This is a genomic window from Desulfosporosinus nitroreducens (assembly GCF_023897015.1).
Classification (GTDB): domain Bacteria; phylum Bacillota; class Desulfitobacteriia; order Desulfitobacteriales; family Desulfitobacteriaceae; genus Desulfosporosinus; species Desulfosporosinus nitroreducens.
On the sequence record NZ_JAMHFY010000004.1, the window covers coordinates 173,014 to 288,356 of the forward strand.

Annotated in this window: 106 protein-coding genes, 4 tRNA genes, 2 pseudogenes and 1 other annotated feature (2 of these 113 only partly in view); of the genes and pseudogenes, 21 read left to right on the forward strand and 91 right to left on the reverse strand. The window is 43.4% G+C overall.

Features of this window, described 5'->3' with window-relative positions:
* The 16 genes from M8E35_RS06400 to M8E35_RS06475 form a co-directional block, all read right to left on the reverse strand.
* Positions 1-1,117, reverse strand: the 5' portion of a protein-coding gene (locus M8E35_RS06400; protein ID WP_252468000.1) for an Rne/Rng family ribonuclease. The gene continues 161 nt to the left of window position 1, outside the view; only the first 1,117 of its 1,278 coding nucleotides appear in the window; the start codon lies at positions 1,115-1,117; its stop codon lies beyond the left edge, outside the window.
* Between the two features lie 547 nt (positions 1,118-1,664).
* On the reverse strand, positions 1,665-2,369 hold the full coding sequence (locus tag M8E35_RS06405) for a TIGR03936 family radical SAM-associated protein (RefSeq protein WP_252468001.1): 705 nt from the start codon (positions 2,367-2,369) through the stop codon (positions 1,665-1,667).
* Entirely contained in the window at positions 2,366-4,222 is a 1,857-nt protein-coding gene (locus M8E35_RS06410) for a TIGR03960 family B12-binding radical SAM protein (protein WP_252468002.1), read from the reverse strand. Before M8E35_RS06410 ends, M8E35_RS06405 begins: the two co-directional genes overlap by 4 nt.
* 101 nt (positions 4,223-4,323) lie before the next feature.
* The gene (locus M8E35_RS06415; protein ID WP_252468003.1) at positions 4,324-5,199 is read right to left on the reverse strand and encodes a M50 family metallopeptidase; all 876 of its coding nucleotides are present in this window, start codon (positions 5,197-5,199) and stop codon (positions 4,324-4,326) included.
* A 142-nt stretch (positions 5,200-5,341) separates the two neighbouring features.
* Entirely contained in the window at positions 5,342-6,109 is a 768-nt protein-coding gene (locus M8E35_RS06420) for a murein hydrolase activator EnvC family protein (RefSeq protein ID WP_252468004.1), read from the reverse strand.
* A gap of 406 nt (positions 6,110-6,515) precedes the next feature.
* Entirely contained in the window at positions 6,516-7,676 is a 1,161-nt protein-coding gene (rodA, locus tag M8E35_RS06425; RefSeq protein ID WP_252468005.1) for a rod shape-determining protein RodA, read from the reverse strand.
* Between the two features lie 174 nt (positions 7,677-7,850).
* Positions 7,851-8,138, reverse strand: coding sequence for a cell division topological specificity factor MinE (minE, locus tag M8E35_RS06430; protein ID WP_073028071.1), 288 nt, complete (start codon positions 8,136-8,138; stop codon positions 7,851-7,853).
* Between the two features lie 29 nt (positions 8,139-8,167).
* Positions 8,168-8,962, reverse strand: a complete 795-nt coding sequence (gene minD, locus M8E35_RS06435; protein WP_252468006.1) for a septum site-determining protein MinD — start codon at positions 8,960-8,962, stop codon at positions 8,168-8,170.
* Positions 8,963-8,999: 37 nt separating this feature from the next.
* Positions 9,000-9,677: a septum site-determining protein MinC gene (minC, locus tag M8E35_RS06440; RefSeq protein ID WP_252468007.1), complete on the reverse strand. Its 678-nt coding sequence runs from the start codon at positions 9,675-9,677 to the stop codon at positions 9,000-9,002.
* 202 nt (positions 9,678-9,879) lie between these two features.
* On the reverse strand, positions 9,880-12,000 hold the full coding sequence (gene mrdA, locus M8E35_RS06445) for a penicillin-binding protein 2 (protein WP_252468008.1): 2,121 nt from the start codon (positions 11,998-12,000) through the stop codon (positions 9,880-9,882).
* A gap of 318 nt (positions 12,001-12,318) precedes the next feature.
* Entirely contained in the window at positions 12,319-12,825 is a 507-nt protein-coding gene (gene mreD / locus M8E35_RS06450) for a rod shape-determining protein MreD (RefSeq protein WP_252468009.1), read from the reverse strand.
* Between the two features lie 2 nt (positions 12,826-12,827).
* Positions 12,828-13,694: a rod shape-determining protein MreC gene (mreC, locus tag M8E35_RS06455; RefSeq protein WP_252468011.1), complete on the reverse strand. Its 867-nt coding sequence runs from the start codon at positions 13,692-13,694 to the stop codon at positions 12,828-12,830.
* A gap of 21 nt (positions 13,695-13,715) precedes the next feature.
* Positions 13,716-14,741, reverse strand: a complete 1,026-nt coding sequence (locus M8E35_RS06460; RefSeq protein ID WP_252468013.1) for a rod shape-determining protein — start codon at positions 14,739-14,741, stop codon at positions 13,716-13,718.
* A gap of 176 nt (positions 14,742-14,917) precedes the next feature.
* Complete coding sequence (gene radC / locus M8E35_RS06465; RefSeq protein WP_252468014.1) at positions 14,918-15,601, reverse strand: RadC family protein; 684 nt, start codon at positions 15,599-15,601, stop codon at positions 14,918-14,920.
* Positions 15,552-16,208 (reverse strand): Maf family protein, encoded by a 657-nt coding sequence (locus M8E35_RS06470; protein ID WP_252468015.1) that lies wholly within the window; start codon positions 16,206-16,208, stop codon positions 15,552-15,554. The genes radC and M8E35_RS06470 overlap by 50 nt, the downstream gene beginning before the upstream one ends.
* 1 nt (position 16,209) lies before the next feature.
* Entirely contained in the window at positions 16,210-16,473 is a 264-nt protein-coding gene (locus M8E35_RS06475) for a DUF4321 domain-containing protein (RefSeq protein ID WP_252468016.1), read from the reverse strand.
* 470 nt (positions 16,474-16,943) lie between these two features.
* On the opposite strand from M8E35_RS06475, the gene M8E35_RS06480 reads away from it, so the two are divergent.
* The gene (locus tag M8E35_RS06480; protein WP_252468017.1) at positions 16,944-17,483 is read left to right on the forward strand and encodes a nitroreductase family protein; all 540 of its coding nucleotides are present in this window, start codon (positions 16,944-16,946) and stop codon (positions 17,481-17,483) included.
* Between the two features lie 298 nt (positions 17,484-17,781).
* Here the strand turns inward: M8E35_RS06480 and M8E35_RS06485 are convergent, their stop codons facing one another.
* The 14 genes from M8E35_RS06485 to M8E35_RS06550 form a co-directional block, all read right to left on the reverse strand.
* Positions 17,782-18,588, reverse strand: coding sequence for an alpha/beta fold hydrolase (locus tag M8E35_RS06485; protein WP_252468018.1), 807 nt, complete (start codon positions 18,586-18,588; stop codon positions 17,782-17,784).
* Between the two features lie 16 nt (positions 18,589-18,604).
* A complete protein-coding gene (locus M8E35_RS06490; protein ID WP_252468019.1) occupies positions 18,605-19,165 on the reverse strand; it encodes a PadR family transcriptional regulator in 561 nt (186 codons plus the stop codon).
* 311 nt (positions 19,166-19,476) lie between these two features.
* Positions 19,477-19,653 (reverse strand): hypothetical protein, encoded by a 177-nt coding sequence (locus tag M8E35_RS06495; protein ID WP_252468020.1) that lies wholly within the window; start codon positions 19,651-19,653, stop codon positions 19,477-19,479.
* Between the two features lie 98 nt (positions 19,654-19,751).
* Positions 19,752-19,937 (reverse strand): hypothetical protein, encoded by a 186-nt coding sequence (locus M8E35_RS06500; protein WP_252468021.1) that lies wholly within the window; start codon positions 19,935-19,937, stop codon positions 19,752-19,754.
* A gap of 1,053 nt (positions 19,938-20,990) precedes the next feature.
* Entirely contained in the window at positions 20,991-22,394 is a 1,404-nt protein-coding gene (aspA, locus tag M8E35_RS06505; protein WP_252468022.1) for an aspartate ammonia-lyase, read from the reverse strand.
* 590 nt (positions 22,395-22,984) lie between these two features.
* Positions 22,985-23,131 (reverse strand): hypothetical protein, encoded by a 147-nt coding sequence (locus tag M8E35_RS06510; RefSeq protein ID WP_252468024.1) that lies wholly within the window; start codon positions 23,129-23,131, stop codon positions 22,985-22,987.
* Between the two features lie 289 nt (positions 23,132-23,420).
* Positions 23,421-25,004 carry a citramalate synthase gene (gene cimA, locus M8E35_RS06515; RefSeq protein ID WP_252468026.1) on the reverse strand — a complete coding sequence of 528 codons (1,584 nt, stop codon included), beginning with the start codon at positions 25,002-25,004 and terminating at the stop codon, positions 23,421-23,423.
* 229 nt (positions 25,005-25,233) lie between these two features.
* Positions 25,234-25,869 carry a redox-sensing transcriptional repressor Rex gene (locus M8E35_RS06520; protein ID WP_252468028.1) on the reverse strand — a complete coding sequence of 212 codons (636 nt, stop codon included), beginning with the start codon at positions 25,867-25,869 and terminating at the stop codon, positions 25,234-25,236.
* Between the two features lie 132 nt (positions 25,870-26,001).
* Positions 26,002-26,700: an SPOR domain-containing protein gene (locus M8E35_RS06525; RefSeq protein WP_252468029.1), complete on the reverse strand. Its 699-nt coding sequence runs from the start codon at positions 26,698-26,700 to the stop codon at positions 26,002-26,004.
* Between the two features lie 260 nt (positions 26,701-26,960).
* Positions 26,961-27,968 (reverse strand): inorganic phosphate transporter, encoded by a 1,008-nt coding sequence (locus tag M8E35_RS06530; protein WP_252468030.1) that lies wholly within the window; start codon positions 27,966-27,968, stop codon positions 26,961-26,963.
* On the reverse strand, positions 27,961-28,587 hold the full coding sequence (locus tag M8E35_RS06535) for a DUF47 domain-containing protein (protein WP_252468031.1): 627 nt from the start codon (positions 28,585-28,587) through the stop codon (positions 27,961-27,963). The genes M8E35_RS06530 and M8E35_RS06535 overlap by 8 nt, the downstream gene beginning before the upstream one ends.
* A 307-nt stretch (positions 28,588-28,894) precedes the next feature.
* A complete protein-coding gene (locus M8E35_RS06540) occupies positions 28,895-30,220 on the reverse strand; it encodes a bifunctional folylpolyglutamate synthase/dihydrofolate synthase (RefSeq protein WP_252468032.1) in 1,326 nt (441 codons plus the stop codon).
* A 140-nt stretch (positions 30,221-30,360) separates the two neighbouring features.
* Complete coding sequence (locus M8E35_RS06545) at positions 30,361-33,024, reverse strand: valine--tRNA ligase (protein WP_252468033.1); 2,664 nt, start codon at positions 33,022-33,024, stop codon at positions 30,361-30,363.
* A 417-nt stretch (positions 33,025-33,441) separates the two neighbouring features.
* Positions 33,442-33,656: a binding site (T-box leader), on the reverse strand.
* Positions 33,657-33,744: 88 nt separating this feature from the next.
* Positions 33,745-35,121, reverse strand: a complete 1,377-nt coding sequence (locus M8E35_RS06550; protein WP_373887425.1) for an FMN-binding glutamate synthase family protein — start codon at positions 35,119-35,121, stop codon at positions 33,745-33,747.
* A 146-nt stretch (positions 35,122-35,267) separates the two neighbouring features.
* Between M8E35_RS06550 and M8E35_RS06555 the strand changes: the two genes are divergently transcribed.
* From M8E35_RS06555 to M8E35_RS06565, 3 genes are all read left to right on the forward strand, one after another.
* Entirely contained in the window at positions 35,268-35,462 is a 195-nt protein-coding gene (locus tag M8E35_RS06555; RefSeq protein WP_252468034.1) for a hypothetical protein, read from the forward strand.
* A 101-nt stretch (positions 35,463-35,563) separates the two neighbouring features.
* Positions 35,564-37,171 carry a DcuS/MalK family sensor histidine kinase gene (gene dcuS, locus M8E35_RS06560; protein WP_252468035.1) on the forward strand — a complete coding sequence of 536 codons (1,608 nt, stop codon included), beginning with the start codon at positions 35,564-35,566 and terminating at the stop codon, positions 37,169-37,171.
* Positions 37,168-37,875: a response regulator gene (locus tag M8E35_RS06565; RefSeq protein ID WP_252468036.1), complete on the forward strand. Its 708-nt coding sequence runs from the start codon at positions 37,168-37,170 to the stop codon at positions 37,873-37,875. The genes dcuS and M8E35_RS06565 overlap by 4 nt, the downstream gene beginning before the upstream one ends.
* A gap of 54 nt (positions 37,876-37,929) precedes the next feature.
* On the opposite strand, the gene M8E35_RS06570 is transcribed toward M8E35_RS06565, so the two are convergent.
* From M8E35_RS06570 to M8E35_RS06595, 6 genes are read right to left on the reverse strand one after another with little or no spacing between them, the layout of a single operon-like run.
* Positions 37,930-38,796: a CoB--CoM heterodisulfide reductase iron-sulfur subunit B family protein gene (locus M8E35_RS06570; protein WP_252468037.1), complete on the reverse strand. Its 867-nt coding sequence runs from the start codon at positions 38,794-38,796 to the stop codon at positions 37,930-37,932.
* A complete protein-coding gene (locus M8E35_RS06575) occupies positions 38,793-39,824 on the reverse strand; it encodes a succinate dehydrogenase/fumarate reductase iron-sulfur subunit (RefSeq protein WP_252468039.1) in 1,032 nt (343 codons plus the stop codon). The genes M8E35_RS06570 and M8E35_RS06575 overlap by 4 nt, the downstream gene beginning before the upstream one ends.
* The gene (locus M8E35_RS06580; RefSeq protein ID WP_252468041.1) at positions 39,824-41,533 is read right to left on the reverse strand and encodes an FAD-binding protein; all 1,710 of its coding nucleotides are present in this window, start codon (positions 41,531-41,533) and stop codon (positions 39,824-39,826) included. Before M8E35_RS06580 ends, M8E35_RS06575 begins: the two co-directional genes overlap by 1 nt.
* A 4-nt stretch (positions 41,534-41,537) precedes the next feature.
* On the reverse strand, positions 41,538-42,092 hold the full coding sequence (locus M8E35_RS06585) for a Fe-S-containing hydro-lyase (RefSeq protein WP_252468042.1): 555 nt from the start codon (positions 42,090-42,092) through the stop codon (positions 41,538-41,540).
* Between the two features lie 14 nt (positions 42,093-42,106).
* Positions 42,107-42,952: a fumarate hydratase gene (locus M8E35_RS06590; RefSeq protein ID WP_252468135.1), complete on the reverse strand. Its 846-nt coding sequence runs from the start codon at positions 42,950-42,952 to the stop codon at positions 42,107-42,109.
* A gap of 23 nt (positions 42,953-42,975) precedes the next feature.
* Positions 42,976-44,379, reverse strand: a complete 1,404-nt coding sequence (locus tag M8E35_RS06595; RefSeq protein WP_252468043.1) for an anion permease — start codon at positions 44,377-44,379, stop codon at positions 42,976-42,978.
* Between the two features lie 573 nt (positions 44,380-44,952).
* Here M8E35_RS06595 and M8E35_RS06600 point away from each other — a divergent pair.
* The 3 genes from M8E35_RS06600 (at position 44,953) to M8E35_RS06610 (ending at position 50,193) form a co-directional block, all read left to right on the forward strand.
* The gene (locus M8E35_RS06600; protein WP_289710703.1) at positions 44,953-46,308 is read left to right on the forward strand and encodes a 2-hydroxycarboxylate transporter family protein; all 1,356 of its coding nucleotides are present in this window, start codon (positions 44,953-44,955) and stop codon (positions 46,306-46,308) included.
* Between the two features lie 420 nt (positions 46,309-46,728).
* Entirely contained in the window at positions 46,729-47,916 is a 1,188-nt protein-coding gene (locus M8E35_RS06605; protein WP_252468044.1) for an NAD(P)-dependent malic enzyme, read from the forward strand.
* Between the two features lie 330 nt (positions 47,917-48,246).
* Positions 48,247-50,193 carry a cell wall-binding repeat-containing protein gene (locus tag M8E35_RS06610; RefSeq protein ID WP_252468045.1) on the forward strand — a complete coding sequence of 649 codons (1,947 nt, stop codon included), beginning with the start codon at positions 48,247-48,249 and terminating at the stop codon, positions 50,191-50,193.
* A 282-nt stretch (positions 50,194-50,475) separates the two neighbouring features.
* Here M8E35_RS06610 and M8E35_RS06615 read toward each other — a convergent pair whose 3' ends face one another.
* Together M8E35_RS06615 and M8E35_RS06620 are read right to left on the reverse strand one after the other, a co-directional pair.
* Positions 50,476-51,009 (reverse strand): nitroreductase family protein, encoded by a 534-nt coding sequence (locus tag M8E35_RS06615; protein WP_252468046.1) that lies wholly within the window; start codon positions 51,007-51,009, stop codon positions 50,476-50,478.
* A gap of 465 nt (positions 51,010-51,474) precedes the next feature.
* Entirely contained in the window at positions 51,475-52,155 is a 681-nt protein-coding gene (locus tag M8E35_RS06620; protein ID WP_252468047.1) for a hypothetical protein, read from the reverse strand.
* A gap of 150 nt (positions 52,156-52,305) precedes the next feature.
* Here M8E35_RS06620 and M8E35_RS06625 point away from each other — a divergent pair, with 150 nt between their 5' ends.
* On the forward strand, positions 52,306-53,070 hold the full coding sequence (locus tag M8E35_RS06625; protein WP_252468048.1) for a LysM peptidoglycan-binding domain-containing protein: 765 nt from the start codon (positions 52,306-52,308) through the stop codon (positions 53,068-53,070).
* Between the two features lie 144 nt (positions 53,071-53,214).
* Positions 53,215-54,090, forward strand: a complete 876-nt coding sequence (locus M8E35_RS06630; protein WP_252468049.1) for a DMT family transporter — start codon at positions 53,215-53,217, stop codon at positions 54,088-54,090.
* On the opposite strand, the gene M8E35_RS06635 is transcribed toward M8E35_RS06630, so the two are convergent.
* On the reverse strand, positions 54,059-55,057 hold the full coding sequence (locus M8E35_RS06635; protein WP_252468050.1) for a sodium:calcium antiporter: 999 nt from the start codon (positions 55,055-55,057) through the stop codon (positions 54,059-54,061). The genes M8E35_RS06630 and M8E35_RS06635 overlap by 32 nt on opposite strands.
* A gap of 501 nt (positions 55,058-55,558) precedes the next feature.
* Between M8E35_RS06635 and lepB the strand changes: the two genes are divergently transcribed.
* Positions 55,559-56,083 carry a signal peptidase I gene (gene lepB, locus M8E35_RS06640; protein WP_252468051.1) on the forward strand — a complete coding sequence of 175 codons (525 nt, stop codon included), beginning with the start codon at positions 55,559-55,561 and terminating at the stop codon, positions 56,081-56,083.
* 460 nt (positions 56,084-56,543) lie between these two features.
* On the opposite strand, the gene mazF is transcribed toward lepB, so the two are convergent.
* The 6 genes from mazF to M8E35_RS06670 all read right to left on the reverse strand — a co-directional run bounded on the left by mazF (position 56,544) and on the right by M8E35_RS06670 (position 59,976).
* On the reverse strand, positions 56,544-56,882 hold the full coding sequence (gene mazF, locus M8E35_RS06645; protein ID WP_252468052.1) for an endoribonuclease MazF: 339 nt from the start codon (positions 56,880-56,882) through the stop codon (positions 56,544-56,546).
* Complete coding sequence (locus M8E35_RS06650) at positions 56,876-57,109, reverse strand: AbrB/MazE/SpoVT family DNA-binding domain-containing protein (RefSeq protein ID WP_229247300.1); 234 nt, start codon at positions 57,107-57,109, stop codon at positions 56,876-56,878. Before M8E35_RS06650 ends, mazF begins: the two co-directional genes overlap by 7 nt.
* A 361-nt stretch (positions 57,110-57,470) precedes the next feature.
* Positions 57,471-58,292 carry an extracellular solute-binding protein gene (locus tag M8E35_RS06655; RefSeq protein WP_252468054.1) on the reverse strand — a complete coding sequence of 274 codons (822 nt, stop codon included), beginning with the start codon at positions 58,290-58,292 and terminating at the stop codon, positions 57,471-57,473.
* A complete protein-coding gene (locus M8E35_RS06660) occupies positions 58,285-58,665 on the reverse strand; it encodes a PadR family transcriptional regulator (RefSeq protein WP_252468055.1) in 381 nt (126 codons plus the stop codon). Before M8E35_RS06660 ends, M8E35_RS06655 begins: the two co-directional genes overlap by 8 nt.
* A 28-nt stretch (positions 58,666-58,693) precedes the next feature.
* A complete protein-coding gene (locus tag M8E35_RS06665) occupies positions 58,694-58,915 on the reverse strand; it encodes a hypothetical protein (RefSeq protein WP_252468056.1) in 222 nt (73 codons plus the stop codon).
* 92 nt (positions 58,916-59,007) lie between these two features.
* Positions 59,008-59,976, reverse strand: coding sequence for a sulfite exporter TauE/SafE family protein (locus M8E35_RS06670; protein WP_252468057.1), 969 nt, complete (start codon positions 59,974-59,976; stop codon positions 59,008-59,010).
* 491 nt (positions 59,977-60,467) lie between these two features.
* On the opposite strand from M8E35_RS06670, the gene M8E35_RS06675 reads away from it, so the two are divergent.
* The 3 genes from M8E35_RS06675 to M8E35_RS06685 all read left to right on the forward strand — a co-directional run bounded on the left by M8E35_RS06675 (position 60,468) and on the right by M8E35_RS06685 (position 62,718).
* The gene (locus tag M8E35_RS06675; RefSeq protein WP_252468058.1) at positions 60,468-61,352 is read left to right on the forward strand and encodes a phosphatidylserine decarboxylase; all 885 of its coding nucleotides are present in this window, start codon (positions 60,468-60,470) and stop codon (positions 61,350-61,352) included.
* Positions 61,353-61,982: 630 nt separating this feature from the next.
* Positions 61,983-62,390 (forward strand): C-GCAxxG-C-C family protein, encoded by a 408-nt coding sequence (locus tag M8E35_RS06680; RefSeq protein ID WP_252468059.1) that lies wholly within the window; start codon positions 61,983-61,985, stop codon positions 62,388-62,390.
* Positions 62,391-62,547: 157 nt separating this feature from the next.
* Complete coding sequence (locus tag M8E35_RS06685; protein WP_252468060.1) at positions 62,548-62,718, forward strand: hypothetical protein; 171 nt, start codon at positions 62,548-62,550, stop codon at positions 62,716-62,718.
* Between the two features lie 315 nt (positions 62,719-63,033).
* On the opposite strand, the gene yihA is transcribed toward M8E35_RS06685, so the two are convergent.
* The 5 genes from yihA to tig all read right to left on the reverse strand — a co-directional run bounded on the left by yihA (position 63,034) and on the right by tig (position 71,248).
* Complete coding sequence (yihA, locus tag M8E35_RS06690; protein ID WP_289710704.1) at positions 63,034-63,663, reverse strand: ribosome biogenesis GTP-binding protein YihA/YsxC; 630 nt, start codon at positions 63,661-63,663, stop codon at positions 63,034-63,036.
* A gap of 475 nt (positions 63,664-64,138) precedes the next feature.
* Positions 64,139-66,559: an endopeptidase La gene (lon, locus tag M8E35_RS06695; RefSeq protein WP_252468061.1), complete on the reverse strand. Its 2,421-nt coding sequence runs from the start codon at positions 66,557-66,559 to the stop codon at positions 64,139-64,141.
* Positions 66,560-66,640: 81 nt separating this feature from the next.
* Entirely contained in the window at positions 66,641-68,389 is a 1,749-nt protein-coding gene (gene lonB / locus M8E35_RS06700) for an ATP-dependent protease LonB (RefSeq protein ID WP_252468062.1), read from the reverse strand.
* A gap of 266 nt (positions 68,390-68,655) precedes the next feature.
* Positions 68,656-69,921: an ATP-dependent Clp protease ATP-binding subunit ClpX gene (clpX, locus tag M8E35_RS06705; protein ID WP_252468063.1), complete on the reverse strand. Its 1,266-nt coding sequence runs from the start codon at positions 69,919-69,921 to the stop codon at positions 68,656-68,658.
* A 43-nt stretch (positions 69,922-69,964) separates the two neighbouring features.
* Positions 69,965-71,248 carry a trigger factor gene (gene tig, locus M8E35_RS06710; protein WP_252468064.1) on the reverse strand — a complete coding sequence of 428 codons (1,284 nt, stop codon included), beginning with the start codon at positions 71,246-71,248 and terminating at the stop codon, positions 69,965-69,967.
* Between the two features lie 258 nt (positions 71,249-71,506).
* On the opposite strand from tig, the gene M8E35_RS06715 reads away from it, so the two are divergent.
* The 3 genes from M8E35_RS06715 (at position 71,507) to M8E35_RS06725 (ending at position 72,779) form a co-directional block, all read left to right on the forward strand.
* Complete coding sequence (locus tag M8E35_RS06715) at positions 71,507-72,214, forward strand: DUF421 domain-containing protein (RefSeq protein ID WP_252468065.1); 708 nt, start codon at positions 71,507-71,509, stop codon at positions 72,212-72,214.
* A gap of 6 nt (positions 72,215-72,220) precedes the next feature.
* Positions 72,221-72,601: a DUF4363 family protein gene (locus M8E35_RS06720; protein ID WP_252468066.1), complete on the forward strand. Its 381-nt coding sequence runs from the start codon at positions 72,221-72,223 to the stop codon at positions 72,599-72,601.
* A 94-nt stretch (positions 72,602-72,695) separates the two neighbouring features.
* Positions 72,696-72,779: transfer RNA gene (locus M8E35_RS06725), tRNA-Leu, on the forward strand.
* A 162-nt stretch (positions 72,780-72,941) separates the two neighbouring features.
* Here the strand turns inward: M8E35_RS06725 and M8E35_RS06730 are convergent.
* The 10 genes and pseudogenes from M8E35_RS06730 to M8E35_RS06775 form a co-directional block, all read right to left on the reverse strand.
* A complete protein-coding gene (locus tag M8E35_RS06730; RefSeq protein ID WP_252468067.1) occupies positions 72,942-73,184 on the reverse strand; it encodes a hypothetical protein in 243 nt (80 codons plus the stop codon).
* 171 nt (positions 73,185-73,355) lie between these two features.
* Entirely contained in the window at positions 73,356-74,660 is a 1,305-nt protein-coding gene (locus tag M8E35_RS06735) for a (Fe-S)-binding protein (protein ID WP_252468069.1), read from the reverse strand.
* Between the two features lie 2 nt (positions 74,661-74,662).
* Entirely contained in the window at positions 74,663-76,051 is a 1,389-nt protein-coding gene (locus tag M8E35_RS06740; RefSeq protein ID WP_252468071.1) for an FAD-binding oxidoreductase, read from the reverse strand.
* A gap of 210 nt (positions 76,052-76,261) precedes the next feature.
* Positions 76,262-77,380 carry a 2-hydroxyacyl-CoA dehydratase subunit D gene (locus M8E35_RS06745; RefSeq protein WP_252468073.1) on the reverse strand — a complete coding sequence of 373 codons (1,119 nt, stop codon included), beginning with the start codon at positions 77,378-77,380 and terminating at the stop codon, positions 76,262-76,264.
* Complete coding sequence (locus tag M8E35_RS06750) at positions 77,373-78,638, reverse strand: 2-hydroxyacyl-CoA dehydratase subunit D (RefSeq protein WP_252468075.1); 1,266 nt, start codon at positions 78,636-78,638, stop codon at positions 77,373-77,375. Before M8E35_RS06750 ends, M8E35_RS06745 begins: the two co-directional genes overlap by 8 nt.
* 18 nt (positions 78,639-78,656) lie before the next feature.
* Entirely contained in the window at positions 78,657-79,442 is a 786-nt protein-coding gene (locus tag M8E35_RS06755; protein WP_252468077.1) for an acyl-CoA dehydratase activase, read from the reverse strand.
* Between the two features lie 16 nt (positions 79,443-79,458).
* Positions 79,459-81,015, reverse strand: a complete 1,557-nt coding sequence (locus M8E35_RS06760) for an acyl CoA:acetate/3-ketoacid CoA transferase (protein ID WP_252468079.1) — start codon at positions 81,013-81,015, stop codon at positions 79,459-79,461.
* Between the two features lie 284 nt (positions 81,016-81,299).
* Positions 81,300-81,482 carry a hypothetical protein gene (locus M8E35_RS06765; RefSeq protein WP_252468081.1) on the reverse strand — a complete coding sequence of 61 codons (183 nt, stop codon included), beginning with the start codon at positions 81,480-81,482 and terminating at the stop codon, positions 81,300-81,302.
* Between the two features lie 103 nt (positions 81,483-81,585).
* Positions 81,586-81,762: pseudogene (locus M8E35_RS06770) on the reverse strand (GntP family permease); the annotation flags it as partial.
* A 12-nt stretch (positions 81,763-81,774) separates the two neighbouring features.
* The gene (locus tag M8E35_RS06775) at positions 81,775-82,917 is read right to left on the reverse strand and encodes an acyl-CoA dehydrogenase family protein (RefSeq protein WP_252468083.1); all 1,143 of its coding nucleotides are present in this window, start codon (positions 82,915-82,917) and stop codon (positions 81,775-81,777) included.
* An 847-nt stretch (positions 82,918-83,764) separates the two neighbouring features.
* On the opposite strand from M8E35_RS06775, the gene M8E35_RS06780 reads away from it, so the two are divergent.
* Positions 83,765-84,169: a MarR family winged helix-turn-helix transcriptional regulator gene (locus tag M8E35_RS06780; RefSeq protein ID WP_252468085.1), complete on the forward strand. Its 405-nt coding sequence runs from the start codon at positions 83,765-83,767 to the stop codon at positions 84,167-84,169.
* A 341-nt stretch (positions 84,170-84,510) separates the two neighbouring features.
* Here the strand turns inward: M8E35_RS06780 and M8E35_RS06785 are convergent, their stop codons facing one another.
* A complete protein-coding gene (locus M8E35_RS06785; RefSeq protein WP_252468087.1) occupies positions 84,511-85,158 on the reverse strand; it encodes a flavodoxin family protein in 648 nt (215 codons plus the stop codon).
* A gap of 259 nt (positions 85,159-85,417) precedes the next feature.
* Here M8E35_RS06785 and M8E35_RS06790 point away from each other — a divergent pair.
* A pseudogene (locus M8E35_RS06790) lies at positions 85,418-85,636 on the forward strand (DUF6125 family protein); the annotation flags it as partial.
* A 57-nt stretch (positions 85,637-85,693) separates the two neighbouring features.
* Positions 85,694-86,128 (forward strand): thioesterase family protein, encoded by a 435-nt coding sequence (locus tag M8E35_RS06795; protein WP_252468089.1) that lies wholly within the window; start codon positions 85,694-85,696, stop codon positions 86,126-86,128.
* A gap of 174 nt (positions 86,129-86,302) precedes the next feature.
* Here M8E35_RS06795 and M8E35_RS06800 read toward each other — a convergent pair whose 3' ends face one another.
* From M8E35_RS06800 to M8E35_RS06845, 10 genes are all read right to left on the reverse strand, one after another.
* Entirely contained in the window at positions 86,303-86,599 is a 297-nt protein-coding gene (locus M8E35_RS06800; protein ID WP_252468090.1) for a hypothetical protein, read from the reverse strand.
* Positions 86,600-86,769: 170 nt separating this feature from the next.
* On the reverse strand, positions 86,770-87,861 hold the full coding sequence (locus M8E35_RS06805; protein ID WP_252468091.1) for a DUF5667 domain-containing protein: 1,092 nt from the start codon (positions 87,859-87,861) through the stop codon (positions 86,770-86,772).
* Positions 87,862-88,330: 469 nt separating this feature from the next.
* A tRNA-His gene (locus M8E35_RS06810) sits at positions 88,331-88,406 on the reverse strand.
* A gap of 19 nt (positions 88,407-88,425) precedes the next feature.
* Positions 88,426-88,502, reverse strand: a tRNA-Arg gene (locus tag M8E35_RS06815).
* A gap of 65 nt (positions 88,503-88,567) precedes the next feature.
* A tRNA-Pro gene (locus tag M8E35_RS06820) sits at positions 88,568-88,644 on the reverse strand.
* A 208-nt stretch (positions 88,645-88,852) separates the two neighbouring features.
* Complete coding sequence (locus tag M8E35_RS06825; RefSeq protein ID WP_252468092.1) at positions 88,853-89,452, reverse strand: XTP/dITP diphosphatase; 600 nt, start codon at positions 89,450-89,452, stop codon at positions 88,853-88,855.
* Positions 89,449-90,174 (reverse strand): ribonuclease PH, encoded by a 726-nt coding sequence (gene rph / locus M8E35_RS06830; RefSeq protein ID WP_229247311.1) that lies wholly within the window; start codon positions 90,172-90,174, stop codon positions 89,449-89,451. Before rph ends, M8E35_RS06825 begins: the two co-directional genes overlap by 4 nt.
* A gap of 95 nt (positions 90,175-90,269) precedes the next feature.
* Positions 90,270-91,196, reverse strand: coding sequence for an alanine-tRNA synthetase second additional domain-containing protein (locus M8E35_RS06835; protein ID WP_252468139.1), 927 nt, complete (start codon positions 91,194-91,196; stop codon positions 90,270-90,272).
* 89 nt (positions 91,197-91,285) lie between these two features.
* Positions 91,286-91,972: a heparan-alpha-glucosaminide N-acetyltransferase gene (locus M8E35_RS06840; protein WP_252468093.1), complete on the reverse strand. Its 687-nt coding sequence runs from the start codon at positions 91,970-91,972 to the stop codon at positions 91,286-91,288.
* Positions 91,969-92,616 carry an O-methyltransferase gene (locus M8E35_RS06845; protein WP_252468094.1) on the reverse strand — a complete coding sequence of 216 codons (648 nt, stop codon included), beginning with the start codon at positions 92,614-92,616 and terminating at the stop codon, positions 91,969-91,971. Before M8E35_RS06845 ends, M8E35_RS06840 begins: the two co-directional genes overlap by 4 nt.
* Positions 92,617-92,767: 151 nt before the next feature.
* On the opposite strand from M8E35_RS06845, the gene M8E35_RS27165 reads away from it, so the two are divergent.
* Positions 92,768-92,974, forward strand: a complete 207-nt coding sequence (locus M8E35_RS27165; RefSeq protein ID WP_445012472.1) for a type II toxin-antitoxin system HicB family antitoxin — start codon at positions 92,768-92,770, stop codon at positions 92,972-92,974.
* Positions 92,975-93,008: 34 nt separating this feature from the next.
* A complete protein-coding gene (locus M8E35_RS27170) occupies positions 93,009-93,125 on the forward strand; it encodes a toxin-antitoxin system HicB family antitoxin (RefSeq protein ID WP_445012473.1) in 117 nt (38 codons plus the stop codon).
* Between the two features lie 45 nt (positions 93,126-93,170).
* On the opposite strand, the gene M8E35_RS06855 is transcribed toward M8E35_RS27170, so the two are convergent.
* The 20 genes from M8E35_RS06855 to M8E35_RS06950 all read right to left on the reverse strand — a co-directional run.
* The gene (locus M8E35_RS06855) at positions 93,171-94,394 is read right to left on the reverse strand and encodes an HD domain-containing phosphohydrolase (protein ID WP_252468095.1); all 1,224 of its coding nucleotides are present in this window, start codon (positions 94,392-94,394) and stop codon (positions 93,171-93,173) included.
* Positions 94,395-94,833: 439 nt separating this feature from the next.
* Positions 94,834-95,097 carry a hypothetical protein gene (locus tag M8E35_RS06860; RefSeq protein ID WP_252468096.1) on the reverse strand — a complete coding sequence of 88 codons (264 nt, stop codon included), beginning with the start codon at positions 95,095-95,097 and terminating at the stop codon, positions 94,834-94,836.
* A 398-nt stretch (positions 95,098-95,495) separates the two neighbouring features.
* Entirely contained in the window at positions 95,496-96,743 is a 1,248-nt protein-coding gene (locus tag M8E35_RS06865) for a globin-coupled sensor protein (protein WP_252468097.1), read from the reverse strand.
* A gap of 94 nt (positions 96,744-96,837) precedes the next feature.
* Complete coding sequence (locus tag M8E35_RS06870; protein WP_252468098.1) at positions 96,838-97,227, reverse strand: nitrite reductase; 390 nt, start codon at positions 97,225-97,227, stop codon at positions 96,838-96,840.
* Between the two features lie 42 nt (positions 97,228-97,269).
* Complete coding sequence (locus M8E35_RS06875; RefSeq protein ID WP_252468099.1) at positions 97,270-98,031, reverse strand: ferredoxin-like domain-containing protein; 762 nt, start codon at positions 98,029-98,031, stop codon at positions 97,270-97,272.
* Between the two features lie 216 nt (positions 98,032-98,247).
* Positions 98,248-98,463 carry a YrzR-like zinc ribbon domain gene (locus tag M8E35_RS06880; RefSeq protein WP_252468101.1) on the reverse strand — a complete coding sequence of 72 codons (216 nt, stop codon included), beginning with the start codon at positions 98,461-98,463 and terminating at the stop codon, positions 98,248-98,250.
* Positions 98,464-99,034: 571 nt separating this feature from the next.
* Positions 99,035-99,592 carry a Fe-S-containing hydro-lyase gene (locus tag M8E35_RS06885; protein ID WP_252468103.1) on the reverse strand — a complete coding sequence of 186 codons (558 nt, stop codon included), beginning with the start codon at positions 99,590-99,592 and terminating at the stop codon, positions 99,035-99,037.
* Positions 99,589-100,449, reverse strand: a complete 861-nt coding sequence (locus M8E35_RS06890; RefSeq protein WP_252468105.1) for a fumarate hydratase — start codon at positions 100,447-100,449, stop codon at positions 99,589-99,591. Before M8E35_RS06890 ends, M8E35_RS06885 begins: the two co-directional genes overlap by 4 nt.
* Positions 100,450-100,638: 189 nt before the next feature.
* On the reverse strand, positions 100,639-103,374 hold the full coding sequence (locus M8E35_RS06895; RefSeq protein WP_252468106.1) for a cell wall-binding repeat-containing protein: 2,736 nt from the start codon (positions 103,372-103,374) through the stop codon (positions 100,639-100,641).
* A gap of 705 nt (positions 103,375-104,079) precedes the next feature.
* On the reverse strand, positions 104,080-104,982 hold the full coding sequence (citG, locus tag M8E35_RS06900) for a triphosphoribosyl-dephospho-CoA synthase CitG (protein ID WP_252468107.1): 903 nt from the start codon (positions 104,980-104,982) through the stop codon (positions 104,080-104,082).
* Positions 104,983-105,017: 35 nt separating this feature from the next.
* A complete protein-coding gene (gene citX / locus M8E35_RS06905; protein ID WP_252468108.1) occupies positions 105,018-105,530 on the reverse strand; it encodes a citrate lyase holo-[acyl-carrier protein] synthase in 513 nt (170 codons plus the stop codon).
* 3 nt (positions 105,531-105,533) lie between these two features.
* Positions 105,534-106,598, reverse strand: a complete 1,065-nt coding sequence (gene citC, locus M8E35_RS06910) for a [citrate (pro-3S)-lyase] ligase (protein WP_252468109.1) — start codon at positions 106,596-106,598, stop codon at positions 105,534-105,536.
* Between the two features lie 243 nt (positions 106,599-106,841).
* Entirely contained in the window at positions 106,842-108,389 is a 1,548-nt protein-coding gene (gene citF / locus M8E35_RS06915; RefSeq protein ID WP_252468110.1) for a citrate lyase subunit alpha, read from the reverse strand.
* Positions 108,386-109,279 carry an HpcH/HpaI aldolase/citrate lyase family protein gene (locus M8E35_RS06920; RefSeq protein WP_252468111.1) on the reverse strand — a complete coding sequence of 298 codons (894 nt, stop codon included), beginning with the start codon at positions 109,277-109,279 and terminating at the stop codon, positions 108,386-108,388. The genes citF and M8E35_RS06920 overlap by 4 nt, the downstream gene beginning before the upstream one ends.
* Before the next feature lie 17 nt (positions 109,280-109,296).
* Positions 109,297-109,560 (reverse strand): citrate lyase acyl carrier protein, encoded by a 264-nt coding sequence (gene citD / locus M8E35_RS06925; RefSeq protein ID WP_073027956.1) that lies wholly within the window; start codon positions 109,558-109,560, stop codon positions 109,297-109,299.
* Between the two features lie 141 nt (positions 109,561-109,701).
* On the reverse strand, positions 109,702-110,331 hold the full coding sequence (locus M8E35_RS06930) for a carbonic anhydrase (protein WP_252468112.1): 630 nt from the start codon (positions 110,329-110,331) through the stop codon (positions 109,702-109,704).
* 308 nt (positions 110,332-110,639) lie between these two features.
* On the reverse strand, positions 110,640-111,431 hold the full coding sequence (locus tag M8E35_RS06935; RefSeq protein ID WP_252468113.1) for an acyl-CoA dehydratase activase: 792 nt from the start codon (positions 111,429-111,431) through the stop codon (positions 110,640-110,642).
* A 691-nt stretch (positions 111,432-112,122) separates the two neighbouring features.
* The gene (locus M8E35_RS06940; RefSeq protein ID WP_252468114.1) at positions 112,123-113,136 is read right to left on the reverse strand and encodes a 2-hydroxyacyl-CoA dehydratase family protein; all 1,014 of its coding nucleotides are present in this window, start codon (positions 113,134-113,136) and stop codon (positions 112,123-112,125) included.
* 236 nt (positions 113,137-113,372) lie between these two features.
* On the reverse strand, positions 113,373-114,638 hold the full coding sequence (locus tag M8E35_RS06945; protein ID WP_252468115.1) for a methylaspartate ammonia-lyase: 1,266 nt from the start codon (positions 114,636-114,638) through the stop codon (positions 113,373-113,375).
* A 534-nt stretch (positions 114,639-115,172) separates the two neighbouring features.
* On the reverse strand, positions 115,173-115,343 hold the final stretch of the coding sequence (locus tag M8E35_RS06950) for a methylaspartate mutase subunit E (protein WP_252468116.1). The gene runs 1,284 nt beyond the window's last position; the window shows 171 of its 1,455 coding nt (coding positions 1,285-1,455); its start codon lies beyond the right edge, outside the window; it ends in the stop codon at positions 115,173-115,175.

The window sequence follows — 115,343 nt, forward strand, 5'->3', positions numbered from 1 at the left end:
TAATGACTTGTTTCTGTGCCTCTTCGGTTATCATATCGATAAAATCAATAATGATAATTCCACCCAGGTTTCTGAGCCTCAACTGTCGGGCTATCTCTCGGGCAGCCTCCAGGTTCGTATGGACTACCGTTTCCTCCAAGGAGCGTGTCCCTACATATTTTCCGGTATTCACATCAATTACGATCAAGGCCTCAGTTTGTTGGATGACTAAATAGCCTCCGCTTTTTAGCCACACTTTAGAGCGCAAGGTTTTCCGAATTTCATCATCCACCCCGTACTTTTCAAACAGGTCTTGTCCTGTGACGACATAAATCTGCTTAGCGGCTGGGTGTTCAATCTCCCGTAAAGCTTTACGCAGTATTTGACCGACCTCATCATGATCAACCGTGATTCTCTCTACATCATGATCAATCCAGTCCCGGATTAAGCGGGAAATAAGATCAACATCTTTATGTACCAGACCGGGCACGGAAACGTGTGGGATTTTCGGCACTAAGGCTTGCCAAAAAGCAACGAGTTGCCTGATATCTTCCGCTATCTCGTCCCCATCTATCCCTTCAGCAAGAGTACGAACTATGACTCCCATACCTTCCGGTTTGGATGCAGCCGCCAAATCCCGCAACCTTGCCCGTTCATTGTTATCTAAAATCTTCCGAGACACCCCAATATAGCTAACCTGGGGCATTAGTACGACATACCTCCCCGGCATGGTTATGTTAACACTGATCCGAGCGCCCTTTGTACTCACTGGTTCTTTAGTAACCTGTACTAAAAGCTCTTGGCGAGGTTTAAGAACATTTTCGATCCGATCCTGAACAACCGTCGAAGCCTTTTCATCCTCATCAAAGCGGGATGGAACAGCATCTCCTACATACAAAAACGCGTTCTTGTCCAAACCAATATCAACAAAAGCAGCCTGCATACCAGGAAGGATATTCTCAACCCGCCCCCGATAAATATTCCCCACCAAATGGGACGAACCGCCTTCATCCTCGAAAACTTCCATCAGTTCACCCTGCTCAAAGACGGCTGCCCGTATCTTTTGAGATTGGTTTTGGCCGTTACCTATAGTTTGGCTTTGTAGAACGATTTCTTTACGCTCACGCTCACTTTTCATCGAATACACCTCCCAGCTCAGCTTCGAAGCCAATGCAATCCAAGAACAACCCTATACCTAATGCAGAATAAATCCCCCGCACCGATTCAGAGGTGCCCATGCCTAAAGCATGTCCCAACATTCAGCTTGCAACAACATCCTAAGCACCTGCCAACGCCCCACCTATCACCCAGATCCGTTCCCAGCCCTACGGCACCGCTCAGCTTGGAAGCCATACGCTCCCCCAACACTTACCCCAGCAGACCCCAGAGCGAGGGTCACGATCACACGGCGAGAAACCTTTGCGAGAGTCGTAGCCAAACTCGGCTTTAAATCCCTTTCATAAGCGGGGCGGGAAACAGGGACGTTTCCCGCCGGCCATGCGGCACGGTCCCTTCTCGCCGTCCATGGCTACAGGGACACTTGGCCATCCTTGGCCTGCGGACGCCGCTTTGGCCGGGAACCCCGCCCGCTTGCATCAGGATTTAAAGCCCTAGTTTGACACGACGAACGCATGGTTGAACAAGTGTGCTCGTGACCCTCTCTCCCACCAATGCTTCAAATCTCATCAAGCCAACTCGATCGGCGAGCTCTTCCCGCCCTCATAGCTTACATGAACCCCCGTCCGAATAACCTGGATCCCATCCAACTCAATCGGCAAATTCTCAAGTTCCCTCAGACTGGCCAGTACTTCCTCCGGACGTACACTTCCTGAGTTCCCCATCTCAACTTCCAGGTCAAAGATGACTTCATCCCCTTGGATTTTAGCCTCCAACAGCTTAATCCAAGGTCGAATGTCCTTATCCGTCGGTCCCTTTTTAGAATAACGCGAATAAGTCACGTGTTCTCTTCCCAGCCAGCCGCTTACTGCTTCCTGCAAACGTTCCGCTTGAATCGGCAGAGCCATGGGCACACGTATCCGATAACTGGCGGCATTGAGCACTGCCATCAAGGATTTAGCTCCCTGATCCAAGGCACGCCCTTGCAGCAGGCGAATTCCAGGAGGTAGTTGTTCCTGAACTCGTGCTAAAACTTCTCCTAAATCTATCTCCTCTTGAAGCTCAACATCCACGTATTCCCGCTCGCCCTCTGTTCCAACCGCTAAGGCAAAACCAAAGGAAATCTTGGGACGGGGGTTAAAACCTTCTGAATAAGACATATGGATTCCAGCTCGTCGGATCGCACGTTCAAATACCCTCGTCAGGTCAAGGTGTGCGATATACCTTGCATCTTCAATTTTAGTATAGGCGATTCTTAGCCGCATGGCACTCACCCTTTCAACTCAATCTGAACCCCTCTGCTCGGGCAAACTCCGCACCCGGTACAATCCTCATATCGACAGTCGATCGTCTTTGCTTCCTGTAGCGCCCGATGGTGTTCTTCAGCCAAAAACTGTTTCGATACGCCACTCCCTATATGCTCCCAAGGCAAGATGTCATCATAATCCATTGCTCGATTAGCGTAAAAACGAGGGTCGATTCCTAACTCTTTCAATCCCTCCATCCACACATCATATCGGAATTGATCAGACCAACCATCAAAACGACATCCGTGTTTAACTGCCCATTCCAGAAGTGGGGCCAATTTCCGGTCCCCTTTGGCAAAGACGGCTTCTAAATAACTTGTTGTCACATCATGATAGCTATATTTAAAGCGGCGATCTCTTAATTTCTCTCTCAGATATCTCTGCTTAAGTTCCACTGAAGAGCCTGCTTCCTGCGGCTCCCATTGAAATGGAGTGTGACTTTTAGGAACAAAGACACTCGTCGAGACCGTCACTGTGATATTTCGGCGTCCCAGCTTGGTCCCCAGATTAGCAACTTTTTTTGCCAGATCAATGATTCCATCAATGTCTTCCTGAGTCTCCGTAGGTAAACCGACCATAAAGTAGAGCTTAATGGTGGACCATCCCTTTTTAAAGGCTGCCTCTGCAGCTTCTAAAAGGTTTTGCTCCTCGACTCCCTTGTTAATCACGTTACGCAAGCGTTGTGAACCAGCTTCCGGGGCAAAGGTCAAGCCGGATTTACGAGCCTTCTGTACGGTTTCTGCTAAATCAACATCAAAAGAGTCTACTCTCAGTGACGGGAGGGATACTCCTACCCCTTCTGCTCCATGCTTCTCCATGATGTTATGAATCACAGGCTGTATACAGGTGTAATCCCCGGTGGAAAGTGAGGTGAGAGCGATCTGATCATATCCTGTAGCGCGCACCAGCTCCTCTGTTTGTTTGAGCAGAGTTTCCGGAGAACGTTCCCGGACAGGTCGGTAAATCATACCCGCTTGGCAAAAACGGCATCCTCGTGAGCAGCCGCGCATCACCTCTAGCATCATGCGATCATGCACAATTTCCAAGTACGGGACGACCGGATTAGTAGGGAAAAACGCTTGATCTAAATCGGCGACGATGGCCTTTTCCACTAAAGCCGGAACACCCTCATCAGCCACAATCTTCTCAATTCGACCGTCGTCTTTATAAGTTACATGGTAGAACTCCGGAACGTATACCCCTTGGACTTGGGCGACTTTCCGTAAAAAGTCTTGCCTAGAAACGGGGTTTTTCTTCTGTTCAGCCACTAGACGAAGCACTTCAGGCAATTGTTCTTCACTCTCTCCGATAAGGAAAAAGTCAATAAATCCAACCAGAGGTTCGGGGTTATAGGCGCAGGGTCCTCCGGCAATAATCCACGGATCTTCAGGTCCCCGGTCCTCCACTCGCATCGGAATTCCTGCCATATCCAGCATGTTAAGGATATTCGTATAACTCATTTCATACTGTAGGGTGAATCCAACCACATCAAATTCCTTAAGCGGCTGAAAGGATTCGAGAGCATAGAGGGGAATTTCCTTTTCTCGCAACTCTTTTTCCATATCGATCCAAGGGGCAAAAACCCTTTCACAGAGAAATTCAGGATATGAATTAACCAGGTGGTAGAGGATTCTAGTTCCTAAATGGGACATTCCTACTTCATAGACGTCCGGGAAAGCAAAGACCATCTGGACATCGGTTTTATCCCAATCTTTCTTAATCACATTCCATTCAGATCCGATATATCGGCTAGGTTTTAAGACTTTAGGTAAAAAGCGTTCGACCTGCCGGCGTATCTCAGCCGCAGTATTATTACTCATGGGTCAACGAGGCCTCCTTGTATCTATATTGTGAACTTAAATTATATCATATATAAGTTAAATTCCCTATAATTTCAAGGATTATCCCCGAAAATCGTTGGCTAGAGCTTTCCGACGGGAAAACGGATCCCCTCCCGCAGCATTCCTTCAACGATATCTGTCTCGGTAAGGATTTTCTCCATTCCCGCTTTTTCGTTGGTAAGGGTTACCATGGTATAACGATCCGGGGTGAATTCTTCTACAATCCGCACCAAAGGAGTTTCTCCCTGAACTGTTAGCCATAGACTGCGCATCAACCCTCTTTTCATTAATTCCTCTTTTTTGCGAGTTAATTGCCTAAGAAAGGTAATATGAGCGGAAGAAATTTCTTTGCTCCCTGCAAACCAAAAGAAGCCTCCCAATATGAGATAGAAAAGCGTGCCTTCAGAAAACTTCCCGCTAACTCCTATAATTATTCCATAAAGGGCAAAGAGAACACCAAGCCATCTTCCTGCCTCAGCTAAAAACTTTGTGGTCCGGACGAATCCGAAGCCTTCGACTAAGAGTGCTCGCACTACCCGCCCACCATCCAAGGGCAAAACCGGGATTAAGTTAAAAGCGGCCAACCAAAGGTTATACCGGACAAAGTCTTCCGCCAGTTCCCCCGTCCACACTCCGTTCCAGCGTAAAGCCTGAGCGCCAAAGAGGAGGACAACGTTAAACGCCGGACCGGCTAAAGCCATAACGCTCTCTTCGAGTTTCCGTCCTTCGAAGAGGCCGTCACAGTAAGCTGCTCCTCCGAAGGGAAACAGTTCAAGCCCTTCGACTTTAAAACCGTAGGCTTTAGCCACCAAAAGATGGGCTAATTCATGCCCTATTACTAAGGCAAAGATGAGAAGAGCCTGGGCCGCTAAACCCAGGACTCCATAGAGTAACAATACAACTAGAAATGAGGGATGGATTCGGATGCTCACCCCAGATATTTTGAAAAGCTCCATTTTCTCGCACTCCCCCCTAGAACTGTGTCAATAAGCTAAGATCATTCATAAAGCTAACCATAACTATACTTCGCCTTAAAGCAAAAAGTGAACTCGTTCAACCAAAGTTGGGAGTCTCATGATTGGATAAATGATGCTCCCTCTAATTCTTCGATTCAGGAGGTACGAGATAGGGGATTGGATTAACTGGTTGATTATTTTTTCTCAATTCAAAATGAAGCCACGGTTTTTTGAGAGGGGCGGAAAGACCAACAGTTCCTACGAGCTGTCCCTTCTCAATTCGTTGACCTTTCTCAACCTTTATTTCGCCGAGATTCCCAAGCACCGTGGTCCACCCATCTCCAAAATCAATTTTAACCATCTTACCCAACTGAGGATCTTCCCCGACTATAGTTACAACCCCACTGGCAGGCGTAACCACAGGAATTCCCAAGGCACTTCCCACGTCAAGACCTTGATGGACTGAGTCATCACTTCCCACGTCTCCAAAGCCGGCCATGACCGGTCCGGAAATGGGAGGTAAGAATTTCCCTTTCATCTTGAGATCGACTGGGACACTTTCACTGGGCATCCCCCCCAAGGATAATGCTTCTTTCGCCATATTATTGAGAGCTGTGTAATAATTCCCTGAACCCATAGCACCCCGATAGATAGAATGGACGGCTGAGGAAACTTGATCCGAACTGTTGGCACTAAAAAATACCATTAGGAACATCATGGCAGCTAAGAGGGTTCGCTTCTGTGTACCATTCCAATGGTTCAGGAAGTTTCCCCACCCTTTCTTGACAGGATTTCGATGACGATTGTATTGGTTATAGCGCGGCGTCGATTTACCCCGCCCCTGTTCTTTGCCAACTTCCTGGATCGCCCGTTCCCATTCCCAATCATCCCAACGTTCAAAAGGATTCATCCGCTTAACCCCCTTCTCGAGGTTCGAAGTTCGAGGCTCGATGTTCGAATTGTGATTTCGATTCTCAATTCTCGTGCCTCGTGCCTCAAATATGGCTCGTACACTCATTAATAGTCTATGAAATAGGCAAAAAAAATAGAACTGCGATGCAGTCCTATTTCGAGGCTCGATGTTCGAGGTTCGAGGCTCGAGGCTCGATGTTCGAATTGTGATTTCGATTCTGCGAATCGAAGAACGGAATTGACTTTAGCTTGAACTTAAGCTTAAACTAAGACCTTAAACTAGGCTAAGGCTTTAAATACTTTGCGAACTTTGTTCGCTTCCAGTTCGAACCTCGTACCTCGCACCTCGTACCTCGCACCTCGCACCTCGCACCTCGTACCTCGCACCTCGCACACTACCTCGATTAAAACATCAACCTTCGGTGTCTTAAGTTTACACTTAGTAATAACCCGATTGCGGCCATATTTGACCACATGGCACTGCCTCCGGCACTGATGAGAGGGAGGGGAATTCCTGTGACCGGCATGATTCCTGAGGTCATACCGACATTGACTAGAATATGAAACGTAAACATCGAAATAACACCCGTACCAATCAACATTCCGTACATATCACGAGCTCTCAAGGTAATATAGATGCTGCGCAAAAGAAAAATCAGAAAGAGGAACAGTAAGGTGATGGTTCCGATAAAGCCGAACTCTTCTCCTACCACAGAAAAAACGAAGTCTGTGTGGTGCTCCGGCAGAAAGTTCAACTGGCCCTGGGTTCCCATGCGATATCCTTTTCCCCATAATCCGCCCGACCCTATAGCCCAGAGAGATTGTAGAATGTGCCATCCGTCTCCCGACTGATCTGATGCCGGATCCATGAAGATAACCAGACGATTCAACTGATATTCCTGCAGAGGAAGGGGGAGCCCTTGAGCCCATTGTAACCACCCCGGCAGGTTCGTGGAGAAGTGGAGCCAAAGTGCTATCCCTACTACGACGGCCCCCCCCAATAACAAGCCTCCAAATTTCTTCGGGTTAGCTCCGGCAACGAACATCATACCAATAAATATGGCCACGAAAACTAAGGTCGTTCCTAAATCCGGTTGTTTAAAGATGAGGAGCATTGGGAATACCATAAACAAAAACGGCGCAATAAAATCCTTAATATTATTAAGTTTTCCTTTGCGTTCGGCTAAAAAATCTGCGAAGGTAATGATGATAAAAATCTTGGCAAACTCTGAGGGTTGTATTCCAATGGTTGGAGTAAAATAAATCCAGCGGGTGGCACCTTTAGCTGTGTCTCCAAAAAAAATGACAATTAGGAGCAACACCAAATTAAAGCCATAAATCCACCATCGAAAATGTTGCCATTTCTGATAATCGATGACGGCAATAACCAATGCAATCACGGTCCCTGTCAGAATCCAGACGGTTTGGGTCTCAACATAGTGAAAGGGATCTGATTTAATGACGTTAATTGAAGCAGTACTCAAGATCACGAGACTGGCTGCTAATAATAACAAAGTAAATAGAATGAATAACAAGTCTAGGTTTCTTAATGCTCGTTTATCCACGTGATAAATTCCCCTTAGATTATTTGCTGAATACTTGTTTGATCATTATACCATAACTAACGCGATGTTCGAAGTTCGAGATTCCTTTAACCAACAGCAACCCACACCAAGCAAAATGGCATGACAACAAGTGTCATGCCATTTTCTAACAGAATCCAACTCAGATCCATAATTCTATTCAGCTAATCCCTTGGTTGCATAATCCCGCTTCATTTTCACGACTGGAATGTTGGCAACTAACGCCACTTCCCGATCATCTTGACAGAGATTAAACTCGAGTGCAGCTTCGTCAATTTCCATGTAGTTTGAGATAACTTTAACTAAATCTTCCCTTAATTTGTTGAGCATGGCAGGCGAGATGCTGGCACGGTCATGCACTAAGACGAGCCGCAGACGTTCTTTTGCCACCGTCTTGCTCGAGGCGCTTTCCCTGCCTAGCATTCGGCTGATAAATTCTAACAAGGACAATTCCTCCTCTCAGTACCGAACGGTCAACGTAATCCGATGAGTCTCTTGAGTCTATCCATAATTCCTTTGGGTACCTCAAGGTTCATCAGTGGGATATCTTCCCCTTCAATTCTCTTTGTAATCCGCCGGTATGCTTCTCCAGCTTTTGATCCCATATCCATTACTGCCGGCTCACCACGGTTCGTAGAAACCACGATGCTCTCGTCTTCTGGAACCACACCAATGAGCTCGATAGCTAAAATATCTAAAATATCGGAGATATCCATCATATCTCCACGTTTCACCATATCAGGGCGCAGACGGTTAATGATCAATTTTGGATTTCTCAGCTCCGCAGCTTCCAATAGGCCAATAATTCGGTCTGCGTCGCGGACTGCACTGACTTCAGGAGTGCAAACGACAACCGCTCGATCTGCACCGGCAATCGCATTGCGGAATCCTTGCTCAATTCCTGCCGGACAGTCAATAATTGCATAATCAAATTCTGCCTTAAGCTCCTCAGCTAACGTTTTCATCTGTTCAGGGTTAACGGCTGTTTTATCCTTTGTTTGTGCAGCTGGAAGCAAAAAGAGATTTGGAAAACGTTTATCTTTGATAAGCGCTTGTTTCAAGCGGCAATTTCCACTCGTTACATCCACTAGATCGTAAACAATACGATTTTCTAAACCCAAAACGACATCAAGGTTACGCAAACCGATATCTGTATCGACAAGAACGACTTTATGACCATTACTGGCTAATCCTGTGCCAATATTTGCAGATGTCGTCGTCTTGCCTACGCCCCCTTTTCCAGAAGTTACTACGATTACCTCACCCATAGTTAGACCTGCCTTTCCCTATAGACTTATTCTCTCATTAACGGGCCTTGCTGCGCCAGCCACTCATTCCGGCCGCTTCAACCATCAATTGATCATCTTTGATCCTAGCTATCTCCGGACCTCGTCCATCCGTTCCATCATCCGGTGCCCTAGTCACCAAATCTGCAATTCGTAATTGAGTAGGTGCCAAATGATAGGCGCTTACTGAGGCCTTCCGATCACCCGTCGCTCCAGCATGGGCAACTCCTCTAAGGGAACCTAGAACGACAATGTTACCGGTCGCTATAATTTCCGCACCCGGGTTAACATCACCCAGCACAACAACATGCCCCTCATACTGCACACTATTTCCAGAACGAAGTGTGCGTTCCATAAAGAGACAGTGTCCTTCCAACATTCCTTCCTCCCCGCGTGCATCTTTTCCCTCCGGTACATAGGACCTAGCTTTAGGAAGGTAGACTTCGTCCGGGGTCATCCATCCAGCAAGTTCCAATCCGTTCTGTTTCAAAACGGTTGTCAAACTAGCGTGTTCATCCTCGGAAAACTCTCTTTTCCCAGCATAGCACCGGACGGTTGCGCCCTGGAGGAATTGGTCAGAGTTCTTCATAAGGTTATCGAGTTCATTCATTAGCAATTCAAAGTCCGCAGCCGGATCCAAGTATAACACCAATCCGTCGCGGGTGCCCTTTAGTGCCACATGTTCTGTCCGTGTCAACCTGCACAATCCCCCATTGCTTGTCATAGATTCTACCAGTGATAAAGTATATTATTTCGGGTGGCATAAGTGCAACTAGCAGACGCCTTCGCAAAACTCGACGCCAGCTAAGTGTTCTATAAATGCACTCCTATAAATTCTACAAGCCTGTCCAAATTCCCTTTATCCAAATAAAAAAAACGAGGATAAATTTCCTCGTTTTTCAGCCTCCATTCGTGTTCTTCCAACCAAAATATTCCATAAAAGCCGCCTTGGCGACGTAACCTGCTGTTTCTCCGCCGTGTCCTCCAAATTCAACGACCCCTGCGAAGGCAATCTGTGGATTATCATAAGGAGCAAAGGCGACAAAGACCCCGTTGTATATTTCTCCGGAGATCGTATCTTTAGATCCGATCTGGGCTGTTCCTGTTTTACCTCCGCCTGTGAATTCCGGTACATCTGCGAAGAGCCAGTTGGCAGTTCCCTCTCCAGTCGTTACAGCACGCATCGCCTGTTTGACCTGATCTAAGACTTCAGGAGAAACCGAGACGGTATTGAGAACCTTAGGTTCATATTGTTGAACTGTCTCCCCTGTAATCGGATCCAAGAGTTTCTCCACTACAAAGGGGCGATAATGCTTGCCTCCATTTACTATCGTTGCCACATAGTTCGCTAATTGCAAGGGAGTGTAGGCGTTATACCCTTGACCGATAGAATTGTTGTAACTGTCATAGCCTTGCCATTCAAGAGGTTCCAAAGTTCGCAGTTTATACAAATCATTAATCTTTTTAATTTCGGTATCTTTCTCTTTTTGCACTAGCTGTCTGTTTGTCTCGTCCGTAGCCCGCTCCAGTTTGGGAGCGTAATCACTCTCAATCTTCGCAAGTGCTTCATCACGCGACTTAAGCGCATTTTCGTTGATATTTGTAAAATAGGTTTTCTTCCATTCGGCTGAAGGTGAAATTCCTTTAGCTTCGCCGGGCAAATCAATTCCGCTTTCAATACCCAGACCAAATTCGCGGGCGATCTGTCCGATCATTTCTGGATTAGAATCAAAAACTCGACGACCCATGATTTCAAAGTAAATATTTGAGGATTTAGCCATCGCTCGATAAAGGTTGACAAGTCCGAAGTAATTGCCGCCCCATTCCTCAATCCCTTGTTGCTGAGCACCACGCCCCCCTAATGAGGTAAGTCTGTCATCAATCTGCTCATACGGCGTAGTTAGTTTCAGTTGCAAAGCCGACATAGCTGTCACCATCTTAAAGGTGGATCCTGGTGGATATAAACCGGTCAACGCCCGATTTAGGGAAGCTGCTTCGGAGGCGCGTTTTGGATCTTGGGGCCAATACTTATCGGCCATTTGTTCGGATATGATGCCGATCAAGTCATTCGGATCCATTGCCGGACGAGAAGTCATGGCTAGGATCTTACCGGTATTAACATCCATTACGACAGCTGCTCCGGCATGGGCAGCTGGGTTTTTCTTTTGAATATCCAGTATAACTTGATCAAGGGTATCATCCACGGTCTTTTGCAGGTCTGCATCAAGGGTCAGTTGAACTGTCTTTCCCGCTTTCGCATCTTGGATGATCTGTTTAGAAACGGGACGGGCGTTATTATCAACTTCAACTTGTTGAACCCCTTCCTTCCCTCGCAGCCAAAAGTCATAGGATTTTTCAACCCCCATTTTGCCGACCAGGTCCCCCTGTGCGTACTCAAAACCGGCCTCTTGAGCATCTGTGTTTTTATTAAACTGAGTAATTTCCGGATCCGAAATTTCTCGAACATACCCTAAGAGTTGACCAAGTAAGTTTGTTTCGGGGTACGAACGAACGGGAATTGCATCCACACTTACGCCGGGGAGCTCTTCCTGGTGTTCGGCAATAACAGCCTGGAGCTCGGGAGAAATCTCATCGAGAATAATGACCGGGCGATAGCGTTCCCATTGGTGATTCTGAATATTGGCGAAAATATCTTCAGCAATTGACTCGACCGTTTGGTTGGCATTCGGCCATTCCGGCTGGACGTAAACTGCTAATCGTTGGACAACATCTTTCCACGCATTGCCTTTTGCCTGTTGCAAATCCATCCAATTTAAGTGGACAACGAACTCAGGAACACTCGTTACCAAAAGCTTACCATTTCTGTCCACAATATCTCCCCTTGTAGGAGGCACCTTGACCAACTTCATGACGTTTCCTTTGGCCATGGCAGAATAATATGAACCTTGGGCAATCTGTAAGCGCCATAAGTTAAAGCTTAGAATTAAAAAAATAAGAACAACTACGGCGCTCAAGCCCCAGATTCGATAGGTATAGGGTTTTCGTTCTCTATCATCCATTCAAAAAAACTCCTCCCTTTATCGATATTCGTGGTTCGAGTTGTGAATTCGATTCTACGAATCGAAGAATCGGAATAGACCTTCGAGCTCAATCGTAGTGTTAACAGCTTCGTGCTTTATGATAAATCCGAAGCGAAGTTCTCGGAAGCAAGGGGACGATTCTCTTGCTTCCCCTTTGAACGCCACTTTGCGTAAGGTCGGGGATGTTTTCGACTTACACTTGAACTACCTAACTTGCGGCTATACTTACCTGATGAATTAAATCGTTCTGCGAACTTGTTCGCTTCAATTTCGAACCTCGAACCTCGAACCTCGAGTTTAGCGTTCATATCTCGGTCGATAACGCAGCCAGCCGCGAACGAAGGACTGATGAATCAAAGGATAGGTTAGGGGAACCAGGATCGCGTTATACAAGGAAACCCCGATTACCAATCGGCCGATATCCCCCAGCGTCCAATGAAGTCCAGCGCCTAAACTTAAAAAGGCAACTAACAATTGTCCCACTGAGGTGACAATGAATACCAAAAAGGTCGTTAAAAGAAAATTTTCTCGATACCAGCGTTCTGCTAACCAATAGCTTAAAAAAGCGACCACGACGAGGGTGAGAGTATACATTCCAATGTAACGCCCCAAATATAGATCTTCTAAGAAACCCGCAACCAGACCCCAAATTAAACCTGAACGAAGTCTGTGATGCATGGCTATATACATGGTTAAAAGCATGAGCAAATCTGGTTTAATCCCTGACCAAGACCAAAAGTGAAAAAGTGTGCCCGGTAAAATCAGGCTTAAGAAAAACATAACCGCAATCAAAACATAACGCACTATTATCCACCAACCATTTTAACGATATATACCTCTTCTAAGGAGTCAAAGTCGACGAGTGGTTGAATATAAGCAGTCTTAAGCAAACCGGAAGGGTCCAATTGAATTTCCTTAACTTGCCCGATGGGAACATCTTTGGGGTAAACTCCGCCCAGGCCGGACGTAAATACTAAGTCTCCTACGTTAATACTGTCCTCTCTGCGAAAAAGCATTTGTAAATTCCCTTCCGCTGTCAGACGGGAGCCGCGTTGATAGTTCCCTTGCACAATGCCAAAGGTACTGTTAGCAGTGCTCCCACGCACCGACGCACTGACCTGCCCTTCCCCATCGAGGATTAACAGGACTTCAGACGTGGTTGGCGTAACGGATACAATTTTCCCTATAAGCCCCAAGTCTCCGATAACTGGGGCATTCGCCACAATCCCGTCCTGGCTTCCACGATTTAACGTTAACGTTCGGTACCAAGTGGTCGGGTTGCGATTAACTACTGTAGCCCCAACTTTTTCAAACTTTTCGAGGGTTGGACTGCGAAACTGACCCTGATCAAGCTCATTATATCGCATCCCAGCCAAGATTTCTGTTTTCAGCTTAATATTGTCTCCTGTAAGCTGGTCAACTTTCTTGAGCAGTTCTTCGTTTTGACGTGATACCTCAGTGAAGCTCCACAATGCCCGCGTATTATTCTTTATCCCATTCCCAATCTGAAGAATTGGTTGTTCTAAAGGGCTTAAAACACGTTGCATGACTCCACCAACAGGGTTAGAGAAATTACTTTCCAGTCCCGTAAACCGAATCGCTATCAATACACCCAATAAGAGAAAGAAAACGAGAACCGCAATTCCCGTTACATTGACTCGCTTTTTCCTCACCACAATTCCTCCCCGCTCTTTTTAGCTCTTTTGCGAGGCGGCAATTCTACGAAGGATTTCTGCATGTTCCAATACATTTCCTGTCCCTATAGCGACACAGGACAATGGGTCCTCCGCTATGTGCACCGCAATACCCGTTTCCTCTGAAATCAGTCGATCCAGGTTGCGCAGTAACGAGCCGCCACCTGCCATCATAATGCCGCGATCCATAATGTCGGATGATAATTCCGGCGGAGTCTTTTCTAAACAAGATTTAACCGCATCCACAATTGCCATTACCGGTTCTTGTAAGGCTTCTTGAATTTCTTCCGAGGTTACTTCAATCGTCTTAGGAAGCCCCGTCAATAGGTCCCGTCCGCGTACAGTGTACATTCCTTTTTCGGCTTTGTAGGCATATCCAATTTCAAATTTGAGGGTCTCAGCCGTGCGATAACCAATCATTAAATTATAGCGTCGTTTAATATGAGCGATGATGGCATCGTCCATTTCATCTCCCGCTACACGAATTGACCGGCTTGTCACGATTCCGCCTAAGGAAATCACAGCAACTTCTGTTGTCCCTCCGCCAATATCGACGATCATGTTTCCTGTCGGCTCACTGACTGGGAGTCCTGCCCCAATCGCAGCCGCCATGGGCTCTTCTAAAATTATCGGATCTTTTGCACCAGCCGCCATAGCTGCCTCTTTCACTGCCCGTTCTTCAACGGGGGTAACTCCGGAAGGTACACAGATAACAACGCGCGGACGAATATATGGGTGCTCTGTCCCTAACGCTCGGCTGATAAAATATTTGAGCATTTTCTGTGTGACGTTGAAATCAGAGATGACTCCATCTTTCAAGGGACGAATTGCTACAATATTACTTGGAGTCCGACCGATCATTTCCTTAGCTTTATCACCCACAGCCATAGGAGTTTTTGTAGTGATATCCATAGCCACTACAGAGGGTTCCCGTACAACGATCCCTTTACCCTTCACATGAACCACAGTATTTGCGGTTCCCAAATCTATTCCTAAATCCCTGCTAAAAAAGTTAAAAAACGCCATGGTTTTGTTAAGCTCCTTCCGTTATTCGAGGTTCGAGGCGACGCGAGGCGCGAGGTCCGAATCGAAGCGAACAGAGTTCGCAACTAATGATTAAAGCCAGAAAGTCTAGTTAGTTCTTCGATTCGTAGAATCGAATTCAAAGTTCGTGCCTCGCGCATCGAACTTCGAGCCTCGCGTCATATGATTCCGCGTTCCTTCAAGCTGATAAAACGATTATCCCCGATAATCACGTGATCTAAAACTTCAATCCCGAGAATCTTCCCTCCATCTGACAGGCGACGGGTTACTTCAATGTCTTCCTGACTAGGAGTTGGATCCCCACTGGGATGGTTGTGCAATAAAATAATGGCGTTAGAATTTCGCCGTATTGCTTCTTTAAAACATTCCCGCGGGTGTACCAAAGATGAATTGAGCGAGCCTACTGAGACTGGGCTGATCCCTAAAACATGATTCTTTGTCGATAGTGAGACAACTCGGAAATGCTCTCGATCAAGGAACCGCATTTCTTCCATAACGATATGGGCCACATCCTGAGGAGAGTTGACTACCGGTCTAGACATGGGATCCACGGAAACTGAACGACGCCCTAATTCCAAGGCAGCCTTCACTTCTGCGGATTTGGCCTTGCCTAAGCCATGTATTTGGGCTAACTCATGAACAGTCAGCTTTCCTAAACCCGAAAGTCCACCCACACATACCAAGATGCGTTCCGCAAAGGTCAAGACATTTTCGCCCTTGATACCAGTCCTTAAAAGAATAGCCAGAACTTCGTGATTCGATAATGCTTCAGGACCTAATTGATAAAGTCGCTCACGGGGCAGAAGTTCCTCCGGTAAATCCTTCAAACGCCGATAATCCATTATCCACCTCACGTGAAGTGATGTTTGTCTGCTCAATCCCCCACGCCCTAAGCTGTTCTGAGAGATATTCCATGGGTAAGCCAATGACGTTTGTCAAGGACCCTTGAATGGCCGTGACAAATTTTTTAGCTTCCCCCTGAATCCCATAAGCTCCTGCTTTATCCATCGGTTCTCCAGTAGCAACATATTCCTTTATTTCATCCGCTCCAAGTCGGCGAAAGTTTACAATGGTTTCCACCACATCTGCAACAATTTTACCCGATCCGGAGATTAATGCTACGCCAGTTAGAACAGCGTGAGTACGGCCGCTTAGCCTTTGAAGAATTTCCTCTGCTTCCAAGGGTGAAGCTGGTTTCCCTAAAATGATGGAGTCAAGGACTACCATCGTATCCGCTCCCAAAATAACGTCCAGTTTGTCTCCGCCAAGCTCCAACCATTGCATTAAACCCGCTTCGGCCTTGCGTACTGCTAACTGTCTGACCCCGATCTTGGGAGGAATCCCTTCCTCCAATTCTTCTGAAACAGAAGCCTTAACCGTTTCAAAAACGTACCCTCTCTCACGAAGCAATAACGCCCTGCGTGGAGATGAAGAAGCAAGTACGAGCATGTTACACCTTCCTTGACAGTAAATAACCACCCATAGCTCCCAAAAGCGTTGCAATTGTAATACTTATACGACAACCAAAAGAGAGTGAGAGAAAAAAGAAATCCACGTATGTATGAGAGGGTATATCTATGACAGCCGGCCGTAAAAACGGAGCAAAAATACCGTATTTTTCTAAGCCAAAACCAACTAAAGTCCCCAGGGCCGCTCCAATCATAATAAGCAAGACGGCTCTTCCTGCCCCTGAGGAATTTCGTCCAACCGCCATAATTCTTTCCCCTTCCGTACACAGCAAGTCTGTAAAAACCAAGATTGACTCCTAAAAGCCTTCATATAAGTGTAGCATCTTCACCATGACTAAGCAAGTTCGACACGGTTCTTCTTCACTATATAAAACATGAAAGAAACAGCCCTAATTCAATAAATAACGGGTTTAATTTTGAAATGCAAATCCGACATTGTCAGTGAAATCGCTGTATATTTACTTAGTTAATCCATCTGAAAATTTAGGATGTTTTTCGCATCTAGAAACTCAATTCAATAACGAATATTTGGAAGTAAAATTCCAATACCACTATGTAATTTTATTTAAACGGTTAGGATGAATAAATAGGTTGCAATTGAAACTCATGTTATAATTACGGTATGAGTTAATTTATGATTAAATTATGATTTAATCATATTTATTGGATATCGAGTAATTTATTTAAGCAATTCTCAACGAAAGGAATTAATAATATGATTAAAGAAATTAAAATGCGCAGAAGTATAAGGAAATATACTGATGAACCGGTTGAAGATGAAAAAATAATTGAGTTACTGGAGAGTGCAAGGCTGGCTCCTTCCGGTGACAATACACAACCTTGGCATTTTATTGTTGTTAAATCAGAATTGATTAGACATCAGTTAGCTCAAGTATCTAATAACCAAAAATGGATGCTCACAGCACCGGTTTTTATCGTGTGTGTTGCAGATATTCGTTCTAGAATAGCAGACGATGTGGATCTATCGTTAAATGAAAATAGTCCCCTGGCAGAACTTAAGCAGATAATCAGGGATACATCAATTTCCATAGAACATATACTGCTTGAAGCCGAAAATATAGGACTAGGTACTTGTTGGGTTGCATGGTTCATCCAAGAAGAAATCAGACCTGTTCTAAATATACCCGTTGATAAATATGTAGTTGGCATTATCACTCTTGGCCATGCCGATGAAACACCGAAAGCACGTCCCCGAAAAAAACTCGAAGACCTGATACATTATGAAAAATGGTAAGAGGTTGGAGCGAGGTGCATAATACGTCTGTTGTGAAGCTTATCTAACCACCCAAATATTGTTTCCCATAAAAATAACCGCCACGTTGACGGTTTATACATTGATTGATTAAGACTAGACGTTCAACTAGTTGCTCAATTTGCTTTCCTTTAGAAGTTTCGAGCAAGGAATTTAGATTCGAATTTAGTTGTTGTATTAGTTTAATGTAAGCACCATCATTCTCTTAATAAGGACGCTGGTGCTAGGTTACGGCAAACCCTAAAACAGAAACCGACCAATTTCTATATTATTAATCAAATTAATCCTTTAAAAAATCAAGTACAATCTGATTGAATTCTTTCGGCTTTTCCACAAAAGGAAAATGACCACAATCTTTCATCATCATTTCCTTGGAGTGCTTGGTCTTCTCGTGAATATACTCTCCTATCTTGAGGATAATTTTGCTATCCTTATCAGCAGAAATGATTAAAACAGGGAGCTGAATCTCTCCCAAGCGTTCGTAAGAAGAAGGCTTCAACTCGATCTCCCACATAGGATTCCAGCGAATAAAATTGGTCGACTCTTTGACTATTTCAATCACCTTAGCTCTGGCGTCTGCCCTGTTAGGAGATGGAAAACAGTATTCATAAAAAGGATTGGAAATGTAATTTTGTATCGCAGCTTCAGGCCCTTCGGATTGCCCCGTAATATATATATTAACCATTTCAGAAATAAAATTGGGCGGATAGGGATACCCATTCAAGGCAGGACAAACCAAGACTAAGTCTTTTACCATTTCCGGATATTGTAGAGCAAAATCTATCGCAAGAGCTCCTCCAGCAGATGAGCCTATTATAGTAATTTTTCTTAGTTCTAAAGCATTCATCAATGATTTAAAATCTTCCAGATGTGAAAAAGCATCTATGGGGATATCCGATTTTCCATGCCCTCTTTTATCAAAACAGATCACTTTATACTTGCTCGATAAGGAATCAATTTGGTAGTCCCAAATACGATGATCACACAAGGGGCCCCCGTGAATAAGAACTAATGGATCGCCTTCTCCTTTTATAGAATAAAACAAACGGGTGTTATTAATTTTCAGATAACCCTTAACATCTGACATAATAATTACCTCCTTGTTATTTACTCTCTTCCTGAAGATTTTTATGAATGTTCAAGGCCTCATCACACCACTCGACAGTCATTTTTGCCATGCGTATTGCAAAGTCTGCAGTTAATTTCCAGTATTCAGACTCACGAAAGGAACGGCTGTCCTCACTTGCCTTTCTAATGATTTCGGCTTGGTCTGTTTCGTAAAAATTCAGCAGGTTTTCGTAATGACTACGGAATTCCTCCAGGTGAGCGGTAAACTTTTCTGGGTCTGCCTTATTGGCAAAAAAGACTTTGACTAATGCGGAGTATTTTTGTTCAATTGTTTCCAGAGGCTCATTTAACCATCGTTGAAGTTCTTCTAGCCCCTCTTCGGTTAAACTATAAACTTTACGGTTTGGTTTTCCTATTTGAATTTCGATTTCTGCCTTCAGCCAGCATTGGGATTCCATTTGATTTAAAGTACGATAGATTTGAGGCAAAGTGGCATCCCAGAATATATTAATAGAATGTTCAAAGTCATCTTTAAGTTGATAGCCAGTTGTTGGATGGTAACGTATTAAACCTAGCAATGCATGGGCTAAAGACAATTCTAATCCCCCTCCGATCATATAGTATCATGTATATGTATACCTGTAATTATATAATACTACGCACATATGATTAAGTAAATATTATTAATTACAATTTCAAATACAAGTTAATCTCTTGGGTTCGAAAATGGTCAGTATGACAAGTTGACTAAAGTTCGTTTCCTCAAATTCGGTCAAATTTAGAGCTTAAGCGTCGATTTATCTGTTTCAGTTCACTACTTTATGGGTTGATTCTAATTAAAGAACTCTTATTTTCTTCTACTTGCTCCGTTTTACTAAGTATTCATTTTAGAATTTATCTCTAAATCTTACGGCAGTCGAACTTTCTTTATTTCACCCTGCCGTAGTTGGTTCGCTAAACTCCCATTTATGTTGACATCGACCGCACCGTTAGCTCCTTTTATGGGTTCATAACCTGATCCATCTCTTAATGTAACGTGGAATCTTATTCCTAATTTTATCGGCAAAAGTTTTAGTACTCGCAAAGCACACACCTCCTATATAAATAGCAAGCGCTTTGTTGCTTTTTTCGTCTTTAGCGAAGTTTAGATGCAAAATATTTGTTAATTTGTTCATGAAGGCATCACTTAAAACCAAAGCCCATTAGCCATTTTGTTAATTTCGCAATTACTACTCTCTGATCACTTGGTAAATCTTCATATTTTGCTCCTATATTTTTTAAGAGTATTATTGCTGCTCCAGCAGATATATCACCCTTCGTGATAACCTCATCTTTCAATTTTTCAATATCCTTATCTAGTAGAGACATTAGATATACCCCCTCTTCTAATCATCACATATGCGTTCACTGCAAAATAAGGGGGAAACTGTATTACAACTTAAAATACCTTACTCATAGGAGGGCAAAGAAAAAAGACTATATCTAGTCCCTGCTTTGCCCCTTTATGTTGTTTAGTATAGGTGTACTATGCAATAAAAGACCTGCTTGATTTTTATATCAAGAACAGGTCTTTTACTGAATATAATAAGAATGATGTGAATCACTTTTATGGCAAAAGGTAGCTAAACTTAAAATATTGAGTGAAAATATATAAGCTTACAAAGCCAACCAAAATAATAGCAAGTACAATGCCTATGATTATATTCCACCCTAAATCCTCATTAGCAGTCTTAGACTTCTTCATTGTTAAAATGGAAATATAATTTGTTAGCAAAATTACGACCATAATTATAATCACAAATGAAAAATATTCCCTAAAATTAAATAAAGGTCTTGCATCTATCTTAGTCATTAACCTTATTTGTGTAAATGCATTAAATCCTGTGATGGCCGAAAAGAGGTAATAACTTATTATATTCATCCTTCTCTTTTTCCTAATGAAGTCACTTACCCTTTTCACTGTATGCACTGTATAATCCTGGATTCGTAAAACTTAGAAATTTATCGTAGTATTCTGTTTTAACGCTAAATAAGATAGCCTGTACCAAAAAAATAATTGCAAATATAAGTAGAGTTATACCAGTTCCTAAAGTGTTAGACATTGAAAAAACTATTAATAGTAGTAATGCCAACATACCAACTGATTTTAGATTCATTTAAAATCCCTCTCCAAATGCTTTTGAATTTTGTTTTTATACCTTACTACTGATACGCAATATCCTACAAGTGTGCATCAACATAAAGATTAAGCATATTCCATATTATAGCATCTGCTTAAAGGAAATGTCTTTAGAATTTAATCCTTATATAAAACAATAGAGGTTACTGCGTTAAAATCCGCAATAACCTCTATTGTTTTATATAGCTATGATACTAGCTCTATCGGAAATATATGATATCCCTATAGGTACGCCACTCTACCTATCTTAGCAGCTCTACCCCCGCTATTCCTGGTCTAGTCATCTCATATGGGTTTAAAATCAAATCAAGTTCCTCTTTCGATAGAATCCCTTTTTCTAAGACGATTTCCGAGACTGGCCGCCCATAAAGAATGGCCTCTTTGGCTATGATTGAAGCCACTTCATATCCCACATGGGGATTAATTGCAGTAACTAGTCCGACACTGTTTTCCACCATTGCCTTGCAACGTTCAACATTTGCGGTAATACCTGCGACACAGCGGTCTCGGAAGACACGGGTCACATTGCGCAAAATGTCCAGGGATTGGAGTAAATTAAAAACGACGACGGGTTCCATAACATTGAGCTCAAGTTGGCCGGCTCCACAGGCTAAGCCGATGGTAAAGTCATTCCCTTGAACCTGAAAAGCTACCTGATTGACCACTTCAGCGATTACTGGATTAACCTTTCCTGGCATGATGGAAGAGCCCGGTTGCATCGGTGGCAAATTTAATTCATTTAACCCGGTTCGTGGACCAGAGGCCATCAAGCGCAGGTCATTGGCTATTTTTGAAAGGTTGACCGCCAAGGTCCTTAAAGATCCGGAAACTTCCATGAATGCATCTGTGTTCTGAGTAGCATCCACCAGATCCTCGGCAAGACGCAAAGGCAAACTCGTCCATTCTTGCATCAGCTCTGTCACTTTTTCAATATAGCGAGGATCAGCATTTAACCCAGTGCCAACTGCCGTTGCTCCCATATTTATAACTTCAAGAGATCGAATGGCTTCTTTAATTCTCTTAATATCCCGCCCTAACATGTGCGCATAGGCTGCAAATTCCTGTCCTAAGCGAATGGGAACAGCGTCTTGAAGATGAGTTCTCCCCATTTTAATGACGCCATCAAACTCTTGGGCTTTATCTTCAAAGGATTGGCGCAAGATATCTAAGACTTGGAGCAAATCATGGGCCACATTTAAACAAGCAATACGAATTGCCGTGGGAAAAACATCATTGGTGCTTTGAGCCATATTTACATGAGTGTTGGGGTGAACTTTGGAATACTCACCCTTTTCCCCGCCTAGAATCTCAATCGCCCGATTAGCAATGACTTCATTAGCGTTCATATTCATAGACGTCCCAGCCCCGCCCTGAATCACATCCACCACAAATTGCTCGTGAAACTTTCCTTCGATCAATTCCTTAGAAGCTTCAACAATAGCCTTACCAATCCCAGGACTCAAAGCCCCAATATGCATATTCGCTTCAGCCGCAGCACCTTTAACCATACCAATAGCACGGATCAATTCTCGATGAGGAGGATATCCGGTAATAGGGAAATTCTCCGTCGCACGGAGTGTTTGAATACCATAATACACGTCATCCGGGACTTCATGAACTCCAATCAAATCCTTTTCTTGCCGCATATCTCATATCTCCCCTACATTTTTTGTCTTTAAAAACCAAGAGGGTCGCACTCACACGTAGCGACTCCTCTGCGTGAGTCGTATCCAAACTCGGCTTTAATCCGCTTTCATCCAGCAGGGCGGAAAACAGGGACGTTTCCCGCCGGCCATGCGACACGGTCCCTTCTCGCCATCCTTGGCTACAGGGACACTTGGCCATCCATGGCCTGCGGACGTCGCACTGGCCGAAACACGTGTGTTTCGCCCTGCCCGCTTGCATCCGGATTAAAGCCCTAGTTTGACACGACGACCGCACGGCCAAGCAAGTGTTGACGCGACCCTCCCACGACAAACGAGGAACGCAACAACCGTGCTCCCACGTTCCTATTGACCCAAGAAGATCGCGTCCACACGATCCCAACAACCGTCCACCCCGCATTCCCCTGACCCAAGAGGGTCGCGTTCACACGCAGCGACGCCTCTGCGTGAGTCGTAGCCAAACTCGGCTTTAATCCGCTTTCATCCAGCAGGGCGGAAAACAGGGACGTTTTCCGCCGGCCATGCGACACGGACGTCGCACTGGCCGGGAACCCTGCTCTCATGCATCCGGATTAAAGCCCTAGTTTGGCACGACGACCGCACGGCCAAGCAAGTGTTGACGCGACCCTCCCACGACAAACGAGGAACGCAACAACCGTGCTCCCACGTTCCTCTTGACCCAAGAAGATCGCGTCCACACAATCCCAACAACCGTCCACCCCACATTCCCCCTGACCCAAGAGGGTCGCGTTCACACGCAGCGACGCCTTTGCGTGAGTCGTAGCCAAACTCGGCTTTAATCCGCTTTCATCCAGCAGGGCGGGAAACAAGGACGTTTCCCGCCGGCCATGCGACACGGACGTCGCACTGGCCGGGAACCCTGCTCTCTTGCATCCGGATTAAAGCCCTAGTTTGGCACGACGAGCGCACGGCCGAGTAAGTGTTGACGCGACCCTCCCCCGACAAGAAAGAAGATCGCAAGGTCCGTACCCCGTCCCCCGTCGCAACCTACCTCCCACTCCATATCGTCCAATTAATCGCATCCAGCAACGCCTGAGCACTCGCCCTCAAAATATTCTTAGAAACCCCGATGGTCCCCCACACTTCATTCTCCAGGCGAGTATCTATTATTACACGCACGATAGCTTCTGTTCCGTGCGAGCCGTCCAGTACTCTTACCTTATAGTTCACTAACTCGCTTTTGCCTAAGATTGGGAAGAACTTGGCCAAGGCCTGTCGCAAAGCTGTGTCTAAGGCATTGACCGGGCCGTTTCCTTCTGAGGCAATTTGTACGGTTTCCTCACCCACTTTAACCTTGACTACGGCGACGGAATCAAGTTCTCCTCGCAGAGGATCACTCCAAACATGATAATCTAAGACTTCAAACATGGGAGTACTTAACTTCCCAAGTGTACGTAAAAGTAATAGATCCAGACTCCCTTCCGCAGCTTCAAATTGGTATCCATTATGCTCTAACTCCTTGATCTCATTCATGGCAATCTCAACTCGCGGATCGTCCTTGCGCATTTCAGGCTCGAAGCGACGCAGGCGTTCCAGGATATTAGCTTTCCCAGCTTGGTCAGAAATTAAAATACGTCGTTCGTTTCCGACTTCAGCTGGATTCATGTGTTCAAAGGTTCGTTGGTTTTTCAGTATCGCATCCACGTGCATTCCCGCCTTATGAGCAAAGGCACTTCGCCCCACAAAGGGCTGTTTCTCATCAAAAGGTGCATTCGTAAGCTCCGCAACATAACGTGAGAAGGCAGTGATCTTTAATAAAGCAGCATCTGAAACGACATCATAGTCTCCTTTGAGCTGTAATAAGGGAATAAGGGTGCTTAAATTAGCATTGCCACACCGTTCTCCAAATCCATTCCAAGTTCCTTGAATTTGAGTTACCCCAGCTTCCACTGCAATCAGTGAATTGGCAACAGCAAGGCCTCGATCATTGTGGACATGAATGCCCAGCTCTTGGGGCGAAAAATCCTTCTTGACTGCTCGAACCCCAAGACTAATTTCCCCCGGCAGGCTTCCTCCGTTTGTATCACATAAAACAATGGTCTTCGCCCCACCGTCAAGTGCGGCAGAAATACACTTTAATGCATAATCAGGGTTTTCCTTAAAACCGTCAAAGAAGTGCTCTGCGTCAAAAAAGACGTCTCGTCCTTGCTGAAGCAAAAAGGAAACCGACTCTCGAATGATGCGGAGGTTTTCCTCTAGTGTTGTCCGTAAAACGTCCCGAACATGTAAATCCCAGGTTTTCCCGAAGATCGCGATGGTCTTTGCCCCTGAAGCCAGAAGTTTAAGCAGGATTTCACTCTTTTCCGGAGACTCCATAACCTTGCATGTACTGCCAAAGGCCACAATACTTGTCAGAGGGGATTGCAAGTTCCGGCATTGCTGGAAAAACTCATCATCCCGCGGGTTAGCACCAGGCCATCCTGCTTCGACATAAAGATTTCCCATATCCTCGATTCGTTTTATATAACTAAGTTTATCTTGGGTGGAAAAATGAATTCCCTCCCCCTGAGCACCATCTCTCAATGTTGTATCATAAATTGTAATTTTTCTCTTCTTCTGATTTTGATTCATAGTTCTCCCCCTCTATTTCTCCGGCACAACCGCGGCTATAAAGAATAATACTCAAAAGCCCCATAACGAGTTCCTAAGAACTTGCCACGGGGCTTTTTTCCCACACGGTGTAGCTGGTATCTTTCCAACCTGTATCGCTCGGTCCAGACCCTTTCAGCGGAACCCTAGATACACTTCTTATTGTGCTATTATACGACAGGTGCACGTTGATATACAACAGTACAATGAATTAATAACACCTTTGTCCGCAAACATTAAACGTCAATACTTCTAGGTTTACCGCTAGGTCAACATTACGCAGTTCAATCTCCGGAGGAACATTTAATACCACAGGGGCAAAATTAAGAATGGCAGACACTCCGGAGCAAATTAATTGGTCAACGATTTCTTGCGCAAAATCTGAAGGTACAGCTACAATTCCGATTTGGGTACGATTTTGCCTTACAACGGTTTCTAACTGGTCGATAGGCAGAACTTTCACGCCTTCAACAACGGTTCCGACCTTTTTGGGATCTGCGTCAAAAATACTTGTGATGATAAAGCCACGGTCTCTGAACCCTTTATATGTACTCAACGCCAAGCCTAAGTTTCCGACCCCAACCAAGGTTACACTCCAATCAGCACTTAACCCGAGAATCCTCATAATATGTTGGCGGAGATCTTTAACATTATAACCGACGCCTCTTGTTCCAAACTCCCCAAAGTAGGCCAAGTCTTTCCGCACTTGTGCAGGACTAACGCCGACTCCATCAGCAATTTCCCCCGAGGATGTGGTTATAATTCCTTTGCGATCGACGTCAGTCAAATGACGTGAGTAAACTGAAAGCCGAATAATCGTTGCCTCTGGAATTTTTAGCGTTTTCAATAAGTTCCCCCATTTCTCACTGGAATTTTGCCTTAATTGCGTATGTTAATTATAGCACTATCAAGGAAAAACGCAATTTGAATCTTTGATCTTTTTACCAATAAGTTAAATTTATGGATGCCCCTTTACCTATTATTTACCAGAAAACTTATTAATAACCCTCTGAGACTCAAAAAAAAGTGATAAACCGATGGCTTTTTGCTCTTCCTTTGTGGTTTTTGTCCGTATTTGGTTATAAAATTGATGAAGGCCTTCTAAGTCTTTGGGCGGATGTTCACCGGCTTGAGTCGTCCATAGTTGCTCTTCCTTAGACAGCAGTTGCTCATTAAACCCTTTTTCAAGGATTGAATTAACATTTTTTAATAGTTCTGCAGTCAATTGAGCACCATTTCCAGCGACACGAAACGACCGCTCAGGCAACTGAATTTGTTTGGGAATCGTCGAAAAACCCTTTTCCTCTAAGAGTTGCCGTAATTCCTTAAGCTCATTTGCAGAATGGCTTAAACCAATTCCTACCATCCAAGGATTGGCGCTTATTATCTCAGCCTTAAATCCCATCACCGTTAGTTGGTCTTTGAGCAACTGAGCATTATGTTCTTGTTGAAAAAGCCCCGCTTGACAGGTCCAAAACGTTACTGTTGGTAAGACTAATATTGTTTCTTGGCTGGTTTTGTCAAGAGTTTGGTTATGCTTTACGCTTACGGTATGTTCACGACTTGATTGGCCTATGAGCTCCAAATAAATTTTGCCGATTCCCCAAGTCAATAAAGCCAAGGCCATAATTCCTAAAATCAAAACTAGGACAACTCGCAACTGATTCACAATCTTCATTTCTATTCTCCTTCCATTGCTGCATAAAGGACAACTTCTCTACGGGAGGATATGTAGCAGATGGCGGAAATAGACCGTCTATACAAAACTTGCCTGGCGCTAAGCGACAGCCATAATGAACAAATTCGATAGAAATATACTAAAGATAAAACAAAGGCCTTGGTACAACACCAAAACCTTTGCGTTAATCTCACGTTTTTAATTATTAGAAAGGCATATAGTTAGTAATCTATAAATAATATCTTATAAAGCTTAATCTTTTAAAGGACCTTGGAAAGTATATAGTAACAAAGAGCTGCAAGGAGTGAGGTTGTCGGAATTGTCACAACCCAAGCTACAAGCATTTGTTGAGCCACGCCCCAGCGGACTGCAGAAACTCGTTTGGCACTTCCAACCCCCATGATAGAACCTGAAACAACGTGAGTGGTAGAAACCGGGAGGTGAAGACCCGGGAGTACAGTTGCTGTCCAAATAACGATTGAGGAAGTTAAATCTGCAGCAAATCCATTGATGGGCTCCAGCTTAAAGATCTTTCCGCCCATGGTACGGATAATTTTCCATCCACCGGCAGCAGTTCCGGCGGCCATTGCTAAAGCACAAGCAAATTTTACCCAAAGTGGGGGGGCAAGAACTGATTGTGACTGCAACCCTGCCGCGATAAGAGCCATGGTGATAATCCCCATGGATTTCTGAGCGTCATTAGACCCGTGGTTAAAAGCTAGCAAGCCTGCAGAGACAATCTGCATCTTTTTAAAGCCGTGATTTAGTTTGGACGGTGAAAAATTGCCAAAAAAATAAGCCAGTAACTTCATTATAATGAAACCCAAACCCATCCCAATCAATGGAGAAATAATTAGAGCCGCTAAAATCTTGCCTAAGCCTTGCCACTGCAAAACGCTAAATCCTACCTTGGCAACAGCTGCTCCGGCCATTCCACCAATCAGAGCATGTGACGAGCTGCTTGGAATCCCAAAATACCAGGTAAGCAGATTCCAAGCAATTGCACTTAACAAAGCTGCAATAACTACTTCTTGTGTCACATACTTCGGAGACACAATATCTTTGGCGATGGTTTGGGCGACTCCAGTGCTATAGAGAGCTCCGACAAGATTTAAGGTGGCTGCGAGCATTACCGCTCGCTTTGGAGAAAGGGCCCTTGTCGAAACACTCGTAGCAATAGCATTGGCTGTATCGTGAAATCCATTAATATAGTCAAAAGCCAAGGCTAAAAATACTACGATGACTAACATCACACCAAGACTAGTCATATTTCAAGACCACACTTTTGAGAAGATCTGCGATGGACTCACAGTGATCCAAGGTTGATTCAATGTGTTCCAGGATTTCCTTCCATTTAATGATCTCGATAGGGTCTTTTTCATATTCGAATAAACGGGCTACTTCTTCGCGATAGAGTTTATCCCCCGCACTTTCTAAGTGATAAATCTCTTCGGCCGCAGCTAAAATATTGGATTTCTTAGAATGCAGGTTCCCTAAGAAAGAGAAGGCTGACTGAATTTGCTCTGCTGCCAATTCTACTAAGTGAACAAGTTCCAGGGCACCCAATGAAGGTTTGCCTGTACGATAGAGAAGCATTCTTTCCACTGTACCTTCAGCATAGTCGACAATATCATCAAGAACTTGAGCCAGCTTATAGATATCTTCGCGATCCAACGGGGTAATAAAGGTACAATTCAGACGTTCTAAGATTTGAGTAGTGACGTTGTCGGCTTCGTTTTCGAACCGATGCATTTGAGCAGCATCTTCGGTAGAGACGCAATCTTGTTGCATAATACCATAAAGTCTTTTAAGTGATTTAGTGATAATTTCAGTACTTTCAGAAAAAAGCGCAAAAAATTTATCCTCTTTAGGAGACAATTTAAACATAAAATACCCCCAGCCTAAAATTCTCAAATTCACCGGAAACCCAAGCTATTTCAGAAGTCGGGATTTCCATTGTTTTTCAACAAACACTGTGAATATCTTTCGACAGTATGGTTTATCCCACGGAGTATTATATCAAATACTAAAAGTTTTGTGTTAAGTTTATGTTAAGTTTTTAACAAAGTATTAACCTAGAGTATATTTCCCATGACGAGGCCGCTCATCCTCTAATAACCAAGCATAAGCGGCTCTAAGACTCCTGCCTGAATTTAGCCCTTCAGGTGGAGTTGAAACTCCACCTGAAGTAAGTTTACCCTAATTTAACTTTGTCGATTAAAGCTTGACGAGCGTCTGCCAACATGTAGATTGAGCCCGTTACGCAAAGCATGTCGTTTTCGCCCAGACATGTGAGTGCAAAAATAACCGCTTCCTTAGGGTCTTCGATGCAGGTTACCGGTCGACCAAATTGTTCTGCTAAACTCCCCAAGGCTTTCCAGTCCCCTGCGCGAGGAGAATTTGGCCGGGTGACGATGATTTCATCCGCCAAAGGCACGAGCATTTTGACGACCTTTTCTCGTTCCTTGTCCGCTAACATCCCCAAGCAAAGGACAAGTCGATCCCGTGTATAAAGCGGTATTGCTTGCGCTAAAGCTTGTGCTCCATCAAGATTATGCGCCCCATCGAGGAGGATCTTTGGCTTTAAGGAAAGCAACTCTAAGCGGCCGATCCATTCAACTTCACGTAACCCGGCATAGATAGCCTCTCTAGGAATATTTACTCCGTAGTCGCTTTGCAATACTTCGCAGACTGTTACCGCTGTTGCAGCATTGCTAAGTTGATGTAAACCCATGAGCCGCAGACGCAACTTAGAGTAATTGGCGTGCAATCCCACGAGGTCGAATTCCTGTTCTACCTCTCCGCTCCACTTACTTTCCCAACGAACATCTTCCCCGACCAACCAAAGAGGTACCTCCATAGCCTTGGCCTGGTCCCGCAAAACTTTAATCACCTCTGGATCTTGGGAAGCTGTAACGACAATGGAGTTGGGTTTAATAATGCCTGCTTTTACTTTAGCAATTGAAACAACATCTGAGCCTAAATAATCCATGTGATCCATACTTACGTTCGTAATGACGGAAATAAGAGGGTTAACCACATTTGTTGAATCGATCGCTCCGCCTAAGCCCACCTCTATCAAGGCATAGTCGACGTTTTTCTCAGCGAAATAGAGCAACGCCAAGGCGGTACTCACTTCAAACTCGGTGGGATGCTCGAACCCTTCAGAAACCATGTCTTCCAGATGGGGACGCACACGGCTGATCATTTGAATAACATCTTCCTTGGAAATCATATGGCCATTGATTACCATACGCTCTCGGTAATCATGCATATGGGGGGAGGTAAAGACTCCCACCTGATACCCTGCTTCCCGCAAGATTCTGGCGATCATTACTGTCGTCGAACCTTTGCCGTTTGTACCGCCTATATGCACTACTCGCAGGGCCTTTTCCGGATTTCCCATTCGCTTAAGCAGTTCTTTAATCCGCCCCAGTCCAAAATTAATACCGAAAGTTGTCAGTGTTGTGAGGTATTGTAAGCTCCCTTGATATTCCTGATCAAGATTTTTATCAGACATAGCATTAACCCTCCTGCGCATCGATAAATAAACAACTCACAGTTACGCTATTCCCAATTCAAATTCAATTTCAATTTTAATTTCAACTGAGTTGCCATTACGTCGTAGCTTCCTTCGATTTCTTCGGACATTAAATCACTCTAGCCTTGCTTCAACTCGTTTAAGCGTTCTTCTAAAGCGACTCGGCGAGCTGAGAGTCCTTCCAGTCTTTCTCGTTCTTTAGCTACGACTGCCGCCGGTGCTTTGCTAGTAAAGCCCGGATTATTTAGCTTAGTCTCCAATACTTGTTGGTCCTGTAAGGCTAAAGAAATCTCCTTTTCGATACGGGCAACTTCCTTATCCAGATCCATCAGTCCCTTTAAGGGGAGATATATTTCTACCCCTCCCAGAACGGCACTTGCAGATTGAGAGGGTTTCTCTGGCAGAGTCTCAAACAATTCTACACTGGCCCCTCCAGCTAGTTTCAAGATATCTGCCTTCCCGTTTTCCAGCACGGCGCGTTGGTTCTGATCCGGGGCAAGGATTATGATCTCCACTTTCTGCCCAGGTGATACCTTCATTTCCGCCCGAATATTACGGATCGCTTTGATAGCTTCCATAAGCAGTGTCATATTTCCTTCGGCCACTGCATCTCTGTAGGCAGGTACTTCAGGCCAAGGCTGCATCATGATGCTTTTTCCTTGGACGGGGAAGTTCTGCCAAATCTCTTCCGTCAAAAACGGCATAAACGGATGCAATAGTCGCAGAGTTCCTTCGAGGACTTCAAGCAACACGGATTGGGCAGTGTGCCGGGCCAACACATCTTCTTTATTATAGAGACGCGGCTTTGTGAGCTCAATATACCAATCACAGAACTCATTCCAAATAAACTCGTATAACAAGCGTCCAGCTTCTCCAAGATCAAACTTTTCCAGAGCCCCGGTAACATTCTCAACAGTGGATGCATAACGGGTTAAAATCCAGCGATCTGCCAGGGCGAGTTCTCCGCGAGGTCCCTCTTCATAGTCTTCTAAATTTAAGAGTACATAACGTGAAGCATTCCAAATCTTGTTGGAGAAATTTCTGGTCGCTTCAAGCCGTTCAGGGTGAAAACGCAGGTCGTTACCCGGTGTATTGCCTGTAATTAGCATGAAGCGCAGGGTATCTGCTCCGTACTGATCAATCACTTCAATAGGGTCTACACCATTGCCTAAGGATTTACTCATTTTACGACCTTGAGCATCCAGCACCAGTCCATGAATCATGACTTTTGGGAAGGGAACTTCTTTCTTGAATTCCATAGCCATAAAAATCATACGGGCAACCCAGAAGAAAATGATATCCCTTCCCGTTACTAACACAGAGGTGGGATAAAACTGTTCCAGTTCCGGCGTTTTCTCCGGCCAGCCCAAGGTGGAAAAAGGCCACAGTCCGGAGGAGAACCACGTATCTAAGACGTCAGGATCTTGCTTTAAGTGATCTGCTCCACAGGTGGGACAGCTAGATGGATCTTCCTTTGAACAGATTTCAGCACCGCACTTGTCGCAATACCAAACAGGAATGCGATGTCCCCACCATAACTGTCGGGAAATACACCAATCCCTGATGTTTTCCATCCAACCCAGGTAAATTTTATCAAAGCGGTCCGGAACAAATTCCAATCGCCCATCACGCACCACATCAATGGCAGGCTCAGCCAGGGGCCCCATTTTGACAAACCATTGTTTACTTACTAAAGGTTCGATGATGGTAGAACAACGATAGCATTCCCCTACTGCATGGGCATGGGCATCAATCTTAACCAATACTCCGGCGGTTTTTAGATCTTCAACAACCGCTTTACGTGCCTCAAAACGGTCCATTCCTTGGTACTGTCCCGCATTTTCATTCATCTTCGCTTCTTTATCCAAAACGATTATCTGAGGCAACTTATGACGGAGTCCGATTTCAAAGTCATTAGGGTCATGGGCAGGAGTGATCTTCACTGCACCTGTCCCAAATTCACGATCAACGTACTCATCTGCGATAATTGGAATTTCCCGATTCATAAGGGGCAGAATCAAGGTTTTGCCGATTAAATGTTGATACCGCTCATCCTGTGGATGAACAGCCACCGCTGTGTCCCCCAGCATGGTTTCTGGTCGGGTAGTAGCTACCACCAGGGACTCCTGGCTGCCTTTTACCGGGTAACGCAGATGATACAGGTTGCCATCCCGATCAGTATGTTCCACTTCAATATCTGAAATTGTAGTATGACATTTGGGACACCAATTGACTATGTAATTCCCACGATAAATTAGCCCTTTACTATAGAGATCAACAAAAGCCTCGCGAACTGATCGTGAACATCCTTCATCCATGGTAAACCGTTCACGTTCCCAATCACAAGAAGCACCTAATCGGCGCAACTGTTGCGTAATTCGTCCACCATACTGCTTTTTCCAATCCCAGACCCGTTCTAAGAATTTCTCTCTTCCCAGTTCATTACGACTTGTACCTTCCTTCGCCAACTGCTCCTCTACCTTGGCTTGAGTTGCAATTCCAGCGTGATCCGTCCCCGGAACCCAGAGAGTATTAAACCCTTGCATCCGCTTAAAGCGCGTCAAAATATCCTGAATCGTACTGTCCATGGCATGACCCAGGTGCAGAGCACCCGTAACATTCGGCGGAGGCATAACAATACTAAACGCAGGCTTATCCTTATTCACCTCTTCATGGAAGAAGCCACTATCCTCCCAATACTGATACCATTTTCCTTCAACTAAGCTGGAATCATATGTTTTTGCCATTTCCACCGTGTCTGTTTTTGCTATATTCTCTTCCATTATTAACGAACTCCTTTCATCTATTTAATCTGCCGTTTTTAGCTCTGTGGCAGGATCTGTCTACTTTTAGTGTACCCTGTGGTTTTACTGCTAGGGGCGGTTCCCGTGCTTCCAAAGATTCTTCTGTCGCATGCTCTCATGCCAACGCTTTTGCAAGACGCAAACAGCCTCCAGCCACTCTCCGTCGTTCCAAACCCCCGTCGACCCCCAAGCCAGAGGAAGTTTCTTAGCAAAGTGAGACGATTAGTGGAATTGCGTCAATGAGCGCAGTCGATCAGGCGTGAAGAACCGCAACTGTTCACATGCAGAAAGCCCAGAAGTTTTGCGGTTTAGCCTGAGCGACAAGCGAATAGCAAATGGAACGTTGTCGAATGTGCTAAGAAACTTCCTCCCCACATAAAAAAGCCTCTCCTCCTAGCAAAGGACGAAAAGCTTCCGTGGTACCACCTTTATTCTGAGAAACAAACGTTTCCTCAGCTCTTGGCATTACTAACGGGTTTTTCCGTCAGAGAGTACTTCATTCCCCTCCGCCCCTCCTGTGCGACCTTAGTGTTTTCCCGAAAAGACCTTCCAGCTATGGCCCTTCTCTCTGAACGGTAATTGTCACTATTCCTCACATTCTCTGGGTTTATCTCGATTAACTTACAGTTGAATACATTATACTCGGCACAATAAATCTTGTCAAAATGTCTGAGCTGATTGATCACCCTATCAATCCTTTTAATCTTGCCAAGTATAAGCACGTTTTACTCCCGTTACTTTGGACGTCCATTCATCCAGCGCCACGAGATCATTGGGACCAAGCTCTGACAAACTTGTCTTTCCGAGAGCCCTAACCCCCTCTTCCATTTCCAGAGCCATCGATTTGAGGATATTGGCCACACTTTTACTCGCCAAAGGGATATCCAAACGTTGCTTATAGGGAGAATTGTACCAAATTAACTGAGTTAACGGTTCCCAGGGGAGAATTTTCTTAATTTGGTTGTGAACTAATCCAAATAGAGGAACGGTTCCCAAATAGATTGCATCCGCCCCCAGTGCAATCGCTTTTAGGCATTCCCCAGGTGTTGCATATCCTCCTGAAACCACCAGGCTAACTTCTCTTCGAGCACCCTGCTCCCGCAAAAAGCGTTCCGCCCGAACTAAGGCCAATAAACTTGGAATTCCCATATCATCACAAATCAACGGGGATGCTCCAGACGCTGCACCTTGGGCTCCATCGATCACAATTACGTCAAAATCTGCTTCTAAACAGACTGCCAAGTCTCTTTCTAACCCCCCCGTCGCCATAATCTTAATGGCAATCGGTTTCCCCGCCGCTTCTGCACGCAAATCCGAAACATACTTCGGCCAGTCCCAAGGGGTGTTAATTCCCGGGGTTACCGCTGAAGTAACAACAGATTCCACCGGAGATATGCCCATTAGTTTTTGTGCTTTTCCCTTTACTACACTTGGTTCTTTACTGAAATACCCCATCCTGGCCCCCTGACCCATCTGTACTTCTATCATATCTGCAGAGGCTATACCTTGTGAACTGTGACCCCATGAACTCCGGCTGATTTGCCAAATAAACTTTCCGGCTTCGTCTCGTTCCTCTTGTAAAAAAGGTCCTTCTCCGGAATTTGTAGCAGTCCCCATTTGTTTCGCTGCTCTTGCTAACGCTCGTTTAGCTTCTTCGCTGAGGCCTAACCCAAAACTCATGCCAGAGATCATTAGCGGGATATCGATCTGAAGGGGTTTTTCGGCTTTGGCTCCTAAAGTTACCTTCATATCTACAGGAATCGTTCCTTCTTTAGGCAAGCGTGCCATTTGGGCCGCAACAAACATAAGGGTATCGTAATGGGGCAGTGTTTTTGGGGATCCTAATGGCCGCTGAATGAGTTTTCCATCTTCCGCTCGCAAACTGATTTCCAGGATGTTTTGTACGGAGGTACGACGTACTGCACTCCAAAGTTCCATCAAATTTTCCGAGTACTTATCTCTCAACAACCTTTCTAAAACCAACCCAAAAAACCGTTGGGCGATGGTTCGAAAAGAACGTTTACCAACGAAATAAAAAAGAATAAGAAGAATTCCTATAGCAATTAGTGTTCCCACGACTGAAAGTGCAACAATGAGCAGGGCCGTCTGTAACAACAAAGGTCAATCCTCCACCTTCAAATTCCGGCAATTTCTAACCTACAATCCTAATAGGCGTAGTCTATGCAACTTGGCCAATAATATACAAAGGAAACTCGGCACAAGTGGGGAAGAACTTTAGAAAACTTGGCTGGCGCCAAGCCAAAGGCGATGGCCATGGATGGCCGAGTGTCCCTGTAGCCATGGACGGCGAGAAGGGACCGCAGGCGGCCGCCATAGTTGCACTTATGCGCTGGCCATGGATGGCCGAGTGCCCCTGTAGCCATGGATGGCGAGAAGGGGCCTTGGAAAGTATATAACGAAAAGTTTATACTTTCTGACTGTAGTACAAACTTGACAATAGGTTACACTTTACTTATTCTTGGCATGTACTTCAAATGATCATATTGGAGGGAGAACCATGCGGATGGGTAAACCTTTTTTCAGTTTGCAGACCATCATGACTTTGCTTGTTTGCGGTGTTGTAGCTCTATCTTTAGCCGTAACCGACATCCTAATTAGTCAGGAAGTTGCCGATAATACGCAAAAGAATCTAGCTAATAAAGCGAAGAACATTGCCCGAATTGTTGCCCACTCGCCTCTTGTGATTGAAGCTCTCAATGGGCAAAGAGCCGATACGGAAATACAACCCTTTGCGAATGAAATACGACAGATCACCTCCGTCGAGTTTGTTGTTGTCATGGATATGAAAGGGACAAGAAAGTCTCATCCGGATATTAACAAAGTTGGACAACCCTTTGTGGGAGGAGACGAAGGGGAGGCCCTAAAGGGTCAGGAATACTTTTCCTATGCAAAAGGAACTCTAGGCATGTCCTTACGTGCGTTTACCCCCATCGTCACTTCCACTGGTAAACAGGTTGGGGCTGTTGCCGTAGGGATCTTGCTTAACGATGTGAACCAGGCTGTCGCTCAGAGTCGGCAAATTATTTATATTAGTATTGGCTTCGGATTATTGGTTGGAGTTATTGGTGCCTTATTCTTAGCCCGAAAAATTAAAAAAGTAATGTTTGGTTTAGAACCGAGGGAAATTGCCAAAATGCTCGAAGAACGCAGCGCCATGTTAGAATCCGTAAGGGAGGGTATTTTGGCTATCGACAATGATTCCCGTATTACACTCTCGAATGCTGCCGCCTTGCGGCTATTTAATCGAGCAGGGATTTTAGGTGACCTGGTTGGGAAAAAAATAACGGACTGTGTACCCAACACACGTATGCTCCATGTGCTGGAAACAGGAAATGCGGAATTAGATCAGGAACTCGATCTGTTTGGAATAACGCTCGTAACAAACGTTATTCCACTCTGTGTAAACGGCAAAAGTGTCGGGGCAATTGCTACTTTCCGAGATAAAACTGAAATAAAACAAATGGCTGAAGAATTAACAAGTGTGCTCCTCTACGCTGAGGCCTTGCGCTCACAGGCCCATGAATTTATGAATAAATTGCATGTTATTCTAGGCATGGTCCATATGAAGTACTATGACCAGCTTTCCACGTACATCAGTCGGATCGCTCACCAACATCAAAGTGAAATAGGTTTTATTACAAGACATATTAAAGATCCGGTATTGGCAGGCTTTATTTTGGGGAAAATGAGTTATGCCCGAGAGGTTGGGGCAGAGTTAGTACTGTTCGAAGAATGCTTTTTACCTGAACCGGCAGACCCAGAAGTGATTCACGAAATCGTTACCGTGTTTGGGAATTTAGTCGATAATGCTCTGGAAGCCGTGGTTGATTGCCCATTTAAACGGATTGAGGTAAACTTTTCCTATGATGAAGGTGTTTTAAGCATAGAAGTGAGGGACACTGGGCCAGGTATTAACGATGAGCTAAAAAGCCAAATCTTTACTAAAGGCTATTCTACAAAGGGACCTAACAGGGGCTTGGGACTGTACTTAGTGAAGCATAGTCTAGAAAAACTTAATGGAAAAATCGAGATACTTTCAGAGGAAGGTCAAGGAACTCAATTCAAAGTATCTTTACCTTATAAAAGCAAGGATGAAATGGAATGATTAAGGTCCTAATCGTAGAAGATGACCCTATGGTCTCTGAATTTAATAGACGTTACCTTGAGCAAGTCGGTGGCTTTGAGTTAATAGCAATCGCTCCTTCAGTTGCTGACGCCTTGCACATTTTGGATCATCAAGAAATCGACTTGATCTTACTTGATATCTTCATGCCAGGAATGAACGGATTTGATTTATTGGCACAGATTCGAAAGCTGGGTCAAGGGGTCGATGTTATTGTCGTATCCGCTGCTTGTGATAGTCAAAGCATCAAGAAGGCTTTGCGGTATGGAGCGGTTGATTATTTAATTAAACCTTTTGAATTTGAACGTTTCAAAACGGCTTTATCCGCTTACCGGGAATGGGTAAGTATGACGAAGGATCAAGAGAAACTAAGCCAAGCAGAATTGGATATTCGGATGCTTCACCCAAACCCGCTAACCGTACCCAGTGAATTGCCCAAAGGGCTTACCCGTAACACCTTAAAGACCGTATGGGAAAACATACAAGAAACGAAGACAAGCTCATTTTCGACAGAAGAAATGGCTAAACGTGTTGGGATTTCACGGGTTTCGATGCGCAAATATCTAAGCTTTCTCACGGATATTGGAGTAATCGAGATGGAGGTTATCTATGGTTCAATCGGCCGACCGATCTATCAACATCGATGCCTAAAGCCTGAAAGTGATTTAATAAAAAGGTATTTCTAATCCTGGTGAACTATAAAAAGGTTGGGCGATATGCCCAACCTTTTTGTAGTTCACCTATCTGCCTGCAAGCAAGATCCCGGTGTTAACAATATGACGTTTCATCCCCAGTTCCTCGGCTGTATAGCCGAGCGCTAATCCTATCAACTGAGTCAGGTGAAGGGCCGGGATATCATCATTTGCATTTACGGCCCGCTTGCCTTCAGGTTGATACATATCCAGTTGCATTTGACAGAGCGGGCATGGGGTTACCGTACAGTCGGCACCACCCTCAAGTGCACTCAAGTTAATAGTTCCCGTTGCTTTCATTGTATCTTCTTTGCTAGTAAAGACAGAATGGAAACCACAGCATTTCAAACGAGCATCAAACAGTACTGGCTCAGCACCTAAAGCCCGGATCAAATCTTCAAGAGAGTGCGGATTGGCATGGTCCTCAAAGCCCATAATGTGGGGCGGACGGAGAATGTGACAACCATAGTACCCTGCCACTTTCATTCCCTTGAGTGGCCTTTTGACCTTTTTCTTCAGTTTATCCAGCCCGTAGTCTTTAATCAACATCCACAGAAAGTGGGTTACTGGGCTTGTCCCTGTATACTCGAGACCGGCTTGTTGCAAGGCCGGATTGACAAGCTCTTTTGCTCCATTATCCAATTCATGTTTAGCTTCCCGAAGCATCAAGGTGCACGTATTACATACGGTAAGAACGGGCAACCCCATTTTTTCTGCTAAAGCGATGTTTCTAGCATTAACTGCAAGAGCTGCAGTTTTATCATAATCCTGAAGGTGGGATCCTCCGCAACAGGTCCAGCCTGGGATCTCGACAAGCTCGATTCCTAAGGCCTGGGCTACTTTCGTTGTCGCGGTATAAGCTTCCTGGCTGGCGCCTTCTAAGACGCAGCCCGGGAAAAATGCATATTTCATCATTTCGCTGCCTCCTTAGGTCTTTGGATGTCTGGATTAGTATGAGCCTCAGAACGTTTCGCGTTAGCTATATTTCTTGCCTTTTCAGACTCCTTAACGGCCAGAATAATGGCACGCACTTCAGCCACTTCCTTAATCGGTTTCGGGAACATATGCGCTGGATTCAATTTCCCTTTGCTCATGAGGCGAAGCGCAAACGGTATATTGCCAATCGATTTGACGAGTCCGTCCGTCTTGACTGCCATCATGCCTTCATTTAAGCGACCTGTCTTCTGGATGTCATCTAGGAAGGCTTTTGCGTGGCGAACCCCTGAATGCTCCACAAGTCCTTTAGCAATCGCCTCTTGCCGAAGGTTAGAGATATCCTCAGCCGGAGATAGGCCTTTTGGACATTTAGTAACGCATTCTTGACAATGCTGGCATTTCCAAGCCCCATGGTTAATGGCTGCACTTAGCCGTTCAACCGGGTTCTTGTCTCGCGAATCAGCCACAAATCGTTGGGCCTTGGTGAAAACAAAGGGCTCCAAGAAATCGCTGTTATTCCCACTCAGTTTATTACACTCTGAAGCACAGCAACCACAGAGAATACAATCCGAGTTCTTGTTAATTTTCTTAAAGTCCTCAGGACTTTGACGGCAGCCTGATTCTTTGTTAAATTCATCCTTTGGCATGAGCCAAGGTTTCAGTTCAGCCAGTCGCTCTGCCTTCGGTTCCCAGTCCACGACCAAGTCACGAATCAGTTTAAAGTTTTGGAGAGGTTCAAGAATTAAGGTGTCGCTCTCCCAACGTTTAAGCATTTTATCCAACGGTGTCTCACAGGCGAGCGTGGCCTGGCCGTTCACCCGTACTGCGCAGGCACCACAAATGGCATGACGGCAAGAGGCCGTGAAATTTAAACTGGGGTCAAGAGTCTCTTTAATCTGGATGAGGGCCCAAAGAATCGTTTTTCCGGGTTGATGGTCGAGTGTATATTCCTGGATCCAGCTTTCTTGACCATCAAAACGTTGGATTTTAAACGTTATCTTGCGCATTAGTACTTCCTTTCTACCGGTTGGTACTTTGTAACAACCACCGGTCGATATGAGAGTTTATACTGCGATCCTTGTTTCGAAATGATCGTGTGTTTTAAGAAGTTCTCGTCATCCCGATTCATATAGTCTTCCCGCTTATGAGAACCTCGGCTTTCTTTACGGTTCAAAGCTCCCATCACGACGGCTTTTGCTACTAAGAGCAAGTTCCCCAGTTCGGTGTATTGGACAAATGCGGTGTTATAAATCTTAGAAGGATCTCCGACCACACATTTCTTATACTCGGCAATGAGTTCGTCAATGATTTGAGTCGCTTTTTTCATCTCACTTTCTTTGCGGAAAACCCCGACATTGTACCACATAGTTTCCGAGAGACGATCCCGGATCGAAGCAACAGATGGTCCATCTGTACGGGCTACTGTACTACTAAAGCTGTTCTCCCACTGACGGACAAGTTCATTTACTTTTTGTTCACTGCCAAAGTCCAATGTTTTGGCCGCTTCAGCCGCCGCTTTTCCAGCGACCTTACCGAACAGAACCACATCAGCCGTTGAGTTTCCACCGAGACGGTTGGCCCCATGGATCGATAGGCACGCACATTCACCCGTTGCATATAACCCTTTAAGATCGGTTCCACAGGTTCTGTAATCCGTGACATCGATACCGCCCATGGAGTAGTGGCAACTTGGGCGGATTGGAATCGGTTGGTCAATCGGGTCAATCCCTTCAAAGGTGATAGCGAGGTCTCTGATTTGCGGTAGACGTTCTAAGATCTTTTCCCGTCCTAAGTGCCTCAAGTCGAGCTGCACATAGGCCTGCATTCCTTCCCCAAAACCGCGACCCTCTTTAATTTCTATTTCAATGGCTTGTGAAACGAGGTCGCGGGTTGCAAGTTCCAACTTCTCCGGGGCATACCGTTTCATGAAACGTTCCCCTTGATTGTTGAGGAGATAGCCTCCTTCTCCGCGGCACGCTTCCGACATCAAAATTCCTGTGCCCGCCAGACCCGTCGGGTGAAACTGAACAAACTCGGGGTCTTTCAAGGCCACTCCAGCTCTTAACGCTGCAGCCATTCCGTCACCGGTCGAGGCGAAGGGGTTGGTGGTCCGCAGCCAGTACATCCGCCCAGCTCCACCGGTTGCTAGTACTACGGTTTTAGCCATGATCGGCTGAATTTCTCCTGTTTTCATATCCATTGCAACCACACCCGTCACCCGATCGTTTTCAACCACAAGATCTAACAGGAGCCATTCGACCAGGACATTGACACCGTTTTTGAGACATTGCTCGTATAGGGTATGGAGAATGACCGACCCGACCTTGTCCGAAGAGTAACATGTCCGAGGAGCAGATTGTCCTCCGAAGGGACGTTGGGCAATGGTACCACTTTCAAGTCGTGAGAAGGGAACGCCGTAATAGTCTAATTCACGAATCGTTTCAGGCATATGCTCACAAAAAAACTCAATGGCATCCTGGTCTCCGAGGAAATCGCTTCCTTTGACCGTATCAAACGTGTGTTTTTCAATGGTGTCGGTTGGGTCTGCGTTTTTCAAAACAGCATTGGTTCCACCCTGTGCACAACAGGTTGCAGAACGTGTTGGGAAAACCTTAGACATCAGAGCAACGTTAAGGCCCTGCTGCGAGGAGGCGACCAGAGCCGCCTGCATACCAGACCCACCGCTTCCGATGACGAGAATATCGAACTTAAGCATGATGTCACCTCTTATATTGTTGTTGTCCGACTTCGTAGAAATTTCGTCCTTCGCTGTCTATAGCGACGATTGCCGGGAAATCTTCGACAATAAGCCTTGCATGAGCTTCCGAGCCCAGATCTTCATAAGCCAGGACTTCGTAACTCTTAATGCTCTTGGCAATGAGAGCTGCAGCACCACCGATCGCTACAAAGTAAACCGCGCCATGCTTTTTCATCGCTTCAACGACCTCTGCGGAACGATACCCTTTGCCGATCATGCCACGAAGTCCTTGTTCAATTATTTTAGGGGCATAAGCATCCATACGACCACTGGTTGTGGGGCCGGCAGAGCCGATAGGCTGTCCTGGTTTTGCCGGTGCGGGCCCAACGTAGTAGATAATTTGATCCGTGAGATCCGTAGGCAGTGTTTCCCCGCGGTCAAGCCCTTCAACCATGCGTTTATGGGCCGCATCACGGCCGGTATAAATCACTCCGGAGATTAAAACACTGTCACCTGCTTGGAGACTACGAGCCTTTTCCTCAGTTAAAGGAAGTGTTATGCGAATTGGTTCTGACATTTTATAGCTACCCCCTACAGTTCAATTTCTGCATGCCGTGTGGCATGACAGTTGATGTTAATCGCAACGGGCATACAGGCAATATGGGTGGGATAATACTCGATATTCACAGCTAGAGCCGTAACCCGTCCACCCAAACCTTGAGGACCGATGCCACTGTTATTGACAAGTACCAGAAGCTCTTGTTCCAAGGCGGCATAGTCTGGATGAGAGTTGCGCACCGTAAGTGGACGGGCGAGCGCTTTCTTGGAAAGGAATGCAGCTTTTTCCATGGTGCCGCCTACGCCAATGCCGATGACGATCGGAGGGCAAGGATTAGAACCAGCAGCGGTAATGGTATCAAGCACGAACTTTTTCACAGCTTCAACACCGTCTGAGGGCTTGAACATTTTCAAGGTGCTCATGTTTTCACTGCCGCCGCCTTTCGGAGCGAAAACTATTTTAATCTTGTCTCCCGGAACAATAGAAACGTGCAGCATTGCCGGGGTATTATTTTTGGTGTTCACACGATCAAACATTGGCTCTCCAACGATCGATTTACGCAAGTACCCTTCCGTATATCCTTTCGCAACCCCAGCATTAACGGCATCCTCCAAATTACCGCCGATGATGTGGACATCCTGCCCAATTTCCATAAAGATGACGGACATTCCAGTATCTTGGCAGATCGGACGCTCCTCGTCTCTCGCAATGCAAGCATTTTTAATAATTTGGCCTAAGATGTCTTTACCAAGCGGCGATTCTTCTTTTTCCTGACCTGAGACCAAGGCATCAAACACATCGCTCGTTAGATAGTAGTTAGCATCAACCGCAAGTTTGGCGATAGCCTCTGTAATTTGTACGGCTTCAATTGTACGCATCGTTTTATCCCCTTTCAATTTTCCTACCAAAGCCCGAGAACTTTCCACCACATGGAACCTAGACCGACCCAAATGATCAGGTTAACTATCGATGATATAAATCCGAGTTTCCACCATGTTCCTTGATCCACATAACCCGCACCAAAGTAAATAGGAGAAGGACCCGCAGCATAGTGTGTCAAGGACATACAGAGATTTGACATAAAAGCGAAGGAAAGTGCCACCAGATAAGCAGGCGCGCCAGCGGTTACTGCCACCGAAGCGAAAGCAGCATACATTGCTGTAATGTGGGCAGTTAAACTTGCAAATCCATAGTGTGCATACATATAAACGACGATGAGGATTAAGAATGCCCAAATCCAAGGAATTCCGGCAATGCTTGCACCGACGGTCTTGGCAAACCAAGGAATAAAACCAAGTTTGGAGAGATTATCCGCCAGTGCGACCAGTGCACCCATCCACACTAGAGTGTCCCATGTGCCTTTTTCAGCAAGGATTTCTTTCCACTCAATAGCCTTAAACATCAGCATTACGGCAACGCCGAGCATCGCTACGATTGTGGCATCAATCTTCGTGAACTGTGATGTTCCCCAGAGAATCAGTGCACTGATAAAGACAAAGGCCACAACTTTTTCTCCGTAACTCATCGAGCCCATCTTAGCCAGTTCTCTAACAGCCAATTCTTTAGCTTCGGGTGTTTTCTTAATTTCAGGCGGATAAATTTTGTAAAGAAGATATGGGATAACGATTAAGGAAATAAGACCAGGGACAATTGCAGCAAGGGCCCAGAGACCCCAAGTTAGATTAACGTTAAGTGTTTTCGCAGCAAGTAAAGCAACCAACGCATTACCTGCCATAGACGTCAGGAACATCGCAGAAGTAATAGTGTTCCCTTGATAAGCTGTTTGCATGAGGTAAGCCCCAATTTTACGCGAAGAGGTTTCAGGTTCTGAACCGAACGCAGTAGCCAAACTTCTGACAATCGGGAAGATAACTCCACCAGCACGAGCAGTATTAGAAGGGGTTGCAGGGCTAAGAATCAAATCACTAAGCACAATGGTATATCCGAGTTTTAACGTGCTGTCACCGAACGCACGAATGAGGGTGTACGCAATACGGAGACCCAATCCTGTTTTTACAAAACCAATCGCAAATATGAACGCAGAAACGATGAGCCAAATTATGCTATTCGAGAAACCAGCTAAAGCATCTGCCGGTTTAAGCACACCGACAAGAGCGGTAAAGGTCACACTGATAAACGCAAGAGCACCGATCGGTAGGGGTTGGAGTATAAAGCCCAGAATTGTAGCAACAAAGATTGCAAAGAGATGCCAAGCTGGCGCTTTTAATCCCATCGGAACAGGCATAAACCAAATCAACATACCGACTAAAATTGGAATCAAACCACGAACCAGCTTATTATTCAATTTATTTCTCCCCTTTAATTTTGTCTGTTCAAATGCTCATATCCGGTACCTGAATGTGAACATTTGCACTATCTTTGCATGGCTTTATATTAACATTTCGAAAGTGTACATTCTATCTTTCTTTAATTACAAAATGATTAATAAAGTTAAACAACAATAACACTAGTCTTGTTCATATCTTTTATCATGAATTAGGCAATACTATAGGTTAATCTTACCATCTTACGGAGTTATTCAAGAATATATTTTAAATATTGCACTATTCAATAATATTTACTAACTAGACACACTCTTCATTCCCTAATAGTACAATTATTTTCCAATCTCCTTCAATAGTTTAAAATTAGCTTCAATATCTTATAATTGTGCCTTGCTTTTACATTAAGCATGAAGGAATAGAATAAAGTCGTAGTTTCAACCGGCTGCCTGGTCGGTTGAAACTACGACTTTACTCTTACTTTAGTTATATTTTGCTTTCTTTAGTTATAAAACAGTTAACATAATTAATTAAACTGTTTAAATTGTTTGAAAAAACTTAATATGTGGAAGAAAAGAAATTCAGGAGGTGCTTCTATGAGTTTGGCTATGAAAAAGGAAGTCCCAAATTCCAATTTATCTGGGAACAAGGAAATCTCATCTTCCAGTATTTTCTCCAAATTGTCAAGCGTAAAAGTCGGTGTTCTTCCCTTACCTCTCTATCTGATCTTGGCAGGGATCATTTTTGCTGCGTCTATGTACGGTCAACTTCCTGCAGATATGATCGGCGGCTTTGCGGTCATCATGGTTATGGGTATCCTTCTCGGAGATATTGGGCTTAGAGTCCCCATTTTAAAAGAAATTGGCGGCCCTGCCATTTTGGCTATTCTTGTTCCATCTACTATGGTCTTTTACAATTTAATTAATCCTTCAGCCTTAAAAGCTATTACAGCTATCATGAAAACATCCAATTTCCTCTATTTTTATATTTCGGTTTTAGTCGTCGGCAGTATCCTTGGTATGAATCGGAAAGTTCTTGTTCAAGGGTTTGCGCGCATGTTTGTTCCTCTCATTGTTGGAACAGCTGCCGCTATTTCAGCCGGGTTACTCGTCGGTACTCTGTTTGGTTACTCCATTCACCGCACATTCTTTTATATTATTATCCCTATTGTCGGGGGAGGTATTGGGGAAGGTATACTTCCACTTTCTCTGGGTTATTCGGCTATTTTAAATATACCCCAAGAAGCTCTTATCGGCCAACTTATTCCGGCGGCCGTTATTGGTAATATCGTCGCAATTGTATGCGCCGGATTATTAAAACGTTTAGGGGAAAAGAAACCTGAGCTTACCGGGAACGGTGTATTGGTAAAAACCGGTGATGACTCAGAAATCTTAAACGCCAAGGGCATGGCGGATAAACCGATCGACTTTCCGCTTATGGGAGCAGGTATTCTCATGGCTTGTGCCTTTTTCATCTTCGGTAAAGTAGCGAGCCCGTTTATCGGAATTCCAGGCGCAATTATTATGATTTTCGCCGCAGCCATCGTGAAGTATTTAAATATAATGCCCGCTAAAATGGAGCAAGGTTCGTTTCATCTGTACAAATTTGTATCTTCAAGTCTCACCTGGCCTTTGATGGTCGGTTTGGGTGTACTGTACACCCCATTGAAAGATGTCATCGCTACCGTAACTATTGGATACCTTGTGGTCTGTGCTTCTGTAGTTATAGCCATGATCTCTTCCGGATATTTCATTGGTCGCTTTATGAACATGTATCCCATTGAGTCCGCTATTGTCACTGGGTGCCATAGTGGTCTGGGGGGAACAGGAGACGTCGCTATTCTTTCTGCTTCCAATCGGATGGAATTAATGCCTTTTGCCCAGATCTCCACCCGAATTGGCGGCGCCTCGATGATTGTTCTTGCGACTATATTAATAAAGCTCTGGCATTAAGGGACTTGTGTGACACAGCGCTCGGTCTTACGACGCAGAGCAAACTAACCGTTCAAGCTCCCTGCTTTGGGGAGCGGGGTTCCCGCCAGATGAGCCATCCTTGGCTCACTGGCGGCAGTGTACATCCTTGTACACTGCCCCGTATCTGGGGTCGGTCGCTTTAACGGAAGTTTGCTATTCTGCTTACGTAAAGACGTCGCGCTCGTGTCACACTGCGTCCCGGGCTTGGGTCGGGGAACGGAAAGTTGGGGTGACGGCACATTCTATGTGCACCGTCTGGTACTGGTACTGGTAGGGGTGCACGCCACTATGGATGGCAAAGCCGCGATGCATTCTAAAATAAGAACTTCTAAAATGCGGATCAGTTGCTTACCAATGTAATTTAAGGCATACCAAATGAGAAATCAGGAGGGTCTAACAATGGGCAGTATTCAGGAACGAGCCTTAAAACTCCATAAAGAACTGGTAGGGAAACTCGAAGTCATTAGTAAAGCAGAACTAGATTCTGCTGACGATTTAAGCCTGCTTTATACTCCAGGGGTGGCAGAGCCTTGTAAAGTAATCGCTGAAAATCCGGACGCAGCCTTTGACTATACTGGTCGGGGTAATATGGTTGCTGTAGTATCTGATGGTACAGCAGTGTTAGGTTTGGGTGATATCGGCCCCCTAGCAGCATTGCCTGTAATGGAAGGAAAATGTGTCTTATTTAAGAAGTTTGGGGGAGTCAATGCGTTTCCCATCTGTTTAAATACGAAGGACGTAGATGAAATAGTTCGGGTCGTTAAGGCCTTGGAACCTAGTTTTGGCGGGATAAATCTGGAGGACATTTCTGCACCTCGCTGTTTTGAGATTGAAGCAAGACTGAAAAAGGAAACCAACATCCCCATCTTCCATGACGACCAGCATGGTACAGCCATTGTCGTATTAGCGGCACTCATCAACGCATTAAAGGTTGTTAATAAAAAAATCGATGAGATTAAATTGGTGCTTAACGGAGCAGGCTCCGCAGGAATAGCTATTACTAAATTATTGTTGCAAGCGGGTTTGAAAAATTCAATTATGGTCGATCGTGCAGGCATGCTTTGCACGGGTGAACCTTGGATGAATCCGGCTCAGAAAGAGATGGCAGAACTAACAAACCATGCAAAACTAAAAGGCTCCTTAGCTGATGCTCTGGTGGGGGCTGATGTCTTTATTGGGGTTTCGGCTCCAGGTGTACTGAATGGCAAAATGGTAGCCACTATGAATTCCGGCTCAATCATTTTTGCTATGGCAAATCCTACCCCGGAAATATTCCCAGAAGAAGCCTTAGGTGCTGGAGCGGCGGTTGTTGGTACAGGCCGTTCTGACTATCCTAATCAGGTAAACAATGTCTTGGTTTTTCCAGGTATCTTTAGAGGCGCGTTAGATGTCCGAGCTAAAGATATTACGGAAGAAATGAAGCTCGTCGCCGCCCATGCGATCGCAGGAATCATATCTGCTGAAGAGTTAAATGCTGAATATATCATTCCAAAGGTTCTTGATCCCCGAGTAGCAGCTATAGTTGCTGCCGCAGTTGCTGAAGCCGCTATTAAGTCAGGAAATTCGCGTCTATATAGAGATCTTTGATAAGCCAAGTATGTTAGCTAGCCGTTAATTACAAGTTTAATTATCCTTATAACAACAAAAAGAGCATTATAGCCCAATAGGTTATAATGCTCTTTTATTGAGTTCCTTATGCTTGACCCCATTTTCCTTTGCAAGCAACCCTTGACCTTCCATTTATGGGAAAAGAATACCATTTGTAAGAAAAAGGATTTTTTGTTTTTTAGCGAAGTATTATCAGGTAATCATACTTCCTTTTAAATTTTCTCGTCGTCGACAAATTCGAGGAGAAATTTCAAATCGCTTTGTTTCAAAGAAAAAATATTTTCAAAAAACGAGGAGGAACAAAACTTAATGAATAAGACTAAAAAAACCTTAGCTACCTTAGCCATCGCAGGTATGACCCTCAGCATGCTTCCTTTCAATGTATTTGCAGCAGGAACAGTCCCGCAACGCTTATCAGGAATAACTGCGGCAGAAACTGCTGTAGCAATTGCTGAACAAACTGGTTGGACAGGCTCTGCTATTTTGGCCTCATCTACTTCTTATGGCATGGTTGATGCACTGACTGCAGGACCGCTTGCCTCCTTCCTTGAAGCTCCTATCCTTCTGCAAGAGGCTGGTTCAGTTCTGAATGAAGCCACTAAAGCAGAACTTATTAAACTCGAAGTTAAAAAGGTTTATGTTACCAGTGGTACTGCGGTAATTAGTCAAGCAGTTTTAAACGAGCTTGCTGAAATGGATATTACGGTTGTTTCCCTTGGCGGAAAAGATCGATTCGAAACCTCTGTCAATATCGCTAATAAAATGGTGGAACTCGGTGCTTCAATAAGCAAAGTCGCAGTTGCTTACGGTTGGTTAAATCAAGATGCACTATCTATCGCCTCGATAGCTTCCGCTCAAACTCAACCAATTCTCTTAACAGAGGCTAATTCTCTTCCTGAAAGTGTTGAAGAGTTTCTGGCTGAAAATGAAAGTGTTATTGCAACGGATGTTATTGGTGGAACAGCTGTAATCAGTGAAACTGTCAAAGCTGAACTTCCTGGCTCTAACCGCTACTTCGGCAACACAGCCTATGATACGAACGTAGCAGTGCTTAAAGCCTTTGACGATGTTTTAGAGTATGATAATGTTTTCTTAGCAAATGGCGAAACTGCCATCGATGCTTTAGCTGGAGCTCCTCTGGCTGCTCAATTCAATGCTGGTATTGTTCTCACTAAAGGCAATGCTAATGAAGGCACGGAATATGTGGGCAGTAAACTGTCTGCTACCAGTGTCATAACTGCTTTAGGCGGTACAGCCGTCATTCCTGACAGCGTACTTGCAGATCTGGTTGCAGCTCAAGCTGCAGCGGTTGCAAAAGCGGCAGCGATTGAGAAAACTGAGGGTATTGTTCAAGGTGAAGATGCTTCAGCCGTAACTGCTCAGGATCTCATTGATGCTGGTGTCACTGCAACTGATATTATCGCAGCCAACCTGGAAGCTTATCAAGATGCTATTTCCGCTGCAGATGAGTCAGCCCTTGACAGTACAGAAAAAATTCAACAACTGGTTACCGATGTCAACGCTGCTATAGAGGCTGCTGAGGCTAAAGCGGCTGCACTTGTAAAAATTGACGGTATTGTTCAAGATGAAGATGCTTCAACCATAACAGCTCAGGATCTCATTGATGCTGGCGTCACTGCAACCGATGTTATCGCAGCCAACTTGGAAGCTTATCAAGATGCTATCTCCGCTGCAGACGACTCGGCTCTTGACTCCACCGAGAAGATTCAAGCAATGGTTACAGCTGTTAATGCAACTCAAGCGGCTGTGGCTAAAGCCGCTGCCATCGAGAAGATTGACGGTATTGTTCAGGACGAAGATGCTTCAGACGTAACTGCCCAAGATCTTATTGATGCCGGCGTCACTGCAACCGATGTTATCGCAGCCAACTTGGAAGCTTATCAAGATGCTATCTCCGCTGCAGACGACTCGGCTCTTGACTCCACCGAGAAGATTCAAGCAATGGTTACAACTGTTAACGAAACTGTAGCCGCTGAAGAGGCGGCGGTCATCAAAGCAGCTGCGATCCTAAAAATTGATGGGATTGTTCTAGATGCAGATGCTTCAAGCGTGACTGCTCAGGATCTCATTGACGCGGGTGTAGTTGCAGACGATGTTATCCCAGCGAACTTAGAGGCTTATCAAGATGCTGTTTCCGCAGCAGCAGACTCAACCCTTGACTCCACTGAGAAGATTCAGGATATGGTTACAGCTGTAAACGCAGCAGTAACCGCTGAAGCTGAGGTCCAAGAGTAAAATAAGAATCTAGCAATTAAATATGCAAAAGGAAAACTCGGCTGGCGCCCGAAGACACTGTCTTCGCACGAGTTAACCTTCTTGCAGCCGCAGGCGATGGCCATGGATGGCTGAGTGTCCCTGTAGCCACGGATGGCGGGAAGGGACCGAAGGCGACCGCCTTAGTTGCCCTTATGCTTCAGAAAGTATTAACGAAAAGTTATACTTTCTGGTTAGTACAATTTAAGGCGGTTCTTGATTTGAAATCAAGAACCGCCTTTTTTCTATCCGAAAACAGTGAACTTATTTAACTGCTCCCCATTTTCCTTGGAAAACCATTTCAGACATAGTCCTTCGAGGGCGCGGACGTCGTTCCTCCGCTGCATACCCCAAAGGAGTCATAGCCACAACTCGAACATCCTCCGGAACATTTAAGGCAGCACGTACTTTTTCTTCACTAAACAGGCCCTGCCAGCACGTCCCCAACCCTTGTTCCGTTGCCGCTAGAATTAAATGCTCCATCGCAAGCCCGGCATCAAGCATCATATTGTCTTTGCCTTCCCACACTTCCGATTCCTTGATCACTGCGCAGAGCACAATGACGATGGGAGCTAACATCAGAGCTTTACGCCCGGGATTATTTTCCTCCATGCTTTCAGCAATAGATTGCCGCCCTGCTACGTCATCAATCACAATAAAGCGCCAGCACTGCATATTCTTCCAAGACGGCGCTAACCGCGCGCATTCCAAAGCATACTCCAGTTTCTCCTTCTCAACCGGCTTGTCCAAATAAGTACGTAAACTTCGACGGGTCTGAGCCAATTCTAAAAAATTCAATTTTAATCCTCCCAATATTTACAATTCCCCCGAAAAACTCATTCAGCTAAGCAGAACATCGAAGGGATTCAGCTACAAAGCCTCCAGAGATCAGTGAACTCGTTCAGCTAAATCTTAACATCGAGACTTCGGTGACGCAAGTCTCCAGTACGATAGTCTCCGGTACGATAGTCTCCGGTACGATAGTCTCCGGTGGAGACTATCGCCGAAAGCGCACGTCCCGTAACAAATACTATTGCGCTGAGGATAGACTTATCGCCGAAAGCGCACACAAATACTATTGCGCTGAGGAACACACTTACAAGAGGAGGGAGTCTCTTTGAAGTGATAATAGACTCTCAGCAGATCCGTAGATCTTTTCAATCTGGTTTTACTTATTTTATTCTAAACAATCACATCAAATCTTATTCTAAACAATTACATCAAATTCCTGCGTGAATTATTGTGATTTTCCAATTTCTTTTGTTATTGCTCCCACCAAGGCTTTGCTTTTTCCCCAACTCTATCCCACACTGCCAAATCATTTCGCACTTGATTAGACCCTCTTGTCGCAATCTCATTCTTAGTAACATTTTCAGTCTCATTCTTAGTCTCAGGTTCCCTGTCCCAAGGCCATTCTACAACAGGTTCACACCTTGTTTCTGAAATCTCCGCGAACTCCTCCTCATAGCTGTCAATCCACTTTAGCTTAGAAGGGTTTGCCCTTGGTGTAATGTCTTCCTCAGTATCCCATTCAAAATTGTTGCTGCCACGATCTTCCCTGCCAAATCCCGCATAGGACGGGGTAAAATGAGTTGAAACCGTTGCCTTTTTTCCTGCTCCAAAAGCTCCTGCCACTAGGCCGATGAGCGCCCCTTCTGCAAGGATTTGGATAAAACCTAATCCACGGATTGGTAAAAACAGTGCCAACAATAGCGTTCCCACTGTGACATACCCAGCCCCAGCAACTCCGCCCATAAACCACAGTTTACTTTCTTTGGCCGTGCGGTACCCACCTACCAGACAACTTGCTAAAAGCCCGATATCTAACAATTTAGAAATACTTAACCCTCCAAGGCCCATGGAACTCCATACAATACCGGCGAAAAGAGTAAGTACCGTGACAAGTAAGGCCGTGGTGATTCCTCGTAAGACGTATGAACCCACTCCCGCACTCCTCCTTTTTCAAGATAGTTATATACATAACTACGTCGAACTCGTCCAATTCATTCCACTTCTGATCCATTATTATCCATTATCATGTCTCTTTCTTCTCGAATATAGTGTGCTATGACATACAAAAGGGAGGATTTCCTAATGGATTACGCACGCTATATCGTTAATGCCGGGGATACCATCTATAAAATAGCTAATGCCTACAACATTGAAATGGCTGAAATCATCCATCTTAATAATTTGAAACATCCTGACCGAATTTATGCTGGTCAAGTCTTGCTTCTTCCATTCCAAGGAACCTGTGAACCGCCGTCGGGGCCTGCACCTATACAAATTCCCGAACCTACCTATACATATGCCATGTGGCTGTATGAGGCCTATGCAGGGAAAGATTCGGAATTAACGGCGATAACAACTTACCTTTATCAGGCAGTGCTTTTAGACCGTCCGGAATTCGATGCCTTGTTAAGGCCTATTGCCTATGATGAAATGCAACACCTCGAAAAATTGGCCCTCGCCTTGCGTCATCTGGGTGTCGACCCCAAATACGGCTCATTAAGCAGTGGTCATTGGGTCGATTGGCGATCTCGTTTTGTTAATTATACGACCGACCTATGTATGCTCCTAGACTCTAACATTGAGGATGAGGCCAGAGACCATCGCGAGTATCTTGAGCTCGCAGAAAAAATACCTATTCCAGAAATTCAATGCATCCTAACTGAAATGGCAGCTGATGAAGAACGTCACTACCATTTATTCTGTCAAGCGAAGCAACAATACTGCAGTGAATTTTCTCCGCCTCCGCCACCGCCATGTTCTCCCCCCCCAATCTATACCCCGATTGATGAGCCTGAGCCTGTACCAATCATTGATTTACCGGGACCTCATGACGGAGGAAGAGGTTAATTACCTCTTTTCAGCGGGCATTAGATCCGTTATACTAGGAATATCGTAATCCAGTGCCACAACCATAATTTCTGTCCTTGATCAGAAAAGGTCGTTGCGTATCTTACGCAACGACCTTTTTATATTAGAAAGGAAGTAATCGGATTGAAGCTAAGCAAAACCCACGGGGCTGATCTTTCTTTGCTTTTAGTTACCTTTGTTTGGGGGTCAACCTTCGTCATTGTCAAATGGGCCATCGAGGATCTCCCACCATTCCCCTTTCTAGCGGTTCGCTTTGCCCTTGCATTTGTGAGTTTATTACCATTTCTCTGGTTCCAAAGAAATCATATTAATAAAGCCTCCTTACTCTGTGGTGCAACTGCGGGAGTCTTCCTTTTCTCCGGCTATGCTTGGCAAACAGTCGGTTTGCAATATACGACCTCCTCAAATGCAGGTTTTATTACCGGACTCTCTGTCGTCTTTGTTCCGGCCTTAGTCACTTTTACGACCCGGAAGCTTCCTAGCCGAAACCTAATCCTCGGAATCCTATGTGCTTTGACAGGTCTTGCTTTCCTTTCCTTAGGCAACAGTTTTCAACTTAATCGGGGCGACCTGATGATTCTTGTTTGTGCCTTAAGCTTTGCCTTACATATTTTCTTTGTTGGACGTTATGCGCCTCAAACAAATGCTACAGTTTTAGCCAGTTTTCAAATTCTTACTGTGAGCATTCTAAGTGGTCTTGCTACCCTTCTTTTCCCACAGCCCTCAATTCACTTTAGCTCAACGGCTTGGTTTGCCTTGCTGGTTACCGCAATTCCTGCAACTTCACTGGCTTTCTTTGTTCAAAGCAAAATGCAGCAATTCACCACTTCCACCCATACCGCGCTCATTTTTTCTATGGAACCTGTTTTTGCCGCCGTCTCTGCCTATTTTCTGGCTGGCGAGCTTCTAACCCCTAAGGGATTTTTCGGTGCGGGATTAGTCTTAACGGGTATGCTGATCGCAGAGTTTAGTGGATCGCAAAGCGAATCACCGTCATAATAAACAGCAGGTAAAAAGCTCCTCCAATCAGGAGGGTGGTCGGATAAATTGCCCCTTTTCGACTCAGGGAAATGTACGGAATAATCGCAGCTCCTAATGCAAGCAGTGCACTCCACAATGCCAAGGCATCCAGTTTCCATGGCGTAAGGGCAATTCCGATGGCAGGGATTACGGAGCTTTGGAACACCATTGCTCCGGTTAGGTTTCCCATGGCTAGCGTGTCTTTGCCCTTCCGAATCCAAAGAACACTATTAAACTTTTCCGGTAACTCTGTCGCAATCGGCGTAATAATTAATGCAAGCACAAATACCGGAATTCCAACGGCTACAGCAATGGGTTGCACTGCGTTGACAAAGCGATCTGCCCCAAAGACAATTGCGATCAAAGCCAAGGTGATTTGTAAGAGTATCATGGTCATGCTCGGGTTTCCGGAGCTCCTATCCATATAAAGCGGTGCTAATTCTTCATGTTTGCAATCATCCTTACAATCACGTATTGTCTGGTATACATAGAGCACATAGGCTGTAACCAAAGTCATCGCTGCTCCATTTTTAAGCGTTTGAGTGGGTAAAAAGGATGCCAATATAGCCATAGAATAAACAATGAGGAAAAACTTCAGATCGTGTTTCACGACTTTAGCATCCAGCCGTAAAGGAACATTCCGTCGACGAAAAAACAATGCTGCAACTCCCGTAATAAAAAAAGCTACAGTCGCTAACATAAATGGGGCACCTAAAATAGCTCCTATACCTATCTCCGCGCCTTCCGGTCCTACGCCTCCGCCTAAAATGGCCATAATAGGAACCATGGTCTCGGGTAAGGCTGTGCCAACGGCCGCGAAAATACTCCCAACGGCACCCGCTCCAAGTTTGAGTCGTCTTCCCAGCCACTCAATCCCATTGGTAAACGCTTCCGCTCCGATCAAAATGATTCCTAAACTTATAATGAGCAGCCCTATATCTCTCAAATGTTCCCCTCCCTTCTTTATGCTTATCTCCCGAGGGTCTCCCACCATACAGGCTAATTGCTGATAGTTCTCACTCTATAACTATACTAGAGTGAGATTTTTTTTATGATAAAACAACCCTCTTCAAAAGCAGAAAAGCCAAGATCCTCCTTTTGGACATGAAAATACTCCCCTTTGAAAGCGAGCAGTTTACCATCTCCTAACAAACTTTCGTACTATAATAGACCCAAAGGAGATGAGATGATGAAAATGCCACATTAACTGCAATAGTAATAAAAAAGGAGCTATCTTAACGATAACTCTCTAACCGTTCATGGTGTCCGTACCTTTGAAACAAGCATATCTAAGAGGAACATATCAGAATTCCTGGCTTTTCTCGTTCTTATATGCTTAAATGAGTATAAAGTTGGTCTCATTAATGGAATGCTAAATTAAGATTTCGGTCAAGCGCTTCCGTTGACCTGAGAACTCCAACTCCAGACTTGAAAGGGGGACTATGGTTTGAATGCTCGGTGGAAAAATCTATTCGAATTGGTTCAGATATTAGCCGTTGCTCTTATTCTGTCATTCATTGTTAGAACTTTCCTTTTAGATAATAGGATTGTGCCTTCAAGCTCCATGTTACCCACAATCCAACTGCAAGATAGATTGATCGTAGATAAACTGCTGTTTAAGTTTAGGGAAATAGAGCGTGGGGACATAGTCGTATTCCATCCTACTGCAAAATCCGGCGAAAAAGACGATCTCGTAAAGAGAGTCATCGGACTGCCCGGAGAGGAAATTCAGGTTAAGGATGGAAATGTTCTGGTTAATGGAACAGCGCTTGAGGAGAGTTATATTCTTGAAAAGCCAGATTACCAATACGATCCTATTACAATTCCGGCGGATTCATACTTTGTCTTGGGAGATAATCGCCGAGGCAGTAATGACAGCCACATGTGGGGTTTTTTGCCCAAGCAAAACATAACAGGGAAAGTTTGGATTCGTTATTGGCCTTTTAATACATTCGGAAAGTTAGACAGCTAAAGCACTACCAATCCTATATCCACGAAAATCTAGTAAATGCAAGGTATATTGCAATAAATGCATAGAATATTTCAGTAGTAACTCGTTTCAAAATCTACTCTAGCTGTAAAGGAAATAGGTTATTGTCATTTTGATACGGATGATTATTTTTGGACCTCCACTGATGTACCATTACGCAAAAGAGAAAAATAGAAGAGCGTCAAGAACTTGTGAAAAGAGATTTGAAAAGTACATCTAAATGGATTTTGTCAGGTTCGCTATGTGGTTGGGGGATATTTTCATAAAGCCACCAACAGCGAAAGACACACTACGTAAACCACCGCGCCAGCGGTTTAGTGCTTTCTTAAAACCCTACAGTATAAAACGCCTCGCTTTAGAGTTGACGGTATTTGTAGGAAACTATGTGATGGACTAAAATAAGGCTCTGCCACATCAAACCAACTCCTAGCCTAGTCACAACTTACTTTATGATCGCTTCTAATCTAAGAATAACCTCTTCAATCGTTTCTTCCGGCACTTTGCATATAAAACTCGTGTTTCTAACTCTCCAGTCTAGAGATTTAATTTGATCTGCTAACACAACGCCTCTGATTTCTAATTCCTCTGGAAGTTTAACTTCGAATGGAAATCCTTTTACCCGGCTGGTAATCGGGCAAAAAATACCCATCCCGGTCTTGCTATTATATTCCTTTGCGGATATAACCAAAGCAGGTCTGGTCCCTTGCTGTTCATGCCCGGCCTGTGGATTCAACTGAATCCATACTATATCACCACGTTCTGGCGCATACTTATTCACCATTTTTCCCCTCCAACCGGCTCTCCCCAATCTATTTCTTCCGGTTCATATTTATCAGGGATTTGGGCAAGTAATTCTTTTAAATCGTATTTTTTTCGAGTGACGATGATCTTATCTCCATCAAGTTCGATATCAATTGGGGTCCCGTCATTAATTTTTATTGAATTAGCCATTGAAGCCGGTATTCTTATACCAATGCTATTTCCCCATTTCCGGGCCATTGCCTCCATAGTGTGTCACCTCATTCTTTTTATTTAGTTTATACAAAGTATATACATTGTAATGAAATTTATCCACTTGAAAAAACCTACAAATTTCAACTAACAATTACAATCTACCGCAGGGTAGAGGAATGGACTCTAGTTCGAATAACAAAACCTTTCAATATGAACGCTTCAGCCGGGAAACTAAGATTTCACCTGGCTGAAGCGTTTTGTAAAAAGACAACAACCATTTGGCCTCTTACTGTCAGAGACCAATGGTTGTTGTCTTCTACGCACAGAGAAATCTGGTGGGTCCGCGCCGGACCGGAGTGATGGTCTCCACGTAGAAACGATCCCTGAAAAGAGCCCGGTTGCCCGGGCCAAAGATTTAGTATGGGATCAGTCCACAGTCCTCTAGGATTTGCTGACCTTTTTTGCTTAACATCAAATCCAGGAAATCCTTTGCCAATGCCGGATTTTCGGCATTTTTTGGAATAGCAATGGCAAACTCAATGGGTGCTCCAGGAATGGTAATCATCTCTCCGGAATTTCTGCCCTGCAGACTCACCGTGGACTGCTTGTAATAATCCGCATGGGCGGGGTTGGAGAGGTTTATCTTTTCCGGCAGCATCAAGTTTCTTAGGCCAAACTGATTGGCCACACAGAGATATTCAAAAGCGTAGTCTAATTTACCTACAAGCACATCAGAGGCCAAATCATACGATTTAGGATAAATCAAATCACCCCTGCACCTCTGATCTAGCTGTCCAAACAAACCAGGTCGTCCGTAATACTGCTCCGCCAACTGCCAAACCATCAGAGTACGATAGCCGCAGGGGTCTAAATGTTGGTTAGACCGTCCAAAGGTCACTTCTTCACGAAGCAATATATCAAACCAATTCTTAGCGTCGATCTCCCCACTGCCCCTAGAAAATTCGTTATAGGCCAGTACAATTTGGTCATTGGCAAAAATGTAGTATTTGTCAACATACTCAGGACCAAGCAGCTCATCAAAGAGCATGGGGTCTGCCAGAGCCAAGATATCCACCACCTTGCCCTCACGCACCTGTCTTGCACAGGCCCGTGAACCACAGGAGTCTAGTTGAATGTCTAGTCCTGGACGAGCCTCATCTAGTAACTTGGCACATTCCACCACCGGTTTGCGCAATGCCCCTGCATGTAATATTTTTAAGGTTTGCTGATTACTCAATCTTTTTTACCTCCCGTTGGTACTGCTCTAAAAACGCTTGCATTCTGATTACCTTGTCGTTAATTAACTGCACACAGTAGTCTAACGCTTGGTGACCTTCGCGGCTTAACTGGTAGGCTCGTCGCGCGGGACCGTTGTTCTCAGTTTCCCATTGAGAAATAACTAACCCGTCTTCTTCCATGCGACGCAAGTTGCGGTAAATGGTGGCAGGGTCCGCCTCGATTTCCGAGAAGCCCGATTCGTTAACCATTTGAATTAACCCGTACCCATGAGCGGGCTCATTAGCCAGAATGTAAAGCAGAGTGGGTACCAGCATTTTATCAATTCGACCAGCAATATAAGCAAAGGCAGGGTTTTGCACTTCTTCTTTCACAGTTTACACCTCGAATTTCCTTCTACATCTAACATTTTTCCTCAGTCACATAAAACATGCTGATATGGTAACTGGCCTGCAGGACCGTTTCTAAAATCTGATCATAGGATATCGTTTGGGAATCATACAGAATAGTGGCTTCCCTGTGCCGTAGCTGGCATTGTAATATCCCCGCTAACTGTCTTAGGATTTGTTGCAGAACTTTTTTATCTTCTTCAACAATAACCAAAGTTATTTCACCGGTAACCATTCTATCACACCCTGTTTATTTAGTAATACCCTAAAGTCAAGGAAATCCCACCCGCCAGGTTACCCAAGCGAGTGGAATAAGCAAACACTTTATTAAAAGAAATATTGTCCAATGTAGCTAATGGACAGGAAAAGGATTAGGGACGTAAGGATCACTTTAATCAGTTTATCCGGCATGAATTTTTGGAGGCGAGCACCTACATAGGTACCCAATAGGCCACCTACGCCAAAGAGAATACCTAACATCCAATCCGGAGAAACGTTGACACCAGTAGCAATACTAGAGGTAGCAAGGATGTGATAGTAAGTAACTCCGGCAATAGAGGTAATAAAAGTGCCTGCCATAGCTGCACCAGCTACGGTATAAATGGGTAATCCCAGTACAGCCACACAAAACGGTGCAATAATGGCACCTCCACCGATACCGTAAATACCCCCAATTAAACCTACCACCAGAGAAAGTAATAGAATTGGCAAGGTGCCGAAAGAATAGGTTTCACCCCAAAAGTCATATTCAACCTTATTCCAAGAAATCGATTTGGTCTTTACGACGGCCTCAGCGGGCAGGCCTGCAGCGATCCGGCCCGAGTTTACTTCTTTTAACTTTGCCACCTGACCGGCAAACTTATCCTGCATGTTTTTGTTTCGTGCTTTAACTTTTTTGTTCCAGCCCATCACTTCCGAAAGCAGTCGGTAGCCTAAATAGAGAAGTACAAAACCCACAAAGAGTTTGAATGTCTTGGGATTCGGAAGGTACAGGATACGTACCCAGGCTCCGAAAAATACCCCTGGCAGGGTGCCAATAATTATTGCCCAAGTTAGGGGCCAGGCCATGCGCCCTTCTTTGATATAGCGATACAGAGCACCGGGAATGGCAACGATGTTGAAAATCATATTGGTTGGACTTACGGCGGGACTAGTGAAATTCAATACACTCATTTGGAAGGGCATAAGTAAGAATGCCCCAGAAACCCCCGCTGAAGACGTCAATGAGGATACTAGAAAGGCCACAAGTGGAGGTATAAACGGCAGAACATCGACACCGGAAACGGGAAAGTGCATAATGATTCCTCCTCACAATAATTCCTCAAATAAATTACCGCCTAATTACCTAGCCTAATGTCTTAACTTACTATCTCTTCGTCCATAGGTTCATACTTCAAGTACTCTCACTGTGCATATAGATTTAATACATATGTATTCTACAGGTTTTAAATTTATCCTTCTTAATTTTTGATTTCCCCTAAAAAAACTTCTTACTTACAGTGTCAGAAATTGTTCATAATGCAAAAATCCCCCACTAATTGTAAATGAGTATCCCCCCCATCGAACTGGCGTATTTATGCTATAATTATTATAGAATAATTCCGAAGAGGTACTAAATCGAACGAAAACGATGCATTATTTCTAAGCAGCTTTTATCCTAAAGAAGTTAAAATTAATCAAGTTATAGAAAACAACAGTGGTATTACTATTTTAGAACAATTAGCTTTAAATGCTGAAATCAAAGGTATATAAATTATTGTTATTATTTACACAAAAGGGGTTAAGTGATGATTATTGTTTATAATAGAGAAACTAAGACATATGAGACTGAGCAAGTAGTAGGAAATACGTATCTAAAGTGGACTTATTCTTCACCTGTTGGAATGAAGCTATTAGAATTAATTGTAAAGAAAAAACTTTTTTCTAAGCTATATGGCTTCTTTTGTGATAGAAAAATAAGCAAAAAAAAGATTCCGTCTTTTATTAGTGAATTTGGTATTGATATGTCTCTCTGTGAAAAAAAACTAGAACAATTTGAATCATTTAATGATTTTTTTGCTAGAAAGCTTACTAGACCCATAGATAGCGCATTAGGTTCAATAATATCGCCTGGTGATGGCAAACTTGTAGCCTATGACAATATTGACTTGAATAAATTAGTTCAAATTAAAGGTTATACGTATAGCTTTAGTAAGCTTATCGATGATCCCAGTATAGCGTCAAAGTTTTCAGAAGGTACCTGCCTAATTCTTCGACTTAGTCCAACAGATTATCATAGGTTTAACTTTATAGATAACGGTATCTGCGAAGAAACAAAAAAAATAAAAGGTGATTATTACTCTGTAAATCCAATTGCACTAAAGGCGGTAACTGAGCTTTTCTGTAAGAATAAAAGAGAATGGAGTATTTTTCATTCAGATAACTTTGGTGATGTATTATGTGTAGAAGTAGGTGCAACCTTTGTTGGTTCAATAATACAAACCTATTTTCCAAGAAAAAGAGTAAAAAAAGGGGATGAAAAAGGGTACTTTAAATTTGGCGGCTCTACTACCCTATTATTTTTTGAAAAAGGTAAAGTAAGAATTGATGAAGATATAATTGCTCAGACAAATAAAGGATATGAAATAAGTGTAGTTATGGGTGAAAAAATAGGAGAAAAAGCTATTAGATAATTAAGAAGCCGTCCTTTTCGGACGGCTTTGATACTTAACAATCTTCCTCGCATTCCCTTGTTTTACTTATCCAAATTGCAGCTCCTGTAGCTAGGGCAAGGATGAATAACGAGGGAGGACTAAATAAACTATTTGTCTTTCTAGTTCTCATTTTTATACCAAGCATTCCCAAGACCTCCTTGCAATATTATATTGACGATTTAGGTTTTGCATTTACGTCCACGTTATACCAGTTAAAAAATATATCTAACATGAGGTATTGAGTAATTAAAGGCTTGAACGGCAGAAAATCGGCAGAAAATCCATAGCATTAAATAGTTAGTAAAGTCTTTACTATTACCGTAGTTAGAGGCTTTTTATAATTATGAAACAGATTCCCCTTATTTTGCATAAAAATTAATGAGATAATAAGTCGTCTTAAGCTGATAGTGATGTTTCTTAGCAGAGTCAGAAGGAAAGCAATTTATAATGGGTTGTGTTCAAATGTGAATAAAAATATAGTTTTTATTGTCCTTGTAATCCTCTTCCTTACAGGTGGACTCGTGGGTTACAAGGTAGGAGAAGTAGCATGCCAGGAAATAATTAATGCACAAGACGTCGTTCATAAATTTAAAATTGGAGGAATAAAAAATGCAATATCAAAAGTTAATAGAGGAAAAAGTACACAAGTATTATTGGGATGATGATTTGAATTGTACAACTGCCTCTTTACTCACTCTTTCTGAAGTATTTCGGACAAAATTAAGTTCCCAAATTCTTGACGCTGTAACAGGAATACCAGGTGCAGGTAGGTATGGTGCACAATGTGGATTGGTAGCAAGTGCTTTGATGTTTATCGGAATTAAAGGGAAAGAAAAAGGATTGCAACAAGAGGAAATAGTAACTATATGTAATAATTTTGCCAGAGAATTTGAGAAAGAGTTCGGGAGTTTAAACTGTAGAGACCTTCGCCCGCAAGGATTTAAACCTGAAAACCCACCACACTTATGTGAAGAGATAACGCAAAAGGCAGTTAAATTTACTCTTAATTTTTTATAATCGCGTAAAGTATAGAATTATTTATTACGCATTTTTCTAATGTTGTGACACATTCGTCGGATTATGGCAATAACCTTTTGCTAATTTCCGAGAGATAAGACATTACCCACCAGTAAGTCAGTTTATTGAAAGTATGCTCAAAGAGGAGGAATACCCGATGGCTTTTTTAGTGTATCTACTACCAGTTTCTTGTTTCTTTTTTGTAAATAATCTAGTTTCTATTATTGAGAAGGTGCATAAGGACGACAAAAATACTGGTTTCAACACAATCGGTGCAACACTGGGACTTCTTTTGATTACAGGAGCTATAATTGCCACTCAATCTTGAATTGTTGTGTAACCATTCTTGTACTGCGTAATAGGATTTCATATTTCTCAAACATTCAAACATTCGCGAACTAAAAAGACACGCTTAGCGATATCTAAGCGTGTCTTCTTTATAACATTTTTTAGTACATATACTAAAACTCAAACGTTGTCTACCATACATTATCTTGGTTTTAGTACACTACTAACTATAGATAGGCATAGCTAAAACCGTCTATAGTTAATTTCACTATAAATTTAATCAAGGAACCGACGATTCCCAATGATATTTTAGTTTTCCCTCTAACTCTTTAATTGGTATGGATAAGTAGGGTTCCTAAGAATCGCCCCTCGCGGCTTCCTCAACGCTTTCCAAGTTTAAGCCCAAAATCTCTTCAATTGCCTCATTCAGCTCAGTTTTACCAACCCCTGACTGTGCCGAAAAGGGAAGAATCAGCGACACATCTTGGATATCTAACGCTTTGGCGATAACCTTCAAGTGCTTAGCCCACTGACCACGTGCAATTTTATCGACTTTGGTTGCCACGATCATGGTTGGAACCTGCATAGTTCGTAACCATTGCTGCATTTCGATATCTTCAACGCTTGGTGCATGGCGAATATCGACAATTTGAATAACCGCACGCAAAGGCTCACGCTTTTTGAGATAATGCTCCATCATAGGACCCCATTGCGCATTTACCGTCTTGGCGACCTTGGCATAGCCATAGCCGGGCAAGTCAACTAAAAACCAAGCATCATTGACTCTATAGAAATTCAAGGTTTGAGTTTTCCCCGGTGTATTCCCCGTTCGCGCAAGGTTACGCCGTCCCAAAAAACTGTTAATCAGAGATGACTTACCAACATTTGACCGCCCAGCCATCGCTATCTCCGGCAATCCATCAACTGGATATTGCTCATATTTTACAGCAGATGCTACATACTCTGCCTTCTTAATGACTATCAAGATACCTCTTCCTTTCGTGCAAGTTTTCTTACTTGCACTCTAACTTACATTCGTTTTCTCCAGGCTTCATTTTATGGCACGACGAGCGCACGGCTGAACAAGTGTGACGCGAACCTCTCCCCAGAAAGGACCCTAAACCGTCCCCGGTACCTTAAAAGCCCAAGAGGGTCGTGATCACACGGCGTGAATGCCTTTTGCGTGAGTCGTAGCCAAACTCGGCTTTAATCCGCTTTCATCCAGCAGGGCGGAAAACAGGGACGTTTTCCGCCGGCCTTGCGACAGGGACGTCGCATTGGCCGGGAACCCTGCCCTCTTTCATTCGGATTAAAGCCCTAGTTTGGCACGACGACCGCACGGCTGAACAAGTGTGACGCGACCCTCTCCCCAGAACCGTCTCCCGTGCCTTCGTCCTCAACCCAAGAGGGTCGCGATCACACGACGAGCGCATGGCCGAGGACGTGTCTCGCGACCCTCCCTAGCAGGTCGTCGGCCTCTCCTCTGATCTCGGCACCGTATCCGGTATCCCGCCCTGTCCATACACAGAATGAACCGGCATATCCTTCTGAAGTTTATCCGAATGAGCCAGCGGCAAAAGCGCAAGCTTCAACACTTCTTCAATTCGGCTGACAAAGTGAAATTCCATGACTTTGCGAACATTCTCCGGAACATCTTCCAGGTCCTTGCGATTTTCCTCAGGAAGAAGTACCACTTTAATACCTGCCCTGTGGGCTGCCAAAACCTTTTCTTTTACGCCACCAATAGGCAACACGTTGCCACGCAAGGTTATTTCACCAGTCATAGCGAGATCCGATCGAACTGATCGCTTTGCTATGGCAGATGCCATTGCAGTGGCCATGGTAATTCCCGCAGAAGGACCGTCCTTAGGTGTTGCACCTTCCGGAACGTGGATATGTAGATCGGTTCGGTCATAAAAGTCTTCTTCAATATCCAGTTGAAGGGCATATGCCCGAATAAAGGTCCAGGCTGCCTGAGCCGATTCCTTCATAACATCCCCTAGTTGGCCGGTTAAGGTTAACCTTCCTTTGCCCGGCAGAGGGGTTACTTCTACCGTGAGAACGACCCCGCCTACTTCCGTATAGGCAAGTCCCGTTACTGCCCCGATTTCAGGAGCCTTAGCCGCTACTTGGAAATGATAACGCGGAACTCCCAGCGTGGATTGTAAATCTTCAACCGTTAAAGTATGAGGTTCCCATTCCTTCTTCACCCAGCGGACAGCTATTTTCCGACAAAGGTTGGCGACTTGTCGCTCAAGACCCCGTACTCCTGATTCTCTGGTATACCCTTGAACTAGTTTGAGCAGGACATCCTCCTCCAAAGTAAAGACTTCTTTGGTAAGTCCATGGGCTTCTAATTGTTTAGGAACGAGATAACGGCTAGCGATATTGACCTTCTCATCTTCTGTATACCCACTTAGGGTAATTACCTCCATCCGATCAAGGAGCGGGCGAGGAATCGTGTGTAAAGTATTAGCCGTCAACACAAACAGAGTTTGGGAGAGGTCAAAGGGCACTTCTAAATAGTGATCTGTGAAAGTACTGTTTTGTTCTGGATCTAACACTTCTAACAGAGCAGAAGCAGGGTCACCACGGAAGTCCGATGACATTTTGTCGATTTCATCTAGAAGAAAGACAGAATTACGAGTTCCGGCGGTACGCAACCCTTGAATGATTCGTCCTGGCAACGCCCCAATATAAGTGCGTCGATGCCCCCTAATCTCAGCCTCATCACGCAATCCGCCCAATGACATGCGCACAAACTTTCGATTTAGGGATCTGGAAATCGATTTGGCCAAGGAGGTCTTCCCAACTCCAGGAGGTCCGACTAGGCATAGAATTGGACTTTTCATTTTCGGTGTTAGTTTACGGATTGCCAAGAACTCTAAAATTCGCTCTTTGATTTTCTCTAAACCATAATGATCTTCGTTCAGAATTTCCTCTGCCCGACTCAAATCAATTTTGTCTCTGGAAGACTTGTTCCAGGGCAGGACTAAAAGCCAATCTAAATAAGTACGAACCACCGTACCCTCTGCAGAAGAAGGAGGCATTTTCTCTAAACGGTCAATTTCCTTAAGTGCTTTTTCCTCAACTTCTTTGGGGCATTTGGCCTTGGCTACTTTCTCTCGGTATTCTTCCGCCTCAGCTTGACGCTCATCTTTATCTCCAAGCTCTTTCTGGATCGCTTTCATTTGTTCCCGCAAATAGTATTCTTTTTGCGCTTTATCCATTTGCTTACGAACTCTTTGCCCGATGCGCCGTTCCAATTCCAAAAGTTCAATCTCGCGCATTATAAGTTCCGTTAAACGTTCCACGCGCAGCTCGACTGACATAGCCTCTAAAATTGTTTGTTTATCCGGTACCTTCAGGTTAAGATGGGATGCCACAATATCTGCTAATCGTCCGGGTTCCTCAACGGCTAACACTGTTCCAATGGTTTCTAGGGGAACCCTTTTGCCCAGTTTGGCATATTCTTCAAACTGATGGGTCATTCCTCGCACCAGTGTCTCTAACTCCGGCGTCAGAGATTTCGTTTCCTCTTCTAATTCCTCAACGCGCACTCTAAAATACTCGTCTTCCTCAAGGAATTCAAGAATTCGGCCTCGCGAAATCCCTTCGACTAAGACCCGCATAGTGCCTCCAGGAAGTTTTAGGAGTTGCTTTATTTCAGCAATTGTGCCCATCTCATACAAATCATCCGGATTTGGAGAATCAATCTCTGTCTCTTTTTGTGACGTTAAAAGTATAATTCGATCATCGAGCATGGCTTTTTCAATCGCGGCCATAGACCGTTCTCTGCCTACGTCCAAATGAATGACCATATAAGGGAAAACAAGAATCCCACGTAACGGGAGTAATGGTAATTCACGTTCTTTTATCAACGAATATCCCCCCATTTTGAAAAAATCTTGTGAAAAAAAGACACACTACAGCTTAGTGTGCCAAACTTATCTTGAACTATTCTAACATGTTTTGCCTTGATCAGGCAAATTGGCGACTATGTTTGTAACCGCCTTATTAACCACTCCAAAATCCAATCTGCTTAAAACCTCTTCAATCGGAGGCCGTGTCTCGACTTTCTCCAGCTTAATTTTTGGGGTCAGCGCAAGATCCAGAACTTCTGAGAGTTCTTCCACTGAAATAATTTCTATCTCGTTCTTAAACTCTGAAAAACGTTCTTGATAATTCTCTTTAGGAATCAAAACTCGTTTGCACCCGGCCTGTTTGGCAGCCTCAATCTTAGCCGCAACGCCCCCTATAGGGTTAACTCGCCCACGAATGGAGAGTTCCCCAGTCATAGCCAAATAATTGTCAACTTTTTGTTGGCGTATAGCTGACACTGTAGCGGTTGCAATCGCAATTCCCGCAGAGGGACCGTCTACAGGACCTCCGCCCGGAAAGTTGACGTGGATATCAAAATTTTTAGGTTCCACTCCCATTTGCCGTCTCAAAACAGTCAAGACATTTTCCACTGAACTTCGAGCCATACTTTTACGTCGAAACTTCTTCCCTGAATCCCCTTGTTCTTCTTCCTCCACAATCCCCGTCACCAAGAGTTCGCCGGTGCCCGGAGTTACAGGAAGAGCCGTGACTTCTAACTCTAGAAGTCTTCCCATATTTGGACCATAGACGGCAAGACCGTTCACAACCCCAACACATGGCTCTGTTGGCACTTTTTTATCCGGCCGGGGAGCGTATTGGCCAGTTGCTACAACCCATTCTACAATTTCCACATTAATCTCCGGCAATTGATCGGTGAGGGCCACTCCTGCGGCAAGTTGAACCATATTTACGGTTTCCCGGCCATTACTCGCAAACTGTTTGATTACTTCAACAGCCGCCGGGGTAATGGGCATTTCCATCTTGGCTGCAGCTACATGAGCGATTTCTGCTATTTCATCCGGAAGCAATCCCCGGAAGTAAACCTCCATACACCGTGAGCGGATGGCAGGCGGAATTTGATCCGGGCTCCGAGTGGTTGCCCCCACAAGTCTAAAGTCCGCCGGCAGACCGTTTTGAAATATATCATGAATATGTTGTGGAATATTAAGGTCTTCCGAGCTGTAATAGGCGCTTTCTAGGGTTACTTTACGATCTTCTAAAACCTTTAAAAGCTTGTTGATTTGAATTGGATGAAGCTCACCAATTTCGTCGATAAATAAAATCCCGCCGTGTGCTTTGGTGACGGCTCCCTGTTTAGGCTGTGGAATTCCCGCTAAACCCATGGCACCCGCCCCCTGATAAATGGGGTCATGAACTGAGCCTATCAAAGGGTCTGCAATTCCCCTCTCATCAAAACGTGCAGTTGCACCATCAATTTCAGTAAAATGGGCACTTCCTTTAAATGGAGACAGAGTATTTTTCTTAGCCTCTTCTAAGATTAATCGAGCGGCAGCCGTTTTGCCGACACCGGGAGGCCCATAGATGAGTACATGCTGTGGATTTGGGCCGCATAAGGCAGCTCGCAAGGCTTTAATTCCTTCTTTTTGCCCAATGATTTCCTCAAAATGTACGGGTCGTGTCTTCTCTGATAAAGGGGTAGTTAAAGCAATCTTTCGCATAGTTTGCAGTTTTTCTAGTTCTTTGCGTGATTCTCGTTCTACGGAGACTTTATTTCCCTGTTGAGACTTGAGCATTCCCCAAAAGTAAAGCCCAATCACAACGGCAAATATTAACTGAACCATCATGACTATTCCGCTGAGTCCATTCATGCACAAATTTCCCTCCTAGCAATCTCTCTTAGTTAGTATTGCCATAAAGTGGGGAAAAAACCCTTAGAAAGGAGGACAAGAAAAAAAACACCGGGGATGCTTATATAAAGCAACCCGGTGTTTAGTATTTTTCAACTGAACTTTATTAGATGCCCAGTAAACTTACTGGGCAAAATATTCCATGTGTAATGTCGATATACAACTTCGACACACCTTACCAAACTTCAGTAAATGTAAAGCCTTAAAAACTGTATATCACACTTTACTTAAGCGGATTCTTCTTTTTTACCCTTTTTAACTTTATCCGTCATAACTAAAAGGGGCTCTTCTTTCTTCATGATCACTTCCGGTGTAACGACGCATTTTGAAACGTCATTACGCGAAGGCAAATCATACATGACGTTGAGCATGAGATCCTCAAGAATCGACCTAAGTCCTCGCGCTCCGGTGTTCCTGCGAATCGCTTCGGAAGCTATCGCGGTGAGGGTTGCATCTTTGAACTCTAGGGTTACACCATCAAGCTCCATTAACTTTTGGTACTGCTTAATGAGTGCATTCTTGGGTTCTGTCAGTATTCGAACCAAGGCTGCTTCATCCAGTGCCTCCAGGGTTACAATGACGGGTAAACGCCCAACAAATTCCGGAATCAACCCAAATTTCTGAAGGTCAATGGGCAGTATATCTTTCAAAGTTTCACCGACATTCAAATTGACCTTGTTGGGAATAGTGGCGCCAAAACCCATGGTTTTTTGTCCGGCTCGGTTTTGAATGATTTTTTCAATCCCGTCAAAAGCTCCACCGACAATAAATAAAATATTCGTGGTGTCTAACTGAATAAATTCTTGGTGGGGATGTTTGCGACCGCCTTGCGGAGGTACACTGGCAACCGTCCCTTCAAGAATCTTCAGCAAGGCTTGCTGAACTCCTTCGCCAGAGACATCTCGGGTAATGGAGGGATTTTCAGATTTGCGGGCAATCTTATCAATCTCGTCGATATACACAATACCCTTTTCTGCTTTTTCCACATCGTAGTCAGCAGCTTGAATTAATTTCAAGAGGATATTCTCAACATCCTCACCTACATAGCCTGCCTCGGTTAGTGACGTAGCATCTGCAATTGCAAAGGGAACATTAAGAACCTTAGCCAGCGTGGAGGCCAACAAAGTTTTTCCTGAACCTGTGGGTCCCAACATGATAATATTTGATTTTTGTAATTCTACGTCATCAATTTTCATGCCCAAGTTAATTCGCTTGTAGTGATTGTAGACTGCGACTGAAAGTGCCTTTTTCGCTTGTTCTTGGCCAATAACATATTGGTCAATGATCGCCCGAATTTCTTTGGGTTTTAGAATGTCTCCGATCTCAACGCCCAAATCATCCGTAAGCTCTTCCTCGATAATCTCATTACAAAGTTCTATGCATTCATCACAAATATAAACGCCCGGACCAGCAACTAATTTTTTGACTTGTTCCTGGGTCTTGCCGCAAAATGAACACTTGAGTTGATTTTTGTCTTCGGTGTACTTTGCCATCCTCTCACCTCTATACCTCAGAATTCCCCCCAAGGCGTCGGGTTTAGGTGTTCTGTTCTACTAAGAAGCTGACGGTCTTCTGACTAGTCATGCTTTGTTTATAGAACGGGAGCTCCCCACGCGCTATAAGGGTCTGTTTGAGTAATGCAGCGTCTTGTCCGTGACGCTCACTTACTTTCTTGATCTCTTCGTCTACTTCGTCTTCCGTGACCTCAATTCCTTCTGCTTTAGCAATAGTTTCTAAAACCAAATCCATTTTGACGCTTTCAGCAGCTTGAGGGCGCACTTGCTCCTGCATAACCTCCTCGGTTGAGTTCGTATACTGATAATACTGCTCGAGGGTCATGCCTTGCTGGGCAAGATTGCGGCTTAAATCATCCAACATTACTCTGATTCTTTCAGTAATCATAACTTCAGGAATTTCGACGCTGGCATTGTCTACCACTTTAGCAACGATCGCTTTTGCATGTTCGTCTTTAACTCTTACTTCGGTGGTCTTCATTAATTTATTCCGCAAATCGGTTTTCAATTCATCCAGAGTCTCAAATTCACTAACATCTTTTGCAAATTCATCATCTAGTGCTGAAAGTTCTTTGCGCTGAATTTTTTTGATGAGTGTTTTAAAGACAGCTTCTTTTCCTGCAAGCTCTGCACTATGATATTCATCTGGGAAGTTAACGTTGACATCAACAGGTTGCCCTATTTCAGTACCAATTAAACCCTCTTCAAAACCTGGAATAAACGTTCCAGATCCGATGACAAGTTCATAGTTCTCAGCTTTACCGCCAATGAAGGCAACTCCGTCAGTAAACCCTTCAAAGTCTAACGTGACAGTGTCATCATTTTCCACTTTGCCCTCTTCGAGGGTGATAAGGCGAGCGTGCTGTTCCTGTTTGCTTTTCAGCGCTTCCATTACTTCTTCTTCAGTGACAACAGCTGCCCCTTGTTCGACCTTAAGTCCTTTATAGTCTCCAAGTTCAACTTCCGGCTTGACCATGACTTTTGCTTTAAAAATCAAGTCTTTACCTTCTTCGATTTGAACTAAATCGACGTTCGGACGATCTACGGGATCGATACCGCTTTCGATAACTGCTTCAGCATATGCTGGTCCAATTAAATGATCTAACGCTTCATCATAAAGGGCTTCTTTTCCAACGTGTAGTTCAACCATGCGACGTGGAGCTTTACCTTTGCGAAACCCTGGAACATTCACTTTTTTAGCTAATACTTTGGCTGCTTGATTCACCGCACTGACAAATTTTTCGGCTTCAACGGTAACTTCCAAAGCTACAACATTTTTTTCTAGCTTTTCTACTGAGACTGACATATGTTCTCCCCCTTAAACACTGTTTAGTATATGTGCAAGGCAGCTGTGGATACTTCGTTAGTCTTGCCGTTTTTTAAAGACTACAAACCCCCGCTTAAGCCAAATACATCTATAAAATTTACTAATCAATTATACCAGACTTACTTCTCGTAATCAAATGATCAATCCTTGAGCAGTGCGTCACGGATAACTCTAACTATTCAGGGTAAAATAATCTTTATAAAAATATCTCCGCAGCATGAAAGAAAGGAGACCAACATGCTTATTGTTGTTGTCAGAACCCTTATTCTATACATAGTAGTCATCATTGCCCTGCGCCTAATGGGAAAAAGGGAAATCGGCCAATTACAGCCTTTTGAGTTAGTTGTTATTCTCATGATATCCGAGCTGGCTGCTGTACCAAGTGAAAACGTCGGGGTTCCACTCCTCAGTGGCATTATACCCATTCTGGTTCTCCTCTCTGCAAGCCAAACCTTAGCCTACATTTCCTTGAAGAGTGAAAGGGCTAGAGATATTATTTGTGGCAGACCAAGTATTCTCATCGATCACGGAAAGATTTCGGAGAAGGAACTAAATAAAAACTGTTATAACATCAGCGATCTGCTAGAAGAACTTCGCTTAAATAACGTCCCGAACATCGCCGACGTAGAATTTGCTATTTTAGAAAATAACGGACAAGTAAGCGTTTTTCCTAAGGCACAAAAAAGGCCGTCTATCCCAGAGGATTTCGGTATAAAACCGCCATACGAAGGACTGCCGCTCACGATTATCATGGATGGCAAACTAAAAAAGAATTACTTAGAGCAAAGCAAGAAAGATCTGGACTGGTTAAAAAGCGAACTCGAAAAACAAAAGATTTCTCAGATCGAAGATGTCCTCATTGCCAGCCTTGATTCCTCAGGAAAACTCTACGTGCAAGCTAAGGCAACGAAAAAATCAAACCCATCAAACCATAGTGTGAGGTGAAACCCGTTGCGCACCCTTTTAACCATCGTTGTCATTGTCATGCTATTATTAGGAGGTTCTTTTACTTCCTATCGGTATATTCAAACCACGACTCAGACAGCAGGGGAGCATCTTGAGCTTCTCGAACAATCCATCTCAATTCAAAAATGGGAGGGGGCCCAAAAGGAATTGAGCACTGTTCAACAAAGTTGGGAGAAAAACAACACCTGGTGGAGCATTCTCCTCGATCATGAAGAAATCGATACGATTGATATCAGCCTGAGTCGCTTAGAAAGCCTCCTTGCCAGGCAAGATGTCACACTTTCCCTCGCTGAAGTGTCAACCTTGAAACTTTTATTTGAGAACCTTCATGACAAGGAAAAGTTTACTTTAAAGAACGTTCTTTGATCTAAATATTAATAAAATTTAAAACTGTAAAAACCTAACACTTGTCATACCCTAAAAATTATGGTAGAATTCTCTCTGTTGCAACAATTATTTTGCGAGAGTGGCGGAACTGGCAGACGCACTGGATTTAGGTTCCAGCGGGTAAACCGTGCAGGTTCAAGTCCTGTCTCTCGCACCAATTAGCTAGTTTAAAGCAGTTGACCTATAAAAGGGTAAACTGCTTTTTTTGTGTTTGTGCATTGGATTTATGGACGTCCTACGCGCTAGAGTCTTTAAGCAGTACATTTTCCATTTAATCAAAAAGGAGAGCCTTGACAGCTCTCCTAAATAATCAAATGAACTAATTAAAGATATCTTCAGAACCATCTGGTACAACAGCTGTTCCGCCTATGTAATAAACAGCTTGTATATTTTTTTGTATATTTTTAAAAGAATTTAGATAATATCCATATTTATTATAACTATTATCATTTGGCAATCTGAAAACTATTGGGTACTCGGTGATTACCGCTAACGGACCAGCACTTACTCCTTCTGAACCTCTGCTTAAGGACGAATTCCGCTGGGTTTTAACTACGATCATTTTTACAAATCCTTCAACCTACTTATTCGATAAGCTTGTTACGGGTTTACTCCTAATACTTTAGTTGCTTTCTTAGTGTAACATATCACTTAGGCAAAACAAAACCTAATATTCTTACAAAAAGCATGGAAACACTTATTTAAAGCGTTTCCATCATTCCAACTATTCCAACTATTTAGAACGTTTTAGTTCTCCCTTACCGACTCGATAAGACTCAGCCAAGATTTGAACAGTATGCAATACTTCTTCGTCAAATCCAGCATTTTCGACCCCACTTTGCAGCTGCAACCGACAAGCCGGACAACCCGTTGCTACTGTATCCGTATTGGTCGTCTGGATATCTGCTGTTTTGCGATCAGAAATTTGTCCGGAGAGATCCGGGTGTACAAGGCTGAATGATCCAGCCATACCACAACAACGACCCGGCTCTTTCATTTCAATCAATTCCACACCGGGAATGCTTTTTAAAATTTCCCGCGGTTCTTTACTAATCCCCTGTCCACGATTTAAGTGACAAGGTTCATGATACGTCACTTTACGCGCTACTCGACCCAAGCCTTCTTTCTTAAAGGGAACTTGATGAATCAGGAACTCAGAAATATCATAGGATTTTTTAGCCCATTTATCCGCCAAGGCTTTAAGTTCGTGATCATTTTCAAGCAGCTCTCCAAAAACATGCTTCCAAGCAGTACCACCTGAAGAACAGGCGACAACTAAGGCATCCGCCCCCATTCTCTCAAACGCCCGCAAATTGCGTTTGGCCAAAGTACGTGCTGAAGCCACATCCCCATTGACCGAGGCTGGGATACCACAACAAGCCTGGAACTTAGGAATGACAACTTCGATGTCATTTTCCGTAAGCACCTCGATCACCGCTCTGCCGATGTCCGTGTAAAAATAGTTGATCATGCAGCCCGTGAAGAACCCAACTCTCATCTTTGGGTTTTTAACCGTAATCACTTGAGGGAACTCGGAACGCAAGGTCTTCTTGGACAACATTGGGAACACTTTCTCCTTACCTATCCCAACATCCACGCGCATACGTGCTAATTTGCTGTGTCTATTTGGTATGTTTTTTAAGGCAACACCCTGGAAGATACTTCCCGCCTTCATCCCGAAATCAAACACCCGCTGCATTTTCAACGCAGTAAAGGCAATTTTTTTGACCGGCTGTAGCCCTTTTTTACGGACGGATTCCGCTCTTGCTGCAAGAATAATTTTATCAAACCGAACCCCACAGGGACAGTTGGTATTACAAGCCATACAGGTCGTACAAAGGGAAAAACGATTTCCCATTCCCTTAGTCATCTCTATTTCGCCCGAGAGAATGTATTCCGCTAAACTAATCTTTCCCCTTGCAACTCCGACTTCTTGGCGTGTTTCCTTGTAAATGGGGCATACCGCCATGCAATTTCCGCATTTCATACATTTATGGAGTTCTTCGGTAATCGAATCCAGTGAATCATATACGGACACGATCAGTCCCTCCTTACAATCTTCCCAGGGTTCAACAAATAGTTGGGATCCAGGGATTCTTTAATGCGCCGCAAGGCCGCCACACCTGCTTCTCCAAATTCCCTGTCAAGATATTTCATTTTGGCGATACCAATCCCATGTTCACCGGAAAGGGTTCCTCCAAGTGCTAGCGCCGTTTCGAAAATCTCGTCCACTGCTAGGTGCACTCTTTTCATTTCTTCTAAATCGCGTTCATCTGTTAAAATTGTGGGATGTAGATTTCCGTCTCCTGCATGCCCGAATGTAGCAATTTGCAGATTGTGTTTTGTCGCAATACTACGGATTGCTTTAAGCATATCCGGAATTTTACTCCGGGGAACGGTCGCATCTTCAAGTACGGTCGTCGGTCGTTTTTGAGCGAGAGCAGGAAGCGCGCTACGACGAGCCAACCACAAAAGGTCGCGCTCTTTATCATCTTTAGCTATTTTTACCTGAACGGCTCCTTCCTCTTTCAAAATTCGTTCCACCAAAACAGCTTCTCGTACGACAACTTCCTTGTAGCCGTCCACTTCACATAAGAGGACCGCTTCCGCGTCCATCGGGAGTCCCGCATGCACAAAGTTTTCCACGGTCTGAATAGTCACATTATCCAAGATCTCCAGTGTCGCCGGAATAACTTTATTGCGAATAATGGCTGCGATGGCCCTCCCAGCTTTATCAACGTCATCAAAGACCGCTAAAATGCTCTTACGTGCTTCCGGAGCCGGAATTAGTTTGACGATTATTTCAGTGATAATCCCCAACGTTCCTTCAGCCCCAGTAAAGAGAGCCACTAAATCATACCCTGTCACGTTCTTTACCGTTTTTCCGCCCCAACGAATGACTTCTCCATTCGCCAAGACCAATTGCAGGCCCATAATATAATGTTTGGTTACACCGTATTTCAGACCACGCAATCCACCCGAACACTCCGAAACCGAGCCCCCCATAGTTGCTGTAGTGACTGTACCGGGATCCGGAGGATACAATAAGCCGTGTTTTGCCGCTTCATCATTGAGAGCCTGAATGATCACCCCAGGTTGAACTGTTGCCGTTAAATTATCCTGGTCTACTTCCAGAATTTTGTTGAGGTTGAGCATGGAGAGAACGATACCCCCTTCAATGGGAATAGTTCCCCCACTAAGGTTCGTTCCGGAACCACGTGTATAAATAGGGACATGGTAACGCAGGGCGATTTTCACGACATCTGCCACCTGTTCTGTCGATAGAGGTGCAACCACAACATCCGGCTTATGATGTTTCATCGCCGCAGTTGCGTCATAAGCATAGGTCAATAAGTCTTCCTGCTCTGTGAGGACATTTTCACGACCGAGCACTCGAACAAGTTCTTCCAAGACTTCACGAGCTAACATCCTTATACCTCCTTTATAACGCTTCGAATATGGCACGCCTGTCAGACCACTTAATTATTTACTAATTCAATTTAAGCGAAACTTCAATAAGTAGATATAATTCTCTACTGAACAAACAAAGTGGGAAGGGTCAAATACTACCTCTTCCCACAAAATCATGCTACAAACAAGCAACAAGAGATATAACTTAAAGTTCTATTAACTTAGAAATCACAGCATTTCACTAAAACTTTGAACTCTGGTTTTAGTTTGTTCAAAGGATGTTGTTTCTAGGTCAATTTCTATAAATAAGCTCTTAATTCCAGCTTCTTCAAACTGTCTATAGTAGATTGGATAGTCAAATTCTTCAGGGTCACAGAACTTCATCATGCAAACCACAACTGCATCTGCCTTATATACTTTAACCATATCCATAAGCATGGGACCTCTTGATTTTTTCGTATCGACAGCAAGAGAACAACCATCGAATTCTTGCCACCATTTAGCCAATCGATATAGTGGGTCTGTACCTGACGGAACATCATTTCTAAACAATCTTGATTCCTGTGCCAGGTCATCTGCCACAACAGCAAAACCGTTATCTTTTAAAATGTCTAATACTTCATTTGGTTCAGCCATAATTCCTGTTAAAACAACCTTTTTACCTGTAAAGGCTTCCACAGGTAAAGCTATAAGCTCTGAATTCAATTCTTTTACCATAGCGGTATGTTTAGATTTTTCCATAAAAAATCTTGCTTTTATAATAGCATGACGTTTTATTGGATCAATAATGTTAGGATAATTAGCAGCTATGTCTGTAAATTCACGCATTACTTTACGATTTTCGTTATAAATTTCAATGCTATTGTTTAGTGCCTCATCTGAAATCTGAACACTCAATATTTTTTCTAGTTTTTCACGAACAAGCCTATATTCCTCAGCAAGAAACTTATTTGCTGCTTCAAGTTTTCTGTTTTGAGGATGAGTAAATACGATGACAGGTGATGTTCCTTTCCATTTTTGGCTAAGACATTTTAAAGTGTCACAAGGAACGGGGAAAAGTACAGCTTCTAAATCATCATATACACCTTCAAGCTGCATTTCCATAACGGATTGCATAATTGAACAAGCAAATGGAGGTAAATATGCACGGGCTTTAGAAATACTCTTTTGTCCTCCCCAAATACCTACTGGAAGAAAACCTGCAGCATGAATTATTTCTTCAGGAGCATAATAAGGCATAACACCTACTGACCCTTTGCCAGTTTCTTTCTTATAATCTTCCATAGCCTTTTTGGGATTATTTGAAATTGAAGATAATTCACTTATAATACTTTCAATTCTACTCATTAGAAACTCCCTCTTTCTGCTTCATCATTTCATCTAATGCCTGTACACGTGTATCAAACTGTGCAGGAGCAAAGTTACGAGGATCAGTTTGGTCTCCATCAAAGCTTACATAGGGTAAACCATTTTCTTTTTGTAGCATATCAGCAGTTTCTACATTTAGAAAACTCATTAGCTTACAGCTTCTGTTCTGATGATAAACAACACCGTCACACTTTCCTCCACTAATTATGTCACTAAGAACCTTAACTTTGTTATCGAGACAAGTATTTATATAAATTCTAGTATAAGCTTCTGCCATTGAACTCATATCACCTGGTGTATAAGAAAGATTCCACAGACCAGGATAGGCTGAACCTGTCATTATATTGCCAAGATTCTTTAATCCTTTAAATGTATGTCCAAGGTGTGGCCAAACAGCTATACCCTCCCAAGTTACACGCTTTTGTTCACTTCCCTTAAACGCGTAGATACCATTTTTCAGATTTTCTTCAAGTTCATCTGCAAACTTTTTAAATGTAATTTCTGCGTAGTCTTTACTTCTTGCACAAACTATAAGTGCCATATAGTTGAAAAGATCAAAACAATTTAAAGGTGATGGTTTATGTGATGACAAAGAAGCAACTCTGTTCCATTGGGCAACAGAACGTTGCGTTTGTTCCTGTACTTTCAAAAATTTGTCATAGTCGAATTTCTTACCACAAATTTCCTCAAGCTGAGTAATAGCATCCTTAAACTGTTCCGCGATATAATCCTTAGCATACTGTGGAATGGGCATTGTATGGTTAAATGGTACATCAATTATGATGAGAGGAATATTTAACTCAACGGCAAGATTCTCATACCACTTAAGCAATGTGTTACAAATGTTGTTACATGTTATTAGAAGATCGGGAAGTGGTATTCTTGCCGCTGGGGTTTTTTCAAGCTTTTCTGGTGTTTTTCCTGTTAAAGCCTCTTCTTTTAAAAGTTCCATATAACCAAGATTTACTCTTGCATAAGAGCAAGTATCCAGGTTATAGCCTTTTTCATCTGCAACTTCAAGCATATCTAATGCACCTTTTCTTGCACCAATACCCGCAGCATGTGTTTCAGGATATATCATAGCAATATCCATAGTAACACAAAGCTCCGAAGGAGCAACAGATGCAGACCAACAAACAAGTTTCCCTTCTTTTTTTGCCCGTCTCGCTTCTTCGTACAATTCTTCTTGATAGAAACCTAACAATTCTTTTGCCATCATATTTGTTGTATCAGTCATTTACCCTACCTCTTCCCTTTATTTATTTGCTCCAATAACTTCTTCAAAGGCAAATATAGCTGCTCCAAGTGCAGCTGTAATTTGTGGGTTAGGAGCTACAATTACAGGTTTTTTTAGTTCTTTGCTTATTGCCCGGACAACCCCTAAGTCCTTAGCAACACCTCCGCACATAACAATGTCCTCTTCCACCCCACATCTATAGGCAAGTCCACAGGCTTTGCTAGCAACTGACTGGTGAACCCCTGCAATAATATTCTCTTTAGCAACTCCGTTGGAAAGCTGAGATATTACCTCAGATTCTGCAAAAACTGTGCAAGTGCTGCTGACCGTGGCAGGTTCTGTTGCACGAGAATCGTATTCTGCCATTTCATCAAGATTAACTTCAAGTACTCGTGACATCACATCGAGAAAACGTCCTGTTCCGGCGGCGCATTTATCATTCATAAAAAACTGCTTAACGCCGCCTTTACTGTCAAGTCTAATTGCCTTAACATCTTGACCGCCGATATCAATAATTATTTTTGCTGAAGGAACTAAAAAGAAAACTCCCTTAGCCTGACAACTGATTTCGCTGATTTGTTTGTGTGCTTCTTCCACAGAAGATCTACCGTAGCCTGTAGCAATAATTTTAGCCATGTCTTGCAATGTAAGACCTGCTTTGGAAAGAGCTTCATCTAGAACACGTTTAGGTCCTGTCGAACCTGTTCCAATCTGAATAACTTCTCCGGCGATAATATTAACTCCATCTTCGAGTATTACAACCTTTGAGGATGAGGAACCAATATCAATCCCCATAGTAAACATAGATTAATCTCCCTCATTATTTTTTCAAGCCCATTTTTTCTTCACTAAAAAGCCTTGCGTCCATAAGCTTAATATTTTTGTCAACCGTAGGGACAAAATCCATTAAATCTATAATTTGTGTTTGAATATCAATTCCAGGAGCAACTTCTATTAAGTTAAGTCCTTCTTCTTTTAATTCAAACACAGCTCTTTCAGTAATATATAAAACGGGTTGTTCGCATTTAATGGCATATCTTCCACTAAATGTAATCTGCTCAACTTGTTTAATGAATTTCCTTTGCCTTCCTTCTTGTTCTATTATTAACTTGCCATCTTCAATTTTTTCTTTTAAGCCTCCGGCTGTAAATGTACCGCAGAAGAATACTTTTTTGGCATTTTGGGTGATATTGATGAAACCACCACAACCGGGAATTTTGGGTCCAAATCTGCTGACATTAATGTTGCCCTGTTCATCACATTCAGCTAAGCCTAAAAATGCCATGTCCAGACCGCCGCCATCATAAAAATCAAACTGACTATTTTGATCAATAATAGCGTCAGGATTTAAAGTAGCACCAAATCTAGCTCCGCCTTGAGGACTGCCTCCAATTGCACCTGATTCAACCGTTAATGTCATATAACTTGCTATTCCTTCTTCACTTGCAACTTGAGCAACATACTCAGGTGTTCCTACACCTAAATTAACAACTGTATCCTCTACCAATTCCATAGCTGCTCTTCTGCCAATAACTTTTTTAATACTTAATGGGGTCATTTCAACATTACCTTCAGGTGCTCTTACTGCCCCACAAAGTGCTGGATTATATTCATGTCCGACACTTTGTTCATGATCTTTCATATCAACTACTTCTACAACAGCATGAACATAAATGCCAGGTATTTGAACCAATCTTGGGTCTAAAGTACCACCTTTTACAACCTTTTCCACTTGAACAATTACTTTCCCACCATTATTTATAACTGCCTGTGCTATAGATGTAACCTCAATAGTAGCTACTTCTTTTTCTAGGGTTACATTACCATACTCATCCGCATAAGTGCCTCTAAGGAAAGCGATATCTATAGGAAATGCTTTGTAGAAAAGCTTTTCTTCATTGCCGATTTTTATAACTTCAACTAAATCTTCTGTCGTCCTGGCGTTTATTTTACCTCCGCCATTTCTTGGATCAACAAAAGTACCTAATCCAACATGTGTAATTGTACCAGGCCTATGACCCGCAGCATCTCTAATAGTATATTCCAAAGCACCTTGTGGTAAGTTATAACCTTCACATTTATTAGCTAGACACAGTTCGCCTAACTTTGGAGCAGTATTTAAATGACCTGCTATTACTCTTTTAACCAAACCTTCGTGAGCAAAATGATCACCGCCTGTGCCGTTCCTGCTGCCTTGTGATGCTGGATAAAACAAAGTTATATTTTGAGGATAGCCAGTCTCTAAAAATTTCTTTTCTGTAGCCTTAAAAAGTGCTTCTGGAAGACTATTTCCAACAAATCCACTTGTACAAAGAGTGTCCCCATCTTTAACTAAATCAACAGCCTCTTCTGCTGTCAGAATAATAACCTTCTTCATATTATGCCCCTCCTCCAATGTTATCCTCAGTGATTTAACCTGCCCCGCAAATTGCGGGGCATTTGATAAGGATATTCCGATTATTAAGTTTCAGTGGACACGTTAGTCATGATCCGTTAAATTTTAAAAGTGGTTGGACTACTTAAACAGTACAAATGAAAATGGGTATGGGATTGCTTACCAACAAAAGCTAACACAGAACTTCCAGGCTTTTCTCTGTTGTTTAACTTCCATTCCACTTGCTGCCTTGGATTCATATTGCAAACTATTTGGTAGCAGTTTTCTTAAAAATAGTCCTCTGCATAAAGGTTTATAAATCCACAATTTAAACAAACAAACTTTATTATCTTTTGACTTTGTGGACTAACAACTACTTCACTATTCTCAATTAAGGTAAATACATCATCTCTTATGATGATATCCACCTGTTTTATTTGTCCAGAATGACAAGCAATACACTCTTTCATTCATATCTCTCCTTTCAACTTAACGACATCACTTCATAAACCGTCGGTTGGCCTTAATATTTCTTTCTTCATCAATTGCAACCTCGAATTTATGGGAATATCATTACGCAAAATGGAAAAATGTTTGAAGGGCAATCACGATAAAACCGTGTTGTCTTAATATGAAAATATCTCGTTACCATTCCTTATGGGTCAACCCAGTGATAACTAGGAGCGTAATAACAGCGCCATTATGGGGAAGCGTATCCATTCCGCCCTCTGCCATAGACGCAAATCTATTATAACTGGGGATCTAATCTTTAAAAATCTCTCCCGCAATAATCATTCTCATTATTTGATTTGTTCCTTCATAGATCTGAGTTATCTTAGCATCTCTCATCATTCTTTCAACATGATAATCCTTCATGAAGCCATTTCCACCAAGCATCTGAACGCATTCTACAGTTACATGCATGGCTGCATCTGTACAAGCCATTTTTGCCTTAGCTGCTGAAACTGCATAAGGTCTTCCTTCTTGTTTATCAAGAACTCCTTTATACAATAGATACTTAGCTTGTTCAATTTCAATCGCTAATTCAGCCATTTTAAATGCTAAATACTGATTCTTAAATAAAGGCTTGCCAAACTGTACTCTTTCTTTCAGATATTTTACCGCACAATCATATGCTCCTTCTGCAAGACCAAGTCCTTGTGCGGCGACTCCGAATCTCCCACCATCAAGAGTTTTCATTGCTATCCCAAAACCTTTTCCCTCTTGTTTTACTAAGTTTTCAGCTGGGACAATACAGTCTTCAAAAAGCAGTTCTGAAACTTTAGTTGCTCTTATCCCACATTTGTTTTCAATAGTGCCTATTGAAAATCCCGGGAAACCTTTTTCAAGAATAAACGCTGATAATCCTTTTGTTCCTTGACTTAGATCCGTTGAAGCAAATACTAAGAAGGTCTCTGATAGAGGGCCATTTGTAATGAAGCATTTGGAACCATTTAATATATAGTGATCTCCATCTTTTACAGCTCTAGTTCTTACACCTGCTGCATCTGAGCCCGCATTTGGCTCAGTTAATCCGAAAGAGCCAAATTTCTTTCCGGAACATACATCTGGAAGATATTTTTTCTTTTGTTCCTCTGAAGCGTTTTGAAATATTCCTCCTGCACAGAGAGAGGTATTTACAGAATATGAGATACCAACGGCACTATGCACCTTGGAAATTTCTTCTACGGCTAAGATGTAGGATAAATAATCTCCGTCGGAACCACCATATTCTGATGGGAACGGTAAGCCCAATAAACCCATCTCACCCATCTTCTTATAAAGATCTACTGGAAATGTACTAGTTTCGTCGCTCTCAAGTACGATAGGTAAAAGTTCCTTTTGTGCAAAATCCCTTGCCACTTTCTGAATCATCTCTTGCTCTTCTGTTAAACTAAAATTCATTTTATTACCTCCTCCTAAATTTTAAATAGCCTCTCGGCATTCGCCGAGGCAGTCGGGACAAGTGTTTCCTTGAACCAACTCTATTGCAGTCCTCCTACTTTTAGTGGGAGGATATTTTTTATCGAGCTAAACTGGAAATTCACGTGGAATAATAGTTGGATGGAACCCCCATCGCCACTTCGGATTGTGTAAAAATTAATAAGAGACTATTTAATGGTTTCGCTACTTGTCTAAAAAATATGAATTTTTATTCAGCCTACTTAAATATAAGTTCACTTGACGTTTCCATAACGCATACTAAAATCCCATATCACCTCCTCGTATTTACAATTTAATAAATATTCAAATATGTTAGATAATTAATATATTACTTGCTAGCAAATAGTTTGTCAACAAGTTAATATGTATGAAATTGTATAAATATGTATATAAATAGTACTTTAGGGTTCGACATTCCTTCCGAGAAATTCCAAGTTAAATTAGCCAATTAAGCTGCTAACTACACTATGCACGTCTCTTTTGAGGCATATCAAACTACAGCCGTTGATAGTCTTGGATTTTTGATAAAGACTTCAGAGAATAATGAATGACCCTCTTGGGGTTTATTTGTCGTAGTGTGATTGCAGGTACCAGACAGATCCAACTTCATACAGCGGTGTACTGGCGGAGGTTTAGCTATAGCTAATTGTAGATTCTTGCTTGTATGATTCTGAAATGGGCCAATGTTAGATTTTATTCATCCTTTAAGAAAATCATGCTTAGCTCTGACGCTTTGTAAACTTGATTGACAAAATTAATAAGTTTGAAATATAGTGGTTATATCATTAAAAATAGAGGTGCAGTAATTATGGAAATGACTGAATGTATTAATTTCTTACTAACTCAGGCACAACAAAAAGTTTTTAAATATTTAAAGTCAGAACTTGATCCGTTTAACGTAACGCCTGTGCAATATGGAGTTTTACAATGTCTTTGGGATGAGGGCAGTCAAACCCCCAAGCAAATTGGGAATGTTTTGAGTTTAGATGGTTCAACTATCACTGGAATCCTTGATAGATTGGAAAGCAAAGGATTGCTTATAAGGAATACTGGTACAGAAGATCGGCGAACCATTAAAGTTGAATTAACTGAAAAGGGATCCAAATTGCGTGAGCCAATAGGTAAAATTATTGAAGAAGTAAATATAGAAGTATTAAAACAATTTAGTTCAGACGAAAAAAATCAATTAAAGGAAGTTTTAAAGCGAATTTAAACTAAAAATCTGCTATAAAAAAAGGCTGACGAAAGCCTATTTTTTATAACAGATTATTTGTTGATAAACTATTTGTTAGCAAGTAGTTTGTAATTAACTACAACAAAATCAATAATATTGGCACTATATAATAGCAGAGTCGCAATCTTATTACGGTTGTCTACTTGAGCGTAAAAGGCATAAATATTTTGACACATAACGGAACTGTCCACTGTGTTCGATGAGTAGGGAGGGATTCCAAGTGTCAAATTGGTCATAATCAAAGGTGGAACTTATGGTTAATGCACTTGTGAGAGAGTTACGTGAGGTAAGAGCAGTAAAACAGCAATCTCATGTGTTTTCTATTTCGCGTTAGCAAATCGTACGCCCATATCAAACGCTTTTTCACAATCAAGGGGGAATTGTGTAGCCTTTACTTTTGCCTTGTGCTCTTCGCTAAAAACCGGACAAAAATATTTAGAGTAATCATCAAATTGATACGTATCATACGCTAGTAACGTTTCAGATGACCCCAACATTTTTGCGAGAAAAAACTCATTTGAGTTAATAAGAGTATGGTATCCTTTAATTTTTGCTTGTTTTTCATTTAAACCCATTGTGTAAATAAACCCTGTTTGAATTTTTCTGCCAAATAGACTTGAATATTCGCTATCGTAGACTAAATACTGGAACAAGAGTCTTTCTAAACAGCTTGACATAAGTCCAGTTTCTTTGCCGAAGTTGATAGGGGATCCTAAAATAATTGCATCTGCTGTTTCAATTTTTTTTAATACAGGTGTTAATTCATCATTTACGGCACATTTTCCATAGCTTTTGCCACCAATCCTTTTACAACTAAAACAGCTTATACAACCACGATACTGTAAATCATAAAGATTAATAAGTTCTGTTTCTGCTCCATTAGAGGTTGCACCTTCTCGTGATTTATTAAGAAGAGTTGCAGTATTTCCATTTTTCCTAGGACTACCATTGATTGCCATGATTTTCATACACAAATACCTCCCAACAATTTATTATTGACTTTATGTTGGGTATTATATAACGAGTGAGCGTGAAAGAGTTCAGGTGGACAACAAAAAACTTTCCCAGGCCCTAAAGCCCAGGAAGGTTTCTACGATGAACGGCGTTGTTACATTTTGTCGTTTTGTCGTTTTATTCATAATATTTTTAAATTAATGAATTCTTTCACATTGAAGGAAGTAAGCAGAAAATATAGAATACTCAACACTATAGCAAGCTCATGACCTACTAGAAGAATTTACTAAACGTTGGTTAGCGCACGATGGGTTATGGTTCCAAGCTATTGAGCAAGTGCGTGAACTAGATGAGGCGGCGGAGTGTGATATTGAGGCTTGGCGAAAATTCACTGTCATTGAGGCTAAACGAATTATGACTTTCCTCGACCTACCTAAACATGGGGGCTTAGATGCCTTGGAAATAATAATTTATGCTAATGAAATTAATTGATTTGCTTAATAATAAATACTCCGATATATTTACTTTTAAATTAAGGAGGTGTTTCAAATGAAAAGTACTTTACAATCTGGTTTGTATTATGAGTTTAAGTTTACCGTTCCAGAAAACAAAACTGTTCCTTATCTTTACCCTGAATCGGAAGAATTCCAAGCAATGCCTAAAGTGTTTGGAACGGGATTTATGGTGGGCTTATTTGAATGGGCATGTATTAAAGCTATCAATCCTCATTTGGATTGGCCTAATGAACAAACCGTTGGAACTGATGTTAAATTAAGCCACATTGCCGCTACACCGCCAGGTTTTACTGTTACAGTTAAACTACGGTTAGAAAAGATCGAAGGTAAAAGATTATTCTTTCATGTAGAAGCCCATGATGGGATAGACCGAATTTCTGAAGGTACTCATGAGAGATTCATCATTGATGCGGCTAAGTTTAATGAAAAGGTAAACAGGAAATCAGAGATTAAAAGCATAACTGAGTAAGAAGCCCCCAAGAACAGCACAGTTAGAACACTTTGCCTAACGTCCCGCACCCTCTTGCAACGTCGTAAACGCTACCCTAGCATTCAACAAGGGCTTTGATAGTTCCTTCCAAAATCGTAGAAATAATCCCTGATTCTGCCATGCAAACCAAAGAGGCCAGAACGACTTCAAACATCAGCTCATGCTCTGCATTAACCAAAAATATTCAAAGATTAAGATCATTAGGTTGACTCCAACTAAAGCCAGTAAATTTCGCAACCAATTTTCAGGGTACTTCCAGTAATAAAACAAGATATTGAAAATGACTAAGAAACCAGAACAGATGCCCCAGCGTACATAAAGTTCTTGTTCAGGCGAAAATAAATGGACAAACCATAACAATGGGAGAAACAAAAATACACTCAAAAATGTAATCATCGTGTATCCGATCAAGCGGCGCAGATCATCAGGACTCGGCTTCGCCTTGCTCATTGTCTTTCCCCCTCATCTTCACAGTTTCTCACGAGTAAGTATAACACGTATTATATATGGTTCAAAAGATTTGATCCTATGAACCTATATACCTCTTCCCAAGAGAAAAGCGACTCCAAAGAGTCGCTTTAGCAGTCAACTTGCGGATCACCTAACTTGAAGGTGATCTTTTATTTATCATCCCGTTGGTTATTTTGTTTTTTGTCTTCGCCGCTGTCATTTCCTTTTTCACTCTGTTTGTTGCGTTCTTCATTGTTCTTTATAGAAGAGTGGTCACTGGAAGGTGCTGACTGCGATTTTGCAGGAGCAACAGTCACAGAAGACGGCTGACTATTGGTTATAGACGCTTCCTCGTCAGATGCTGCTTCATCAGTCTCAGTTGCTGTTTGGTCTTGGTCTTCACCATCTTGGTCCTCATCATCAAGCTGGATGTTTTTATTTTGTTTTAGTGATTTTTTAAACTCTTTTAACGCCTCTTTGGCCTGTTTTTCCAAAGATTTATTTTCGGTTGCCGGTGTTATTACAGGTTCAGTTGAATTCTCCGTCGTTTCTGGTGCAGTTACCGGGGCATTTTTTGCTTCTTGTTTTTCCATTTTTGAAACTGCCTTTTCCATGGAGCGCACAACATTGAGCGCTAACCTTTGAGCGGCCTGCGGAGGAAGCTTATCTAACAAATCGCCTAAGACCTTAACGTTATTTTGATTAACATTTGTGAGGGCGATGACCAGCTTTTTAGCCTCTTCAGAGTCAGGATCTTCAACTTGATCCAGAAATTCCTGTGCCTGGGTAATCTTATCCGTGTATTCACTGAAAGCTATCTCAGATTCTTCTGTTTTACCTTCAGTCATTAGCTTCTGTGCTTTGGCCAGCTTTTCAAGTGCCTGCTGTTGATTTAACTCGCTCTTGCGCGCTGGGTCAAAGGCCAAAGCCACTTTGAGTTCTCCTATTAAATCGGATAACCAATTGGCAGGATCGATTACATTGCCCTCAGCATCGGTAACGGACGTCGATTCTTCATCTTCGTTATCTGTATTCGCGGTATCTGCACTTGTTGTATTCGTGCGCGCGGTATCCGTGTTCTTGGTATCCTTACTCCTTGTACCATTATTCGTCTTATCCGTGCTAGTGCCAGTGGTAGTAGATGTAGTTTCCACCTGGGCTGCTGTTTCTGCAAGAACTAACGTTGTTCCTAGCGGAAGGGCCAAAAGTGCTGCTGCAACGGCAACCGCAAGTTGTTTCTTAATTGTTTTTGTCGATTTCATTAGATTCCCTCTTTCCTTTAAATAATAATTTACTTAGCAATAATTGGTTTAGAATTTAATATTCCTTCCCCTCTTAATACTAAATTCACCTTACACAGTATCTTACGAACCTTAGATTGTTTTTTAGGGGGTCCTTCGAGAAAATTGGATGTCTATTGTTAAGTAGCAAAGATGTTTAATACTGTCTCCCTTTATTTTTAATTATTAATAGATGATATTGTTAAATGGTAACAATGTAACTATAGACGTTAAAAAAAACCGCAACAAATAATTATTGTTGCGGTTTTTTGGACATTTAAGAGAAAATTTCGTAATGATTCTTTATTTTCTATACCTTTTCTTTTCCTTTGGCGAGAATACTATTGTGAGCGTCTTTTTATACTCTTCGCATCCCCATGGAGAGTGCACTTTAATAACCTGACCAGCACAAAAACACCGAGAATAAATTCTCGGTGAAATCTTTGTATTATGGGGTGGGTGATGGGGCTTGAACCCACGAATGCCGGAACCACAACCCGGTGCGTTAACCACTTCGCCACACCCACCATAGGAATTTTGTTTAATTGGTGCGCCTGGAGAGATTCGAACCCCCGACAACCTGCTTAGAAGGCAGATGCTCTATCCAACTGAGCTACAGGCGCAGTTTCAAGGATACGATTTGTCAACCCAGGTTACCACTTCAACTAAAAGGAAAACTGGGAATTAATGGTCGGGGCAGAGGGATTTGAACCCCCGGCCTCCTGCTCCCAAGGCAGGCGCGCTACCAAGCTGCGCTATACCCCGATTTGGTGACTTGATTAGTATAGCTCATCTTTAAGTATTCGTCAAGGAAAAGAGCGAAAAAATATTGGAGAATTTTTTTAGCTATTTTTAACCCTTTTTCTTAAAGTGAATCTGAATGCTCCTGCATAGAATGCCAACAAAAAACCTATAGAATATCACCCCGGACCCTATGACTGTTTGAGAAATTTGCGCGGTTTCCGGTCTGAATCTAACGTTTGATTTTGAGGGCTTGGAGGATCGGGATCGCCTTTCGAAATGCTTGAGCTCGATGACTGAGTTTATTTTTTTCAGCTAGTGTTAATTCGGCCATCGTCCGTGCGTACTCGGGCACAAAAAAGAGAGGGTCGTAACCAAATCCATCCGTTCCGCGACGTTGAGTTAATATTTGCCCTTCGACTGTACCCTCAGTTAGAAATTCCTCCCCTTCAGGGGTTGCCACAACTAAGGCACACCGGAACCGCGCCTGCCTTTGGTCATCCGCCACGGTTTCTAATAGTTGAAGGAGTTTGTCGTTATTTCGTTCATCATCTTTCGGTTCTCCGGCAAAACGTGCAGAATAGACTCCAGGCGCGCCATCTAAGGCGTCGACTTCCAGCCCTGAGTCATCAGCTAAGGCAATTAACCCTGTTTTCTTAACGGCAGCTTTGGCTTTGAGAGAAGCGTTGTCAGCGAAGGTTTCTCCATTCTCCTCTACGTCTTCCCAATCCTTAATATCTTGTAACGAAAGAACCTCTATCTCTTCATCTACTAGGAGTTCTTGAAGCTCTCGAATTTTTCCTTTGTTTTGAGTTGCAAGTATTATCCTCATGCAGTTGTTTCCACCGCAGATTTCTGCACTTCCATTAATGTACGAATGCCCTTTTCGGCAAGTTCTAAGAAATTATACAGGTCTGTACGATCAAAGGGAATATCTTCCGCAGTTCCTTGGATTTCTACAAACTTCCCCGCGCCTGTCATGACGATATTCATGTCGACTTCTGCCTTCGAATCTTCTTCATATTCCAGATCCAAAACTACATTTCCCTGGACTTTCCCAACAGAAATAGCGGCTAAGGTATCTTGAACTGGATTTGTTCGAATAAGTTTCTTCTCCATCAAGTATTGAACCGCATCAGTCATAGCTACGTAAGCTCCAGTAATGGCCGCTGTACGTGTTCCACCATCCGCTTGAAGTACATCGCAATCCAACCAGATTGTTCGTTCACCGAGTTTCTTTAGATCAATAACTGAGCGTAGGGCACGGCCGATTAATCGTTGAATCTCCATGGTACGGCCAGTGAGCTTTCCCTTACTAGCCTCTCGCTGGGTCCGTGTTTGGGTCGCTCGTGGAATCATGGCGTATTCCGCAGTAACCCACCCTTTACCTGTCCCTTTCTGAAAATGAGGGACCTTTTCTTCAACGCTGGCTGTACATAAAACCCTCGTTTCTCCGATCTCGATGAGAACAGAGCCCTCAGGTATGTTAGTAAATTGACGCGAAATTTTCACAGGACGTAATTCATCATTTGCCCGACCATTCGAACGTTGCATATTGATAACCTTACCTTTCTTTTGGCAAATCTTATTGCTGAGTTTTAGTTTATCAGAATCACGGCAGAAATGCCAATCATCTCCAAGTTTTTTTGTTAAATATTGGCTTTCCTTGCTGCAAATAAATCGAGTGAACGGGCAGGCGTCATTTCCTCTCCTACGATACCAGCGATAGTATAAAGCTGGGCAATAGGGTCGAACCTAAATTCCTTAAGCAAGTGAAACCCTTTAATATCACTAGATCGCCGAATGTGAATACGAGGACCTGTGCAAGGGTAAAGCATTTTCCCTACCCGAATGTGATCATCATTAGCAAAGCAGATGGGCAAATCTGCATCGATTAAATCGAGCACCCGTTGCTCCACCAAATCTAAGTCAATATCGGGTTTCTCGGGAAGTTCCAATACAAAGCCATGTTTAATATCACTGTGTACTTCAGGCTTTGCCAAGCCCATTTCTTCCAGGATCATAGACGTGATGTCTTCAGCACTATGGGCCATGCGCCGATACTTTATGGAATCAAAAACAATATCTGCGATACTTTGAGGTTCTGGCCCAAACACCGTTGGACGAGTTACAATTACTTCTTCCCCTACTCCTATCAAGACTTCAGCATTAACTCCAAGCTGAGAATACACGAGATCAAAGTGCTCAACAACCACTCGCCGTCCCTTGGCTATGACTTTTTGAATTGCCTCAGCTATTTTCCAAGGTTGTGTAAACGCAGACTCGAAGCGGACATCTAAATGATAGGTATGATGTCGAAAATTCCCACTATCCGCATCTTCCATTAAAGGTAACGGTCGAATATTAATGCCATCATCATCATTGGTCAGTTCTAATCCCGGGAACATACCGCGAATAAGCAAGGACTTTCCAGCTCCGGCATCACCCACAAACCCGATCAGCTTATCCTCAGGGCTCAAATAACGTTGAGAAATATTTACCCCCAAAAAAAGAAGACGTTTCTTCCCGCGTGGAGCAAAATAAACGGCCTGCATCAAATGTTCATGAACAAACATTGCCAAAGCTGTGGCCCCCTTCCTTGTTTTTCACATCATTGCTTAACAAGAATTCCTGGATTAGGTTCTTATAAAAAATCTATAAAACATTATAAAAGTCTTATACTAAAAATAATAAGAAGAATTAGGGGCTGATGAACTAAATAAATCATTAAAGAATTTCGACTCAACCACAGAATCGGCTTGGAATCGAGCTGAAATGCCCATAAGGGCTCAGGCCTCTGATCATACCAATGTCGATAAGCAAGTATACCCAGGAAAGTTACACTTATATATGGAAAAAGGGGATAATAATCCATGGACCCAAAACCCTTATACATAAGGCCAAAGGGAAGGAAGAGGCTTGTTTCTATCACTAGTCCCTTAAACCAAAACCCCAGCAAAGCAGTAACACCGGCAAGGGCCCACAGCATTCGCGAAGACAGGGAGTATAGGAAGGTCGATAAAATCATCGTAACACCTAAAAAATGAAGAATTCCGAAACGAACATAAATATCCCTCATCGCTAGATACGTTACAACTGTGATTGCCATTCCATAAAGCAATACCTTAAATCCCCGTCTCACCGGGGATCGGCTAAACCCGCTAGCAAGCCCCGATATAAAGATGAAGAGCAGGGCAGCAGTTTTTCCTACCAGAAACCAAATGGGGTCCTGGTAATTAATATTTATCCCAGCAAACTCCCTTAAATCATAGACAATATGGAATAAAACCATTAACACAATCGCTATAGCCCTTAGCAGGTCAATCTCCCCATAGCGCTTCCCAGGGGTCATAGCACTATCCGCCGACTAACCGACACTCCATCTCCAAATGGTAAAACAGTCGTGGAAAAGTCCGGATTCCGAGAAAGATCCTCTAAAAATCGCCGCAAGCCACCCACCATGCGATCATACTTCGGAGCAAAGGTACTTTCCGGAACTACCCACCCCCGGAAGAGCACATTGTCCACGACCAGCAACCCCCCCGGTGCAATTAAGGGGTAAATTAGACTTAAGTACTCTAAATATTCTCCTTTTGCGGCATCGATAAAGACAAAATCAAACATTGTATCCAGGTTCTTGAGAATTTTACGGGCATCCCCTTCTAAAGCCGTAACTTGATCACCTAGCCCCGCACGTTCAAGGTATACCCGCGCACGAGCCAGACGATCTTTATTCATATCAATTGTGGTAACGTGCCCACCTGTCTCTTCTGCAGCACGGGCCAACCAGATCGTCGAATATCCGATGGCTGTCCCGATTTCTAAGATAGTCTGCGCCTTACAAGTATGTACGAGTAAGTTGAGAAAATTCCCAACCATCGGCGTCACAACCGGAATAGTTTCTTTTAAAGCCTGCTCTTCCATCTCACGCAACAGCGGATCCCGTTCACCCAATAAGGTTTCCAGGTATCGTTCCATTTCAAAGGGGTAAAACAAGGTCATCTCCCTTTCTTATTCTGTCAGATTGCCAATATTTCAGTTTTTCTTCCACTTTACCACAAAAGATTTAAAAACGCATAAAAAGCATAAAAAAGTATGCCCACTTATGTTGAACGAGCCATTGCCCTTCTGGAAGGAGTGATTAACGATGAACAAGACTCTTGATTATTACATGGGATTACCGTACAGTTACTCGCTATATTCTGCTGAAGAAGGAGGATTTGTCATCGAGATCCCCGATCTCCCTGGTTGCATTACCCAAGGAGAAAGCGCTGAGGAAGCCCTAACTATGATAGAAGATGCCAAGAGGTGTTGGATAGAGGGTTGCCTTAGAGGATGGGCGGCAAATTCCTGAACCTGTTAGTGAAAAATACTCAGGGAAATTCAATATTAGAGTCCCTAAGAGCCTCCACAAAACTTTATCTGAACAAGCCAAAAAAGAAAATATAAGTCTCAACCAACTGATTCTATATCACCTATCAAGAAGTATTGGCTTAAATAACTAATAAAAAAATAATTAATTTGAGCGGGAAAATAAACCCCGCTCTTTTTTAATCCAGTACCCGTTTCGCCAAATCAACTAAACCCTTATCCAATATTGTCCCCGATCTACGCTCAATCAAAGCTAAAGCTTCACCAGAACTCATAGCCCGCCGGTAAGGGCGATCCTCAGTTAACGCCGCAAAAATATCAGCTATTGCCATTAAACGAGCGCCCTCATCGAGATCTTTCTCTCCCAAGGCGAAGGGATATCCTTTACCATTAAGACATTCGTGATGATGAGCAGCCCATTCAACCATACGAGTCGGAAAACCAGCCTCGGTCAACAAGCGGTGCGTATAATATGTATGCGTGCGAATTATTTCAAATTCAGCAGGGTCAAGCGGTCCTGGCTTATCTAGAATCTTCCTGGGTATAGAGAGTTTCCCCAAGTCATGAAGTAAACCCGCCACATAGATTTCATGTAAACGATCGTCTCCCCATCCATTTCCTCGAGCCAAACGTTCAACAGTTTCCCCAACTGACCGAGAGTGACGCGCTGTAAACTTACTTTTCTGGTCAATCAGATCCGCGAACGTCGCTGCCAAGTCATCGGTAAAGCCAATTTCCAATTCCCGTGTCGCTGGCAACTGCCGTTGCCCATACAACAGCCCTAAAGCAATCTGGAGCAGGTCCGGTTGTTCAATGTCCAACCAAAATGCTTCCTTTTGAACGACGTGTTTAAATGCATCCGCCACTTCCGGGTAAAACAATATCCCCGTACCCTTGGTAACCAATTCTATGATTCCGTCTCTCTCCCGCCGACTTGAAAACCCCCGCTTTAACTGAAGATCAACCCGGTCTGCTAAAGATAAAATTCGAGCCATTAAAGTAACATCTTCAGCGGGCGCCCTCAAAGCACAATATAAAGGATCCGGAGTCTCATGGTGATATTTGATAGCTTGGGCAAGAATTCTTCCAGCAGGAAAGCGCTCAACAATCGATGCTCCCATACGACAATGCCCCTCAAGAATTCGCGGGTCCCCTTTATACTCACCTGAATAACCTAACGCCCCGATATCATGCAACAGTCCTGCTACTGTAAGATGAACAAGCGATTCCTTATTGAGTCCTAAAAAACGTCCAATACGCATGGCAATATAAGCAACCCGTTCTCCGTGCCGCTCTCCCAATGAATTCTGAAAACCTCTCTCAATCTCTTCATCAACTAAACCAAGATCAAGCGCACGGGAAAAGCTCCACATCTGCCGGATATAGAAAGCATCTTTAAACATACCACTACCCCCAATCAGACCAATACACGCTCTATGCTTCACCTGCTCCATTAGTCCAGTCTATTCTAACGACTTTCCCCTTAACCCAGGGACGCAGTGAGACACGAGCGCAACTTCTTTACGCAATCAGAAAAGAAAACTTCTGTTTAAGCGACCGCCCCCAAACGCGGGGCAGTAAACAAAACAATACAGGAAGGCGCACATGAAATGTGCCTTCTCCCAAGCGACGTCCCCCTCGACCCAAGACCCGGGACGCAGAGTGACACGAGCGCGACGTCTCTACGTAAGCACCAAAGCAACCTTCCATTTAAGCCCACCGACCCCAGAACGCGCAGTAAACAAAGCAATACAGGAAGGTGCACATGAAATGTGCCTTCTCCCAAGCGACGTCCCCCTCGACCCAAGACCCGGGACGCAGAGTGACACGAGCGCGACGTCTCTACGTAAGCACCAAAGCAACCTTCCATTTAAGCCCACCGACCCCAGAACGCGCAGTAAACAAAGCAATACAGGAAGGTGCACATGAAATGTGCCTTCTCCCAAGCGACGTCCCCCTCGACCCTAGACCAGCGACCCGTTGTGACACAAGCTCGGTATCTCTACGTAAGCACCAAAGCAACCTTCCCTCTAAGCCCACCGGTCCCAGAACGCTCAGTAAACAAAGCAACACAGGAAGGCGCACATGAAATGTGCCTTCTCCCAAGCAACGTCCCCCTCGACCCTAGACCCAGGACGCAGAGTGACACAAGCGCGATGTCTCTACGTAAGCACCAAAGCAACCTTCCATTTAAGCCCACCGACCCCAGAACGCGCAGTAAACAAAGCAACACAGGAAGGCGCACATGAAATGTGCCTTCTCCCAAGCAACGTCCCCCTCGACCCAAGACCCAGGACGCAGAGCGACACAAGCGCGACGTCTCTACGTAAGCAGAAAAGCAAACTTCCGTTTAAGAGACCGACCCAAGATACGGGGCAGTGTACAAGGATGTACACTGCCGCCAGTGAGCCATGGACGGCTCATCTGGCGGGAACCCCGCTCCCCAAAGCCAGTCGCTTAAACGGTTAGTTTGCTCTGCGTCGTACGACCGAGCGCTGTGTCACTCAAGTCCTTAACCCCATTTGCGCCAAAGAAGTTGCTGAATTAGCTACATCCTCAGAAGCTGCCCCGATCTGGCCGGCTGTCAACGACAAGGCATCAATCTGACGGGCAATCCCCTGTACTTGTTGGATGCTTGCATTAATAGCAGACATTATTTCCCCAAAACGGTTCACTACTTCCCCGGCCTCTGTCGCCGCGCCCTGCATAGCTTCAGTGGTTTGAGCAATAGAGTGGTTTACCGCGACTGTATTTTGTTTTGTAATCGTAATCAAGGCACTAATCTCTTTAACCGATTGTTCCGAATGATTGGCGAGCTTCTTCACTTCTTCTGCCACAACTCCGAAACCTCTGCCGCTGTCTCCCGCACGAGCCGCTTCAATAGCCGCATTTAACGCTAAAAGATTGGTTTGGGAAGCGATTTCTTTAATTACATCCGTGACAGAGGCAATACGTGCAGAGCTTTTATCGAGTTCGGTCATTTTCTCTTGCATATCTGATGTCATGCCTGCTAATCGTAAAATCGTCTCAGATATCATTTGAATCTTTCGGACTCCTTCTTGAGCCAAAGCATCTACCTGACGAGAAAACTCTGCAGCCTCAGAGGCATTACTGGATATTTGCGAAGTGGCTTCATTCATCTCTGCCGCAGAGGCTGCTGTTTCTTCTGACGTTGCCGCTAAAGCTTGGCTGGCTTCGCTAACACTGCGTTGTAAGCTATCAATTTCACTTAAGGCTTTCTCTAATTCGGCCTTCTTATCTATTTCCGTCATATAGGACTGGATATAGCTTGCCATAACAACTTGCTGGTCAAAATTTAAGAGTTTTTGGAAGGCTAAACTAGCACGAACGGCCTGATCAGTCTTTTTGCGATAGTGTTTAAAAATCCGGGGAATAATTTCGTCACAAAAATATTGATTGGCACTTAAATAGTAAAAAGGCGGTAAATTGATCCGATTATGAACCTGCCCTATTGTAACCCGCCACTGCATAAACTCTTCATCAATCTTATCGGGGAAGAGAGAAAATAAATACTTTTTCATAGTGATTTTCAGCTTCTCCACCGAGGAAAATCGGTCAATAATTGCTTTTAAATCTGGGAACGAAGTCACATGGGCATAAAAATTACGGATAATTTCTTCAGAATCCCGCTCAACGACTAGCCGAACCTCTTTAAGAAGGGTCAACTGCTCAGCATCTATCCTCAGTAATTGAACAGCCTCATCTAAGCTAAACTGATGTAATTGTATCAACAATATTCATCCTTTCTAATCCCTTCAACATTTCAACTAAAATCTTTTTTCATGAAAATATCCGCAACAGGGGTCAATGCCTCACTGTATGTACCTAAGACTGGATTTCCTGATCTTTGTCCGTAATATAGTCTTTGCCTTCCAATATGATTCCCAGGGCAGTAAGGACCACGTTCACCGTACAATAAGAATCATGCTCATCAGTTGCACAATTATCACAGATACTCTGTACCTCAACAAAAGCCTCCTGAAGTTCCATGCTTTTATACCGTTCCGGGATTAAAGGAACACTTCGGAACATATCAAGAATGTCATCCGGTATCTTATCGGAGAACTTCTCCCCCGTCTGAGCAGACAAACTGAGAAATTCTTTTGCCATGAACAATTGACAGAGCGCTGAACATTTACATCCCTGGGTGCAGGATCTGTCCATCTTTGAAAAGGCCTTATAGGCACTAAGCTTACTAAATCCTTGAGTCGTCATATCCCTGCTCCTCTCTTACATCCACTAAATTGAACCCTATGTTTACCTACTTACGGTCCCATTGCCCAGGAGTTCTTCGACTGCCTTCTTAAATCGCTCAAACCCCGTCTTTTCTATGACTCGATAAAGACGAGCCCGGTTGCCAAGCTCTTCCTTAAACTCTTCTGATCCTGAGGTATACGTTTCCAAAATTCTTCCTACGACAGGAATAACTTGGTCGCGAGGAATCCCCTTGAGTACCAACATTCCATGTTTAGGGTTCATTCCCGACTCTGTCCCACCAATCCAAAGTGAATATTTTCCGCGGGGCTCAGCCATCAGCCCTAGATCTTGGCACTGCACTCCGGTGCAATTACGTGGACATCCAGAAATTCCTATTTTGAAATCCCACGGCAGAATCGTTCCGTAAAACTCTTCATCAAGCATTCTGGCTAATTCTAAGGTATCTCCACGAGAATTAGGGGAAAACCCTTTACCCGGACATGCTGCAATATTTCGAATGCTCTTATGCAAATTTGCAACCCGAAGACCGACTGCCTGGAGTTGCTCCAAAGCGGCAGCAACTTTTTCTTTTGGAATAAGAAGAAGGGAAGTCATGCGACGTGTATTTTTAATGACCCCATCTTCTCCAACGATCTCAGCTAAAACACGCACTTGTTTGCCAGTCAGGATCCCTCCAGGCGAATTAACGATAATAGCTACAGTACCATTGGCCTGTTCCGCGATGGCCCAATGGATTCCACTGGTACATTCTACCGCCTCACCTGTCCACTGATAGTTACTGTCTCGTTGAAGTTCAGTCATAAAAACCTCTCCTCTATACAATTTAGAGTAATTATTATATCCTCCTACATTTCTATATGAGTCGACGAAATCCTGCACTAATCGATAAGTTTTTATTTATAATAATTAAAAAGAGAGCCCAAATGGGCTCTCTCTTTTAAGTCTTACTCATTATTCATGGATTACTATGTTTTCTCATACAAAACGTGGTTTAATCGCGCCTTTTAAACGTTTACTCTATCCAGCACGCCTGCGGACAACCGGATGGTCTTGTAACGCACGGGGAAATGGTTCTGACTTGGTTTCTAAGCGTTCTACCGAACCATCTGACAGTACCTCGTAAATCTTAACCACTCCATCACCCTTCGTCCATTCATGGCAACACTCTCTGCAGTAATAACGTTCACGGCCAATTCGGCCGACATCACGCGCTTCACATAGCGGGCAATTCATTGCACCTCAACTCCTATCAAGGGTTTTTATGAATACCTTATTATACCGCACAACCCAATTATTTTGCTTTAAGAAATTGTGAAGCTTTTGTGTCTATTTAGACTAAAAGTTGTGTCTTTTTCACTTTCCTTTAAACCCCTTATCGTTCAAAAAGGTTGTTGAAATTCTGGAGGAATTGCAACGCCCCAATATCTAAATCAGAATTTAGGCAATCCCGAAGGGTGAGAGCCTTCTCCTCGGCCTGTCCTCAAAATCGTACGCGCGTACGATTTTAGGGCAAGCCAGGCCGGGTCTGACGCTAACTCTTTTGGTTTACGCAACATCGTTTTCAACTCCATGTACACGGCTTTTGACGCCAATAAGGAACATCAACTTTTTGAACTGGGAGTCTTCTGTGAATTGATAAAAACAGAGGTCTGAAAATCGCTACACTGTGTGCGATTCACAGACCTCTGTTTATTTTATAACAATATTTAGACTGACCTTTGATAATGCTGACTAAGTTCATCCTGAAATTTTATTCTTAATTCATGGTGACATTTTTCATAATGTTAGGAAATGCCCTAGCTTGTCATGCCCTTCTGTATTGTGCCTTGCCAATTTCATAAAGATTATTACCATCGTGGTCAATGATCACCATGACGGGGAAGTCTTTTACTACTAAACGGCGTACTGCCTCCGGGCCCAGCTCAGGATAAGCAATGACCTCAGCAGAAACAATACACTTTGCGATGAGGGCGCCTGCCCCGCCAATCGCTCCAAAGTAGACGGCACCGTGTTTTTTCATCGCTTCAATCACATCCGGGGAACGAAGTCCTTTGCCAATCATTCCTGTTAATCCTCTCGCGATCAACTTTGGCGAATAGGCATCCATTCGTCCACTCGTCGTTGGCCCTGCTGAACCGATCACTTGCCCTTCTTTAGCGGGCGTCGGACCCACAAAATAAATGATTTGGTCCTCCATTGCAAAGGGGAGGTCTTCCCCTTGCTCAAGAGCTTCAACCATTTTTTTATGAGCGGCATCGCGTCCTGTATAAATCACACCATTTAGCAAGACATTGTCTCCAACTTTAAGGGATTTAAGTCTTTTTTGGGTAAGGGGAGTCTCAATGCGGATTATTTCACTCATTGACAGGCCCTCCCTTGCAAGGTGATTTCCTTATGACGAGTGGCGTGGCAACCTATGTTTACCGCAACGGGCATTCCTGCAATATGTGTGGGATATACTTCTAAGTTGACGGCAAGAGCCGTTGTAACTCCTCCAAAGCCTTGAGGACCAATTCCTAAACGATTGACACGATTTAACAACTCTTTCTCGATATTGGCCAGACGCTTTTCGGGATTATGTATTCCCACTTCACGCAATAGACCTTTTTTGGCTAAGAAAGTAGCTTTTTCCATCGTTCCGCCCACGCCCACCCCCACAATAATTGGGGGACAAGGGTTTCCGCCCGCTCGATCAACTGTATCTACAACAAATTGCATCGCACCCTCGAGACCCTCAGAAGGCTTGCACATTTTTAAGCCGCCCATGTTTTCACTGCCGAACCCCTTAGGAGCTACAATTAGGTGCAGTTCATCCCCAGGGACAATATCATAATGAATAACTGCCGGGGTGTTATCTCCAGTATTGACACGCTCAAAGGGATCCTTGACAACGGATTTTCGCAGATATCCTTTATCATACCCTCTGCGCACCCCTTCATTAATAGCCTCAGTAAGGCCACCGCCGACCACATGCAGGTCCTGTCCGATACTCACAAAAAGTACAGCCATCCCCGTGTCTTGACACATCGGGACTCTTTCCTCTTGCGCTATTTCTGCGTTCTCAATGAGACGTTCCAGCACCTCTCGACCTAACGGAGAGCGCTCATCCTTTAACGCTTGATTAAACCCAGCCATGATGTCCGATCCCAGGTTATAATTTGCTTCAATGCAAAGATTTTCAACAGCGGAAATAATCTCTTCCACAAGTATTTCCTTCACCTTCTCTGTCCCTCCTTCAATGTCTTCTTTTAGGGTAAAAATGATTACGGCAAAATAATGGACTGTTCTGAATATTCCCATTCTCTTTCTTTATTTTACTCCTAAGCCAAATAAAAGCAAGCGTCATTACATGACAAGAACTTCGAATGCCGCAAATGGCATTCGAAGTTCGCTTTGTGATTTTTACATTTAGTCATCAGACAGAGAAGTTTTTGCATGATCTACAGGCGAAAATGGGCTTGAACCAGCATTATTTACGGCCTTAACTTTGTAATAATAGGTAGTATCTGCCCAAAGACCGAAATTTATATAACTTGTAGCAGTTACCGTTGCAATGTGAGTATAGGTTCCGGTAGCGGAAATTGCTCCGTAAACCTGATAAGATGTTGCTCCACTTACAGAATCCCATTTAAGGTTTATTTGACTGGAACTTTCAGTTGTTGCAGTTAATTCTTTCGGTGCTGATGGTGTATCATAAACATCGGTATTCTGCTCAATATTAATTAAAATGCTGTTAGGTACAATGGCTATACCTCCAAAAACAACTTCTTTCTTAATACTGCCAATCTTAGTGCTAATGTAATCTATTGTTGCCTGTTCGACAGGATCACTAACCAGAATAAGTGGGGAATGAAATAATGAAGCTAACGCTGAACCAGATAAAGCATCTGCGAATTTTTCACCGGTTGATACGTAACAAGTGCTGAAATCAAGTTCGTCTTCGAATTCTTTAATAATACTAATGTTTGTATCGTACCTGGTTATCCCGCTTAGGCGTTTTGGAGATGGAAGTTGCTTAAGCACATTGTCACTTATTACGCCTGTTCCCCCGACAACATACGTACTTTGTGCATTCTTTAATAAATAGGCTTCTATGCTGGCCGGCAATTTATCCTTGGGGGTAAGCAGGATTGGCATTCCCTTCATCGCAGCAATGGGAGCAATTGATAAAGCATCCGGAAAAGTTTCACCGCTGGCAATGACTGCTTGGTCAAATTCCCCCATCGCTTGGGCAATTTTAATAGATGTGTCATAACGATCCGTTCCGACAATCCTCAGAACACCTATTCCCATAGTTTTTATGCTTTGTTCAACTCCGGAAGAAATAATACCGGTTCCGCCTACCATGATAACTTTTTTCACTTCTAAACGTGCCAGCTGAGTCTTGGTTTGTTCGTTCAAGCTGTCTTTCGTCGTAAGCAGTAATGGAGCGTTATATTTTTTGGCAAGTGGTGCGCCGCATAATGCATCAGAAAAGTTTTCTCCACTTACTACGATGGCATAATAAGAAGTATTCCATCCTGCTTTAGCAACCTCTGCAGAAGTTCCATACATATCCTCCCCTGCCAATCGATCCGACTGGATTTGAGATGGAGGGTTCGTTGGCACATTGTTTGCTGAACTGGAAGTAGTCGCATAAGCTTTAGACGAATAGGCGCTGGAGCCAGATCTGGTCACGGCTACAACTTTATAATAATACGTGGTATTCTTTGATAAATTAGTGTCTCTGTAACTTGAAGTTGTCGTTGATGCAATTTTGGAATACGTTCCCGACGACGACGTAGATGTATATACATAATAGGATGTTGCGTCACTTACCGAATCCCAATCCAGGTATATTACGCTGGAACTTTCAACTGTAGCCTTCAGATTTGTTGGTGCCGAAATATCAGAGTCATCGTCATCCGTAGTAGCATGTTCTTTGGAGGAATAATCACTTTTGTCAGAACCGTCTACTGCCCTAACTTTGTAATAATAGGTAGTATCCTCCTCTAAATCGTCATCATCTGTATAATTTGAGGATTTCGATGTCCCTATTTTGGTGTACGTTCCCGATGAGGTGGTAGATCGGTATACTTCATAGGATTTTGCACCACTTACTGAATCCCAATCCAGCTCTATTTCATCGGAGCCTTCAGCCGTAGCCTTAAGATCTTTTGGTGCCGACAGATCGGAATCATCAGAGTCATCGTCACCCGTAGTAGCATGTTCTTTGGAGGAATAGCTACTTTTGTCAGAACCGTCTACTGCCCTTACTTTGTAATAATAGGTAGTATCCTCCTCTAAATCGTCATCATCTGTATAATTTGAGGATTTCGTTGTTCCTATTTTGGTGTAGGTTCCCGATGACGTGGTAGATCGGTATACTTCATAGGATTCTGCACCACTTACAGAATCCCAATCCAGCTCTATTTCATCGGAGCCTACAGCCGTAGCCGTAAGATCTTTTGGTGCCGACAGATCGGAATCATCATCGGAATCATCAGAGTCATCGTCATCCGTAGTAGCATGTTCTTTGGAGGAATAGCTACTTTTGTCAGAACCGTCTACTGCCCTAACTTTGTAATAATAAGTAGTATCCTCCTCTAAATCGTCATCATCTGTATAACTTGAGGATTTCGTTGTTCCTATTTTGGTGTACGTTCCCGATGACGTGGCAGATCGGTATACTTCATAAGATTTTGCACCACTTACAGAATCCCAATCCAGCTCTATTTCGTCGGAGCCTACAGCCGTAGCCTTAAGATCTTTTGGCGCTGACAGATCTGAATCATCATCGGAATCATCTGTTGTTGCATAGGTCTTAGTAGAATAGGAGCTTGTGCTGCTGGCGCTGTTTACAGATACAACTTTGTAATAATAGGTGGTATCCTCCGACAAATCGCTATCTGTATACTGTGAAGATGTTGTGGTTGCAATTTTTGTGTATGTACCTGACGAGGTTTTAGATCTATAAACATAGTAAGATGTGGCGCCACTTTCAGAATCCCAATCCAAGAATATTTCACTGGAGCTTTTAGCACTAGCTGTCAGATCTGTTGGCGCTGATGGTGTACTTAACGCTAAAGTATCCTTCGGAAATATTAAAGCTGAGAATATCAAGCAAAGCAATAAGGTCATTAATTTGAGACTGCTATTTTTCATTTTTTACCTCCATTATTTTAAGAGTTTTTTCTCATGATCTCCCTCAAACTTTTATCTAACATTGAATATGGTCCCACAAGAAACTCTAACTTTTCAAAGTCCCTTTTTTCACAGTTACATATAAGCCATCTCTTGCATTCCAGCGTTCAACTCCTTTGCTAGGACCAATCGGGCGAGGCCGCTCTATAAGCTTAATTAGCAGTAATTTGGATGGTATTCTTCTTAACAGGTGAAAATGATTTAACCCTAAAGAATATTAAAATAATCCGGTGTCATCAATAAGTAACATTAGTTGATTAGATTTATCACTTTGTGAAGAATCAATTGACAAAAAAATTATAGAAGCACCTATATACTTTATTCTTGTTTTATCTCCATAATCCTCCCTTTAGAAGAAACATTTTCTTTAAAAGATAAATTCTATATAAAATATAGATCTAAAGTCTGGTGTTTAAGCGGTAAATTTTCTTTCAGTTCCTTTCCAACACATTTTTAATTTCCTAAAGAACTCCAAAGCTAAAAATCAAACATCGAAGCTTTTAGATAGTGAAATGGGAGTCTTGAAAATTAAATACATAATTAAGGACGGATTTTTAACCCTTTCTCTGATGCATCAGAGAAAGGGTTAAAAGTATTTATATCATGAGATAGACTATATTATTAAAAAACAAGGCTAAAGATTATTGTCCAGCCTTGTTTTACCAATCAAGAATTTAATTCCCCGTCCATAAAGTCCTCTAACAGAGATAAAAAAACAGTAACTCCTAATAGATCCGCACTTCCGCCCGGACCTATCTTCCGTTTGCAAAAATCCTCATCCATTTCTTCGATTGCTTTAATTCCTGCAGCCGTTGTCATACCCCCAAGAGCAATAATCTTCTTAGCGTTTTCCTGAACTTCTTTTAAAGTTTCGAAAGAGTGTCTATGTAAGATATTAGTATCCTCGTTAAATTGCATAATGGCTAACAGAGTGTGAACCAGCCTTGAGTTTTGGCCTAATTGATGATTTGCCCGATAAACATCCAGGGCAATGTCAAAAACTGTGGGTAATCCTCTTTGGACTTCTCCCCTGATGCCTTCGACTTTGTGGGTTAGAAAGAGTATTTCACCATGGGTCAACCTTGATGGATGGGTGCTTTCCAACTCGCTGACTCTTGAACTTAGCTCCCTTTCCACTAAACCTTCGGTCATATCTTGAATAATCTTCTGCAGTGCAGAGAAGCCAGCTCCTGAGTATAAGGCCTTACCTCCTGCGGCACAGCAGATTCCCATTAAAAAAAGTGTTCCTTTATGTGTATTAACGCCTCGTGTTTTATGAAACATTCTCCCTTCACCCAACTGCCCGATCTGCCTAATCCTCTTAAATATTTCTTTGGGGCTTTTAGAAGTAAACCCCGCTTTAGCGCAATGAATCAGAGGGCTGATAAGAGCCGTGGCACTATCCAGAAAGGTGAAGTAATCCATGTCACTATGGGCACCATTAGAGACTTTAGAAACCAACCCGGGGGATGGATGACAGGCGACCTCATAGAGAATTGCCTGTACCGCTAAACTAGCTATGGCAATTGCTTGGTCATCTAGGCTATTGTTCTTCCCTGCTATGTACATTAAATTTCTCCATTTTCTCCACGTCAAAAGGGTTTCTAGATCCCCATTTCCCTATATCTGTTAAACCGGTCTTCAATAAATTCTATAACCTCATGCTCTTCATGTCGCCTTGATCTCACGCAATGTTGGGCATAATCCTCACATACATAACATTTTCTACTGGGATATCCAAGTTCCTGTCTGCTTATGCTTCTACCCAAGCTATCATAGACATCAAGGTCTAAACACCGTCCGAGAACATGCTTTTCTTCCAGATTAACAGTTATCCTCTTTAAAGCAATAGCTTCTTCTTTAACTGCAGCCAAGAAAATCGGACCTTCTGCCCCTGGCTGCCACGTTTTAAAACATACCTTTTCCCCTAACACAGTGCAAATTAAAGCACTCATTTCCTGGATAATAGTCAAAGTGAGATCATTTGTTTTCTGGAGGCCCGGATAGTTTACTCTCATCACCAGCATCGGAGTTTGATAACGTTTTAGAAGGCTGTCAATAAACTCAGCCCTTCTCTCCCTTGCTTCAAGTAAATCGTTAACAGTATATCTTTCCATAATTCAGTGCGGAGAGTCAGATCTTTTTATATTCTCCACGATCTCCCTTCCACGGCTTGTACTCAGAAACTCCAAGGTAACTTCAGGCAGGAGGTTACTAAGCTTATGAATATCATCTGTCTTTAGCAGTCTTCTAACCATTGAAGCACTGATTGCTTCGTTTCCAAATGCCTTCCTCTTGATTTCATGCAGTTCAACCCCGTAAATAGGCAGCACATTCTTTAAAGTCTCATTATATGTTTTTGTAACCGTACAATAAGGTTCTTCTCCCACATATCTTTTCTTGATCTGAAAAATATGGCAAAAATACTTCCCAAAAATTGAGGAATCTAAGTCAGCATAGGCTCTGAGTCTTTCTCCTTCTTCCCTTAAAAAGTAAGAGGGAAAGGTAGCTGTTGAGATAATGTACTCCCCACTTGGCATTACTTTGACATTTTTTAAATGACCAATCCCCTGACGAACCAGCTTAATTCTCGTTTCGAAAGGAAACAGAGATTTATCCTCTTCTACAATAAACACGAGAACCTCGCTATTATTCTTAGAAGCTTCTTCAATTAAGAATTGGTGGCCCAAAGTGAAGGGATTGCAATTCATAACCAAAGCCGCCTTTTCCGAATCTCCAATGTTATAGTTCTTTTTTATTTCCTTTAATTTTTGACTGATATTATAAATTCCATTTTCTAAGAGAGCAACCTCAGGATTGTTATGAATAAGTTTGAAATTCAAGGCTGAAAAAATATGAACCTGTGAAGGCTTTGTAAAAACAAAATAGTGATATATACCTTGACTGAAGAGTTGATCGATTAAGGCGGAGACTAAAGTCGATGTTATTCCCTCTCCCCTGAGCTCATCAATAACCGCAAAACACTTTAAGACATTTTTTGCTTTTGAGCAGGTCGCAACGATGGGGGTCCCCTTTGCCGCGGTCATCTGCTCCCCGGCTCTTATGACAAGCGTATAGTCCACATCCCGATCTAAGACTAGGTCAAAATTTTCGAGGAAGGTTTCTACCTCTTCTCGTTCCACCTTATTCTTGAGATTTACCTTTTCGATGTGAACTCCGTACATACTTTTTCTCTCCCTTGATAGAAGCAAAGGAATGTTTCTCTTGCTTCCTATAAGTTCCCTACTCTGTGCCGCACACGCTTTTTTATTATTAACGCAAATAGCGCCCTGAAACCCCAAACTCTTCCAAAGCCGTCGCCCCCCGTTCATCCTCCTCCCTTCGACCCCCAAGCCAGAGGAAGTTTCTTAACTAAAGAGCAAAGATAGAGGAATCAAAGTCAGTGAGCGCAGAATGTTGCCTGTGGGCTAAGAAACTGAGTCCACTTCCCTGACGACGTCGATAACACTGCCGTCCCTATATTCTATAACTGCGACAATTTTCTCCGATGTTGCAACAGCCTTAGGGACTCCCGTGATTTTTTCTGCCAGCAGTTTTAATTCTTCTATGGTCATTAGAGGGAGTTTGGTCATCTTTAGCTTTTCAAGCAGGTCCGCTCTTTTAGGATTAACAGCAATTCCTCGTTCCGTGACTACAACATCAATGCTTTCCCCAGGAGTAGTGACGGTTATCACCTTGTCCTTGATTATTGGTAGTCGGGCCTTCATAAGATTTGTTACCACAATAGCAAGTTTTGATCCGGCTGCTGTATCACTATGTCCACCTGAACCGCCCATAATCACTCCGTTGGACCCTGTCGTAACATTAACATTAAAGTCCGTGTCAATTTCTGTCGCTCCCAAAATTATAATATCCAGATTGTTAACCACGGCTCCTTTTGTATGCGGATTGCCATACATGGAAGCGGACATAAATTGATGTGTGGGGTTATCTCTATAAGACTCTATCGCTTTTAGATCAAAGCATTGAACATCAAAGAGGCTTCTAAAAAGTCCTTCCTCCAACATTTCTACGAGATACCCGGTAATTCCGCCGGAAGCGAAACTTCCAACCACCCCTTCATGTTGCATAATCTTTTTCAGTTCCGCGGCAACGGCCAGTGAAGTACCGCCTGCTCCCGTTTGAAAGGACATGCCCTCCCGAACTAAACCGGAGGCCTTAATCACTTCAGTCGCTCTTTTAGCAATGATAAGCGCCACCGGATCCTTAGTAATTCTCGTCGTGCCGGAAACGATACCCTTAGGATCTCCGATGGAATCAATTTTAACGATGTAATCTATAAAAACTTGGTTGATTTCAATGGGATAGGCAGGGTAAGGCACTAAATGATCCGTTATGGCGATGGTTTTATCGGCATACTCGGCATCTGCAACGGCATACCCTAACGATCCACAAGCTGCATCACCATAAACTCCATTAACATTTCCATAGGTGTCCGCCGTGGGAGCTGCCAGAAATGCAACATCGATGTGTAATTCTCCGCTTTCTATGGCCCTAGCCCGTCCGCCATGAGTTTGCATAATCGCAGGTTTCTTCAATTTGCCCTTCGAAACCGCTTCCGCCACTGGGCCGGATATGTAATTTGTAACTAAACCCGTCACCACTCCGCTTTCTATGTGCTCGACAAGGGGTGCATGGATTGGAAAAATAGAACTCGCCGCAACGGTCAGATCCTTAACTCCTCTTGCGGCCAATCTCTCCATGACTTTATTTAAAACATAATCTCCATTTCTTAAATGATGGTGAAAGGAGATAGTCATCCCATCGTTGATGTTTAACTTGTCTAAGGCATCCTCTAAGCTTGGTAATACTTTTTGATCATTAGGGATCACACTTGTTAGCCTGACGGCGGTTCTGGTTTTTACTCCAACATCACTAAAAGCCCCTTGAAAAGGCCTAACATGCCCATATCCTTTAATATAGTCAGGAATTTCTCTGCCCAGTATAGTTTTCATCTTGCTCCACCCTCACCGCTAATAAGTCCCAGCCTTATGCCTTGATCGACTGTGCATGCTGCTCGATTGATGACAGGAGCATCGATCATTTTACCATCTAATGAGCAACATCCTTTGCCTTCTTTTTCAGCTTCCTCCATAGCATCCAAAATCCTTAAAGCTCGTTTTAGTTCATCCTCTGTCGGTGCGAAAACGGAATGAATAGTTTCAATCTGTCTTGGATTTATAGCCGATTTTCCAGTTAGCCCTAAACCTTTTGCTTTAGCCGTATCCTTTTCAAGTCCCTCATAATCGTTCGTATCTGTGAATGGAGTATCGATTGCATCTACCTTTAAAGCTCTGCACACAGTTGCAACCTTATTTCGGGCATAAAAGATTTCTTCTCCCTCTTTTGTCCGTTCTATGCCTAAATCTGCTGTTAAGTCTTCCCCTCCCAACAACACTCCAACTGTTCGTCTAGAGGCTTCGATCACGTTATAGACATTTTCAAGTCCTAGCGCAGTTTCTATGAGAGCGATAATCTTAATGCTTCCGGGGGGATATCCCTCTTCCTTTTCAATTTTATCAAGTAATTTATCCACAAGCTTTATTTCTTCTTCATTCGCTTTAGGGATCAACAATGTATCAGGTTTTACCCGAGCGATCACATCCACATCTTGCGGCCCAAACTCCGTATCTAGGGGATTTACTCTGACTACCACTTCCACCTGTGAGTAATCAATGGTTCTAATCGCTTCTCTAACTAAAATCCTGGCACTGTCCTTTTCTGTTAAGCTAACCGCATCCTCTAAATCTAAGATTATCGAGTCTGCTCCCAGTATCGCTGCGTCTTGAAGCATACCAGGGTTATTCCCCGGCATAAACAACATCGTTCTTCTCAATTTTTCCATGTTAACCCACCTTATGTTTAAATTGCCCTGCTAATAGCAGTTTCTACTCTTGCTGCAATGGTGTAATCTAAAGCTCCCTTGTCTTGAGCCTTAATTGATATGCCTTCGATGCCCATTTCCTGTACTTTATGTAAAATCACTTGCTCGATGACCTCTCCGAATTGTTGCATAACAATACTTTCTAGTTCGAGCTCTGTTTTTCCAAACTCATTAGGTTTAACCATTATTAGAATATCATTAGACTCCAAGGTCCCCGCTTTGGCCACTTTCGTTATTTTCACGTTACTCACCTCAATTCCAAGAACATCCTACTAATTAACCTTTAATCTTCCCCAAAAATACACATTCCGAACACTTGTCATTATATCAAATGACAGGTGTTCGGAATAGCGTTGACCCCAATGCAAATTTTCTTTATGAAGTTAGTTTGATAATTCGAAGATTCCGTTTTCATAGTTAAAAATGAAAACCTCACCAGTTTCAATCATGTAATAGAAGCCGTAAATATTTATCTCTTTATTAAGATACTTTTCTTTAATATAAGGATAGGTTAATAGATGTTTAATCTGCTCTAATATGTTTATTTGCTCGGTTAACCATTCTCTCATGTATTCATCGTCTTTGTCTTCCAGATGTACCATGACCCTCTTCTTAACATTTTGGGCCAATTCCAGCCATTTTTTAGTATCCGGCAAATTATTAAGAATCTCATCAGGCAAATAGATCGAAGCACACCCTCCACAATTAGAGTGGCCACAGACAACAATATTTTCTACTTTTAGAGACTTTACAGCGTATTCAATTGCTGAAGTAGTTGCCACATAGTCCTGATGTGTTTCTTTATAGGGTGGGACTATGTTGGCAATATTTCGAACAACGAACAATTCTCCAGGTAAAGATTTTGTTATCATCTCTGGCATTACACGTGAATCCGAGCAGGCAATAAACAAAGTATGCGGTTCTTGACGTCGTTTCAACTTATCGAATAAATTCTTATGCTCTTCGAAGTCCTTTTGTCTAAACTTAATCAGCCCTTCTAACATTCTTTGCATAAGTCGACCTCCAAATAATTATTCTTTAGTTCTTTGGCCCATACAATTAGATACAGTAGATACAATAATAATTCCAAACGGTGATTTGTAACTTCTTGCACTAACTTAATTATAAGGCCTTTTTACTAAAAATTGGAGGCCTATATTATGTTTTTATTATGTTTTTTTATTATGGCAATCCCATTATTGTATTGCCTTATTATTCAGTATATTTATTGTAATAAGCCCTATCAACAGTTTCTCCTTCTTGTTGGTAATTATCACCGAATCTATCATATTGCAATCAATATGCATTACATTAATTCATACTATGGTTGATTTGCATAAACGCAACATCCGATGGCTCCATTATATTGGGGCTCTTGGGGTATCACAATCTTACGGCCGGATCCTCGCTCCAAAAGCTTGCCGACTGCTTGATTATGTGCTACACCTCCGGTGAAAACAATTATCTCCCCGCGAAACGATCGCAAAAGAGGCAAAATACGTTTAACTATCGTAGTGTTTACTCCTGCCGCTAGTTCAGTCAGGGGAAATCCTTCGACAATCTTACCGATCAGCTCACTTTCGCCGAACACCGCGCAAGTGGAATTCAGCTCCACAGGAGCATCGGTATATTCCCCCAGCTCCTCGAGAGTCAGGTCGAGTATAGTCGCCATATTCTCTAAATAACGTCCAGAAGAGGCAGCACACTTATCATTGGTCAAAAAATCAACCATCTTCCCTTTTTGGACCTGAATAATTTTACTGTCTTGTCCACCCAAATCAACTAACGTAAAATCCTTAAGACCTGTCTGATAAATTGCTCCCAGCACATGGGCTTTAAGCTCAGGAATTGCTTCGCCGCCGGCAAGTTCCAGGGTATTCCGCCCGTATCCCGTGGAAACTAAATGATCGACCGCAGGCAACCCTAAAGCCTCAAAGTTCACGGACAATTTATCACCCTGTTTTCGTCCGTACTCCCGATAAAAACGAATTGTATCCAAACTTTCCAGTCGAAGGATCTCCAAACCTTCCTCTTCAGGCTTATATTCCATAAGGGCAATCTTAACACTCCGACTCCCCAGATCAATTCCACAAATGGTATGTTGTCCCGACATAATGTTTTTCATCCTTCCACCAATATATTCATTAGAGACCCTCTTGGAGGGTCTCTAACACACAAGGTCTATTCCCTAGCTCTGAGGTTCTTTTCATGCAACTATGGATTCGGGGAGCCCATCGTATGTAGTGCCACCAGCAGATTCGTTACTTCATTTAACTCTTATCAACTTTAACAGTTTAATCCACTCTAATCGTCTTTAACAATTTTAATCCGCTTTAATCATCTCTAATCGACCTTAACCAACTTTCATACGGCAAGGCGGAGCGCAAGGCGAAGAGCGTTTCAGGCTACCCTGAAAAACGCCTAAAAACATTCTCAAGAATTCATAGACTCAAAAGGAAGGCGGCTTCGATCCACAGGAGTGAACCCATTGCATGGAGAGGCGGTAAAAGCACCATAAAGCTGGCGCGGGGAAGCGGAGCCACGGGTTCACATCAGGTATTACCCGGAGGTTTGGCACGAAAGTGTCCGGTGGACATTTTCGCTGAAGCGGCAATCTCCAAAGGATACTTATCCGCTGAAGATAGCCCCGCGCCGGCGAGTGGGCGAGCCTCGGAATGCTGGGTGACGAAGACACTGTCTTCGCACGAATTAGCTTTCTTGCAGGATGTGGGCGAAGCCGCTCGACCCGAAGGACCCATTTTCATCATCTGCTGGTGCAGCGCAGCGGCATGGGGGTCTACTCTCTAGTCCTCGATCATACTTAAAAATGACTCTAATCTCATTTTACTGCGTGCATCTAACCCTGTTGGATTTTCTCCTTCCAAAGTTAAAATTGGGTAATCCAGCTTTTTTCTAATAATCTGATCTTCAATCTGACGATAACAAAAGCTTTGCGTATAGTGGATAATTCCATCGAGTTGACGACGCTCTGCTTCTCTGGCGATATCCTCTAAACGCAGAAATACTTTATATGGATACGTGTACAAACGATATTGTTCAACAATGTCATCTGTATTAAAAGGCATGGAAAATTGCCTCTGAACTTCATTAAAAACAACCCTGGCGCCGTGTTCTTCCAGGAAATCGTACAGTTCCGGAAAGATAGGCGGAACCCCGATAAATCCGAGGCGTATTTCCCGCTTTTTCCTGCCCAACCCAGAACGAGAACGTTCTGACAAAGGCTTACGAGCACCCGCGCTTTGAATAAATTCTTGCATCTCATGAGCAAAACCCTCGGGATTACCATTAAAATCTGAACACGAAACAAGGTAGAGGTGATTTTCGAATCCACTCACCCTGTTCTCTTCCCAGGTCAATCGATCAATTTCCCATGCTAATGCCCGAACCTGATCAAGCCGCTTCTTTTGCAGGTTCACGTCTTCCCAGGTGGTTCCCAACACATTAATTAGCTTATCCATTTGAAGGCGGAGCATGTCAGGATCTCGATCATAAGGAAATGCAAAAGGAATAATCTCGATCCCCTCGACCTCCCAAGTCTCCATCAGGGCATGGGTATTACTGCAATCCCCTTGTGTAACAGCAACAATCTGTCGAATATCCGGATTATGCAAGGCTGTCGAATACAATCCTTTAATCCAGCCGCACACATTCCGTGGATAACCCGCGAGCTCCGCTTCCTCTAAACGTTGCATTGCTTCAGAACTGGTAATAAATATATTGTTCAAATCAACCGGCGTATCCCCTGCCGCAAATATAACTTCAACCGGCACCGTCGTTGTTAAACCGATTTTACTCATTAATTGTCTCTGCTCCTTTGGTTCCAAGTACATTAAATATTAGAACTTATGTCTATTTTAGAGGATTAAGGTTGAAATGTTAAGTACGTTTAGCAACTGCATATAGCTGCATATTTACAAGCACCTTATATGCAAAGTTGACCCAGCACCTAACATTAAGCAATACTAATGGAATTATCTAAACAGATTGCGGCCTATTTAACTGGCAAACCCGCTTTCATCCAACGTCTAAAGCCCTAGTTTGCACCACGAGAGCGTGTCTCTCGATCCCTCTTTAACACAGCAAGCGTCCTGTTCATCTCATTGTGCACGATCATATACCCTTCATCTACTCCCATACCGGGTTTTGCAAGCATCTGATCCGGACGGGCAGCCAGTGATACATGCACCGCAGTCCTTCCGCCAGAATCCGTTTCATTGCAGGATCCACCTACATAAGCGCCAACTCCGTATTTTTTGGCATAGATAACCGCTTCAATCGTGTTTTGAATTCCCCCTAGATCCGGAGTTTTAATTTGAACCATATCCGCAGCTTGGGCATCCACAAACTTGACAATATCTTCGTAAGTATTGCACCATTCATCAGCCACGATTTCCACTTTAACTCCCCGAGCCTTCAACGCTACTCGCAAGGCCTTCAGTTGTTCAATCTGACCTTCCAGGCTTCCGGCATCCATAGGTCCTTCAATCCGTAAGTGCAAGGGATCAGCAGCTTTTTCTAACTGTATAAAGTAGTCCACCATCCGCTCCACATTATCCTCAAAAGCAAGACCTATCGTACCATAAACATCGATGTGTAAGACCGGGCGATAATCATCACCGCCGAGCGTCATAATCCGGTTTCGAAGCCAAATCACATAATCTAGGAGCAGTTCTCCATCTTTACCAAGCTTTGTCTCTACATTATTGATCAACGCATGTGGTAAAACTCCGGCGCGTTTTATAATCGCCTTATCCGCATTTTCATAGCGATCATCCCCAGTTTGAGTGAAAATAGGGACAGGTTCAAGAACCATCGGAAGTTCATATTCTTCAAGAATCACTTCGGTGATTGTTTTCCTCTGAGCTTTAGCCACCCCATCCAGAATAGCCTGACTCACGCCATACCGAATCGCAGTATGATAACGTTCCCCATTCTCGCGTTGAGAGTTTTCAACAAGATCCACTAATTTGCGGAAAGAATCTAACTCCTGACCTACGAGCTTAGGTGCAATCTCTCCCAGAATAATAGGAATAAAATCCTCAGCTAAAAATAGCGGATCCCGTCCCCCGGCCCCCGAATACTGTACAGCCGCACAATCCCCTGAAGCAACTTGCCCATCTTCCAAAATAAGCATCACTGAAATAGACTCACCCCGTTGACGAACCGCCTTAAAACCAGGCGTTTTCGGCTCCCCCAAATAAGTAAAACCATCATGTTCCACTCCAGATTTAATAGCCAGTTGATCATCAAAATAAAAACCCGTAAGCCCCGGTGAAGCAATAACATCAATAATCTTCATTAATAGCATCCTCCTTAGATAATGATCTATGTCATCCCCAACCCAAGTCTAATTCCCCCAAGGGGCTTAGCATGCTAACCAGGCTAACCTCCAGGAATACCCAAACGTCCAACGCCACCCAGGATAGACGTTGCTTGAGACATAGAGAACGACTTAAGCAAGCTGCCCGCCAAACTTCACGAAGCGCAGGCAAAGAACGGCCTCATGCAACATCATTTCAACCCAGTCTAATTCCCCCAAGGGGCTTAGCTAACTACCCCGGCTTTCGGGAATACCCAAATCGTCCACGCAGGATAGACGTTGCTTGAGACCAAGAGAACGACTTAAGCGAGCAGCCCGCCAAACTTCACGAAAGCGCAGGCGGAGGACGGGGCGGAACACAGGACGTGTTCCGCCGGCCATGCGACAGGGACGTCGCTTTGGCCGGGTACCCCGTCCGGAGCCGAAGCTAGCGTGTTAGTTTGGCCTGCGAGCGCCGGTCGTGAACGGGTCTCAAGCAACGTCATCCCCAGAAACCCATAGACCCGAAAAAAGCTAACCCCTTGGCCGCCCAACGAGCATCCCTTTACCAATCGCATAAATATCATCAATCACCATCTGGAAGGAGGGATCCCTGTCCTCATCCCGACCACGCTGAGCAATGCGTTCACGATGAAACTCCTTAATCGTCTCATCAAACGGAATATTGCCAAAGTCCAATAAACG

Coding starts and splice junctions, on each gene's coding strand:
- M8E35_RS06650 (WP_229247300.1), bottom strand. CDS start 57,109: ATGGAGGCAATGGCCCGGAAATGGGGAAATAGCATTGGTATAAGAATA.
- minD (WP_252468006.1), bottom strand. CDS start 8,962: ATGGGTGAGGTAATCGTAGTAACTTCTGGAAAAGGGGGCGTAGGCAAG.
- M8E35_RS06540 (WP_252468032.1), bottom strand. CDS start 30,220: ATGTCTGATAAAAATCTTGATCAGGAATATCAAGGGAGCTTACAATAC.
- M8E35_RS06460 (WP_252468013.1), bottom strand. CDS start 14,741: ATGGCGTTTTTTAACTTTTTTAGCAGGGATTTAGGAATAGATTTGGGA.
- M8E35_RS06625 (WP_252468048.1), top strand. CDS start 52,306: ATGGATTACGCACGCTATATCGTTAATGCCGGGGATACCATCTATAAA.
- M8E35_RS06535 (WP_252468031.1), bottom strand. CDS start 28,587: ATGTTTAAATTGTCTCCTAAAGAGGATAAATTTTTTGCGCTTTTTTCT.
- M8E35_RS06945 (WP_252468115.1), bottom strand. CDS start 114,638: ATGAAGATTATTGATGTTATTGCTTCACCGGGGCTTACGGGTTTTTAT.
- M8E35_RS06685 (WP_252468060.1), top strand. CDS start 62,548: ATGGCTTTTTTAGTGTATCTACTACCAGTTTCTTGTTTCTTTTTTGTA.
- M8E35_RS06750 (WP_252468075.1), bottom strand. CDS start 78,638: ATGACTGATACAACAAATATGATGGCAAAAGAATTGTTAGGTTTCTAT.
- M8E35_RS06730 (WP_252468067.1), bottom strand. CDS start 73,184: ATGATCGTAGTTAAAACCCAGCGGAATTCGTCCTTAAGCAGAGGTTCA.
- dcuS (WP_252468035.1), top strand. CDS start 35,564: ATGCGGATGGGTAAACCTTTTTTCAGTTTGCAGACCATCATGACTTTG.
- M8E35_RS06410 (WP_252468002.1), bottom strand. CDS start 4,222: ATGAGTAATAATACTGCGGCTGAGATACGCCGGCAGGTCGAACGCTTT.
- M8E35_RS06600 (WP_289710703.1), top strand. CDS start 44,953: ATGAGTTTGGCTATGAAAAAGGAAGTCCCAAATTCCAATTTATCTGGG.
- M8E35_RS06935 (WP_252468113.1), bottom strand. CDS start 111,431: ATGTCGGGACAACATACCATTTGTGGAATTGATCTGGGGAGTCGGAGT.
- M8E35_RS06715 (WP_252468065.1), top strand. CDS start 71,507: ATGCTTATTGTTGTTGTCAGAACCCTTATTCTATACATAGTAGTCATC.
- M8E35_RS06745 (WP_252468073.1), bottom strand. CDS start 77,380: ATGAGTAGAATTGAAAGTATTATAAGTGAATTATCTTCAATTTCAAAT.
- M8E35_RS06875 (WP_252468099.1), bottom strand. CDS start 98,031: ATGACTGAACTTCAACGAGACAGTAACTATCAGTGGACAGGTGAGGCG.
- M8E35_RS06880 (WP_252468101.1), bottom strand. CDS start 98,463: ATGAATTGCCCGCTATGTGAAGCGCGTGATGTCGGCCGAATTGGCCGT.
- M8E35_RS06920 (WP_252468111.1), bottom strand. CDS start 109,279: ATGGAAAAATTGAGAAGAACGATGTTGTTTATGCCGGGGAATAACCCT.
- lonB (WP_252468062.1), bottom strand. CDS start 68,389: ATGAATGGACTCAGCGGAATAGTCATGATGGTTCAGTTAATATTTGCC.
- M8E35_RS06840 (WP_252468093.1), bottom strand. CDS start 91,972: ATGACCCCTGGGAAGCGCTATGGGGAGATTGACCTGCTAAGGGCTATA.
- rph (WP_229247311.1), bottom strand. CDS start 90,174: ATGCAACGTTCGAATGGTCGGGCAAATGATGAATTACGTCCTGTGAAA.
- M8E35_RS06480 (WP_252468017.1), top strand. CDS start 16,944: ATGATTAAAGAAATTAAAATGCGCAGAAGTATAAGGAAATATACTGAT.
- M8E35_RS06580 (WP_252468041.1), bottom strand. CDS start 41,533: ATGCTTAAGTTCGATATTCTCGTCATCGGAAGCGGTGGGTCTGGTATG.
- citX (WP_252468108.1), bottom strand. CDS start 105,530: ATGGAAAGATATACTGTTAACGATTTACTTGAAGCAAGGGAGAGAAGG.
- M8E35_RS06525 (WP_252468029.1), bottom strand. CDS start 26,700: ATGAAGATTGTGAATCAGTTGCGAGTTGTCCTAGTTTTGATTTTAGGA.
- tig (WP_252468064.1), bottom strand. CDS start 71,248: ATGTCAGTCTCAGTAGAAAAGCTAGAAAAAAATGTTGTAGCTTTGGAA.
- M8E35_RS06420 (WP_252468004.1), bottom strand. CDS start 6,109: ATGAATCCTTTTGAACGTTGGGATGATTGGGAATGGGAACGGGCGATC.
- M8E35_RS06545 (WP_252468033.1), bottom strand. CDS start 33,024: ATGGAAGAGAATATAGCAAAAACAGACACGGTGGAAATGGCAAAAACA.
- M8E35_RS06475 (WP_252468016.1), bottom strand. CDS start 16,473: ATGGCGGTTGGACGAAATTCCTCAGGGGCAGGAAGAGCCGTCTTGCTT.
- cimA (WP_252468026.1), bottom strand. CDS start 25,004: ATGAATCAAAATCAGAAGAAGAGAAAAATTACAATTTATGATACAACA.
- M8E35_RS06610 (WP_252468045.1), top strand. CDS start 48,247: ATGAATAAGACTAAAAAAACCTTAGCTACCTTAGCCATCGCAGGTATG.
- M8E35_RS06765 (WP_252468081.1), bottom strand. CDS start 81,482: ATGAAAGAGTGTATTGCTTGTCATTCTGGACAAATAAAACAGGTGGAT.
- M8E35_RS06885 (WP_252468103.1), bottom strand. CDS start 99,592: ATGAGTGAAATAATCCGCATTGAGACTCCCCTTACCCAAAAAAGACTT.
- M8E35_RS06675 (WP_252468058.1), top strand. CDS start 60,468: ATGATTATTGTTTATAATAGAGAAACTAAGACATATGAGACTGAGCAA.
- M8E35_RS06940 (WP_252468114.1), bottom strand. CDS start 113,136: ATGAGTAAAATCGGTTTAACAACGACGGTGCCGGTTGAAGTTATATTT.
- aspA (WP_252468022.1), bottom strand. CDS start 22,394: ATGCGGCAAGAAAAGGATTTGATTGGAGTTCATGAAGTCCCGGATGAC.
- M8E35_RS06500 (WP_252468021.1), bottom strand. CDS start 19,937: ATGTCTCTACTAGATAAGGATATTGAAAAATTGAAAGATGAGGTTATC.
- clpX (WP_252468063.1), bottom strand. CDS start 69,921: ATGGCAAAGTACACCGAAGACAAAAATCAACTCAAGTGTTCATTTTGC.
- mrdA (WP_252468008.1), bottom strand. CDS start 12,000: ATGGATGATAGAGAACGAAAACCCTATACCTATCGAATCTGGGGCTTG.
- M8E35_RS06800 (WP_252468090.1), bottom strand. CDS start 86,599: ATGAGCAAGGCGAAGCCGAGTCCTGATGATCTGCGCCGCTTGATCGGA.
- M8E35_RS06775 (WP_252468083.1), bottom strand. CDS start 82,917: ATGAATTTTAGTTTAACAGAAGAGCAAGAGATGATTCAGAAAGTGGCA.
- M8E35_RS06470 (WP_252468015.1), bottom strand. CDS start 16,208: ATGCTCGTACTTGCTTCTTCATCTCCACGCAGGGCGTTATTGCTTCGT.
- radC (WP_252468014.1), bottom strand. CDS start 15,601: ATGGATTATCGGCGTTTGAAGGATTTACCGGAGGAACTTCTGCCCCGT.
- M8E35_RS06870 (WP_252468098.1), bottom strand. CDS start 97,227: ATGACGACTCAAGGATTTAGTAAGCTTAGTGCCTATAAGGCCTTTTCA.
- M8E35_RS06755 (WP_252468077.1), bottom strand. CDS start 79,442: ATGTTTACTATGGGGATTGATATTGGTTCCTCATCCTCAAAGGTTGTA.
- M8E35_RS06760 (WP_252468079.1), bottom strand. CDS start 81,015: ATGAAGAAGGTTATTATTCTGACAGCAGAAGAGGCTGTTGATTTAGTT.
- M8E35_RS06805 (WP_252468091.1), bottom strand. CDS start 87,861: ATGAAATCGACAAAAACAATTAAGAAACAACTTGCGGTTGCCGTTGCA.
- M8E35_RS06665 (WP_252468056.1), bottom strand. CDS start 58,915: ATGGTTACCGGTGAAATAACTTTGGTTATTGTTGAAGAAGATAAAAAA.
- M8E35_RS06605 (WP_252468044.1), top strand. CDS start 46,729: ATGGGCAGTATTCAGGAACGAGCCTTAAAACTCCATAAAGAACTGGTA.
- M8E35_RS06835 (WP_252468139.1), bottom strand. CDS start 91,196: ATGTTTGTTCATGAACATTTGATGCAGGCCGTTTATTTTGCTCCACGC.
- M8E35_RS27165 (WP_445012472.1), top strand. CDS start 92,768: ATGAACAAGACTCTTGATTATTACATGGGATTACCGTACAGTTACTCG.
- M8E35_RS06485 (WP_252468018.1), bottom strand. CDS start 18,588: ATGTCAGATGTTAAGGGTTATCTGAAAATTAATAACACCCGTTTGTTT.
- M8E35_RS06570 (WP_252468037.1), bottom strand. CDS start 38,796: ATGATGAAATATGCATTTTTCCCGGGCTGCGTCTTAGAAGGCGCCAGC.
- M8E35_RS06585 (WP_252468042.1), bottom strand. CDS start 42,092: ATGTCAGAACCAATTCGCATAACACTTCCTTTAACTGAGGAAAAGGCT.
- M8E35_RS06855 (WP_252468095.1), bottom strand. CDS start 94,394: ATGTTTAAAGATGCTTTCTATATCCGGCAGATGTGGAGCTTTTCCCGT.
- citC (WP_252468109.1), bottom strand. CDS start 106,598: ATGTACGGAGTTCACATCGAAAAGGTAAATCTCAAGAATAAGGTGGAA.
- M8E35_RS06795 (WP_252468089.1), top strand. CDS start 85,694: ATGAAAAGTACTTTACAATCTGGTTTGTATTATGAGTTTAAGTTTACC.
- citG (WP_252468107.1), bottom strand. CDS start 104,982: ATGTACATAGCAGGGAAGAACAATAGCCTAGATGACCAAGCAATTGCC.
- M8E35_RS06590 (WP_252468135.1), bottom strand. CDS start 42,952: ATGCGTACAATTGAAGCCGTACAAATTACAGAGGCTATCGCCAAACTT.
- M8E35_RS06680 (WP_252468059.1), top strand. CDS start 61,983: ATGCAATATCAAAAGTTAATAGAGGAAAAAGTACACAAGTATTATTGG.
- mazF (WP_252468052.1), bottom strand. CDS start 56,882: ATGGTGAATAAGTATGCGCCAGAACGTGGTGATATAGTATGGATTCAG.
- M8E35_RS06575 (WP_252468039.1), bottom strand. CDS start 39,824: ATGCGCAAGATAACGTTTAAAATCCAACGTTTTGATGGTCAAGAAAGC.
- M8E35_RS06415 (WP_252468003.1), bottom strand. CDS start 5,199: ATGGAGCTTTTCAAAATATCTGGGGTGAGCATCCGAATCCATCCCTCA.
- M8E35_RS06930 (WP_252468112.1), bottom strand. CDS start 110,331: ATGCAAAGAATGTTAGAAGGGCTGATTAAGTTTAGACAAAAGGACTTC.
- M8E35_RS06780 (WP_252468085.1), top strand. CDS start 83,765: ATGGAAATGACTGAATGTATTAATTTCTTACTAACTCAGGCACAACAA.
- M8E35_RS06565 (WP_252468036.1), top strand. CDS start 37,168: ATGATTAAGGTCCTAATCGTAGAAGATGACCCTATGGTCTCTGAATTT.
- M8E35_RS06895 (WP_252468106.1), bottom strand. CDS start 103,374: ATGAAAAATAGCAGTCTCAAATTAATGACCTTATTGCTTTGCTTGATA.
- citF (WP_252468110.1), bottom strand. CDS start 108,389: ATGAAAACTATACTGGGCAGAGAAATTCCTGACTATATTAAAGGATAT.
- M8E35_RS06825 (WP_252468092.1), bottom strand. CDS start 89,452: ATGAGGATAATACTTGCAACTCAAAACAAAGGAAAAATTCGAGAGCTT.
- M8E35_RS06785 (WP_252468087.1), bottom strand. CDS start 85,158: ATGAAAATCATGGCAATCAATGGTAGTCCTAGGAAAAATGGAAATACT.
- M8E35_RS06530 (WP_252468030.1), bottom strand. CDS start 27,968: ATGACTAGTCTTGGTGTGATGTTAGTCATCGTAGTATTTTTAGCCTTG.
- M8E35_RS06740 (WP_252468071.1), bottom strand. CDS start 76,051: ATGTTAGCTCGTGAAGTCTTGGAAGAACTTGTTCGAGTGCTCGGTCGT.
- M8E35_RS06670 (WP_252468057.1), bottom strand. CDS start 59,976: ATGCACTTTCCCGTTTCCGGTGTCGATGTTCTGCCGTTTATACCTCCA.